The organism is Stenotrophomonas sp. 10N36, assembly GCF_056395005.1.
This window is the reverse complement of the sequence record NZ_JBFTIS010000001.1, coordinates 340,017-453,296: the sequence shown is the minus strand read 5'-3', so window position 1 is coordinate 453,296 and position 113,280 is coordinate 340,017. Positions and strand designations below refer to the sequence as shown.

Annotated in this window: 98 protein-coding genes, 7 tRNA genes and 4 pseudogenes (1 of these 109 cut by a window edge); 75 read left to right on the top strand and 34 right to left on the bottom strand. The window is 65.5% G+C overall.

Translation table 11 applies throughout. The features are described from left to right. The 5 genes from AC1DCJ_RS02155 to AC1DCJ_RS02135 form a co-directional block, all read left to right on the top strand. On the top strand, window positions 1-986 hold the 3' portion of the coding sequence (locus AC1DCJ_RS02155) for a polyamine ABC transporter substrate-binding protein (protein ID WP_478069972.1). The gene continues 121 nt to the left of window position 1, outside the view; only the last 986 of its 1,107 coding nucleotides appear in the window; the start codon falls outside the window, past its left edge; it ends in the stop codon at window positions 984-986. 182 nt (window positions 987-1,168) lie between these two features. Continuing rightward, window positions 1,169-2,302, top strand: a complete 1,134-nt coding sequence (locus AC1DCJ_RS02150) for an ABC transporter ATP-binding protein (protein WP_038689323.1) — start codon at window positions 1,169-1,171, stop codon at window positions 2,300-2,302. Continuing rightward, window positions 2,299-3,210, top strand: coding sequence for an ABC transporter permease subunit (locus AC1DCJ_RS02145; protein WP_038689321.1), 912 nt, complete (start codon window positions 2,299-2,301; stop codon window positions 3,208-3,210). The genes AC1DCJ_RS02150 and AC1DCJ_RS02145 overlap by 4 nt, the downstream gene beginning before the upstream one ends. Further along, the gene (locus AC1DCJ_RS02140) at window positions 3,207-4,052 is read left to right on the top strand and encodes an ABC transporter permease subunit (RefSeq protein ID WP_137189058.1); all 846 of its coding nucleotides are present in this window, start codon (window positions 3,207-3,209) and stop codon (window positions 4,050-4,052) included. Before AC1DCJ_RS02145 ends, AC1DCJ_RS02140 begins: the two co-directional genes overlap by 4 nt. 906 nt (window positions 4,053-4,958) lie before the next feature. Then, on the top strand, window positions 4,959-6,323 hold the full coding sequence (locus tag AC1DCJ_RS02135; protein WP_478069971.1) for an NAD-dependent succinate-semialdehyde dehydrogenase: 1,365 nt from the start codon (window positions 4,959-4,961) through the stop codon (window positions 6,321-6,323). A gap of 708 nt (window positions 6,324-7,031) precedes the next feature. On the opposite strand, the gene AC1DCJ_RS02130 is transcribed toward AC1DCJ_RS02135, so the two are convergent. The 7 genes from AC1DCJ_RS02130 to AC1DCJ_RS02100 all read right to left on the bottom strand — a co-directional run bounded on the left by AC1DCJ_RS02130 (window position 7,032) and on the right by AC1DCJ_RS02100 (window position 12,606). Beyond that, the gene (locus tag AC1DCJ_RS02130) at window positions 7,032-8,030 is read right to left on the bottom strand and encodes a magnesium and cobalt transport protein CorA (protein WP_137189060.1); all 999 of its coding nucleotides are present in this window, start codon (window positions 8,028-8,030) and stop codon (window positions 7,032-7,034) included. Between the two features lie 15 nt (window positions 8,031-8,045). Next, window positions 8,046-9,260, bottom strand: a complete 1,215-nt coding sequence (locus AC1DCJ_RS02125) for a lipoprotein N-acyltransferase Lnb domain-containing protein (protein ID WP_478070125.1) — start codon at window positions 9,258-9,260, stop codon at window positions 8,046-8,048. 62 nt (window positions 9,261-9,322) lie between these two features. After that, window positions 9,323-10,204 carry an HlyC/CorC family transporter gene (locus AC1DCJ_RS02120; protein WP_038689313.1) on the bottom strand — a complete coding sequence of 294 codons (882 nt, stop codon included), beginning with the start codon at window positions 10,202-10,204 and terminating at the stop codon, window positions 9,323-9,325. A 65-nt stretch (window positions 10,205-10,269) separates the two neighbouring features. Beyond that, a complete protein-coding gene (locus tag AC1DCJ_RS02115; protein WP_478069970.1) occupies window positions 10,270-10,857 on the bottom strand; it encodes a hypothetical protein in 588 nt (195 codons plus the stop codon). A gap of 31 nt (window positions 10,858-10,888) precedes the next feature. Beyond that, entirely contained in the window at window positions 10,889-11,374 is a 486-nt protein-coding gene (gene ybeY, locus AC1DCJ_RS02110; RefSeq protein ID WP_159496343.1) for an rRNA maturation RNase YbeY, read from the bottom strand. 56 nt (window positions 11,375-11,430) lie between these two features. Next, window positions 11,431-11,583, bottom strand: coding sequence for a hypothetical protein (locus AC1DCJ_RS02105; RefSeq protein ID WP_478069969.1), 153 nt, complete (start codon window positions 11,581-11,583; stop codon window positions 11,431-11,433). 39 nt (window positions 11,584-11,622) lie between these two features. Then, window positions 11,623-12,606: a PhoH family protein gene (locus AC1DCJ_RS02100; protein ID WP_478069968.1), complete on the bottom strand. Its 984-nt coding sequence runs from the start codon at window positions 12,604-12,606 to the stop codon at window positions 11,623-11,625. Between the two features lie 629 nt (window positions 12,607-13,235). Between AC1DCJ_RS02100 and AC1DCJ_RS02095 the strand changes: the two genes are divergently transcribed. From AC1DCJ_RS02095 to AC1DCJ_RS02060, 8 genes are all read left to right on the top strand, one after another. Continuing rightward, the gene (locus tag AC1DCJ_RS02095) at window positions 13,236-16,460 is read left to right on the top strand and encodes a type VI secretion system Vgr family protein (RefSeq protein ID WP_478069967.1); all 3,225 of its coding nucleotides are present in this window, start codon (window positions 13,236-13,238) and stop codon (window positions 16,458-16,460) included. Between the two features lie 3 nt (window positions 16,461-16,463). Next, on the top strand, window positions 16,464-19,835 hold the full coding sequence (locus AC1DCJ_RS02090) for a phospholipase D-like domain-containing protein (RefSeq protein WP_447592813.1): 3,372 nt from the start codon (window positions 16,464-16,466) through the stop codon (window positions 19,833-19,835). Beyond that, window positions 19,832-21,457, top strand: a complete 1,626-nt coding sequence (locus tag AC1DCJ_RS02085; protein WP_478069966.1) for a hypothetical protein — start codon at window positions 19,832-19,834, stop codon at window positions 21,455-21,457. Before AC1DCJ_RS02090 ends, AC1DCJ_RS02085 begins: the two co-directional genes overlap by 4 nt. Continuing rightward, a complete protein-coding gene (locus tag AC1DCJ_RS02080; protein WP_354282297.1) occupies window positions 21,454-21,915 on the top strand; it encodes a hypothetical protein in 462 nt (153 codons plus the stop codon). Before AC1DCJ_RS02085 ends, AC1DCJ_RS02080 begins: the two co-directional genes overlap by 4 nt. A 78-nt stretch (window positions 21,916-21,993) precedes the next feature. Further along, a complete protein-coding gene (locus AC1DCJ_RS02075; protein WP_478069965.1) occupies window positions 21,994-23,523 on the top strand; it encodes a hypothetical protein in 1,530 nt (509 codons plus the stop codon). A 178-nt stretch (window positions 23,524-23,701) separates the two neighbouring features. Then, the gene (locus AC1DCJ_RS02070; RefSeq protein WP_478069964.1) at window positions 23,702-24,670 is read left to right on the top strand and encodes an HlyD family secretion protein; all 969 of its coding nucleotides are present in this window, start codon (window positions 23,702-23,704) and stop codon (window positions 24,668-24,670) included. Window positions 24,671-24,747: 77 nt separating this feature from the next. Beyond that, window positions 24,748-25,683: an ABC transporter ATP-binding protein gene (locus AC1DCJ_RS02065; RefSeq protein WP_478070124.1), complete on the top strand. Its 936-nt coding sequence runs from the start codon at window positions 24,748-24,750 to the stop codon at window positions 25,681-25,683. Then, entirely contained in the window at window positions 25,680-26,795 is a 1,116-nt protein-coding gene (locus tag AC1DCJ_RS02060; protein ID WP_463270445.1) for an ABC transporter permease, read from the top strand. Before AC1DCJ_RS02065 ends, AC1DCJ_RS02060 begins: the two co-directional genes overlap by 4 nt. Window positions 26,796-26,838: 43 nt before the next feature. Here AC1DCJ_RS02060 and miaB read toward each other — a convergent pair whose 3' ends face one another. Further along, window positions 26,839-28,296, bottom strand: a complete 1,458-nt coding sequence (gene miaB / locus AC1DCJ_RS02055; RefSeq protein ID WP_137189067.1) for a tRNA (N6-isopentenyl adenosine(37)-C2)-methylthiotransferase MiaB — start codon at window positions 28,294-28,296, stop codon at window positions 26,839-26,841. Window positions 28,297-28,496: 200 nt separating this feature from the next. On the opposite strand from miaB, the gene AC1DCJ_RS02050 reads away from it, so the two are divergent. The 6 genes from AC1DCJ_RS02050 (at window position 28,497) to AC1DCJ_RS02025 (ending at window position 33,637) form a co-directional block, all read left to right on the top strand. Beyond that, complete coding sequence (locus tag AC1DCJ_RS02050; RefSeq protein ID WP_478069963.1) at window positions 28,497-29,444, top strand: lytic transglycosylase domain-containing protein; 948 nt, start codon at window positions 28,497-28,499, stop codon at window positions 29,442-29,444. A 182-nt stretch (window positions 29,445-29,626) separates the two neighbouring features. After that, complete coding sequence (gene petA / locus AC1DCJ_RS02045; RefSeq protein ID WP_313246915.1) at window positions 29,627-30,247, top strand: ubiquinol-cytochrome c reductase iron-sulfur subunit; 621 nt, start codon at window positions 29,627-29,629, stop codon at window positions 30,245-30,247. Window positions 30,248-30,249: 2 nt separating this feature from the next. Continuing rightward, complete coding sequence (locus AC1DCJ_RS02040; RefSeq protein WP_038689279.1) at window positions 30,250-31,509, top strand: cytochrome b; 1,260 nt, start codon at window positions 30,250-30,252, stop codon at window positions 31,507-31,509. Continuing rightward, window positions 31,502-32,248, top strand: coding sequence for a cytochrome c1 (locus AC1DCJ_RS02035; protein ID WP_137189071.1), 747 nt, complete (start codon window positions 31,502-31,504; stop codon window positions 32,246-32,248). Before AC1DCJ_RS02040 ends, AC1DCJ_RS02035 begins: the two co-directional genes overlap by 8 nt. A 160-nt stretch (window positions 32,249-32,408) precedes the next feature. Beyond that, the gene (locus tag AC1DCJ_RS02030) at window positions 32,409-33,044 is read left to right on the top strand and encodes a glutathione S-transferase N-terminal domain-containing protein (protein WP_038689276.1); all 636 of its coding nucleotides are present in this window, start codon (window positions 32,409-32,411) and stop codon (window positions 33,042-33,044) included. Window positions 33,045-33,193: 149 nt separating this feature from the next. Continuing rightward, window positions 33,194-33,637: a ClpXP protease specificity-enhancing factor gene (locus tag AC1DCJ_RS02025; RefSeq protein WP_128095955.1), complete on the top strand. Its 444-nt coding sequence runs from the start codon at window positions 33,194-33,196 to the stop codon at window positions 33,635-33,637. A gap of 168 nt (window positions 33,638-33,805) precedes the next feature. Here the strand turns inward: AC1DCJ_RS02025 and AC1DCJ_RS02020 are convergent, their stop codons facing one another. The 4 genes from AC1DCJ_RS02020 to AC1DCJ_RS02005 form a co-directional block, all read right to left on the bottom strand. After that, window positions 33,806-34,162, bottom strand: a complete 357-nt coding sequence (locus AC1DCJ_RS02020) for a DUF3301 domain-containing protein (RefSeq protein WP_038689272.1) — start codon at window positions 34,160-34,162, stop codon at window positions 33,806-33,808. 81 nt (window positions 34,163-34,243) lie between these two features. Next, window positions 34,244-35,347 (bottom strand): DUF2272 domain-containing protein, encoded by a 1,104-nt coding sequence (locus tag AC1DCJ_RS02015; protein ID WP_478069962.1) that lies wholly within the window; start codon window positions 35,345-35,347, stop codon window positions 34,244-34,246. Between the two features lie 142 nt (window positions 35,348-35,489). Further along, window positions 35,490-36,347 (bottom strand): carboxylating nicotinate-nucleotide diphosphorylase, encoded by an 858-nt coding sequence (gene nadC / locus AC1DCJ_RS02010; protein WP_478069961.1) that lies wholly within the window; start codon window positions 36,345-36,347, stop codon window positions 35,490-35,492. Further along, a complete protein-coding gene (locus AC1DCJ_RS02005) occupies window positions 36,344-36,613 on the bottom strand; it encodes a Trm112 family protein (RefSeq protein ID WP_128095951.1) in 270 nt (89 codons plus the stop codon). Before AC1DCJ_RS02005 ends, nadC begins: the two co-directional genes overlap by 4 nt. Before the next feature lie 59 nt (window positions 36,614-36,672). Here AC1DCJ_RS02005 and purE point away from each other — a divergent pair, with 59 nt between their 5' ends. Together purE and AC1DCJ_RS01995 are read left to right on the top strand one after the other, a co-directional pair. Then, a complete protein-coding gene (gene purE, locus AC1DCJ_RS02000) occupies window positions 36,673-37,176 on the top strand; it encodes a 5-(carboxyamino)imidazole ribonucleotide mutase (protein WP_038689267.1) in 504 nt (167 codons plus the stop codon). Then, window positions 37,173-38,321, top strand: a complete 1,149-nt coding sequence (locus tag AC1DCJ_RS01995) for a 5-(carboxyamino)imidazole ribonucleotide synthase (RefSeq protein WP_478069960.1) — start codon at window positions 37,173-37,175, stop codon at window positions 38,319-38,321. Before purE ends, AC1DCJ_RS01995 begins: the two co-directional genes overlap by 4 nt. A gap of 362 nt (window positions 38,322-38,683) precedes the next feature. Here the strand turns inward: AC1DCJ_RS01995 and AC1DCJ_RS01990 are convergent, their stop codons facing one another. After that, window positions 38,684-39,265, bottom strand: coding sequence for a superoxide dismutase (locus AC1DCJ_RS01990; protein ID WP_141058632.1), 582 nt, complete (start codon window positions 39,263-39,265; stop codon window positions 38,684-38,686). Window positions 39,266-39,384: 119 nt separating this feature from the next. Here AC1DCJ_RS01990 and grxD point away from each other — a divergent pair, with 119 nt between their 5' ends. From grxD to AC1DCJ_RS01935, 11 genes are all read left to right on the top strand, one after another. Then, window positions 39,385-39,705: a Grx4 family monothiol glutaredoxin gene (gene grxD, locus AC1DCJ_RS01985; RefSeq protein WP_038689261.1), complete on the top strand. Its 321-nt coding sequence runs from the start codon at window positions 39,385-39,387 to the stop codon at window positions 39,703-39,705. Beyond that, window positions 39,702-40,448, top strand: coding sequence for an SDR family NAD(P)-dependent oxidoreductase (locus AC1DCJ_RS01980; protein ID WP_478069959.1), 747 nt, complete (start codon window positions 39,702-39,704; stop codon window positions 40,446-40,448). The genes grxD and AC1DCJ_RS01980 overlap by 4 nt, the downstream gene beginning before the upstream one ends. A gap of 406 nt (window positions 40,449-40,854) precedes the next feature. After that, entirely contained in the window at window positions 40,855-44,127 is a 3,273-nt protein-coding gene (locus AC1DCJ_RS01975) for a TonB-dependent receptor (protein ID WP_478069958.1), read from the top strand. 265 nt (window positions 44,128-44,392) lie between these two features. Then, entirely contained in the window at window positions 44,393-45,781 is a 1,389-nt protein-coding gene (gene ppnN / locus AC1DCJ_RS01970) for a nucleotide 5'-monophosphate nucleosidase PpnN (RefSeq protein ID WP_038692338.1), read from the top strand. Window positions 45,782-45,965: 184 nt separating this feature from the next. After that, window positions 45,966-46,478 carry a GspH/FimT family pseudopilin gene (locus tag AC1DCJ_RS01965; RefSeq protein WP_137189078.1) on the top strand — a complete coding sequence of 171 codons (513 nt, stop codon included), beginning with the start codon at window positions 45,966-45,968 and terminating at the stop codon, window positions 46,476-46,478. After that, complete coding sequence (gene pilV, locus AC1DCJ_RS01960) at window positions 46,475-46,957, top strand: type IV pilus modification protein PilV (protein ID WP_478069957.1); 483 nt, start codon at window positions 46,475-46,477, stop codon at window positions 46,955-46,957. Before AC1DCJ_RS01965 ends, pilV begins: the two co-directional genes overlap by 4 nt. 11 nt (window positions 46,958-46,968) lie before the next feature. Continuing rightward, the gene (locus AC1DCJ_RS01955) at window positions 46,969-48,114 is read left to right on the top strand and encodes a PilW family protein (RefSeq protein WP_478069956.1); all 1,146 of its coding nucleotides are present in this window, start codon (window positions 46,969-46,971) and stop codon (window positions 48,112-48,114) included. Between the two features lie 2 nt (window positions 48,115-48,116). Next, the gene (locus AC1DCJ_RS01950; RefSeq protein WP_141058637.1) at window positions 48,117-48,632 is read left to right on the top strand and encodes a pilus assembly PilX family protein; all 516 of its coding nucleotides are present in this window, start codon (window positions 48,117-48,119) and stop codon (window positions 48,630-48,632) included. A 10-nt stretch (window positions 48,633-48,642) separates the two neighbouring features. Then, window positions 48,643-52,380, top strand: coding sequence for a pilus assembly protein (locus AC1DCJ_RS01945; protein ID WP_478069955.1), 3,738 nt, complete (start codon window positions 48,643-48,645; stop codon window positions 52,378-52,380). Between the two features lie 38 nt (window positions 52,381-52,418). Continuing rightward, a complete protein-coding gene (locus AC1DCJ_RS01940; RefSeq protein WP_478069954.1) occupies window positions 52,419-52,811 on the top strand; it encodes a type IV pilin protein in 393 nt (130 codons plus the stop codon). Between the two features lie 51 nt (window positions 52,812-52,862). Beyond that, window positions 52,863-52,939 (top strand) — tRNA-Asn (locus AC1DCJ_RS01935). Window positions 52,940-53,023: 84 nt separating this feature from the next. Here AC1DCJ_RS01935 and AC1DCJ_RS01930 read toward each other — a convergent pair. After that, window positions 53,024-53,578 (bottom strand): GspH/FimT family pseudopilin, encoded by a 555-nt coding sequence (locus AC1DCJ_RS01930; protein ID WP_137189084.1) that lies wholly within the window; start codon window positions 53,576-53,578, stop codon window positions 53,024-53,026. A 154-nt stretch (window positions 53,579-53,732) separates the two neighbouring features. On the opposite strand from AC1DCJ_RS01930, the gene uvrB reads away from it, so the two are divergent. The 13 genes and pseudogenes from uvrB to AC1DCJ_RS01865 form a co-directional block, all read left to right on the top strand. After that, complete coding sequence (gene uvrB / locus AC1DCJ_RS01925) at window positions 53,733-55,757, top strand: excinuclease ABC subunit UvrB (protein WP_038689243.1); 2,025 nt, start codon at window positions 53,733-53,735, stop codon at window positions 55,755-55,757. Window positions 55,758-55,864: 107 nt separating this feature from the next. After that, window positions 55,865-55,939: transfer RNA gene (locus AC1DCJ_RS01920), tRNA-Val, on the top strand. Window positions 55,940-56,129: 190 nt separating this feature from the next. Next, window positions 56,130-58,532: a DNA internalization-related competence protein ComEC/Rec2 gene (locus tag AC1DCJ_RS01915; protein WP_478069953.1), complete on the top strand. Its 2,403-nt coding sequence runs from the start codon at window positions 56,130-56,132 to the stop codon at window positions 58,530-58,532. Between the two features lie 3 nt (window positions 58,533-58,535). Continuing rightward, on the top strand, window positions 58,536-59,207 hold the full coding sequence (locus AC1DCJ_RS01910) for a MotA/TolQ/ExbB proton channel family protein (RefSeq protein ID WP_137189098.1): 672 nt from the start codon (window positions 58,536-58,538) through the stop codon (window positions 59,205-59,207). A 3-nt stretch (window positions 59,208-59,210) separates the two neighbouring features. Beyond that, window positions 59,211-59,633: an ExbD/TolR family protein gene (locus tag AC1DCJ_RS01905; RefSeq protein ID WP_038689239.1), complete on the top strand. Its 423-nt coding sequence runs from the start codon at window positions 59,211-59,213 to the stop codon at window positions 59,631-59,633. Then, window positions 59,630-61,378: a lipid A export permease/ATP-binding protein MsbA gene (gene msbA / locus AC1DCJ_RS01900; protein WP_137189099.1), complete on the top strand. Its 1,749-nt coding sequence runs from the start codon at window positions 59,630-59,632 to the stop codon at window positions 61,376-61,378. Before AC1DCJ_RS01905 ends, msbA begins: the two co-directional genes overlap by 4 nt. Further along, window positions 61,378-62,400, top strand: coding sequence for a tetraacyldisaccharide 4'-kinase (gene lpxK, locus AC1DCJ_RS01895; protein ID WP_478069952.1), 1,023 nt, complete (start codon window positions 61,378-61,380; stop codon window positions 62,398-62,400). Before msbA ends, lpxK begins: the two co-directional genes overlap by 1 nt. Window positions 62,401-62,449: 49 nt before the next feature. Further along, window positions 62,450-63,223 (top strand): 3-deoxy-manno-octulosonate cytidylyltransferase, encoded by a 774-nt coding sequence (gene kdsB, locus AC1DCJ_RS01890; protein WP_038689234.1) that lies wholly within the window; start codon window positions 62,450-62,452, stop codon window positions 63,221-63,223. A gap of 78 nt (window positions 63,224-63,301) precedes the next feature. Continuing rightward, entirely contained in the window at window positions 63,302-64,717 is a 1,416-nt protein-coding gene (locus tag AC1DCJ_RS01885) for a hypothetical protein (RefSeq protein WP_478069951.1), read from the top strand. After that, window positions 64,714-66,561, top strand: coding sequence for an excinuclease ABC subunit UvrC (gene uvrC / locus AC1DCJ_RS01880; RefSeq protein WP_038689230.1), 1,848 nt, complete (start codon window positions 64,714-64,716; stop codon window positions 66,559-66,561). Before AC1DCJ_RS01885 ends, uvrC begins: the two co-directional genes overlap by 4 nt. Before the next feature lie 9 nt (window positions 66,562-66,570). Further along, entirely contained in the window at window positions 66,571-67,194 is a 624-nt protein-coding gene (gene pgsA / locus AC1DCJ_RS01875) for a CDP-diacylglycerol--glycerol-3-phosphate 3-phosphatidyltransferase (RefSeq protein ID WP_128095903.1), read from the top strand. Window positions 67,195-67,240: 46 nt separating this feature from the next. Then, window positions 67,241-67,316, top strand: a tRNA-Gly gene (locus tag AC1DCJ_RS01870). Between the two features lie 211 nt (window positions 67,317-67,527). Beyond that, window positions 67,528-68,798: pseudogene (locus tag AC1DCJ_RS01865) on the top strand (tyrosine-type recombinase/integrase); the annotation flags it as partial. 18 nt (window positions 68,799-68,816) lie between these two features. On the opposite strand, the pseudogene AC1DCJ_RS01860 reads toward AC1DCJ_RS01865, so the two are convergent. Continuing rightward, window positions 68,817-68,933, bottom strand: a pseudogene (locus AC1DCJ_RS01860) (conjugal transfer protein TraG N-terminal domain-containing protein); the annotation flags it as partial. Next, window positions 68,934-69,401: pseudogene (locus AC1DCJ_RS01855) on the bottom strand (TraU family protein); the annotation flags it as partial. Window positions 69,402-69,663: 262 nt separating this feature from the next. Here AC1DCJ_RS01855 and AC1DCJ_RS01850 point away from each other — a divergent pair. Further along, the gene (locus tag AC1DCJ_RS01850; protein ID WP_478069950.1) at window positions 69,664-70,773 is read left to right on the top strand and encodes a hypothetical protein; all 1,110 of its coding nucleotides are present in this window, start codon (window positions 69,664-69,666) and stop codon (window positions 70,771-70,773) included. Between the two features lie 83 nt (window positions 70,774-70,856). Here AC1DCJ_RS01850 and AC1DCJ_RS01845 read toward each other — a convergent pair whose 3' ends face one another. After that, on the bottom strand, window positions 70,857-71,180 hold the full coding sequence (locus AC1DCJ_RS01845; RefSeq protein ID WP_478069949.1) for a DUF6388 family protein: 324 nt from the start codon (window positions 71,178-71,180) through the stop codon (window positions 70,857-70,859). A gap of 12 nt (window positions 71,181-71,192) precedes the next feature. Beyond that, window positions 71,193-72,065, bottom strand: a complete 873-nt coding sequence (locus AC1DCJ_RS01840; RefSeq protein ID WP_478069948.1) for a hypothetical protein — start codon at window positions 72,063-72,065, stop codon at window positions 71,193-71,195. Window positions 72,066-72,476: 411 nt separating this feature from the next. Here AC1DCJ_RS01840 and AC1DCJ_RS01835 point away from each other — a divergent pair, with 411 nt between their 5' ends. Next, window positions 72,477-72,812, top strand: coding sequence for a hypothetical protein (locus AC1DCJ_RS01835; protein WP_478069947.1), 336 nt, complete (start codon window positions 72,477-72,479; stop codon window positions 72,810-72,812). A 157-nt stretch (window positions 72,813-72,969) separates the two neighbouring features. Here the strand turns inward: AC1DCJ_RS01835 and AC1DCJ_RS01830 are convergent, their stop codons facing one another. Next, window positions 72,970-73,458, bottom strand: a complete 489-nt coding sequence (locus tag AC1DCJ_RS01830) for a JAB domain-containing protein (protein WP_478069946.1) — start codon at window positions 73,456-73,458, stop codon at window positions 72,970-72,972. A 138-nt stretch (window positions 73,459-73,596) separates the two neighbouring features. Then, window positions 73,597-73,920: a DsbA family protein gene (locus tag AC1DCJ_RS01825; RefSeq protein WP_478069945.1), complete on the bottom strand. Its 324-nt coding sequence runs from the start codon at window positions 73,918-73,920 to the stop codon at window positions 73,597-73,599. A gap of 268 nt (window positions 73,921-74,188) precedes the next feature. On the opposite strand from AC1DCJ_RS01825, the gene AC1DCJ_RS01820 reads away from it, so the two are divergent. Beyond that, window positions 74,189-75,832: a HamA C-terminal domain-containing protein gene (locus tag AC1DCJ_RS01820; protein ID WP_478069944.1), complete on the top strand. Its 1,644-nt coding sequence runs from the start codon at window positions 74,189-74,191 to the stop codon at window positions 75,830-75,832. Then, the gene (locus tag AC1DCJ_RS01815; RefSeq protein ID WP_478069943.1) at window positions 75,829-78,051 is read left to right on the top strand and encodes a DEAD/DEAH box helicase; all 2,223 of its coding nucleotides are present in this window, start codon (window positions 75,829-75,831) and stop codon (window positions 78,049-78,051) included. The genes AC1DCJ_RS01820 and AC1DCJ_RS01815 overlap by 4 nt, the downstream gene beginning before the upstream one ends. Before the next feature lie 102 nt (window positions 78,052-78,153). Here the strand turns inward: AC1DCJ_RS01815 and AC1DCJ_RS01810 are convergent, their stop codons facing one another. Together AC1DCJ_RS01810 and AC1DCJ_RS01805 are read right to left on the bottom strand one after the other, a co-directional pair. Next, window positions 78,154-78,267 carry a DUF3262 family protein gene (locus AC1DCJ_RS01810; protein WP_478069942.1) on the bottom strand — a complete coding sequence of 38 codons (114 nt, stop codon included), beginning with the start codon at window positions 78,265-78,267 and terminating at the stop codon, window positions 78,154-78,156. Beyond that, window positions 78,230-78,598, bottom strand: coding sequence for an integrative conjugative element protein, RAQPRD family (locus tag AC1DCJ_RS01805; protein ID WP_478069941.1), 369 nt, complete (start codon window positions 78,596-78,598; stop codon window positions 78,230-78,232). The genes AC1DCJ_RS01810 and AC1DCJ_RS01805 overlap by 38 nt, the downstream gene beginning before the upstream one ends. Window positions 78,599-78,760: 162 nt before the next feature. On the opposite strand from AC1DCJ_RS01805, the gene AC1DCJ_RS01800 reads away from it, so the two are divergent. Both AC1DCJ_RS01800 and AC1DCJ_RS01795 read left to right on the top strand, forming a co-directional pair. Then, window positions 78,761-80,485 (top strand): ATP-dependent nuclease, encoded by a 1,725-nt coding sequence (locus tag AC1DCJ_RS01800; RefSeq protein WP_478069940.1) that lies wholly within the window; start codon window positions 78,761-78,763, stop codon window positions 80,483-80,485. Next, complete coding sequence (locus tag AC1DCJ_RS01795) at window positions 80,470-81,897, top strand: UvrD-helicase domain-containing protein (RefSeq protein ID WP_478069939.1); 1,428 nt, start codon at window positions 80,470-80,472, stop codon at window positions 81,895-81,897. Before AC1DCJ_RS01800 ends, AC1DCJ_RS01795 begins: the two co-directional genes overlap by 16 nt. A gap of 33 nt (window positions 81,898-81,930) precedes the next feature. Here the strand turns inward: AC1DCJ_RS01795 and AC1DCJ_RS01790 are convergent. Further along, window positions 81,931-82,161: pseudogene (locus AC1DCJ_RS01790) on the bottom strand (IncC plasmid conjugative DNA transfer DtrJ family protein); the annotation flags it as partial. Window positions 82,162-83,132: 971 nt separating this feature from the next. Then, window positions 83,133-83,480: a hypothetical protein gene (locus tag AC1DCJ_RS01785; protein ID WP_478069938.1), complete on the bottom strand. Its 348-nt coding sequence runs from the start codon at window positions 83,478-83,480 to the stop codon at window positions 83,133-83,135. Between the two features lie 170 nt (window positions 83,481-83,650). Between AC1DCJ_RS01785 and AC1DCJ_RS01780 the strand changes: the two genes are divergently transcribed. Beyond that, complete coding sequence (locus AC1DCJ_RS01780) at window positions 83,651-84,763, top strand: NAD(P)/FAD-dependent oxidoreductase (protein ID WP_478070123.1); 1,113 nt, start codon at window positions 83,651-83,653, stop codon at window positions 84,761-84,763. 56 nt (window positions 84,764-84,819) lie between these two features. On the opposite strand, the gene AC1DCJ_RS01775 is transcribed toward AC1DCJ_RS01780, so the two are convergent. Beyond that, window positions 84,820-87,108, bottom strand: a complete 2,289-nt coding sequence (locus AC1DCJ_RS01775; RefSeq protein WP_478069937.1) for a hypothetical protein — start codon at window positions 87,106-87,108, stop codon at window positions 84,820-84,822. Between the two features lie 258 nt (window positions 87,109-87,366). Between AC1DCJ_RS01775 and AC1DCJ_RS01770 the strand changes: the two genes are divergently transcribed. The 6 genes from AC1DCJ_RS01770 (at window position 87,367) to AC1DCJ_RS01745 (ending at window position 89,175) form a co-directional block, all read left to right on the top strand. Beyond that, window positions 87,367-87,442, top strand: a tRNA-Gly gene (locus tag AC1DCJ_RS01770). Between the two features lie 146 nt (window positions 87,443-87,588). Continuing rightward, window positions 87,589-87,664, top strand: a tRNA-Gly gene (locus AC1DCJ_RS01765). Between the two features lie 73 nt (window positions 87,665-87,737). Beyond that, a tRNA-Cys gene (locus tag AC1DCJ_RS01760) sits at window positions 87,738-87,811 on the top strand. A gap of 135 nt (window positions 87,812-87,946) precedes the next feature. Further along, window positions 87,947-88,399: a BLUF domain-containing protein gene (locus AC1DCJ_RS01755; protein WP_478069936.1), complete on the top strand. Its 453-nt coding sequence runs from the start codon at window positions 87,947-87,949 to the stop codon at window positions 88,397-88,399. Between the two features lie 87 nt (window positions 88,400-88,486). After that, complete coding sequence (locus tag AC1DCJ_RS01750; RefSeq protein WP_478069935.1) at window positions 88,487-88,708, top strand: hypothetical protein; 222 nt, start codon at window positions 88,487-88,489, stop codon at window positions 88,706-88,708. Between the two features lie 230 nt (window positions 88,709-88,938). Beyond that, window positions 88,939-89,175, top strand: coding sequence for a hypothetical protein (locus AC1DCJ_RS01745; RefSeq protein ID WP_141058647.1), 237 nt, complete (start codon window positions 88,939-88,941; stop codon window positions 89,173-89,175). Between the two features lie 64 nt (window positions 89,176-89,239). Here the strand turns inward: AC1DCJ_RS01745 and AC1DCJ_RS01740 are convergent, their stop codons facing one another. Beyond that, the gene (locus AC1DCJ_RS01740) at window positions 89,240-90,259 is read right to left on the bottom strand and encodes a 4Fe-4S dicluster domain-containing protein (RefSeq protein WP_478070122.1); all 1,020 of its coding nucleotides are present in this window, start codon (window positions 90,257-90,259) and stop codon (window positions 89,240-89,242) included. Between the two features lie 74 nt (window positions 90,260-90,333). Beyond that, window positions 90,334-90,630 (bottom strand): hypothetical protein, encoded by a 297-nt coding sequence (locus AC1DCJ_RS01735; protein WP_038689212.1) that lies wholly within the window; start codon window positions 90,628-90,630, stop codon window positions 90,334-90,336. A 136-nt stretch (window positions 90,631-90,766) separates the two neighbouring features. On the opposite strand from AC1DCJ_RS01735, the gene AC1DCJ_RS01730 reads away from it, so the two are divergent. The 6 genes from AC1DCJ_RS01730 (at window position 90,767) to AC1DCJ_RS01705 (ending at window position 95,628) form a co-directional block, all read left to right on the top strand. After that, a complete protein-coding gene (locus AC1DCJ_RS01730) occupies window positions 90,767-91,204 on the top strand; it encodes a group III truncated hemoglobin (protein WP_313243798.1) in 438 nt (145 codons plus the stop codon). Between the two features lie 44 nt (window positions 91,205-91,248). Then, window positions 91,249-92,658 (top strand): oxygen-independent coproporphyrinogen III oxidase, encoded by a 1,410-nt coding sequence (hemN, locus tag AC1DCJ_RS01725; protein WP_478069934.1) that lies wholly within the window; start codon window positions 91,249-91,251, stop codon window positions 92,656-92,658. Window positions 92,659-92,725: 67 nt separating this feature from the next. Continuing rightward, a complete protein-coding gene (locus AC1DCJ_RS01720; RefSeq protein WP_478069933.1) occupies window positions 92,726-93,688 on the top strand; it encodes a hypothetical protein in 963 nt (320 codons plus the stop codon). A gap of 53 nt (window positions 93,689-93,741) precedes the next feature. Continuing rightward, window positions 93,742-93,828: transfer RNA gene (locus tag AC1DCJ_RS01715), tRNA-Leu, on the top strand. Between the two features lie 84 nt (window positions 93,829-93,912). Continuing rightward, a complete protein-coding gene (locus tag AC1DCJ_RS01710; protein WP_478069932.1) occupies window positions 93,913-94,617 on the top strand; it encodes a glutathione S-transferase family protein in 705 nt (234 codons plus the stop codon). 36 nt (window positions 94,618-94,653) lie between these two features. Continuing rightward, window positions 94,654-95,628 carry a hypothetical protein gene (locus tag AC1DCJ_RS01705; RefSeq protein WP_478069931.1) on the top strand — a complete coding sequence of 325 codons (975 nt, stop codon included), beginning with the start codon at window positions 94,654-94,656 and terminating at the stop codon, window positions 95,626-95,628. A 9-nt stretch (window positions 95,629-95,637) separates the two neighbouring features. Here the strand turns inward: AC1DCJ_RS01705 and AC1DCJ_RS01700 are convergent, their stop codons facing one another. Further along, complete coding sequence (locus AC1DCJ_RS01700) at window positions 95,638-95,982, bottom strand: phosphohydrolase (protein ID WP_478069930.1); 345 nt, start codon at window positions 95,980-95,982, stop codon at window positions 95,638-95,640. 214 nt (window positions 95,983-96,196) lie between these two features. Here AC1DCJ_RS01700 and AC1DCJ_RS01695 point away from each other — a divergent pair, with 214 nt between their 5' ends. From AC1DCJ_RS01695 to AC1DCJ_RS01675, 5 genes are all read left to right on the top strand, one after another. Continuing rightward, a complete protein-coding gene (locus AC1DCJ_RS01695; RefSeq protein WP_478069929.1) occupies window positions 96,197-97,213 on the top strand; it encodes a TraB/GumN family protein in 1,017 nt (338 codons plus the stop codon). Between the two features lie 112 nt (window positions 97,214-97,325). Beyond that, window positions 97,326-97,781 (top strand): BLUF domain-containing protein, encoded by a 456-nt coding sequence (locus AC1DCJ_RS01690; protein WP_478069928.1) that lies wholly within the window; start codon window positions 97,326-97,328, stop codon window positions 97,779-97,781. A 295-nt stretch (window positions 97,782-98,076) separates the two neighbouring features. After that, window positions 98,077-99,363, top strand: coding sequence for a nucleotide sugar dehydrogenase (locus tag AC1DCJ_RS01685; RefSeq protein ID WP_478069927.1), 1,287 nt, complete (start codon window positions 98,077-98,079; stop codon window positions 99,361-99,363). A 30-nt stretch (window positions 99,364-99,393) separates the two neighbouring features. Further along, on the top strand, window positions 99,394-101,016 hold the full coding sequence (locus AC1DCJ_RS01680; protein WP_141058656.1) for an FMN-binding glutamate synthase family protein: 1,623 nt from the start codon (window positions 99,394-99,396) through the stop codon (window positions 101,014-101,016). Beyond that, window positions 101,016-101,516, top strand: coding sequence for a GNAT family N-acetyltransferase (locus tag AC1DCJ_RS01675; RefSeq protein ID WP_478069926.1), 501 nt, complete (start codon window positions 101,016-101,018; stop codon window positions 101,514-101,516). The genes AC1DCJ_RS01680 and AC1DCJ_RS01675 overlap by 1 nt, the downstream gene beginning before the upstream one ends. A gap of 165 nt (window positions 101,517-101,681) precedes the next feature. On the opposite strand, the gene AC1DCJ_RS01670 is transcribed toward AC1DCJ_RS01675, so the two are convergent. Then, window positions 101,682-102,929 carry a TIGR03862 family flavoprotein gene (locus tag AC1DCJ_RS01670; protein WP_478069925.1) on the bottom strand — a complete coding sequence of 416 codons (1,248 nt, stop codon included), beginning with the start codon at window positions 102,927-102,929 and terminating at the stop codon, window positions 101,682-101,684. 9 nt (window positions 102,930-102,938) lie between these two features. After that, window positions 102,939-103,379 (bottom strand): FKBP-type peptidyl-prolyl cis-trans isomerase, encoded by a 441-nt coding sequence (locus tag AC1DCJ_RS01665; RefSeq protein ID WP_137189118.1) that lies wholly within the window; start codon window positions 103,377-103,379, stop codon window positions 102,939-102,941. Between the two features lie 64 nt (window positions 103,380-103,443). On the opposite strand from AC1DCJ_RS01665, the gene AC1DCJ_RS01660 reads away from it, so the two are divergent. From AC1DCJ_RS01660 to AC1DCJ_RS01645, 4 genes are all read left to right on the top strand, one after another. Continuing rightward, window positions 103,444-103,809: a DUF6164 family protein gene (locus AC1DCJ_RS01660; protein ID WP_038689187.1), complete on the top strand. Its 366-nt coding sequence runs from the start codon at window positions 103,444-103,446 to the stop codon at window positions 103,807-103,809. 53 nt (window positions 103,810-103,862) lie between these two features. After that, window positions 103,863-104,618: a sulfurtransferase gene (locus AC1DCJ_RS01655; protein WP_478069924.1), complete on the top strand. Its 756-nt coding sequence runs from the start codon at window positions 103,863-103,865 to the stop codon at window positions 104,616-104,618. A 152-nt stretch (window positions 104,619-104,770) separates the two neighbouring features. After that, window positions 104,771-105,757 carry an LLM class flavin-dependent oxidoreductase gene (locus tag AC1DCJ_RS01650; protein ID WP_038689183.1) on the top strand — a complete coding sequence of 329 codons (987 nt, stop codon included), beginning with the start codon at window positions 104,771-104,773 and terminating at the stop codon, window positions 105,755-105,757. Between the two features lie 123 nt (window positions 105,758-105,880). Further along, window positions 105,881-106,390: a pyridoxamine 5'-phosphate oxidase family protein gene (locus tag AC1DCJ_RS01645; protein WP_448135605.1), complete on the top strand. Its 510-nt coding sequence runs from the start codon at window positions 105,881-105,883 to the stop codon at window positions 106,388-106,390. A 330-nt stretch (window positions 106,391-106,720) separates the two neighbouring features. On the opposite strand, the gene AC1DCJ_RS01640 is transcribed toward AC1DCJ_RS01645, so the two are convergent. Then, window positions 106,721-107,377: an exopolysaccharide biosynthesis protein gene (locus tag AC1DCJ_RS01640; protein ID WP_478069923.1), complete on the bottom strand. Its 657-nt coding sequence runs from the start codon at window positions 107,375-107,377 to the stop codon at window positions 106,721-106,723. Continuing rightward, complete coding sequence (locus AC1DCJ_RS01635) at window positions 107,361-108,671, bottom strand: hemolysin family protein (RefSeq protein ID WP_128096694.1); 1,311 nt, start codon at window positions 108,669-108,671, stop codon at window positions 107,361-107,363. Before AC1DCJ_RS01635 ends, AC1DCJ_RS01640 begins: the two co-directional genes overlap by 17 nt. A 282-nt stretch (window positions 108,672-108,953) precedes the next feature. On the opposite strand from AC1DCJ_RS01635, the gene AC1DCJ_RS01630 reads away from it, so the two are divergent. Both AC1DCJ_RS01630 and AC1DCJ_RS01625 read left to right on the top strand, forming a co-directional pair. Then, window positions 108,954-109,580 carry a DUF47 domain-containing protein gene (locus AC1DCJ_RS01630; RefSeq protein ID WP_038689176.1) on the top strand — a complete coding sequence of 209 codons (627 nt, stop codon included), beginning with the start codon at window positions 108,954-108,956 and terminating at the stop codon, window positions 109,578-109,580. A gap of 13 nt (window positions 109,581-109,593) precedes the next feature. Further along, entirely contained in the window at window positions 109,594-110,715 is a 1,122-nt protein-coding gene (locus tag AC1DCJ_RS01625) for an inorganic phosphate transporter (RefSeq protein ID WP_141058660.1), read from the top strand. A gap of 1,415 nt (window positions 110,716-112,130) precedes the next feature. Here the strand turns inward: AC1DCJ_RS01625 and AC1DCJ_RS01620 are convergent. Continuing rightward, on the bottom strand, window positions 112,131-112,682 hold the full coding sequence (locus tag AC1DCJ_RS01620) for a GNAT family N-acetyltransferase (RefSeq protein WP_141058661.1): 552 nt from the start codon (window positions 112,680-112,682) through the stop codon (window positions 112,131-112,133). A gap of 12 nt (window positions 112,683-112,694) precedes the next feature. Beyond that, on the bottom strand, window positions 112,695-113,153 hold the full coding sequence (locus AC1DCJ_RS01615) for an acetyltransferase (protein ID WP_478069922.1): 459 nt from the start codon (window positions 113,151-113,153) through the stop codon (window positions 112,695-112,697). Window positions 113,154-113,280 lie beyond the last annotated feature (127 nt).

Sequence of the window (113,280 nt, the reverse complement as noted above, 5' to 3'; positions counted from 1 at the left end):
AAGACACCATCCCGAACTTCGAAAAGGCCACCGGCACCAAGGTGACCTACGACGTGTTCGACAGCGACGAAATGGTGGAAACCAAGCTGCTGGCCGGCAACAGCGGCTACGACGTGGTGGTGCCGACGCTGAACTTCTTCGGCCGCCAGATCAAGGCCGGCGTGTTCCTGCCGCTGGACAAGAGCAAGATCCCGAACCTGGCCAACCTCGACCCGGACGTGATGAAGCGCATTGCCCAGCAGGACCCGGGCAACGAGTACGGCGTGCCGTACATGATCGGCACCACCGGCATCGGCTACAACGTGGAGCTGCTCAAGCAGCGCTTCGGTGGCAGCACCGACATCGCCAACAGCTGGGACCTGATCTTCAAGCCCGAAAACATCGCCAAGATGAAGGACTGCGGGATCACCATCCTGGACACGCCGTCGGACATGATCCCGATCGCGCTGCACTACCTGGGCGAGGATCCGCACAGCCAGGACCCGGCCACGCTGCAGAAGGCGGCCGACCTGCTCAAGGGCATCCGCCCCTACGTGCAGAATTTCCACTCCTCGCAGTACGTGGGCTCGCTGGCCAATGGCGGCACCTGCCTGGTGGTGGGCTGGTCGGGTGACATCATCCAGGCCCGCGACCGCGCCGCCGAAGCGTCCAACGGCGTGACCGTGGCCTATTCGATCCCGCGCGAAGGCGCCCCGCAGTGGTTCGACATGCTGGCCATTCCCAAGGATGCCAAGCACCCGGAGGCCGCCTATGCCTTCATCAACTACCTGCTGGAACCGAAGGTGGCCGCGGCCAACACCAACTTCATCCACTACGCCAACCCGGTGACCAAGGCCACCCCGCTGGTGGACGAGGCGATCCGCACCGACCCGACCATCTACCCGCCGGCCGACGTGGCCGCCAAGATGTTCACCTACTCGATCAACACGCCCGAGGTGGACAAGCTCTACACCCGGTTGTGGACCGAGGTGAAGACCGGTCGCTGAGCGGACCTGCGTGCCCCTGCAACGCCGGCCCCCGGGCCGGCGTTGCCGTTTCCGGACGGGCAGGGCACTGGCCCGGCCGGGCCCGTGAACGTCCGGATCCCCGGCGGGGCACAGCATGACGCGGCCACCACCGGTAAAATGCCATCCTCCCCCGTCCGCTGCCGCTCCTGGAGCCGCCCCCCATGCCATTTGATGCCAAGCCGGAAGGCGAGGTCGTGCCGGTCCTCGAGCCGGGCTATCTGTCCATCCGCGCGCTGCGCAAGGAATTCGACGGCTTCGTCGCGCTCGACGATGTCAGCCTGGACGTGCGCAAGGGCGAGATCTTCGCCCTGCTCGGCGGTTCGGGCAGTGGCAAGTCCACGCTGCTGCGCTGCCTGGGCGGGTTCGAAACCCCCACCAAGGGCAGCATCGAGCTGGATGGCCAGCGCATCAACGACCTGCCGCCGTACCAGCGGCCGATCAACATGATGTTCCAGTCCTACGCGCTGTTCCCGCACATGACGGTGGAACAGAACATCGCCTTCGGTCTGAAACAGGACGGCCTGGCCCGCGATGCGATCCGCACCCGCGTGGGCGAAATGCTGGAGCTGGTGCAGCTGGGCAAGCTGGCCAAGCGCAAGCCGCACCAGCTGTCCGGTGGCCAGCAGCAGCGCGTGGCGCTGGCGCGGTCGCTGGCCAAGGGGCCCAAGCTGCTGCTGCTGGACGAGCCGATGGGCGCGCTGGACAAGAAGCTGCGCTCGCAGATGCAGCTGGAGCTGGTCAACATCATCGAAACCTCGGGCGTGACCTGCGTGATGGTCACCCACGACCAGGAAGAGGCGATGACCATGGCCACCCGCATCGCGGTGATGGACGCCGGCTGGATCCAGCAGGTGGGCAAGCCCGATGAAATCTACGAGCAGCCGGCCAACCGCTTCGTGGCCGAGTTCATCGGCTCGGTGAACCTGTTCGACGGGGTCATCGACGAGGACCTGCCCGAGTACGTCACCGTGCGCACGCCGCTGTTCCCCGCGCCGATCTACGTGGCCCACGGCATCACCGGCTACGAAGGCCAGCCGGTGGCGTTCGCGCTGCGCCCGGAGAAGGTGATGATCGGCAAGGACGAGCCGGCCGGGGACACCAACAAGGCGCAGGGGGTGATCGAGGAGATCGCCTACTTCGGCAGCCATTCGGTGTACCACGTGCGCCTGCCCAGCGGCGCCAAGGTGCTGTCCAACTTCGCCAACTCGCAGCGCTGGGCCAGCGACGGGCTGACGTGGGGCGACAGCGTGTGGGTGTGCTGGCGCGACAACGACGGCGTGGTGCTCACCGCATGAACGCCGCCGTCTGGAAGCGCTGGCTCCCCGGCACCCGCGGCAGTGTGATCGCCGCGCCCTACCTGTGGCTGCTGCTGTTCTTCGCGGTGCCGTTCGTGATCATCCTGATGATCTCGTTCGCGCGCACGCAGGTGGGCTCGCCGCCGTATACCTGGCTGCTGGAATACGTGGACGGGGCGTTTTCGCTCAAGCTCAACCTGGGCAACTACGCGGCGCTGGTGAAGGACAGCCAGTACGTGCTGGCCTACCTGAGTTCGATCAAGATCGCGGTGATCGCCACGCTGTTCACGCTGCTGATCGGTTACCCGATGGCCTACGTGATTTCGCGGATGTCGCCGGCCGCGCGCAACGTGGCGATGATGCTGGTGGTGCTGCCGTCGTGGACCTCGTTCCTGATCCGGGTGTATGCGTGGATCGGCATCCTGGACCGCAACGGGCTGCTCAACCAGCTGCTGCTCAAGCTCGGCGTGATCGATGCGCCGCTGCAGATCCTGTACACGCCGACCGCCGCGTACATCGGCATCGTGTACTGCTACCTGCCGTTCATGGTGCTGCCGCTGTACGCCAACCTGGTCAAGCTGGACAACCGCCTGCTGGAGGCGGCCTACGACCTGGGGGCCAAGCCGTGGCAGGCGTTCCTGCGGATCACCTTGCCGTTGTCGCGCACCGGCATCATCGCCGGGTGCATGCTGGTGATGATCCCGGCGGTGGGCGAGTTCGTGATTCCCGAGATGCTGGGCGGTCCGGACACGCTGATGATCGGGCGGGTGCTGTGGGGCGAGTTCTTCAACAACCGCGACTGGCCGACGGCCTCGGCGGTGGCGATCGTGATGCTGCTGTTGCTGCTGGTGCCGATCCTGCTGTTCAACCGGGTCCAGCAGCGTGAGCTGGAAGGGAAGCTGGCATGAGCATGGTGCGCGGCAACCGGTGGCTGAGCTGGTCGGTGCTGGGGCTGGGCTTCGGCTTCCTGTATCTGCCGATCCTGCTGCTGATGATCTATTCGTTCAACGAATCCAAGCTGGCCACGGTGTGGTCGGGCTTTTCCACGCGCTGGTATGGGGAGCTGTTCAACAACCGGCAGATTCTGGATGCGCTGTGGATCAGTCTGAAGGTGGCGTTCTGGACGGCCTGTGCGTCGACGGTGTTGGGCACGATGGCGGCGATGGTGATGACGCGTTTCAAGCGTTTCCCGGGCAAGACGGTGTTCGGTGCGCTGATCACCGCGCCGTTGGTGATGCCGGAGGTGATCCTGGGCTTTTCGCTGATGACGCTGCTGGTGGCGATGGGCGGTATTCCCGGCTTCCCGGCACGCGGGGTGACGAGCATCTGGATTGCGCATGTGACGTTTACGCTGTCGTTCGTGACGGTGGTGGTGTCGTCGCGGCTGCAGGAGCTGGACCGGTCGCTGGAGGAAGCGGCGATGGATCTGGGGGCAGGGCGGTTGAAGGTGTTTCTGCAGATCACGCTGCCGATCATCGCCCCGGCGCTGGTGGCGGGGTGGTTGTTGGCGTTTACRCTGTCGCTGGACGATGTGGTGATTGCCAGTTTCGTGGCGGGTCCGAGTTCGACGACGCTGCCGATGAAGGTGTTCGCGTCGGTGCGGATGGGGATCAAGCCGGAGATCAATGCGCTGGCGACGCTGATGGTGCTGGCGGTGTCGCTCGCGGCGGTGGTGGGGTGGTTCGTGACGGCCCGCGCCGAGAAGCGCCGCCAGCGCGACATGCAGATGGCGTTGCAGGATAAGGGGTGAGTGGGCGCGGCTGTTTGTTGAAGCAACAGCAACAGCAACAGCGGGGCTGCATGTTCTGAGTGGCGTCGGCGTGGGTGGGTTGGCGGGACACGCCGTGAATCCCGCTCCGCGGTCCGGCCCAGCCGCTGGCGGCTGTGCGTTCAGTCGCATGCGAGGCAGTGCCTCGCAAGCAATGCGCCTTCACCCCTGGAGGCTCGTGGGCGCCATCCATGGCGCCCAACGGTCCCGCCAACCCACCCACGCCGACGCCCGACAGGTTGCTTGCCCTTTTGTTGAAGGCGCAGGGCAATGGCGCAAGGCAGTTGCCGCGTTTTGGGGAGGGGGAAGCAGGACGGTGTTCCACCGTCCCAGCCGGGCAGAGCCCGGCTCTACCCATCACGATCCGATCCGGACCGACCCCATTCGTCCCGATCCGACCCGATCCGCACCGACTCCATCCGTCCCGATCCGCACCGATCCGATCTTCACCGCACGGATACGCGCCGCGTAGAGCCGGGCTCTGCCCGGCTGCTCTTCTCTCCCCACCAACGCGACGGGCTGCTCTTGCCCCTCAGCGCGGCAACCAGCCAACTGTCTAGGCATGGTGAGGGTGGGTTGACGGGGCCCTGAGCCGCATGGATGCGGCGACGGAGCTTACATGGGTGAAGGCGCATTGTTTGCGAGGCACTGCCTCGCATGCGACTGAACGCACAGCCGCCAGCGGCTGGGCCGGGCCGCGGAGCGGGACTTGCAGCGTGCCCCGGCAACTTACCCTCACCGTGCCCGCCCGGAAGAGGCGACTGCTAACGCTTCGGCCCTAACCTGCGACGCCACGTCGCAACCCAACCCCGGCTCCCCGCCAACCCCGGCAACATCTGGATCACAGCGCCGGGCGCAGAATGGTGGTCTGTCTTCCGGAGTACCACGATGACCGTTGAAATCGTCAATCCCGCGACCGGCCAGGTCACCTACCGCCATGAACTGCTCGATGCCGCCCAGGTCGAACAGCGCCTGGCTGCTGCGGCAGGCGCGTTTCCGGCCTGGTCTGGCCAATCCCTGCAGGCGCGCAGCGCCATCCTGCGTGGCATCGCCGCGCAGCTGCGTACCCGCAAGGACGACATCCAGCGGGCCATGACCAGTGAGATGGGCAAGCTCAAGGCCGAAGCCCTGACCGAAGTGGAGAAGTGCGCGCAGGCCTGCGAGTTCTACGCCGACCATGCCGCCGACTACCTCAAGCCGCAGCTGATCGACACCGAGGCCCAGCGCAGCTACGTGCGCTACGAGCCCATCGGCTGCGTGTTTGCTGTGATGCCCTGGAACTTCCCGATCTGGCAGGTATTCCGCTTCCTTGCGCCTACCTTCATGGCCGGCAACGTCGCTCTGCTCAAGCATGCCAGCAACGTCCCGCAGTGCGCCGACCTGATCCTGGCCGTATGCCGCGACGGTGGCCTGCCCGCCGGCGTGTTCGACGTCCTGCACATCGACAACGACCAGGCCGCCGACGTGCTGCGCGACAAGCGGGTCAAGGCCGTTACCCTGACCGGCAGCGAACGGGCAGGGCGCTCGATTGCCGCCAATGCCGGTGACCAGCTCAAGAAGTGCGTCATGGAACTGGGCGGCAGCGACGCGTTCGTCGTGCTTGAGGATGCCGACCTCGACAAGACCGTCGCCGCCGCCGTGAAGTCGCGGTTCGACAACAGCGGCCAGACCTGCATTGCCGCCAAGCGCTTTATCGTGGTCGATGCCATCGCCGATGCATTCGTGGAAAAGTTCGTGGCCGCCGCTGCCCAGCGCGTCTACGGCGACCCGCAGGACGAACGCACCACGCTGGCCCCCATGGCCCGCGCCGACCTGCGCGACGAACTGCACAGCCAGGTGCAGGACAGCGTGGCCAAGGGCGCCAAACTGCTGCTCGGCGGCGAGCCGGTGGCGGGCAGCCATGCGGGCTACCCGGCCACCATCCTGGACAACGTCGCGCCCGGCATGCCGGCCTACGAGGAAGAACTGTTCGGCCCCGCTGCGGCCATCCTGCGCGTACGCGACGATGCCGAGGCGCTGCGCGTGGCCAACGACACCACCTTCGGTCTGGGGGGCAGCGTCTGGACCGCGGATGCGGTGCGCGGTGAAGCCATCGCCAAGAAGCTGGAGTGCGGCGCGGCGTTCGTCAACGCCATCGTCAAAAGCGACCCCCGCCTACCGTTCGGCGGCAGCAAGCGCTCCGGCTTCGGCCGCGAACTGGCCGACCACGGCATCCATGAGTTCATGAACATCAAAACGGTATACGTGGCCTGATGGCAGGGCGTAGCGACCAACGGTCGCTACCTACCGATGATCACCCCGAGGTAGAGCCGACCGTTGGTCGGCTACCGTAACGCCGACACAGGTCGCGTACATCCGGCATCGCCAGGAGCCGACCATCGGCCGGCACCACCGGACATCGCATCGTTCAAACCGAGGTAGAGCCGACCGTTGGTCGGTTACCGTAACGCCGGCACACCTCGCGTGTATCCGGCATCACCGAGAGCCGGCCAGCGGCCGGCACCACCGGCATCGTATCGTTCAAACCGAGGTAGAGCCGACCGTTGGTCGGCTACCGTAACGCCGGCACACGTCGCATGTATACGGCATCACCGGGAGCCGGCCAGCGGCCGGCACCACCGGAGATCGCATCGTTCAAACCGAGGTAGAGCCGACCGTTGGTCGGCTACCGTAACGCCGGCACACGTCGCATGTATCCAACATCACCGGGAGCCGGCCAGCGGCCGGCACCATCGGGCATCGCATCGTTCAAACCGAGGTAGAGCCGACCGTTGGTCGGCTACCGTAACGCCGGCACACGCCGCGTGTATCCGGTATCACCGGGAGCCGGCCAGCGGCCGGCACCACTGGACATCGCATTGTTCAAACCGAGGTAGAGCCGACCGTTGGTCGGCTACCCGAAATACCGCCACGCATGACGCACATCCGGCACCATCGCCCGAAACGGGCAGCCGGCGAACGTCAGAGCCAACGCACCCGCTTGAACAGCCGGTACAACCCCACGCAGATCGCGCCCACGCCGATGATCATCGCCGGGTACGCCCACGGCTGGTCCAACTCCGGCATGTGGGTGAAGTTCATGCCATACCAGCTGGTGATCAGGGTCGGCGCCGCCAGCAATGCCGCCCACGCGCCCAACCGCTTCACCGTCTCGCCCTGCGCCAGCGTCACCAGCGACAGGTTCACGCTCAACGCGGTGCCCAGCATCTCGCGCAGGGTGTCGATCACATCGCTGATCCGCACCGCATGGTCATGCACATCGCGCAGGTACAGCTTGACCTCGTCGGGCACCAGCTCGCCCTGGTAGCGCTTGATCTGGGCCAGCATGTCCTGCAGCGGCGCCACCGCCATGCGCATCTTGTTGAGTTCGCGCTTCAGTTCGTACAGCCGCACCACGGTCTGGCGCTTGTAACTGTCCGAGAAAATGTCCTTCTCCAGCAGCTCCAGTGTGTCGCGGTAGCGCTGGGTGATGGGCAGGTAGTTGTCCACCACGAAGTCCAGCACCGCATACAGGCAGTACGACGGCCCCATCGTGCGCAGCAGCTCCGGCTCGCGCTCGACCCGGGCGCGCGGCGCGGCATAGGACAGCGACGCCCCATGGCGGACCGTCACCAGGAAGCGGGGACCAAGGAAGGCATGGGTTTCGCCGTAGGCGATGCGCTCATCCACCATCTGCGCGGTGGTGACCACCACGAACAAGGAGTTGCCATACGCCTCCACCTTGGGCCGCTGGTGGGCGTTGCGTGCGTCTTCGATGGCCAGCGAGTGCAGGCAGAATTCTTCCTGCAGCTTCAGCAGCACGCTGTCGGCCGGCTCGTACAAGCCGACCCAGACAAAGCCGTTGCCGCTTTCGATCACATCGCTGATCGCGTCCAGGCTGATGTCATGGCGCTTGCCCTGATCATCGTAGTGCACGCAGTTGATGACGCAGGGCGGGTTCACGGGTGCGGTGCTTTCCATGGGCGGCATCCTGCGTCAGCGGCCCGTGACAGATGCGTCACGACGGCCCAGCGCCCACGCCAGCGCCAGGTGCACCGGCAGCAGCAGCACGATCCACTGCAGGTTGACCTGCGCCTGCAGGCTCAGCCAGTGCAGGACCAGGCCCAGCGACGCCAGCAGCGCCACCGCCCACAGCACCCAGCGGAACCACGCACGCGGGGTGCGCCCGCGCAGCAGCGTAATGGCACCGGGCAGCAACAGCAGGCACAGCGGCGACAGCACCAGCAGGTTGCGGTTGGCCCACGCGGCCTGGTGCGCGCTGAAGCCCCACAGGTAGGTCAGCAACGCACCGGCGATACCGCAGAACAGCCACACCGGCAGCGCGATGCCGCCCAGCAGGCGTCGGCGCGCGCGCAGTGCACACACGCCTGCCGCGGCCAGCAGGCCGCACAGCAGCCAGGGCCACCAGCGGCGGGGGGATTCGGTGGGTTCCGGCGCGATGCGCTGCGGCAGCAGTTCCTGCTCGGCCTGTACCAGCGGGCGGCCGTCGCTGTTGCGCGACTGGCGCAGTGCATCGGCCAGGCGCATCGGCACGAACGCTTCCTGCCAACGCGACAGCGGCTGGTCGGCGAACGGGCCCAACCCGATGTCGAAGCCCAGCCACATCCACGGCGACGGCGAGGCCAATCGCACCGATTCGCTGCGGTAGGTGTTGCCACGCGAGCGCCCGGACAGCTGCGAATGCAGGCCGCCGCCGAGCGCCTGGTCCACCGCATCGCGGACCATGGTGGCGCAGTTGGCGGTGTAGTAGTCGTAGTGGTAGCGCGCGTTCTCCGGCTTGGCACGCTCGGCCAGCGAGGCGGCCAGGGTGCGCGCCTGCTGCGGGTCCAGGTCCAGCCACTGGATACTGGCCCCACGACCGCTTTCACGGTAGTAGGACATGTCCTCGTCCAGCGGCAGCGCCACCAGGTAGTACATCATCTCGCCGCGCACGAAGCGGCCGATGAAGTCCGCTTCACCCGGATCGAAGTAACCGAAGTTGTAGGAGGTGGCCTGGCCCGTTACCGGGTCCACCACCACCAGCGCATCGTGACCGAAGCGCTCGAAGAAAATCTCGCCGGGCTGCATGGTCACCACACCGATGCGCGGTGCCGCCGAGGCGTTCGCGCGGGAGTCAGCCACCGGCACGGTGACGGGGGCCGTCGCATCCTGGGCCAGCGCCGCGAACGGCAGGCTGGCCAGGGTGAGCATCCAGCACAGGAACAACAGGCGGCACGACGGCCACCGCTTCAGCAGGGGCCGCATGGCGTGGATCAATCCTCGTTGTTCGTATCGGCCGGCAGCACGGTCACATGGAACGCCTGCACGCGGCGGGCATCGGCACGCGCCACCCGGAACACGAAGCGGTCCAGGCTGAGCTCGTCGCCGGTTTCGGGCAGGTGGCCGATCGCCTCGGTGACCAGGCCACCGATGGTGTCGTAGTCGTCGTCGGGGAAGCTGGCGCCGAAGCGCTCGTTGAAGTCCTCGATCGCGGTCAGGGCGTCCACCACGTACTGGCCGTCGGCCTGGATGGCGATCTGCGCGGTGTGGTCCTCGGCCTCGTCGTGCTCGTCGTCGATTTCACCGACGATCTGCTCCAGCACGTCCTCGATGGTGACCAGCCCGGCAACACCGCCGTACTCGTCCACCACGATGGCCATGTGGTTGCGCGAGAGCCGGAACTCCTTGAGCAGCACATTGAGCTTCTTGGCTTCGGGGATCAGCACCGCCGGGCGCAGCAGTTCGCGCACGTTGGCCGGGCCGTTGTCGGCGACCACGCCGCGCAGCAGATCCTTGGCCAGCAGCACGCCAAGGATGTCGTCCTTGTTGTCGCCGTGCACCGGGAAGCGCGAGTGGCCCGATTCGACCACCTGCTTCATCAGTTCAAGGAAGGGCGCTTCGACCGGCAGGGACACCATCTGCGAACGCGAGATCATCACGTCGCCCACGGTGAGTTCGGCGACGGAAATCGCCCCCTCCATCATGCGCAGGGTATCGGCAGCGATCAGCCCATCATCGTGCGCGGTATGCAGCACCGCCACGAGCTCGTCGCGGGTGTGGGGTTCGCCGGAGAAGGCAGAGGTCAGGCGTTCGAGCCAGCTGCGCTTCTTTTCGTTCTGCTCCAGGGTGGAGCTACTACTGTCGTCTTCAGACATCTCTGGAAAAAAGGGCACCCGGCGAACCGGGCGTTGGATTCAGTCTAGCAGGATGCGGGGCCCTGTCAGCGCCCGCCTGCCGGGGCCGCATTCACCGAGGCGGCCGGCGGGGTGGGGGCCGGTGCCGGCGCCTCTTCCTCCGCGGGCAGGTCCAGGCTGTAGGTGCAGCCGGCCAGGGTCTTGCCCGGGTGGGTCTTGACCGTGGACAGGCTCAGGATCACCGACTCGATCATCGGTTCGCCGGTCGTGGGGTCGGCCACGTCGCGGCTGACCAGCTCCCGTCCGGCCATGAACTTGTCCGGGTTGTCCACCCCGTCCTCCAGCGCCAGCGTCTTGGCCAGCGGCCGCGGGTCGGCCAGGTCCAGGATGGCCATGATGCTCGCCCCGGCCACCGCCACGTACTCGGTGCGCTGCCCGAACACCGTCAGCGGCGTGGCCAGCCGGAACTCGGTCATGAACGGGTTGCCCTGCGGCAGCGGCTGCAGGCCATTGGCCACCGCCTTGAGCGGGTCGGCCACCACCGGGCCGACAGCCCGGTAGTCGGCCACACCCTGGCGGCATTCGATCAGCGCGGCCAGGTCCAGCGGGTCGGCCGATGCGGCGGCGGGCAGCAAGGCCAACAGGCCCAGGCAGAGGGTCTTGAAAGCGGTCATCTGGAATCCGTGTGGAGCCGGGCGGCGCGGCTTACTGCTCGTTGGCGTAGGGGTCGTCGATACCCAGCTCAGCCAGGATGTCGCGTTCCAGCTGCTCCATGGCCTCGGCTTCCTTGTCGTCCTCATGGTCCCAGCCCAGCAGGTGCAGCACGCCGTGCACGGTCAGGTGCGCGTAATGGGCATTGAGCGCCTTGTCCTGCTCGGCCGCTTCGCGGGCCACCACCGGCGCGCAGATCACAAGGTCGCCCAGCAGCGGGAACTTCACGCCCTTGGGCAGGCCCTCGGGCACGTCGGCCGGGAAGCTGAGCACGTTGGTGGCGTAGTCCTTGCCGCGGTAGTGCCGGTTCAGCGACTGACCTTCCTTGGCATCGACCAGGCGGATGGCCAGGTCGGCTTCACGGATGCGGCCCTTGAGCGCGGCAGCCACCCATTTGCGGAAGCTCACCGCGGAGGGCAGCCCGGCGCGGGGCAGGGCGTAGCTGACGGCTACATCGAGGCGGACGGGGCCCTTGGTCATGGCGATACCGGTAATTCAGATCAATCAGGAGGGCACAGTATCGCGCGTGTGGCCTTTCACTGCGACTTCCTGTCGTCGGCGTCATGGCCGATCTCCGCCTGCGCGGCATCCGCCGCGCCCGTATCGACGCCGAGGCGTGGCCTCGGCGATTGCCGCGTCCGGATGGTGGCCAGCAGGAAGCCGGACACCCGCAGCGACAGACGAACCATGGCACTTCCTTGTGTGCGATTCGGGCCGGCCCTGGACGTCTACTCCGCGCCGGGTTTGACCTGCTGCAGGTCGCGTCGGTCGTAGGCGCTGACGATGCGCGCCACCAGCGGGTGACGGACCACGTCGCGGGCCTCGAAGAAGGTGAAGCTGACCCCGTCCACCTCGCGCAGCACCTCGATGGCATCGCGCAGCCCGGACTTCACGTGCTTGGGCAGGTCGGTCTGGGTGAGGTCGCCGGTGACCACCGCGGTGGAGCCGAAGCCCAGCCGGGTCAGGAACATCTTCATCTGCTCCACGGTGGTGTTCTGCGCTTCGTCCAGAATCACATAGGCATCGTTGAGCGTGCGGCCGCGCATGTACGCAAGCGGCGCGATTTCGATGACATTCTTTTCCAGCAGTTTCAGCACTTTCTCCACGCCCAGCATTTCATACAGCGCGTCGTACAGCGGGCGCAGGTACGGGTCGACTTTCTGGCTGAGATCACCCGGCAGGAAGCCGAGCTTCTCGCCCGCTTCCACCGCCGGTCGGACCAGGATCAGACGCTGCACGCGCGACTCGTTCAACGCGTCCACCGCGCTGGCCACGGCCAGGAAGGTCTTGCCGGTGCCGGCCGGGCCGATCCCGAAATTGATGTCGTGGGTGGTGATCTGATGCAGGTAGCGCGCCTGGTTGGCGCCGCGGCCACGTACCGTGCCGCGCTTGACCTTGATGGTCACTTCCTGTGCTTCGTAGGCCCGTTCGACGACATGGTCGACGTTGGCCTGGTTCAGGCGCAGGTGGATACCGTGGCTGTCGAAGGTCACCTCCGCCGCTTCGGCGTAGAGCGCTTCGATCAACAGCTGCGCTTCCTCGGTCAGGCGCTGGGGCCCGGTCACGCGAAACACGTGGCCGCGGTTGGCGATTTCCACGCCAAGTTTGAGTTCGATCTGGCGCAGGTGCTCATCGAACGGGCCGGCCAGGTTGGCCAGGCGTTCGTTGTCTTCGGGAGCCAGGGTGAAATCGCGTTGCGAGAGTGCGGTCATTGCATCTGGCAGCCCTCGATCCAGGGACCGTGGCCGCAAGCAGGGAAAGGGTCTACAGGGTAGCGCGCGGTCTTCGCAGCCGCCAGACCGGTGCCGGTTGTCCACACCGGGTGTGGGGGAGTCGTTGGCAAAGCTGTGGATATCCCGTGCCGGACCTTGCCTGCCAAGGCTGAACAAGTGGTGGTGAAAAAATGGCCGGCCGCGTCAGGAGCAGGGCCCCGTCAGCCCGAGCTCCGCGGTGGGCCATCCTGCGGTGGGGCGCTGTAGCCGGCGCATGCTCCGCCTAGCGTAATCCGTCGGCATTATGTGCTGAGTTTCTGTTGTCGGGTTCAATCCGACATCCTGTGTCGGTTCGGTCAAATGCGTGCGCTACGAGTAGGGGTTTCCCTACATTATCGTCAGATTTGCCCCGGATACCGGTCGGCGACAATTAACTATATTCTTTGCTCATGCAGTCTTGAGTATGTATCTGCGTGGCGGGGAGAGCCTGCGGATACCTGTGGTGGCGCGCGGTTCGACCGTAGCGACAGAGTGGGGAGGTGCAGCGTGCTGCCGCTATGCCGGTAGGCCGGGTGCGCCATGGATGCTGGGCAGGTCACGCGGCCGGACGGCTGCAATGGATGGGCACGATGCAGGATGCAATCACACTGTTCGCCGGTGTCGCCGGGCTGGACGGCGCCAGCCGTCCGCACCGCTTGGCGCTGGCCAACGGTCAGGCGCTGCTGGTCGAGCGCTGGTGCGGATACGAACAGCTGTCCGAGGGTTTCCAGTGGTGGGTGGACGTGCTGGCCAACGACGCCCTGCTCGACGTGGACGCGTGGCTTGGTGTGGCCGCGACGTTGTCCTCGCGGCAGGCCGGCGGGCACGACGTGCTGCGCAGCGGCGTGGTTTCCGAGGCGGCCTGCGTAGCCGCCGATGGTGGGCTGGCGCGCTATCGCCTGTGTCTGGTGCCATGGACCTGGCTGCTGGGGCAGGCGCGGCAAAGCCGGGTGTTCCAGGAACGGGCGGTGCTGGACATCCTGCAGGCCGTGCTGGACCCCTATGCTGCCCAGGGCACCTGGCGCGCCAGCGATGAAGTGGTCGACTTCCTCGCCGCCGTGCCGCGGCGCAGCTACTGCGTGCAGTACCGCGAATCGGACCTGGACTTCCTGCAGCGCCTGCTTGCCGAAGAGGGCCTGGGCTGGCGCATCGAAGAAGACGCCGACGCGCCTGCAGGCCACGCGCTGGTGGTCTTCGCTGACAGCGCCGCACAGGCGCAGGACGCCACCTCCGAGCGCGACGGTGGTCTCCGCTTCCACCGCGCCGATGCCACCGAGGCCACCGACAGCGTGCTCACGCTGGGGCGTTCGCGGCGTATCGGCGTGACCGCGCTGGTGCTGGCAAGTGACGACTATCGCGGCCAGCAGGCGCGTCAGGGGCAGACCCCGGTGCTGTCCGCGCAACGCGGGGAGACCGCCCTGGAGGCGTACACCCCGGTGGGTGCCTATGCGTTCGCCAACCGCAGCGTGGCCGACCACTACAGCCGCCTGGCCGCCCAGGCGCACGAATCCCGCAGCGCCAGCTGGGTCGGCAGCAGCACCGCCCTCGGGCTTCGCGCCGGCACCTGGTTCAACCTGCGCCAGTGGCCGATGTCCGACCGTGCCGGCGTGCCGAATGTGCTGGTGACGCGCATCTGGCACCAGGCCAGCAATAATTTCCCCACCACCGCGCGCGAGGCGCTGCTGCAGCGCCTCGGCCATGCGCCCCCGGCGCCCATGGCCGGGCTGGATACGCCTGCGCGCCAACGCCAGCTGGGCACGCGGGCCGAAACGCTGGGCTATGCCAACGCCTTCGAGGGCGTGGACCGCGCCGTGGCGTGGCGCCCGGCGCGCGAAGACGGCACCGGCCTGCGGTTGAATCCGCGGCCGCTGGCACCGGGCTACCAGACCGCGCGGGTGATTGCCGCTGATGGCAGCGACAGCGGCGAGGTGTCCTGTGACGACCTGGGCCGGATCAAGGTGCGCTTCCACTTCCAGCGGGCAGGCAGCGGCGACGATGGCAGCAGCTGGCTGCGCGTTGCCCAACGCTACGCCGGCCCCGGGGTGGGTGCACAGTTCCTGCCACGGGTAGGGCAGGAGGTGCTGGTGACCTTCCTGGAAGGCGACATCGACCGCCCGCTCATCGTCGGTACGCTCTACAACGGTCGCGGCGAAGCCGGCACGGCCGCCACCCCGGCCGGCGCGTCGGCGACCAGTGAGCTGGGCGCCTATGCGCAGGCAGGGGATGCCCGCAGTAGTGCGCAGGGCAACCTGGCCGGTGGCCACGCGCCCGCCTGGCATGCGATGGGCGCCGGCGAAGACGCGCACCGCAACCCGGCCGCGCTGTGGGGCATCCAGTCGCGCGAGTGGCACGGCCAGGGGCACTCGCGGTTGCTGTTCGACGACAGCGACGGACAGCTGCGCCTGCAGTTGGCCACGACCCATGCCAGCACCCAGCTCAACCTGGGGCACCTCATCCACCAGGCCGACAACTTCCGCGGCAGCCTGCGCGGCGAAGGCAACGAGCTGCGCACCGACGCCTGGGGGGCCGTGCGGGCCCGCGCCGGCCTGTGGCTCAGCGCGCAACCGCGCGCCGCCCGCGCGCCGGCCGGTGAGGCGGTCGCCCCCAGTGCGCTGCTGACCCAGCTCAACGAACTTGGCCGGGTCCAGCACCAGGCCACCCGCGTGCACCGCAGCGTCGCCATAGCCGCGCACGCCGGCGTGGCGGGCCAGCAGGATGTGCCTGCGCCGCTGGCCAGCCTGCTGCGCAGCACTCGTACCACCGTGGCCGGGGACGCCTTCGACAGTGGTCGGGCCGACGCCCCGGCGTACGCCAGCGGTGGCGGACAAGGGCGCCTGCCGCACAGCGGCGATGCCACCCTGGGCCTGTCTGGCAGCGACGGTCTGGTGCAGGTCGCCGGGCAGAGCCTGCAATGGGCAGTGGGCGAGGTGCTCAGCCTGGCCAGCGGGCAGGCGTCCGAATGTGTCGTCCAAGGCCAGGCGCGTGTCCACGCCAGCCAGGCCATCGGCGTGCTGGCGGCCACCGTGGGCACGGCCGCCGGGAACACGCTCAGCGTGGTGAGCGGGCAGGGCGAGCTGATCGTGCAGGCCCAGGACAACCAGATCCTGCTGCAGGCGCGCAACGCCCTGCGCGCGGCCAGTGCCAGCGCGGCGGTCGAAATGGCCGCGCCGAAAACCGTGCATATCGCCACGGCCAGCGGTGCCAGCATCACCCTGGCCGGCGGCAACCTGACCGTGACCTGCCCCGGCAACATCACCGTGCATGCGGGTCAGAAGTCCTTCGTTGGCCCCGCGAACCTGACCTATCCGCTGCCCACCATGCCGCGCAGCGAATCCCCCGATGTACTGCCCAGCTTCGCCTTCCGTCTTCAGGACATCCCTGGCCCGCAGGGCATCGCGCTGGCCGGCCAGCCGTGGAAAATCGTGCGCACCCGGCAGAGCGCCAGCGATACGCCGGACAACCTGCATGCGGTGGATGCCGGACAGTGGGTGGAAGTGCTCAAGGAAGGCAGCGCCGACGACGACGGCAAGGTCGCCCTTGACGATGCCGACTGCAAGACCGTCTGGGACGCCGTGGCGCGGTTCCCCGGGCGCCTGTACCTGGTGCACGGCATCGACGCCATCCCGCTGCAGATGCGCCAGTTCAGCACCGGCCCCGGCGTACGCGAGATCGTCGAGACCCTGGATGCCAACAACTACAGCAAGGACCTGCAGCACCTGCCCGATGCCGATGCGCTACGCGCCATCCGCCACCGGGTGGAGTACGAGTTCCAGTCCCTGCTGACCACCACGCCCAAGCAGCGCAAGGAGCTCTGAACCATGGCCGACGGCACCACTACCAGTACGGTTGCGCGCAATGCGCTGACCTGCCAGTCCGGCCAGGTAGGTACCTCCAGCGGTGACTACTACGCGCCGCCGGATCGCCAGTTCGCCCCGGTACGGCATGGCAACGCGGTGAAGTCCTACACCGACGGGCGCTCGGCCATGCATGCAATGGCCGAGGCGATCCGCGGCGCGAAAAAATTCATCTTCATCGCCGACTGGCAGATGAATTTCGACACGGAGCTGACCGGACGGGGAGAGGCCGGGCACCGCGGTCGCCTGAGCGAGCTGTTGTATGACGCGATCAATGTGCGTGGGGTGGATGTGCGGGTGCTGCTGTATGACAGCATCGAAGCCGCCGCGTACACGCATGAGAACGAAGCACGGACCGCGCTCTACATGATGCGGGATGACAAGACGCCTGGAAACATCGAAGTTGGACTTCATAACCCGGCAACGGGACGTACGGATCCTTTCAATATCGGCTTCTCTCACCATCAGAAGATTCTGGTGGTTGACGGGAAGATTGGCTTTGTAGGTGGGTTGGATGTTGCACATGGGCGCTGGGATGATGGCAACTTCGACGTCGTCTGCGACCCCCGACTACACATACTGAATGACCACTACAACAACTGCTTGATGAAACCGCGCGGCATGACGGCGGATGAAGTGACGTTGACTCAACCCAAGAAGGAGACGGGCCCTGATGTGGCTGGGAGGACGCGCCCGGGGTTCGCGCCGGCCTATCTACCTGGGCTTACGGTTGCCTTCGACCGCATGAAGCAGCAATGGGAGGACGGAGCAGCGCTGGCCGAACTTCTGGACTACGCGGACAAGGCCGCCATCACGCCCCGCCTGGAAGAGAAGGGCAAGCAGGTCCTTAGCGATGCAATCATTTCAGTTCTTCAGGAAATGACAGACGTCAAGGGAATCAAGGAGATGATCGAGGTGGTGCGGACCGTAGGAAAGGTCCTCAATTCCATCAAGATCGATCTCGACCAGGCACGGCACAAGTATCGTGAGGTGATTGCTGCAAGCAACCGTGCCGCAGATGAGGCTGCGAAGGGCAATGCCGGAGGCGCTGCCAATGCGGCTTCGGATGCAGTGGACGCGTTCACTTCAATTCAAGCCAAGGCTATCAATGATTGGATCAACGAAAAGAAAGCCGAGCTCCTGAAGAGCTACGATCGCGCCGTGAAAGTTGTCGATCGACTGGGCACCTATGCCGCTGATCCATCTCAGCTTGTAAAGGACGTCGAGAAGGCGCGCGCAGAAGCACTGGCTGCGTTGGAGCGTGCCAAGGAGTCGTGGGAGTCCTTCCGGAAATGGCTGGACACCCCGATCAACCGTGCCCAGAGCCTGCTGGACAGTGGTCGTCAGCCACGCATGCCTTGGCAGGACGTGCATGCACGGCTGGAGGGCCCGGCTGTTTTCGATATCTGCCGCAACTTCATGCACCGATGGAATGCAATGGTCTGGCAGAATCAACGCGGTGAATCGCTGATCGGGAGAGGAGCGAATGCTGTCGTCAATGCCGGCATTGGACAGGCAAACGATCTGGGTGCTGGCGTGCCGGAGCAGAAGTCGTTGGGACGGGGTCTTGAGCTCACTGCGCTGACGGATGCCTGGTTGGATGCAATGGGCGGAAGAACGGCACTGTTTGGAGACCTGTGCAGCAGGGGCAGCGCAGGCGAGGTCAGCGTGCAGATCGTCCGGTCGTCTGGCACCGCACTGCACGATATGGAGCGGAAAGGCTGCAGACAATATCGGTTGAATATGGACGATGGCAGTGATCTGAAGCCGTACTGGGAACGCAGCCTGCCTATGAGATCGATCCAGGATGCCATGCTGAACTGCATCGCATCCGCCAAGGCGTTCGTCTACATTGAAACCCAGTTCCTGATTTCCGACTGCGGCTTCTCGGATGCAGATCCTGGGCGACGTTTGGACACCATCATCAAGGGCGGCCAGCGGGGGCCTGCAACGCCGGCCCAGGAGAAGAAGGCCCAGCGAACAGCGCGCGTGCTGGGCGCTGCTGCGGGTCCGCTGGACGCTGTACTGCCCGAGACGCCCATTGCTGATGTTCTTGCAAAGAAGCAGGGCGTGCCCTCCGCCGCGCGCAATACACTTGTTGACACCATTGCCACCCGCATCGCAAAGGCAATACGGAGTGGCCAAGGGTTCCACGTCTACATCACGCTTCCCGTGCATCCGGAAGGCAACGTGAAAGACGGTGCCGTGGTAAAGCAGCACTACTGGGCGCAGCAGACGCTGTTGCGTGGTCACGACAGTCTGATTCGCCGAATCAGTCGCACCCTCGTGGCCAAACGCAAGGATATTCGCGACGTAAGCGTCAGCGAAGAAGATCTGCGAGACGAAGTTGCGGCAGGTGGCTGGAAGAAGTACCTGACAGTCTTGAATCTACGCAGCTACGGTGTCCTGAAAGACATCAATCACGACAGTTATAGCCGCGGGCCGCAAACTGCCGGGGGCAGCAAGGGCAGTCCACCACTCTATCTGGTGACCGAGCAGTGCTACGTGCATTCCAAGCTGCTCATCGTTGACGATGCGGTCGCCATCATCGGAAGTGCCAACTGTAACGATCGAAGCCTGCAGGGCGACGGCGACACCGAGATCGCTGCGGTGATTGTGGATACGGCGACATCGGTGCGTGACCTGGGCAATGGCGTGAGGGTCGTGACGCGAAAGTTTGCACAGGACCTTCGGATGCGCCTGTGGAAGAAGTTCCTGGGCATGTCGATTCAGGAAGAGGTTGTGTTTGGCGCAATCAAGAAGCAAGGCGGATTTACGGATGCAACCGACAGAAGATTTCATCCTCCTATCGTGAAGCAGGACCATGCCGAGCTGAACCTTGAATTGCCGGCGAGTGCCGATACGTCGGATTACATCCGTAGCCTTGCGGAAAAGAATGCATCCATATACGAAGAGGTGTTCACGAACGTTCCGAGGAATTCCATGGCACGCTACGACTCAGTCTTCGATGGATTTCCTTCCGGTGGCTGGAATGAGAAAAAGGACGCAATCGCGCGCTACATCTACGCGCAGCCACCTGACCTTCAAGCGCAGTACATGGAAGTGGCAAGCACCAAGGTGGACGAGGCGACGCGCACTGTTGGTCGCCACAACATTGCCAAGGCGCTCTCACGACTGAAAGGCAGCGGGGCAGGGGACCGGGTCAGAGGATTCTGGGTGTCGATGCCGCTTGAATGGGGGCACGGGATGGATGATCCTGCTGCTGCAATGCCTGTAGAACTCATTGCCGCTCGTCCGGCCGTTCAAGGCGGTTCCAGCGGCACCCTGCAGGCGCTTGCTCGCTTGGACGTGAAATCCCCCACGGAGCAAACATGAAAATCAGGCAGTCCCTGTTGTCCCTCCTGGTCATCACAGGTGCCCTCTGCTCCGGCGGCCGCGCGCTTGCATGCACCGACAGGCTGGACCCTCTGGCATCGCCTGCAACCGGGGTAAGCCTGCTATTCAGTAATGGACAAGGTGGGGGCGTCGGCGTCGCCACTCCCCGTCTTTTGCCGGGCGGTCGACTGGCACCGCCTGCCGTTTCTCCCGCGCTGAAAGAGCTTAAGGCCGGAAAGTTCGATCAATGGGGAGGGGACGTTGTATTCACTGAAGATGATGGGCGAGGCGGTAAGCGGGTCTGCCGGGTGGAGACCTGGAAGAGTAGAACCTTGAACGCTGTTGTAAGAGACAGTCTTGGTGGGAAGCCCGAACGTCTTCGGGACAGTGATGGAAGGGTGGCGGCCATTGCGTACATGCCTACGCCAGCGCAGGAAAGACATCCCGTGCTGGTGAAGTTGCTGCCGCACTACTACATGAGCTCGGCAACCGCCTTCTACTACGATGGGTCCAATAATCTCATTGAGGTGGACAGGTACATGTCCCCTGAGGCCAACAGGCTCAACCCGAAGTACCCGTTGAAGATCGTTGCACGGTCCGTCCTGTACTGCTTCCGCTACGAGGATGGCAGGTTGGTGCAGTCTGCAGGCTTGCCGGGGCCTAGCGTCAGCAAGGACCCGGCGTTCTCGTGTGGCCAGCTCAAGGCTGGCGAGCATTCGCTTGAGCGGTATCGCTACAACGCCAATGGAACCCTGCGCGCCATGCTGAACTACTACGGAGAGGGCGATGCCGACGCCTCCGACAGCCAGCGAAAGTCTGGCGGCGGAGGCTACGGGTCCATCTGGCTGCCCGAACGGCTTCCGTCCGGCGAGCAAGCGCGCGTGGAGCTTCATTTCAATGCGAAAGATGAACTGACCAACCTCAGTACAACGTTTCTGGAATTCGCGGCAGCAGACGCGCAGCCCTCGTATGCGGCGCGTGGCGATGCCGGCGGTTCGATGCTTGAGTACCGGTTTCCTGGTTCACCGGTGCCCTTGTCGGTGATAGACAAGGGATTCGCTGCGATCGGTAGCTACCCCAGGGTCAGGATCTTTCCTCATCGGAGCGGAATGACGGTGTCAGAAGTCTTCGACGCTGGTTCCAGAAAGCCGCGCCAGCGGCAGTGGCGCAGCTTGGATCTGAATCGTCAGGAGATGTACGGCGGCAATGGCAAGCTGATCCGCGTAGTTCAATACGGTGCCGCACCGCAGGATGCCTACGAGGAAGACCTGAAAGGCTATGCCGAAAGTGGCGTGCTGAAGGTTACGCCCACTACCACCGGCTACGCCAGCTACCGCGTCTACGACTACGACACAGCAGGCAAGGAGCGTCTGACCTTCGTCTGCTGGCAGCACGATGTCCCCAGCAACAAACCCCTCCGCCATTTCCCATGGTGGACGCCCGATCCAACACCGAAGCGCAGCAGGGAAGAAGCGCTGATCTACGGCATGAAGAACGTCGCCAATCGCTGTGGAACGCCCGATGGAAAGATGGTGGTTCAAGGGCTGGCGGCAATCGACAGCTACATGGCCAAGACGTACGGATATGACGTGGAAAAGCTGAGCTACGGCGAAGCGCGATGACTGTGCCGGCCAAGGTGCCCGAAGGTGTCCCGCCAGAGGAGGGTCTGGGCATCCCGATCGGTGACGGCGGCGCGTCAGCGCGGCTTTCACGCCTGACAAAGAGCGCGCTGGCCTTGTCGTTCCTCGGCCTGCTGGTCTTGATCGGTCTGGCCGTCGCCGCCTTGGCCGTCGAGTGGGAGTCCATCACCGAACGGCGCGTGATTACCGTCGCCGTGATACTGCTCTCCGTGTTGATCGTATTCCTTGCGGGCCTGTTGCTGGGCGTTGTCAGTCTGTTCCGGCGGCGGCAGGCCTGGCGCTCGGCAATGCTGGCGCTGGGGCTCAACCTGTTCGGGCTGGGCGCGATGTTCTACATCGGCTACATGATCGTTGCCGTGATGGCCGCTGCGGCAGTTGGCGCGGTGCAGGCAGCCCTCGGGGGGCTGATGGTGCTGCTGATGATGATATTTGCCAAGTAAGGTCGTCGAATCGGCGTGGCTCAGGCGGTTGCAGGCGAACCACGCGGAAGCTGTTTACAAAACTACGGATGAAACGTCATGGATGATCCGAGTAAAAGGAAGTCTCAACGGACAGTCACCAGCGTGCTCGCCGTTGCAGGCATGCTTGGCGCGCCGCTGGCAGCGGCCTGCACGGGAGATGCTGCAGCAGCAGGGACATCCTCTGGAGCGTCCGGAATCTTCATGACGGGCAACACCGATGGGTTCGACACCCGTATCGACCCCTTCCGCACGGACGCGCAGAACCGCGCTGTGCTGCCCGACGTGGAGGTTTCGCAGGCACAGAAGGATCCGCCGAATGACATGTTTGGTGCGGCGGGGGGTACCGCCATCCATGGGGAACGCATTGAAGACACGTGGCGCGTCTGCAGGGAGGAGCGCTGGCAACCGCGTCACGGTGACGGTGCCGTCAAGCAGGTTGATGCCGTAACACCCGTCGCAGAAGGCGCCAGGCGCTGGTCGAAGAATTTCTTCGTCGGCGCGGTGCGGCTCTACCACTATGATCGGGCGGGGCGCCTTGTCGAAGTGCGTGATGTCGTCAGCCCCGATGTGCTGCCACCCGACGGTGTCGCGTGGCTGGCGCCCAAGAGTGGTCTGCTGTACTGCGCACGGTATGACCAGGTTGGACGCCTGACATGGTCAATCGACACGGCCGGCGTCGGGCGGTGGGACTCCGGCAAGGCGTGTGCGGACCTGAGCGAAGACAACGTGGATTCGCTGCGGGTGATGTACAACGACGACGGTACCGTTCTGGCCCTGTTGCGATCCCGACCGCCCTCGCTCCCGGACGGGGGCGCCGTGGCGTTGATGCAGCCGGATGGCTATGACAACGCGGGTTGGACAGGGACCGCCACGTTCCTCATGCCGCCCCGGCCGGACGTCGCCGCTGCCGATAACACGGTTGGGGCACGGATTGCGTCGGGACGCGGGATTGCATCGTTGTACGCGTATCCGCCGGATTTCGCCGCCGACGATGCGCAGCCGATCTATCGGGAGCGGCCACAGACGGATGGGCGCTCCAAGGCGAGCGTGCATTACGATTTCCCCGAAGCGGATCTTCCGATGTCGGCCGCCCGCGATGGCTTTGCGAACCTGGCCAGCTACCCGCGTGTGCGCAGTTACGGCTATGGCAAGGACGTACGGGTGGAGGAAGTGTTCGCCGCCGGCAGCCATGTCCCTGTCCAGCGGGTGTGGCGGTCGCAGCTTGTGCTGCGTCAGGAAGACTACGACGCAGCAGGCAAGGTGCAGCAGGTGATCCGCTACGGCTCTGGTGGCCCTGGCGCCGTTGGCGAAGATCTTGCAGGTGCCGGCCGACGTGCGGGCTTCAGACAGAGGCTGCTGGGGGACGGCAGCGCCGCGTACCGCGTGTATCGCTATGACCGCAAGGGGCAGGAGCGGCTTGAGCTGGCGTGCTGGTTGAAGCCAGCGGGTGCGGGGGACGGTGCAGGGGAGACGCAATGCGGTAGTCCGGACGGGAACGTGCTTGCCGAAGGCTCGCAGGCGATCGAGGCGCTGCTCCACGACACCTATGGTCTGACCCGTCGTCGCCTCGCATACAGCGGGATATGACGTGCGGCGTTGAGGGCGGGCACAGTGGGAAAGAGCCAGGGCCGCCCTGGGCAGGCAGGTAGCTCCGCCATGGTGGACGATTCACGGGCCGCAGTACGCGTCGCGCCCCAGGCCTTCACGGGCAGCCGCTGTTCGGAGAGGCAGCATGGCAGCATCCGGTCCCGTCTGGAACGCTGCGATGCCATCGCCAACGCTGCTTTGCCGCCTGTCGGCACTCTGCTTCTCGACCGCGCTGCTCGCCGCCTGCCACCCCGCGCCGCCTGAAGCCCTTGGCACCCTCGAATGGGACCGCATCACCGTACCGGCGCCCGCCGCGGAGACCATCGTCGCGGTCGCGGTGGTGGAAGGGCAGCATGTACCCGCCGGCGCCCCCCTGCTGCAACTGGACGCCACCCGCACCGCCGCGCAGCTGGCCGCATTGCAGGCGCAGTCGCAACGCGCCGGACAGGCGCTTGAGGAACTCGAGCACGGCCCGCGGGTGGAAGACATCGCCCAGGCCCGGGCCAATGTGGCCGCCGCGCGCGCACAGGCCGCGGACGCATCGGCGTACTACGCCCGCCTGCAGCCCCTCGGGCGGCAGCGCCTGGTGGCGGCGGCCGACGTCGACCGCGCTCGCGCCGCCGCCGGCAATGCAACGGGCGTGGTGCAGGCCGCCGAACAGGCGTTGCTGGCGCTTCAGCATGGCACCCGCGCCGAGCAGGTCGCCCAGGGCGCCGCGTCGCTGCAGGCCGCGCAGGCCCAGCAGGACGAACAGGCGGTCACGCTGGGCAAGCTGGCACTGGTGGCACCGCGCGCCGGGGTGATCGACGCGCTGCCGTACCGGTTGGGAGACCAGGCGCCGGTGGGCGCGCCGCTGGCCGTGCTGCTGGTGGGTGACCATCCGTATGCGCGGGTGTACCTGCCCTCGGCGCTGCGCCCGTCGGTGGTGGTGGGGCAGGCGGCCCACGTTTACCTGCAGGGGCGCGACGGCGCCCTGACCGGTCGGGTGCGGGCGGTGCGCAGCGACCCGGTGTTCACCCCGTACTATGCGCTCACCGGTGAGGACGCGGCGCGGCTGAGCTACCTGGCCGAGATCGAGCTGGTCGATACGGACACCGCCGCGTTGGCCCGGTTGCCCGCCGGGGTGCCGGTGCGGGTGACGTTCTGATGGTCCCGACGGCGCCGACCGATCCCGCTGCGGCCGTACTGCCCGAACCGGCGGGGGCCGGTGGGGAGCCACTGGCCATCCGCGCGCGCGGGCTGACCAAGCGCTTCGGTGACCTGGTGGCCGTCGACCACGTCGATCTCAGCGTGCCGCGCGCGAACGTCTACGGCTTCCTTGGCCCCAACGGCTCGGGCAAGTCGACCACCATCCGCATGCTGTGCGGGCTGCTCACCCCCAGCGAGGGCGACATCGAGGTGCTCGGCCTGCGCATTCCCGAGCAGGCCGAAGCGCTGCGCAGGCGCATCGGCTACATGACCCAGCGCTTCTCGTTGTTCGATGACCTGACCGTCCGCGAGAACCTGGAGTTTCTTGCCGCCGTGCAGGACATCCCGCGCGCTGCGGCACGCCAGCGTATCGACGCGCTGGTGGCGCAGTATCACTTTGAAGACCGCCAGAGGCAGCTGGCCGGAACCCTGAGCGGCGGCCAGAAGCAGCGCCTGGCGCTGGCCGGGGCGGTGATCCAGCAGCCCGAGCTGCTGTTCCTGGACGAGCCCACCAGCGCGGTGGATCCGGAGTCGCGCCGCGATTTCTGGGAGAAACTGTTCGACCTGGCCGATGCCGGCACCACGCTGCTGGTGTCCACCCACTACATGGACGAGGCCGAGCGCTGCCACCGTCTGGCCATCCTGGACCAGGGCGCATTGGTGGCCGACGGCAGCCCCGCCGAGCTGACCGCCGCGCTGCAGGGCCGCACCCTGGAGGTAGCCGCCCAGCAGCCGCGGCAGGCCCAGCGCCTGCTGGCCGGCCTGCCTGGCGTGCTCAGCGTGGCCCAGATCGGCAACACCCTGCGCGTGCTGCTGGCGCACCCCGGCGAAGGTGAGGACCGCATCCGTCAGGCGCTGCGCGGCGGCGGGCAGGGCGCCGAGGTCGTGCCGGCGGCCGCCAACCTGGAGGACGTGTTCGTGTCGGCCACGCGCGGACGCGACAGCACTGCGGCGCAGGACACCTCGCCATGAGCCTGCGCCGGCTGTGGGCGATCGTGCTGAAGGAGCTGCGCCAGATGCGCCGCGACCGCATCACCTTGGCCATGATCGTGGGCATCCCGGTGATGCAGCTGGTGCTGTTCGGCTATGCCATCAATCTCAATCTGCGGCATCTCGACACCGGCGTGGCCGATCAGGCCGGAACCTCGGCCTCGCGTGCCCTGCTGATGGACATGGTAGCCACCGGGGTGATTCACCCGATCCTGCGCGTGGATACGCCCGAGCAGCTGGTGCAGGCGCTGCGCGAGGGGCGCATCAGCATCGGGGTGGTGGTGCCACCGGATTTCGAACGCCGCCGTTTTGAAGGTCGCGAAGCCGTCCAGGTGATGGTGGACGGCAGCGACACCGTGGTGCAGAGCGCGGCAGTGCAGCTGGCGCAGGTGCCGTTGAGCACCCAGCCGGTGGGCAACGACCGGCCGCTGCGCAGCGGCGCGGTGGCCAGTGCCGGGCAGATCAGCGTGGTGGCGTTCTACAACCCGCAGCGGCGCTCGGCGATCAACATCGTGCCGGGGCTGATCGGCATCATCCTGACCATGACCATGGTGATGTTCACCGCCGTGGCGATCGTGCGCGAACGCGAGCGCGGCAACATGGAACTGCTGATCGCCACGCCATTGACCCGCAGCGAGTTGATGATCGGCAAGGTGCTGCCGTATGCGGCGATCGGACTGGTGCAGACCACCCTGGTGCTGCTGCTGGGCATGTGGCTGTTCGACGTGCCGGTGCGTGGCAGCGTGCTGGACGTGTACCTGGTGGCGATGCTGCTGATCACCGCCAACCTGTCGCTGGGGCTGTTGATCTCGACCAAGGCGCAGTCGCAGTTCCAGGCCATGCAGATGACGATGTTCGTGTTCCTGCCGTCGATCCTGTTGTCCGGCTTCATGTTCCCCTTCGCGGGGATGCCCAGGGTCGTGCAGTGGCTGGCCGAGGTGCTGCCGCTGACCCATTTCCTGCGGCTGGTGCGCGGGATCATGCTGCGGGGCGCGCGCTGGTGGGAGCTGTGGCCGGAGGTGCTGGCACTGCTGGCCTTCATCGCGGTGATGATGACCCTGGCGATCCTGCGATTCCGCAAGCGGTTGGATTAGGGGCGACCAACCGTCGGCACGCCCCTGATTGGTCGGCACGCCGTTACGCCGTCACCATCCGCGCGCGCAGCGAGTTGCTGTACGCCTCGGTGATCACCACGTCGACAAACTGCCCCACCAGGCGCGGGTGCCCCGGGAAGTTCACCGAGCGCATGTTTTCGGTCTTGCCGGTCAGCTCGTTCGGGTCGCGCTTGGACGGACCTTCCACCAGCACGGTCTGCACGGTGCCGACCATCTTCGCCGAGATGCCGGCGGCATGTTCGTTGATCCGCGCCTGCAGCCGCGACAGTCGGGCGTGCTTCTCGGCGTCGCTGATGGTGTCTTCCAGATCGGCCGCGGGCGTGCCCGGGCGGCGCGAATAGATGAAGGAGAAGCTGTGGTCGAAGCCGATGTCTTCGATCAGCTTCATGGTCTTCTCGAAATCCTCGTCGGTCTCGCCGGGGAAGCCGACGATGAAGTCCGAGCTGATCGAGATGTCCGGGCGCACCGCCCGCAGCTTGCGGATCTTGGCCTTGAATTCCAGCGCGGTGTAGCCGCGCTTCATCGCCGACAGCACCCGGTCGCTGCCGGCCTGTACCGGCAGGTGCAGGAAGTTGGCCAGCTGCGGCACGTCGCGGTAGGCATCCACCAGCGAGTCGCTGAACTCCAGCGGGTGCGAGGTGGTGAAGCGGATCCGGCCCACCCCGTCGATCTCGGCGATGGTGCGGATCAGTAGGCCGAGATCGGCGAACTCGCCCTCCCCATACGGCCCGCGGTAGGCGTTGACGTTCTGCCCGAGCAGGTTGATCTCGCGCACGCCCTGGGCAGCCAGCTGGGCCACTTCCACCACCACGTCCTCGAACGGACGGCTCACCTCGGTGCCACGGGTGTAGGGCACCACGCAGAACGAGCAGTACTTGGAGCAGCCTTCCATGATCGACACGAACGCCGAGCCACCGTCGGCGCGCGGCTCGGGCAGGCGGTCGAACTTCTCGATCTCCGGGAAGCTGATGTCCACCTGCGACTTGCCCGACTCGCGCCGCTGCCGGATCAGCTCGGGCAGGCGATGCAGGGTCTGCGGGCCGAACACCAGGTCCACGTGCGGGGCGCGCTTGATGATCGCCTCGCCTTCCTGCGAGGCCACGCAGCCGCCCACGCCGATGATCACGCCACGGCCGTTGTTCTTCAGCGCCTTCCAGTACCCCAGCTGGCTGAACACCTTCTCCTGGGCCTTTTCGCGGATCGAGCAGGTGTTCATCAACAGCACGTCGGCCTCGGCCGGGTCGTCGGTGAGCTCCAGCCCCTCGGCGGCGGCGAGCACATCGGCCATCTTGGACGAGTCGTACTCGTTCATCTGGCACCCGTGGGTCTTGATGTAGAGCTTGCCGCGCACCGGTCCGTCCACCTTCGGCCGGGTGCCGGGCAGGGGGATCAGGTCGGGGCGGGGCGAATCGGGCGAAGCGGAGGCAGGCAAGGCGGAGCCGGCCGAAGTCGGCGCGGTCGAAGCTGGCGTCCCGGTCATGGCGCTTATTCCAGTCGGGTGGGCGGGCAGGCAGCCCGGAAGGCTGCTGGGAAGCCGCCCATTGTAGCGGGGAAGGGGGGAGGGCGCCGGGCGCCCGGGCCGGCCCGCGGTGTGACGGCCGTCGGGGGTTGGGGCCTGAAGTCCGTCAGTGTCGCGTCAAAGACTTGGCAAGGCTCCGTTAACTTGGGACACTCGCCGCCATGAAGGGGATCTTGGGGATCGCTGCGCTGGCCTTGGCTGCGCTGACCGCTTTGCCGGCCAGTGCGGGCACGCTGTACAAGTGCGTCGGAGCCGACAACATCCCCAGCTACGTGAGCAAGCGGGTGGCGGGCGCGTCCTGCAGTGTGGTCAGCAGTTACCGGCCCGACCGAAGCGCCCCACGCCGGTATGTGCCGCCGGCCCCGACCCCGGTCGCCGCCGCTGTCGTCGCGACCCCGGCCGGCAGCCCGGCCGCCGCCGATCGCRCCAGCGCCGGCACCGCACTGACGGCCAGCGCCCCGGCCCAGCCGGCCACCGTGCTCAGCGCCCCGGCGGCGACCACCCCGCGRCCCAACAAGGCCGGGCGCGTGGTCAACGGCCAGGTCTATTCCTATATGAAGGACGGGGTGCGCCATTACACCAGCGCCCGTCCCACCCAGCTGGCCAGCCTTGGCCAGGTGCGCACCATCCACTACAGCTTCATCGAGCGCTGCTACGCCTGCGGCGCCAACCCGGGGGTCAACTTCGGTTCGGTGCGGCTCAACACCACGGCCTTCCAGACCGAAATCGCCGCCGCTGCGCGCGAGTTCGGGGTTGAAGAAGCCGTCGTGCGCGCCATCATCCATGCCGAGTCGGCCTACAACCCCACCGCGCTCAGTCGCGCCGGGGCCCAGGGCCTGATGCAGTTGATGCCGCCCACCGCGCGGCGCTTCGGCGTTACCGATTCCTATGACGCAGCGCAGAACATCCGCGGCGGCGTGCAGTACCTGTCGTGGCTGCTCAAGCGCTTCAATGGCAACCTCACCCTGGCCGCGGCCGGTTACAACGCCGGCGAGGGCGCGGTGGATCGTCATGGTGGCGTGCCGCCTTACAGCGAAACCCAGTACTACGTGAAGCGGGTGGCGCAGTTGGCCGATCGCTACCGCGGTGCGCAGGCCACCACCCAATGAGGCGCCGCGCCCATGGCGCTGACGGCCCTTCATGGCGTAATGTCCTGCAGTAATGTCGTTCCGTAGTACCGCGTTGTGTGGCCGACTTCGGTTCAGCTACACTCGCGGCAGATTCAATGTGGACTGGCCCCCACCGGTCCACTGGCAGCCTCAAGCTACCTAAATCAATATCGGAGTGCCGGATGGCCAACGATGGGGTAAACGATCCAGTCAACACCGGACGTCGACGATTCCTTTCCGCAACCACTGCGGTGGTCGGAGCAGTCGGCGTCGGATTTGCAGCGGTACCGTTCATCAAGTCCTGGAATCCCAGTGCCCGCGCCAAATTGGCCGGTGCCCCTGTGATTGCCGATATCAGCGCCCTGCAGGAAGGCCAGCGACTGGTCATGGAGTGGCGTGGACAGCCGATCTGGATCGTCAAGCGTTCCAAGGCCATCCTGGAGGCACTGCATGGCCTGGACGATCGCCTGAAGGATCCCGGATCCGGCGAGAAGGACCAGCAGCCCGAGTACGTGCTCAAGCAGAACCCGGAGTTCCGGTCGATCAAATCCGACGTCTCGGTGCTGGTCGGGCTGTGTACCCACCTGGGCTGCTCGCCGGAAATGGTCGCCGAGATCCGCCCCGAGCCGTACGACCCGCAGTGGAAGGGCGGTTACTTCTGCCCGTGCCACAAGTCGCGCTTCGACATGTCCGGTCGCGTGTTCAAGGATGTTCCGGCACCGATCAACCTGCTGGTGCCGCCGCACCATTACCAGGACGACAACACCATCATCATCGGCGTTGACCCGCAGGGGGCGGCTTGATCATGGCCAACATCCTTTCCCGCACCGCCACCGGCGTCGCCGACTGGGTCAATGCCCGCGCACCGGGCCTGATGCCGGTGTACCGCAAGCATGTGAGCGAGTACTACGCGCCGAAGAACTTCAACATCTGGTACTACTTCGGTTCGCTGGCGCTGTTGATCCTGGTCAACCAGATCGTGACGGGCATCTTCCTCACGATGCACTACAAGACCAACGCCGCCGAAGCGTTCGCCTCCATCGAATACATCATGCGTGATGTGGAGTGGGGCTGGCTGATCCGCTACATGCACTCCACCGGGGCCTCGCTGTTCTTCATCGTGGTCTACCTGCACATGTTCCGCGGGCTGCTGTACGGCAGTTACCAGAAACCGCGCGAACTGGTGTGGATCCTGGGCATGCTGATCTACCTGGTGCTGATGGCCGAAGCCTTCATGGGCTACGTGCTGCCCTGGGGCCAGATGTCGTTCTGGGGCGCCAAGGTGATCATCTCGCTGTTCGGCGCGATCCCGGTGATCGGGACCGGCCTGACCGAGTGGATCATGGGCGACTACCTGCCCAGTGACGCCACCCTCAACCGCTTCTTCGCCCTGCACGTGATCGCCCTGCCGCTGGTGCTGTTGCTGCTGGTGGTGCTGCACCTGGGCGCGCTGCACGAGGTGGGTTCCAACAATCCCGACGGCGTGGAAATTAAGAAGGGTCCCAAGGGCAACCGCTGGTCGGCCACCGCGCCTACCGATGGCATCCCCTTCCACCCGTATTACACGCTCAAGGATGGCGTCGGCGCCGGGTTCCTGTTGATCATCGCCGCCTTCATCATCTTCTTCGCCCCGGCCTTCGGGGGTCTGTTCCTGGAACACGACAACTTCACCGAGGCCAACCGCCTGGTCACGCCCGAACACATCAAGCCGGTCTGGTATTACACCCCGTATTACGCGATGTTGCGGGTGGTGCCCAACAAGCTTGGTGGCGTGCTGGTGATGTTCTCGGCCATCGCGATCCTGTTCCTGGTGCCGTGGCTGGACCGCGCGCGGGTCAAGTCCTACCGCTACCGTGGCTGGTTGTCGCGGGTGCTGCTGGGCGTGTTCGCGGTGTGCTTCGTCTGGCTGGGCGTGATCGGCTCGGGCCCTGGCACCGACGCCCACGAAACCTATGTGGGCCGCGTGCTGACCTTCCTGTACTTCGCCTTCTTCATCACCATGCCGCTWTGGACCAGGCTGGACAGGACCAAACCGGTACCGGATCGGGTGACCACGCATGACTGACCACTGGATTGTCCGGCTGGCCTGCGCGGCCGCCCTGATGTTGAGCAGCGCCATCGCCGGTGCCGCCGAGGGCGGCAAGACCCTGCAGGCCGGCAACGACCTGAGCGACCGGGCCTCGCTGCAGCGTGGCGCGCAGCTGTACATGAACTACTGCTCGGGCTGCCACGCGCTGAAGTACCTGCGCTATTCGCGCATGGCCGCCGATCTCGGGCTGAGCGAGGAGGAGGTGATGAACAACCTCAACTTCACCGGCACCCCGATCGGCGAGCAGATCCCGGTGAGCATGCCCAAGGCGCAGGCGGAAAAGTGGTTCGGCAAGATGCCGCCGGACCTGAGCCTGATTGCCAGGGTGCGCGGCAGCGACTGGGTGTACACCTACCTCAAGTCGTTCTACGTGGATCCGTCGCGGCCCTTGGGCTGGAACAACAGCCTGTTCCCGAATGCGTCCATGCCCAACCCGCTGTGGGAGATGCAGGGCCTGCAGCACGCGGTGCACGGCAAGGCGGAGAGCCCGGGCGCCGACCCGCCGGTGATCGGCCTGAAGATCGAGCAGCCGGGCAACGTGGATGCACAGCAGTACGACCAGACGGTGCGCGACATCACCAACTTCCTGGAGTACGCCGGTGAGCCGGCTGCGCTCAAGCGTCAGAAGCTGGGCGTCTGGGTGATCCTGTTCCTGGCCCTGCTGACCTTCCTTGCCTACCTGCTCAAGAAGGAATACTGGAAGGACGTGCACTGAGCCTCCAGGCGCCACCGAACGTGGACCGATCCCGGCAGGGGTCGATCGGCCTATTGGCTTTTGTGATGGGCGGTTGCACACTCGGGTACTGTGACGACCGCTGGCAATGGGCTGGCGGCGCCGATACGACCGGCGGTTACCGGACGTTGGAGAGCCTTTGATGGCGGCGAGCGTACGCATGCGAAACACCTTGACGCTGTTTTCCTCGAACGACGATGTCCTGTGCCATCGCGTGCGCCTGGTACTGGCGGCCAAGGGCGTGAGCTACGACTTCGTCCCGGTCGACCCGCAGAATCCGCCCGAGGACCTGATCGACCTCAACCCGTACCACTCGGTGCCCACCCTGGTGGAGCGCGAGCTGGTGCTGTACGCGGCATCGGTGGTCAGTGAGTATCTGGACGAGCGCTACCCGCACCCGCCGCTGATGCCGGTTGATCCGCTGTCGCGCGCGCGCATCCGCCTGGCGATGTTGCGCATCGAACACGACTGGGTGCCGCAGGTGCAGGCCATCCAGCTGGGCAACAAGACCCAGGCCGAAGCCGGTCGCAAGCGGCTGAAGGAACTGCTGACCAGCGCGGTGCCGCTGTTCAAGGCCAGCAAGTTCTTCCTCAATCCGGAGATGAGCCTGGCCGATTGCGCCATGGCCCCGATCATCTGGCGCCTGCAGTCGCTGGACGTGCCGTTGCCCAAGGACGGCAAGTCGATCGAAGACTACGGCAACCGCATTTTCCGCCATCCCGGTTTCATCCGCAGCCTGACCGACCAGGAAAAGAAGCTGCGCGATCTGCCGGGTTGACCGGGCGCACCGGCGCTGTCAACGGGCCGGTGCACTGAATGAAAACGCAGGGCGGGCGCGCGCGGAGGCTGACCTGCGGGTAGGCGGGCGCGTACACTTGTCACTACGCAATCGGATCCCCGCAGCCGAGCAAGGCTCGGCTCTACCCCATGACTGAAGACACTTTCCGCATGACCAGCCACCGTCCGTACCTGCTGCGGGCCCTGGTGGAATGGATCAATGACAACGACCTGACGCCGCACATCCTGGTCGACGCCGGGATGCCGGGCGTGCAGGTGCCGCAGAGCGCGGTCAAAGACGGCCGGGTGGTGTTGAACATCGCCGAACGCGCCGTGGTACAGCTGCACATCGACAACGACGGCGTGAGCTTCTCGGCGCGCTTTTCGGGCACCAGCTACCCGGTGCACGTGCCGATTTCGGCCGTGCTGGCCGTGTACGCGCGCGAGACCGGGCAGGGCATGGCACTGCCGGATGACATCCCCGGCCACGAACCGGGCCCGGACGATGAGCTGCCGCCGGATGACAGCCCGACCCCGCCTGATGACGTGCCGCCCAAGCCCAGCGGCCGCCCGCATCTGCGCGTGGTGAAATAAAACACGCATGGCCGCCGCAAGGCGGCCATTCCACGTAGAGCCGACCGTTGGTCGGCTGCTCTCCGCGGAAATCCATGGCGACCGACCCAACGGCAGCCGACCAACGGTCGGCTCTACCGCGTAATGCGGGATGCGTCAGCCGACCAACGGTCGGCTCTACCCCCGGAGTCAGACGTCCTCGGCGCCGCTGGTGTCCACGCTGCGCCGGATCTCGCTGATGCGCGCCGCCGAGGGGCCGACGAACGACACCAGCTCGTCCCCGCGCAGCACCATGCGGCCGCTGTGGCGGTCCACGCCATCGTGCGAATACTCGAACTTGAACGTGCGCTCCCAGCCCAGCCAGCCATTGGGCTTGCGGCACACACGCAGCCCGGTGGAATGCACGCTCTGGTCCAGCCATTGCACATCGGCGGCGCGGCAGGCGTTGCGGCCCAGCTCGCCGGCACGCTCGGCGGCGGCGCGTGCGGAGTTCCAGAACGCGTACGCGAACGCACCGGCAATCATCAACAGGATCAAACTGGGCATGGGTGACTCGGAACGATCTGAGCGGCTGGAACCCCCAAGATGGCGGCGAACCTCGCTCGGATCAAGCCACGCACGCGCCCATCATCCGTCGGTACGCGGCGTGGCCGCAGGCAATGGCACGGGAGGCTGGGGGGGCCTAGCCGGTAACGACGACGGCCTCGCCGGGACCGGTGCCGACCCCGGCGCAGCAGGCGACACTGGCAACGGGCGTGCCGGCGGTAGCGGCTGAGCGGGGCTTGGTGGCATGCCATCCACGGCCGGTGATGGCGTCGTGGGCGGAGGCGGGAGCGCTGCAGGCGAGGTTGCGACCAGCTTCAGCAGCGCGGCCCAGTCCTGCCGGTTGAAGTTGCATTCCTCTTCGCGGCCCGGCGTGCACCCCAGTTCCATGCCATCGCTGGCATTGTCCTTGGCCGGCGGCAGTTCAATCCGGCCACTGCGGTCCAGCGACAGCTTGCGCATCGCCACGGTGTTCATCACGTTGCCGCCGATCAGGTACAGGGTGCGGTCGCCGCCCATGTTGGCCGCGATCACCACCTCGCAATGCGACTTCCAGTGGGTCACCGCGCCACTGCCCAGCGACTGCACCAGGCCGCTGTAGCTGAGCGCTTCCCGGCGATCGCGCAGGTAGCACAGCAGGTCGCCCGGCGCGGGTTTTTCCTGCGCCGGATCGGCCATCCGGTACGGGCCGCTGTTCTGGTACGCCGCGCGGATGTAGTCGATATGCCGGGGCGAGCGGGTAAAGCCCGGCACGCTGGCGCGGGTCATCACCCAGGAAATGAAGGCGGCCGACCATGGGTTGTCGATCAGGAACGCCCGGCAGTCGGTGTCGGTGTAGCGCGTGCCCGGCGGGGCCATGCAGCTGGTTGCACCGGGCTGCCCGCCCATCGGCGACAGCGTGCCGCTCTGGCGCCAGTACCCCACCACGCGTTGCCAGGCGACCATGCCGTTGTCGGCGAGGTGCACGTCCTCGGCTTCGGTCGCGCTGATGCTGGCCACGCGGCCGTCGCGGTCGATGAACGGGCGATACCAGAGCCGGTGTTCGTTGCAGGCGGTCTGCACGATGTTCACTGCCAGGGGGCTCAGCCCGAACCGGGGCGGGATGTCGCAGACCTCGGCCGCGGACGCGGTGGCCGGCAGCAGCGTCGCCAGCGGCGACAGACATGCAAGCAGGAACAAGGGGCGCATACGCGCTCTCCGGGTGGGGGCAGGGCAAGCCTCGCAGACCCGGTCTGCCGATCCCGTGAACGCCGCGCACCGATGCCGCACGACCAACGGTCGTGCGCTACCGGTGGGGTAGGCGTCGACCGTTGGTCGACACGCGCGCGCCTCAACCCGGCGGCGGGCCCAATTTCAACGACAGGTCGATCGCCTGCACGTGTTTGGTCAGGCCGCCGATCGAGATGCAGTCCACCCCGTCCTCGGCGATCGCGCGCAGCCCCTCCAGGCCCACGCTGCCGGAGACTTCCAGCGGTATCCGCCCGGCGGCGATGCGCACCGCCTCGCGGCGCAGGTCGGCATCGAAATCGTCGATCAGGATGCGCTCGCAGCCCACGGCCAGCGCTTCGCGCAACTGGACCAGGTCCTCCACCTCGACCACCAGCGGCAGTTGCGGCCACTGCGCCCGCGCGGACTGCACCGCCGCCGTGAGCGAGCCCGCGGCGCGGATGTGGTTTTCCTTGAGCATCACCGTGTCGAACAATCCCAGCCGATGGTTGTCACCGCCGCCACAGCGCACCGCGTACTTCTGGGCCACGCGCAGCCCGGGCAGGGTTTTGCGGGTGTCCAGGATGCGTGCGCCGGTGCCCGCCACGGCGGCCACGTAGCGCGCCGTCGTGGTGGCCGTTCCTGACAGCGTCTGCAGGAAGTTCAGCGAGGTGCGCTCGGCGCTCACCAGGCTGCGGTTGCGCCCGTGCAGGATGGCCAGCACCGTACCGGCGGCAACGTGGTCGCCCTCGGCCACCCGCCACTCGATCTGGACCTGCGGGTCCAGGGCGCGATGGGTGGCGTCGAACCACGGCCGGCCGGCGATCACCGCGTCCTGCTTGCACAGCAGGTAGGCGCTGTCGGGGCGGTCGGGCAGCAGTGCGGCGGTGACATCGCCGCTGCCGATATCCTCGGCCAGCGCCCGTGCCACATCGGCCGTTACCCCGGCGGCATCAGGTGCCGCAAGCTCGGCCCGACTCATTTTTCCGGGAAGTCGGCGATCTGCGCGGTGGCGATGGCTTCCTCGGCCAGCAGCACCGGAATCCCATCGTCGACACGGAACACCTGCTTGCGGTCGCGGGTCAGCAGCGCCTCGCGCAGGGCCAGCGCCTGGGTGCTGCCGTCGGCCTTGAGCACGGTGCCGGCGCCGATCGCGCGGTTGAGTGCCTCCAGACCCTTGGCGTCCAGCAGGGACAGGGGCTGGCGGGTGTCGGGCGAGCACAGCAGGTCAAGCAGCTTGCGATCCATGGATTCTTCGTCTTGCGTGGAAGATGGCTAGAATACGTCTTTAAGGCAGGTGACGGCCAATGACCCCCAACCAATCCGCGCCGCTCGTCGGCATCGTCATGGGTTCCCGCTCCGACTGGGAAACCATGCAGCACGCCGCCCAGAAGCTCGATGCGCTCGGCGTTCCCTATGAAGTGAAAGTGGTTTCGGCGCACCGCACGCCGGACGTGCTGTTCACCTATGCCGAGCAGGCCGGCAGCCGCGGCCTGCGCGCGATCATCGCCGGTGCCGGGGGCGCGGCCCACCTGCCGGGCATGATCGCGGCCAAGACCGCCGTGCCGGTGCTGGGCGTGCCGGTGCAGTCCAAGGCCCTGAACGGCATGGATTCGCTGCTGTCGATCGTGCAGATGCCGGCCGGCATCCCGGTGGCCACCTTCGCCATCGGCAACGCCGGCGCGTCGAACGCGGCACTGTTCGCGGCCGCGATGCTGGCCCCGGAGCAGCCGGCGATCGGCCAGGCGCTGGACGCATTCCGCGCCCGCCAGACCGAAGACGTCATGGCCCACGACGATCCGCGTCAATGAGCACCAAAACCGTAGGCATCCTGGGCGGTGGCCAGCTGGCCCGCATGATGGTGCTGGCCGGCGCGCCGCTGGGGCTGCGCTTTGAACTGTTCGACCCGGCCGCCGACGCCTGTGGTGCCCAGGTGGCGCCGCTGCAGGTGGCCGCGTTCGACGATGAGGCCGCGCTCGCCGCATTTGCCGCCCGCGTGGACGTGGTCACCTTCGATTTCGAGAACGTGCCCGCGCACAGCGCCCGCTTCCTGGCCGAGCGCGTGCCGGTGTATCCCAACCCGGATGCGCTGGCCGTGGCCCAAGACCGCCTGAGCGAGAAGACCCTGTTCCAGCAACTGGGCATTCCGCTGCCGCCGTTCGCCGACATCCGCAGCCGCGACGAGCTGGCCGCGCGGGTGGCCGAGTTCGGCATGCCCTGCATCGTCAAGACCCGCCGCCTGGGGTACGACGGCAAGGGCCAGTTCCGCATCCGCAGCGCGGCCGATATCGATGCAGCCTGGGCCACCCTCGGCGAGTACGTCGAGAAGACCGGTCTGATCCTGGAGGGCTTCGTCGCCTTTGATCGCGAAGTCAGCGTGGTCGCCGTACGCGGTCGCGACGGTGAGTTCCGTGCGTGGCCGGTCACCGGCAACTGGCATGTGGACGGCGTGCTGTCGGCCAGTCTGGCCCCGGCGCGCCTGAGCCCGGCCCAGCACGAGGCGGCCATCGGCCATGCCCGCGCGCTGGCCGAGCGCCTGGACTATGTCGGCGTGTTCGCGCTGGAGCTGTTCTGCCGCGGTGACGAGCTGCTGGTCAACGAGATGGCCCCGCGCGTGCACAACTCCGGCCACTGGACCATCGAAGGCAGCGAGACCTCGCAGTTCGAGAACCACCTGCGCGCGGTGCTCGGCCTGCCGCTGGGCGACACCCGCATGCTGGGGCAGGCCTGCATGCTCAACTGGCTGGGCGCGATGCCGGCTGCCGAGGCCGTGCTGGGCCAGCCCGGCGGGCATTGGCACGACTACGGCAAGCAGCCGCGCGACGGCCGCAAGGTGGGCCATGCCACGCTGCGCGATGACGACGCGGGCATGCTGGCCGATGCGTTGGAAAACGTGGGCGGGCAGCTTGATCGCAGCGCCCAGGTCGCCCCGGTGGTCGCGGCGCTGCGCGGGTAGATCGGTGGGAGGATGACGGCGCCCCGGTCACGACCAACGGTCGTGACCTACCGGAATCTGCCGGTACACGCAGCATCCCAAACCCCCGGTCGATACCGACCGTAAACGCCCCGGGTAGGTACCGACCGTTGGTCGGTAAAGGCGGCCGTCTCAAACCCCGGTCGATACCAACCGTCAACGCCCCGGGTAGGTGCCGACCGTTGGTCGGTACACGCAGCATCCCAAACCCCCGGTCGATACCGACCGTAAACGCCCCGGGTAGGTACCGACCGTTGGCCGGTACACGCGGCCATCCCAACCCCCGGTCGAAACCGCCCGTCAACGCCCCGGGTAGGTACCGACCGTTGGTCGGTACACACAGCTCAATCGCGCAACTGCGCCGCCACGAAATCCCAATTGACCAGCTTCCAGAACGCCTCCAGATAGCGCGCGCGCTCATTCTGGTAGTCCGTGTAATACGCGTGCTCCCACACATCACAGGCCAGCAGCGGGGTGCTGTGCCCGGTCAGCGGCGTGCCGGCATTGCGCGTGCTCTGGATCGCCAGCGCGCCGGTCGGGTGCTGCACCAGCCATACCCAGCCCGAACCGAACAGGCCCAGTGCGGCGCGCTCGAATTCCTCGCGCAGCCGGCGCACGTCGCCGAAGTGGCGGGTCACCAGTTCGCCCAGCCGGTCCTTCGGATCGCCGCCGCCGCGCGGGTGCAGGCACTGGAAGTAGAACGCGTGGTTCCAGGCCTGGGCGGCGGCATCGAACAGGCTGCCCTGGCTTTGCCGCACGATGTCCTCCAGCGGTAGGTCGGCCAGCTCGGTGCCTTCGATGCGCGCATTGACCGCCTCGATGTAGGCGCGATGATGGCGACCGTGGTGCAGGTCCAGCGTTTCGGCCGACAGGTGCGGCTGCAGGGCGGTGCGGTCGTAGGGCAGGCGGGGCAGGTCGAGGGGCATGGCTCGCATTGGATTGGGGACGGGGGCGCCGGTGGCAGGGCCGGAAGGCTTACAATGGCGCTGAGGGAAGTCTATCCGACCGGCCAGGCCGGGTTGTCCCACCCGCAGGGAGAGTCGTTGTGGCGGTGATGCAGCAGATCCAGACCGAAGTGGAGCGTTACCCCCTCGTGTTGTTCATGAAGGGCACCCCCCAGTACCCCATGTGCGGGTTCTCCAGCCGGGCAATCCAGGCCCTGATGGCCGCCGGCGCGGTCGCGCTGCGCACGGTCAACGTGCTTGAGGAACCGGAGGTCCGCGCCAACCTGCCGCGCTTCTCCAACCTGCCCACCTTCCCGCAGCTGTTCATCCACGGCGAACTGATCGGCGGCTGCGACATCGTGCTGGAGCTTTTCGAATCCGGCGAGCTCAAGCGCATCGTGGAAGAGGCATCGCTCCCATGAGTGCGGTCCCGTCCGTTGTGGTCGGGACTGGATCGCTTGCCGATCGCGTCATCCTCATCGCCGGTGCGGGCGGTGGCTTCGGCAGCGCCGCTGCCGTGGCCTGCGCCGGAGCCGGTGCCACGGTGGTCCTGCTGGGACGCAAGCCGCGCCGGCTCGACCGGGTGTACGCGGCCGTCCTGGCCGCCGGCCCCGAGCCGCTGCTGTACCCGATGGACCTGGAAGGGGCCACCCCCGACGACTACGCCGCACTGGCCGAGCGCCTGCAGAGCGAGCTTGGCCGTCTGGACGGCCTGCTGTACTGCGCCGCCGACTTCGCCGGCCTGACCCCGTTCGAGCTGGCCGACCCGGCCGCCTTCGCCCGGGCGGTGCACGTCAACCTGACCGCGCCGGCTTGGCTGGCCCAGGCCTGCCTGCCGCTGCTGCGCCAGCGTGACGATGCCGCACTCGTGTTCACCGTGGACGATCCAGCACGGGTAGGGCAGGCCTACTGGGGGGGCTATGGCGCCGCCCAGCACGGCCTGCGCGGCCTGATCAGCAGCCTGCATGACGAGCTGGGCCGCAGCCCTGTCCGGGTCAGCGGCCTGCAGCCGGGCCCGATGCGCACGGCCTTGCGTGCCCGGGCCTTTTCGCTGGATGAAGACCGCAGCGCCCGCGATCCGGTCGACTGCGCGCAAGCTGCCGTGCTGCTGCTCTCAGCCGCCGGTGCGGGCCACCGCGGGCAGATCCACACCCCCGCCGCGTAGCGCCGGGCGCCGCCCGGCCGCTTGAGCCCCGTAGAGCCGGGCTCTGCCCGGCTGCCTTTGACGTTCTGGCGCAGCCGGGCAGAGACCGGCCCTACGCAATTGGCCGATCGCGGTTCCAGCCGGGCAGAGCCCGGCTCTACGGGCGGGCGCGCTGTCATATCCCCGCCATTCAGCCAGTCCATCCTAAATGTGAAGAAAGCGTCACGATACCGTTGTGATGGCGTGTGTTTTGTCGCCAAACCGTCACAATCCGAAGCTACCGTGTTAATCTAGTGTTAACCGTTGCGGCTGAAACCAGCCAGCGGCTAGGGAACCCAGATCAAAAGTCCAGTCAGCCGCCAGCAAGGCTGCTTGGGCGCGTTTTTTTCTCCGCCATCCCCAATCTCGCATCGAGGCTATCCCCAAAATGACCCACCTCCGGATGTCCAAGCTCACTCTTGGTCTCGTGGCTGCACTTGCCGCCGCTCCCGCCTTCGCCCAGAGCACCTCTGCCGGTGTCGGCGGCCAGGTCACGTCCGCCGCAGGTTCGCCTGTTGTCGGTGCCGAAGTCACCATCACGCACACCGAGTCGGGCACCGTCAGCCGCGCCACCACGGATGCGTCGGGTCGTTACAACGCGCGCGGCCTGCGCGTGGGTGGTCCGTACACCATCACCATCAACAAGGCCGGTGAAGGCACCAAGACCGAAGAAGGCGTTTACCTGAACCTCAATCAGGTAAACACCGTCAACGCCAACCTGGCCGGTGACATGGCCGCCGGTGCCACCAACCTCGATGCCGTGCAGGTCGTGGCCGTGGCCGGTGGTTCGGAAATCTTCAGCGCCTACAAGATGGGCACCGGCACCAACGTTGATCGCCAGACGATCGAGTCGCTGCCGTCGGTCAACCGCAACATCCAGGATTACATCCGCCTCGACCCGCGCATCTCGCAGGTCAGCAAGGCCGACGGTGCGATCTCGGTCGGTGGCCAGAACACCCGTTACAACGCGATCCGCATCGACGGCATCGGTGCCGGCGATCCGTTCGGCCTGGAATCCAACAACCTGCCGACCGAGCGTCAGCCGGTGTCGATGGATGCGATCCAGGAAATCAACATCGACATCGCCAACTACGACACCACCATCGCCGGTGGTACCGGTGCGGTGATCAACGCGGTGACCAAGTCGGGTACCAATAACTTCGGCGGCACCGTGTACTACGCGTACCGCGACAAGGATATGGTCCGCAAGGATCTGGAAGGCGTCCGCTTCAACGGCTTCGATGACGAAAAGACCTACGGCATGACCCTGGGTGGCCCGATCATCAAGGACAAGGTCTTCTTCTTCGCCAACTACGAAAAGATGGAGCGTTCGGCCCCGGGCGTCAGCCTGACCGACTCGCCTTACGGCAAGGGCACCATCACCGATGCCGACATCACCCGCGCGCAGCAGATCGCCACCGGTTACGGCTTCGATGCCGGCTCGCTCAACGCGCCGTCGAACAAGACCGAAGTGGAAGAGTACGCGCTGAAGGTCGACTGGAACATCAGCGACAACCACCGTGCTGCCGTGCGTTACAACAAGCTCGAGCAGAACGTGGTGCGCTTCCCGCAGATCAGCAGCAGCGCCGTTTCGCTGAGCAGCTTCTGGTACCAGCAGCCGAAGACCTACGAATCGTGGATGGGCGAGCTGTTCAGTGACTGGTCCGAGAACTTCTCGACCGAGTTCAAGCTGTCGCACAAGGAATACACCTCGGTCCGTACCACCCCGTCGAGCCTGCCGCAGATCCAGGTGCGTGGCTTTGGCGCCACCGGCAATGACTCGCTGTACTTTGGTACCGAGCAGAACTCGCACGTCAATGCGGTCGAGAGCAAGGAACTGAGCGCCTTCGGTGCGGCTACCTGGTACGTCGGCGACCACACCGTCAAGTTCGGTTTCGACTACTCCGACAACGACCTGCTGAACTACTACGGCCGTAACGTCAATGGCGCCTACAGCTTCGCCAGCCTCAACGACTTCGCCAACAATAATCCGGCCCAGTACATCGTGCGCGCCCCGCGTGCAGGCGGCAGCTACGATGACATCCCGGCCAAGTACACGCTGAAGAACACCGGTGTGTTCATCCAGGACAGCTGGGCCGTCAACAGCAATCTGACCGTGCAGGCCGGCGTCCGCGTCGACATGCCGGATTTCAGCACGCAGAAGCTGTACAACCCGCGCATCATGCAGCTGTACGGGTATGACAACACCCAGTTGCCTGACCAGAAGCTGGTGCAGCCGCGCTTCGGTTTCAACTACACCTTCGACACCGATCGCCCGACCCAGCTGCGCGGCGGCGTGGGCCTGTTCGGTGGCGCGGCCCCGAACGTGTGGCTGGCAGGTGCCTACCAGAACACCGGCCTGAACTACACCGAGTACACGGTGAACAACCCGGGCGCGATCTTCACCCCGGACACCAATCCGCCGTACATCCCGAGCGCGGGCGCCGGTGCACGCCAGAACGTGGACATCGCCTCGCCCGACCTGAAGTTGCCGTCGGTGTGGAAGACCAACCTGGCCTTTGACCACGAACTGCCGTGGTACGGCATCGTCGCGTCGGCTGAGTTCCTGTACACCAAGGTCAAGAGCGCGATCTATTTCGAGCGTCTGGATCTGTACAACCAGGCTGGCGCCGGTTCGACCCGTATTGGTCAGGACGGTCGTGAGCTGTTCTGGAACGGCGCGGGCTACATTCCATGCGTGGGTCTGGCAGCTACGCCGACCAACTGCTCTATCCGTGAGGGTGCAACTGCCGTTGGTACCACCCAGCGCGTGGGCGGCAAGGCAAATCGCCCTTCCGACATGGGCGACGTGTTGCTGATGAAGAACACCGACAAGGGCAGCAGCCGCCAGTTCACCGTTGGCCTGAACAAGCCGCTGACCGAAAACTGGGGCTGGTCGCTGGCCTACACCTACACCGCTGCGAAGGAAGTCAGCCCGCTGACCAGCTCGCAGAACACCTCCAACTGGGGTAGCACCCTGATCGGCAACGTCAATGAGAACGTGGCCTATGACTCGCGCTACGCGATCAAGGACCGTATCACCGGCTCGATCAACTGGAAGAAGGCGTTCTTCGGCGACTACAACACCTCCGTGGGCCTGTTCTATGAAGGCCGTTCGGGTCGTCCGTTCAGCTACATCTACTACAACGACATGAACGGCGACGCTGCGTCCACCTCGGGTGCCGGCTTCTTCAACGACCTGTTCTACGTGCCCAACGGCTACGGCGACGTCAAGTTCACCGGCGGCGCGGCAATGGAAAAGGCCTTCTTCGACTGGCTGGCGGCCAACCCGCAGCTGGAGAAGTACCAGGGCCAGATTGCCCCGGCCAACGCCTTCCGCACCAAGTGGACCAACAGCTTCGACGTGCATATCGCCCAGGAATTCCCGGGCTTCATGAAGGAGCACAAGGGTGAGCTGGCGCTGGACATCATGAATGTCGGCAACCTGATCAACAAGAAGTGGGGCCGCATCGAAGACTACGGCTTCAACTCGACCGCACGCGTTGCCAGCTACGCAGGTATCGATCCGGCCACCGGCAAGTACATCTACAACTTCACCGGTTCCGCCGATAGCCCGCAGATCCAGGAAAACAACAACGACAAGGGCAACACCGGCGTGTCGCGCTGGTCGATGCAGCTGACCCTGAAGTACAAGTTCTGATCCATAGAACGTGATGGTTGATTGAAAACGGCCGGGGAAACCCGGCCGTTTTTTTTGTGGGCGGCCGCTCGCGTTGGGTCGCCTCCTTGCCAGATCGGCCCGGTCCATGTATCTTCGATGGGTTGCGCAGAAATCAGTGCACCGCAGCGGCTCCAAATGGCCTGCTGACGTCAGGATGTATCCAACGGTCGGGTTTCCCGGCCGTTTTGCTTTTTAAGGGGGCAGCAGTACAGTCGTCTACCTTGAGGAAGCGAAAAGAATGGAAATGAAGATCACCGAAACGCCGGCGCGGACGCTGCCGGTGCAGGACGCGCGGATCTACCCGCGCGGTGGGTTGGATGTGTTGTCGCGCGCCGAGGTGGCACGCCTGCGCGATGCATCCGGCGGCGGCATGCACGAGCTGCTGCGCCGCTGCGCGCTGGCCGTGCTGACCAGCGGCAGCGCCTCCGACGATCCGCGCGCGGCGCGCGATCTGTACCCCGATTTCGACATCCAGGTGGCCCAGCAGGATCGCGGCGTGCGCATCGACCTGGTGAACGCGCCGGCGATGGCCTTCGTCGACGGCGAGATCATCCGCGGCGTCGCCGAGTTGCTGTTTGCCGTGGTCCGCGACCTGGCCTACATGGCCATCGAAATGGGCCCGGCTTACGCGGCCGAACTGGAATCCTCCGAAGGGATCACCAACGCGGTGTTCGGGCTGCTGCGCAACGCGCGCATCCTCAACCCGGGCGACCCGAACCTTGTGGTGTGCTGGGGTGGCCACTCGATCGGCCGCGATGAGTACCTGTACACCAAGCAGGTCGGCTACGAGCTGGGCCTGCGCGGCCTGGATATCTGCACCGGCTGCGGCCCGGGCGCGATGAAGGGCCCGATGAAGGGCGCCACCATTGCCCACGCCAAGCAGCGCAAGCACGTCACCCGGTACATCGGCCTGACCGAGCCGGGCATCATCGCCGCCGAGTCGCCGAACCCGATCGTCAACCACCTGGTGATCATGCCGGACATCGAGAAGCGTCTCGAAGCGTTCGTGCGGATCGGCCACGGCATCATCGTGTTCGCCGGCGGCGTCGGTACCGCCGAGGAAATCCTGTACCTGCTCGGCATCCTGCTGCGCGAGGAAAACAAGGACCTGCCGTTCCCGCTGATCCTGACCGGCCCGACCGTGGCCGCGCCGTACTTCGAGCAGATCGACCGCTTCATCCGCCTGACCCTGGGCGATGCGGCGGCCGCGCGCTACGAGATCATCATCGGCGACCCGGTGGCAGTGGCGCGACGCATGTCCGCGGGCATCAAGCGCGTGCGCGAGCACCGCCTGGAGCAGAAGGATTCGTTCTTCTTCAACTGGTCCATCGAGATTCCGTGGGAGTACCAGCAGCCGTTCGTGCCGACCCATGAAGCCATGGCCGCGCTGGACCTGCACCACGGGCGACCGCCGCATGCCCTGGCGGCCGATCTGCGCCGCGCGTTCTCCGGCATCGTGGCCGGCAACGTGAAGGAAGACGGCATGCGCCGCATCGAGGAGTTCGGCCCGTTCGAGATCCACGGCGACGCCGACATGATGCAGGCCCTGGACGAGCTGCTGCGCGGCTTCGTCGAGCAGCGCCGGATGAAGATTTCCGGCGAGTACCAGCCCTGCTACAAGGTCCTGGCCTGAGCCCAGCGCCCCGGCTGACCCGCCGGGGCGGGGGAGGGTGGGCCGGGTCCTGGCCGCCCTCCCGGTACCGCGCGGCGTCAACCCCTTGACGCCTGTCGCCCCCGGATGACCGTTCATCCTGCCGCCCCTTGCCGGCAGGCGGCGAGGCGTCCATCGTCTGTCCCATCACGCTGGGGAGCGTTCCATGTCCATGCGCCCGTCCAAGGGTTTCACACTGGTTGAGTTGATGGTCACCGTCGCGGTGGTCGCCATCCTGTCGGCCATCGCCTATCCGAGCTTCCAGGGCACCCTCCGCTCCAACCGGCTGGCGGCCGGGCACAACGAGCTGCTGGGGCTGGTCAACCTGGCCCGCAGCGAAGCCATCCGCAACAGCCGCGGTGGCGGCGTGTGCGGCAGCAGCAACGGCAATACCTGCGACGGCGCCTGGGGCGTCGGCATGATGGCCTTCTCCGACATCGACCATAACGGCCTGTACGGCACCGGCGACACCGTGCTGCGGTTCAACAAGATCAGCAGCGGCCTGGTCGTGCAGGGCCCCACCGCACCGATCGCCTTCGATGGGCGTGGCCGCCGCAAGCTGGCGGCAGACCAGGTGCTGGTGATGCGCCCGGACAAGTGCGGCACCCAGTCCCTGCTGCGTACCGTCACCATCAACGCCTCTGGCCAGATCAGCGCCGTGAAGGGAGCTTGCCCATGAAGCGTCGTCCCGTCCCTCTCCGCGCTGCCCAGGGTGGCTTCACCCTGCTGGAAGTGCTGATCGCGATCGTGATCCTCGCCTTCGGGCTGCTCGGGTTCGCACTGCTGCAGACCGCCAACATCCGGTTCGTGCAGAGTGCCAATTACCGTACCCAGGCCACCAACCTGGCCTACGACCTCACCGAGCAGATGCGCAGCAACCGGCACCAGTCGGCCTGGTACACCAATGCCACCTTCGCGCCGGGTACCGTGAGCGCAACCGATACTGCCTGCACGCGGCCGGTCAGCAATGCGGTGACGATCGAACAGAATATCTCCCGCTGGCAATGCCAGGTCGTCAAGGCCATGGGCGCCAATGCCGGCGCCACCGTGGTCATGGTCAATGGCGCCGCCACGGTCTCCATTACCTGGGCCGACGACCGATGGGATGCAAGCAACCCGGATTCGCCCACCACCTTCGCCCTGACCACCCAGCTATGAGTTCCCTGTCCATGTCCAGAACGCGCCAGCACGGCCTGTCGTTGGTGGAACTGATGATCGCCATGGCCATCGGCCTGGTGCTCATGCTGGGTGTCATCCAGATCTTCATCGCGTCGCAGTCGGCCTCGCGGCTGTCCGAAGGCGTAGCCCGCGTACAGGAAAACGGCCGCTTCGCGCTGGACTTCCTGGAGCGCGATGTCCGCATGGCCGGGCACATGGGGTGCGTGAACGACCTTGCGCATATCGTGAAGGCGTTCGGCGACCCGCGGATCACCACCGGCGCGACGGCAGGCAGCGGCGCGCCCCTGGATTTCAACGTGGCCGTGCAAGGCTATGAAGCCCCGGGTACGGCGCCGAACGCCACCCTGGTGGCCGGCGGCGGCACGATTCCGGCGGGCATGCCGGGCACCATCACCGGGCTGGTGCCCGCGCCGGTGGCCGGCAGTGACGTACTGGTGCTGCGTTACCTGGCCCCGGAAGGCGTGCCGGTGATCGGCGTGAGTGCCACCACCTTGACCATGGATACGGCCAAGGCGGCGCGGCTGAACCTCAATGGCGTCGCCGCACCCACCGTGTTCGGCGTGGCCGACTGCAACTCGGCGCAGGTGTTCCGCGGTTCGGTCAGTGGGGGCACGGTGACCGCCACCGGCGGCGTGGATCTGTCCCGGTTCGTGGCCGCGCCCCTGGCGCCGACCATGGTCTATCGCGCCGAATCGGTGGTGTATTACGTGGGTGTCAACGCTGCTACCGGCGAGCCCGGCCTGCGCCGCGCACGCGCCGGCTCCGCAGGTACTTACGTCATCAACGAAGAGCTGGTGGAAGGCGTGGAGAACATGCAGCTGCTGTTCGGCCTGGACACCACCGCCAACATCAGCAAGGCCACCCAGCCGACCGGCAACATCACCGCCCAGGCGACGGCGTCGGGTGTGACCACCCAGACCAACGCCACCGGTGTGGGGCAGTGGCGTCGCGTCGGCCTGGTGCAGGTGGGGCTGGTGCTGCGAAGCCCGGGGGCGGCCACCGTGGCCGCCTCGGACGTGACCTCCGAGCTGGGCGTGCTGGGCACCAAGTACGACGCCAGCGGGCTCAAGGATGGGCGCTACCGCACCTCCTACGAAGTCAGCATCGCGCTGCGCAACCGTCTGTTCGGGAACTGACCATGGCGACCAAGAACGCTCCCTCCCTCTCCAGCCGCCGCCACCAGCAGGGTGCGGTGCTGTACGTGGCACTGATCATGCTGATCCTGCTGGCGCTGCTCGGCATCGCCGGCATGCAGGTGGCCGGCATGCAGGAGAAGATGGCCTCCAACTACCGGGCGGTGAACCGCTCGTTCCAGAACACCGAGGGCGTGGTGCGCACCGCCGAAGCCACCGCGGCGGCCGTCTTCAACCGCACCACGGCGCCGGCCGGCGCGCTGTTCACCGAGAGTGCCATCACGCTGGACTGCAACGCGTTCGACGCGGTGGAGTGGGCCGAGCAACGCAGTACCGGTGCCGCGCCAGCGGTCAACGTGCGCCGCATCGACTCCTGCGGTGGTGACGTTGCCGGCAATTCCAACAGCATGGGCAAGACTGGCGATACCCCGACGGCGACGTACCAGATCACCGGCTTCTCGGCCGACACCCCGGCCAGCCCGACGTCTGCGTCGGTCGTCGACACCATTTTCAAGCTCTGAGGACGCGGCCATGGCTACGCGCAAGTTCAAGTGGATTACCGCTACCTCCGCCGTCGCCCTCGCGGGCCTGGGGCTGCTTGGTTACAACCTGATCGCCGCGCAGGCGCAGGGCCTGCTGGCACAGGCGCCCCTGAACAATCAGGTGCAGACGCCGCCGGCCTTCATCATGGCGGTGGATGATTCCGGCTCGATGACCTTCCAGACCCAGTTCCCGGGCATGGACGGCGAGGGCTGCTGGGACACTGGCCGCAAGAGCTTCTTCGATTCCAGTGGCAACCTGAACACCTCCGGCAACTGCGATTATTTCTACCTGCTGCCGGGTACACGCATCAACAACTACTACGGTATCCCGCCGATCGATCAGCTGGGGTTCTCGCGCTCGTCCGACTTCAACCCGACCTACTTCAACCCTGCGGTGAAGTACGAGCCCTGGGTGGCCGGCAACGGCGTGTCCTATGGTGACGCCGGCCTGCTGGCCACCCGCGTCGATCCGCGCAACACCGGTACGGTGGCGCTGGCCTCGCCGTACTACAGCACCGCGGGTGCGGATTCGTTCCGCATGCAGGACGGCATGGTGATCCCGGCGGGTACGTTCTACCGGTACGGCAACACCAACTACCAGCGCACCAACGACTACACCTGGAACGACGGTGTGGCCACGATCTACATGCAGTACACGCCGGCAACCTTCTTCACCCGCTGGACCTCGGCCAACGATCCGTACCCGCAGATTCCTGGGGTGAACAACGCCTACAACGGCGTCACCCGTGTGCGCGTGAACAATGCCTGCGGTACCAACTGCTCGATGTGGAAGTACACCATCGGCGCGGGCAATACCGCGGCGCTGCAGAACTTCGCCAACTGGTACTCGTATTACGGCAACCGCAACCGCGCGATGATTGCCGGCATGACCCGTTCGCTGTCGGACGTCAACAATCTGCGCGTGGGTTATTTCCGGATCAACCAGAACGGCAGCTACGACAGCGGTTCGGACCAGAGCAAGCGGCTGACCATGCGTGACATGGCGGTCAACACCGACAAGCTCGCGCTGTATACGGACATGATCGCCCTGACCGCCAGCGGCGGTACGCCCAACCGGCAGGCGGTGAACGCGGCCGCGCTGCAGTTCACCCGGACCGACACTGGTGCACCGGTACAGCTGTCGTGCCAGAAGAATGCGGTGATGCTGTTCACCGACGGCTTCAGCAACGGCGGTGGTCCGACGGTCGGCAACAACGACGGCGGCATGGGCAGCCCGTTCCAGGACGGCAACAGCAACACGATGGCCGACATCGTGACCAAGTACTACAACAGTGTGGGCGGCGCCTCGCCGTTGCGCACCGACCTGACTGCCGGCCAGGTGCCGGTGCCGCAGGCGTGCAAGGCCGGCAATCCGGACAAGAGCCTGGACTGCCAGACCAACCTGCACATCAACTTCTACGGCGTCACCCTGGGCGCGCGCGGCAATCTGTTCAATCCGGACCTGGATCAGAACCCGTACACCGACGCGTCGATCTACGGCAACTGGCCGCCGCGCCAGGACGACCAGCGCAGCACGGTCGATGACATCTGGCATGCCACGGTCAACACCCGCGGCGAGTACATCAACGCCCGTACCCCGGAAGAAATCACCACCGCGATGCGCCGGGTGCTGTCGTCGGTGACCTCGGGTGCCTCGCCGTCCGGTGGCTCCGGTTCCAGCGGTGCCCGCGTCGGTGCCGGTTCCATCACGGTGGGCCCCAGCTACGAAATCGCCAACGAAGGTACCGACTGGTTCGGTCGCCTGTCGGCCAGTGCGCTGTCGGTCAATTCGCAGCGGCAGGTGGTCTCCACCCCGATCTGGGAGGCGGCTGCGTTGCTGCCCAACAGCGGGCGCAAGGTCTTCTACACCAAGGATGGCACCACCCGTGAGTTCAACGATGGCAGCGTGACGCTGGCCGACCTGTGCACCAAGTCGACCGCACTGTACCCGGGCATGTCCCGCTGCAGCGCCACCGAGCTGACCGCACTGGGGGCCACGGCCACCACGGCGGTGGCCTACCTCAAGGGTGACCAGAGCGGCGAAGTGAAAAGTGGCGGCAAGCTGCGCGATCGCACCACGCGGCTGGGTGACATCGTCAACTCCAGCCCGGTGGTAAGCGCACCGGGCGATGACTTCGGTTACCGCCGTCTTGGGGTCGACCTGGCCGCGTCGTACCAGACCTACCTGACCAACAAGCGGGCCAACGCCAACTACATGGTCTACGTGGGGGCCAATGACGGCATGCTGCATGCCTTCAATGGCGGCATGAACGGCGCCGGCACCCAGATTGCAGGTGGCGGTACCGAGGCGTTCGCCTACATCCCGGCCACGGCGCTCGGCCACATGGGCAACCTGCTGTTCCCGTACAACGCCAAGAACCTGAACGACCAGAAGTTCGATCACCGCTACTACGTCGACGGCAAGATCACCGTGGTCGATACCCGTTACGGCAACAACTGGCATACCACCCTGGTGGGCGCCTCCGGCGCCGGTGGCCGCAGCGTGTTCGGTCTGGACGTGACCCCGGGCACCACTTTTGGTGCCAGCAGCAAGCTGTGGGAAATCAGCGATCTGGATACGGCCCTGTCGGCCGACGTGCGCAACAACATCGGCCATGTGCTGGCGCGCCCGGTGATCGTGCCGATGCTCGACAGCGCCGGTACGCCGGTCTGGCGCGCGGTATTTGGCAATGGCTACAACAGCGCCAATGGCAAGGCGGTGCTGTTCCTGGTCGACATCAAGACCGGCACGCCGACCATTTCGATGATTGAAGCGGTGGAATCCGGCGCCGGCGTGCCCACCGGCAGCAACGGCCTGGGCAGCGTGGTTGTGGTGGACCGTTACGGCGGCACCAGCCAGCAGACCCGCGGCAGCGACGGCTACGCCGACACCGCCTACGGCACCGACCAGAAGGGCGCGGTCTGGAAGTTCGACCTGCGCAGCCGTGCCAACGTGACGGTGCCGCTGTTCACGACCCGCAGCTACACCGAAGGCGGCCGCACGCTGCGCCAGCCGTTCACCGGCGGCATCGAGTCGATGTCCGGTGAGCTGGGCGGCAACATGCTGTTCTTCGGCACCGGCAGCTTCTCCTTTGTCGGCGATCCGTCCGACCTGTCGGTGCAGTCGCTGTATGGCGTCAACGACACCACGGACGGCGCGGTCACCACGACGCTCACCCGCGCCAACCTGGGCGGCAGCAGCGTGATCACCAGCGGCGGCCAGCGTACGCTCAGCACCGGCACACCGCCGAACAACGGTCGCGGCTGGTACGTCGACCTGCCGGCCGGCGAGCGTTTCGTGGGCAACCCGACGATCTCCGAGGGCGTTGTCTACCTGCCCACCTATGTGCCCACGCCGGGCAACGCGGGCTGCGCCTCGTCGGGGACCAATTGGCTGTTCGGCCTGCAGTCGAGTACCGGCGGCGGTGCCTTTGGCCAGTCGCGCCTCGACTCGACCACCGGCACGATGATCTCCGATGGCGTGGCGGGGCTCAGGACCGATTCGACCGGCAGTGCCGCCGTGACCGACGTCGGCATCAATTCGCTGCCCGGGGGCGGCCTGGCCGCTGGTGGTAGCGGCGGTGGCGGTGGCGGCCCCGGCGGTGGCGGCCCGACGGGTCCGCCGCCGACACCGGAGAACGAGTGTTGGAACTACGTCAACAACGGCAGCCAGCGGATCTTCGTGCCGTATCCTTGTGGTCGTCAATCGTGGAGGCAGATCCAGTGACCCGTTATCGTTGTCATGCACGCGGCAGGTCGCGAGTGGTGGGCTTCACCCTGATCGAGCTGATGGTGGTGGTGGCCGTGATCGCCATCCTGAGCGCGATCGCGTACCCGAACTACACCCAGTACGTGCTGCGCTCCAAGCGCGCCCAGGCCAAGGCCGAGATGGTCGAGTACATGCAGCGCGCCGAACGCATGCATACGCTCAACAACAGCTATTTGGCGTTCAAGTTCAGCGAGACGGGGTCGCAGACGATCAACTCGCCGCGTACCGGCACCGCCGCCTACCAGCTGACCATCAACCCGGGGGCGCAGACGTATACGATCACGGCCGTCCCCCAGGGCGGCCAGGCCAGGGACAAGTGCGGCACGATGACCGTCAACCAGGCCGGCCAGAAGACGCCGGCCACTGCGTCCGGAGTGACCTGCTGGTAAGCGCGCAGAGTGTTGCAAGGTCCGGTGTGAGCGTCTAGAATGCGCCTCCCCGCCCGAATAGCTCAGCCGGTTAGAGCACTTGACTGTTAATCAGGGGGTCGTTGGTTCGAGTCCAACTTCGGGCGCCAGATTCTGAAAAGGCCGCGAGAAATCGCGGCCTTTTCTATGTGTCCGGCCGCACGCCTGGCGCGTGGGCCGACGGTGCAAGGTCGTCACGGTGCACAGCCGCCTGGGCGACGGACGCTCTCCGAGCGTATCCGCCCACTGTTGTTCACGATGATCTCCGCCATCAGGTCGCCACGGGCGCAGACCTGCAGGGTCAGGTTGGTGCCGAAGGCACGGCCATCCGGCAGGAAGCGCATATGCCGACGCCCATCGCTCGAGCGGATCGTCCAGCCGGGCGGGTAGCGAAGCTGGTGGTGGCGCAGCGGCGGCCCGGCGTCGGTGGTCGGCCCATCGCCCCGCCCGGCGCGATGCACGATCCAGCCGGTCGCCCAGCCGTTCGCGTCTCCGCTGCAGGTCGCGCCGTCGACGCTGGCGCACACCCGGATGGGGTGGCGCCCCTGGATCGCGGCCAACCGGGCGAAGGCGAGGTGGCTGCTCACTACCTGCCGGGCGCTGGCAGCGCGCTGCCGGTCCAGCACCGGCTGCAGGCCGGGCAGGGCGATGGCACACAGCACGGCAACGACCGCGAGGCCCACCACCAGTTCAAGCAGGGTCAACCCCGCATGAAAGCCCGGTATCCAGCAGCGCTTCACGGCAGTCATGGTGTATCCGTCCACGGCAGGAGCAGGCGTTCAGCCTGTTCTGCGGCACGCGCGGCTCCCATCGGCCCAAGGCTGCCCGCGTTGTCAGCCTTCCCCTCAGCCGGCCGTCACCATTGCCCCCGGTATACTGGCAGGCCCCGGATATGGCGGCACCATGAGCGATCGCTTCGAACTTGTCTCCCCGTATTCGCCGGCCGGCGACCAGCCCGCGGCGATCGAGAAGCTGACGGCCAACTTCGAGGCGGGCATCGCCAAGCAGACCCTGCTCGGCGTGACCGGCTCGGGCAAGACCTACACCATTGCCAACGTCATCCAGAACGTCCAGAAACCGACGCTGATCATGGCGCCGAACAAGACCCTGGCCGCGCAGCTGTACGGTGAGTTCAAGTCGTTCTTCCCGAACAATGCGGTCGAGTACTTCGTCAGCTACTACGACTACTACCAGCCCGAAGCCTACGTGGCCGCGTCGGATACCTTCATCGAGAAGGACAGTTCGATCAACGAGCACATCGAGCAGATGCGCCTGGCCGCGACCAAGACCCTGCTGTCGCGCCCGGACGCGATCGTGGTGGCCACGGTGTCGGCGATCTATGGCCTGGGCGCGCCGGAAGACTACCTGTCGCTGCGCCTGATCCTGTCCACCGGCGAGCGCATCGAGCAGCGCGACCTGATCAACCACCTGACCTCGCTGCAGTTCACCCGCAACGAGTACGAACTGCAGCGCGGTACGTTCCGCGTGCGGGGCGAAGTCATCGACGTGTTCCCGGCCGAGTCGGACAGCGAAGCGGTACGCATCGAGCTGTTTGATGGGGTGGTCGAGCAGATCAGCATGTTCGACCCGCTCACCGGTGAAAGCCTGCGCAAGCTGATGCGCTATACGCTGTACCCCAAAACCCACTATGCAACCACCCGCGAGCGCGTGCTGGCGGCGGTGGAAACCATCAAGGCCGAGCTCAAGCCGCGCCTGGAGCAGCTCTACGAGCAGAACAAGCTGGTGGAAGCGCAGCGCCTGGCGCAGCGTACCCAGTTCGACCTGGAGATGATGGCCGAGGTCGGCTTCTGCAACGGCATCGAAAACTATTCGCGGCATCTCACCGGCAAGGCCCCGGGCGAGCCGCCGCCGACCCTGTTCGACTACCTGCCGGCCGACGCGCTGCTGGTGATCGACGAGTCGCACGTGACCATTCCGCAGATCGGCGCGATGTTCAAGGGCGACCGGTCGCGCAAGGAAACCCTGGTGGAGTTTGGCTTCCGCCTGCCGTCGGCGCTGGACAACCGCCCGCTGCGTTTCGAGGAGTGGGAGGCGCGCTGCCCGCGCAGCATCTACGTGTCGGCCACGCCCGGCCCGTACGAATTGCGCGAAGCCGGCGATGAGATCACCGAACTGGTGGTGCGCCCGACCGGCCTGATCGATCCGGTGGTGGAGATCCGCCCCGTGGGGACCCAGGTCGACGACCTGATGAGCGAAGTCAACGAGCGGATCAAACTCGGCGACCGCGTGCTGGTCACCACGCTGACCAAGCGCATGGCCGAAAACCTCACCGACTACCTCACCGAGCACGGCATCCGCGTGCGCTACCTGCATTCGGACATCGACACGGTGGAGCGGGTGGAGATCATCCGCGACCTGCGCCTGGGCAAGTTCGACGTGCTGGTGGGCATCAACCTGCTGCGCGAAGGCCTGGACATGCCCGAAGTGTCGCTGGTGGCGATCCTGGATGCGGACAAGGAAGGCTTCCTGCGTTCCACCGGTTCGCTGATCCAGACCATTGGCCGCGCGGCGCGCAACCTGCGTGGCAAGGCGATCCTGTACGCGGACAAGATCACGCGCTCGATGCAGGCGGCGATCGACGAGACCGACCGTCGTCGCGCCAAGCAGGTCGAGTACAACGAATTGCATGGCATCACGCCGAAGTCGGTGCTGCGGCCGATCACCGATGTGCTTGAAGGTGCGCGGTCGGATGCGGCCGAGAAAGAGTCGCGCGGCAAGGGCAAGGGCCGCGGTGGCAAAGTGGCCGAAGAGGCGGTGGATTACCGCACGCTGGGGCCGGCGCAGATCGCCAAGCGGCTGCAGGCGCTGGAGCAGAAGATGTACCAGCACGCCCGCGACCTGGAATTTGAAGATGCCGCGCACGTGCGCGACCAGATCCGGCAGTTGAAGGAGGCCAGTCTGGGCTGAACAGCGCGTTGTGAAATATCTTCACAAAAGTGTTGCGCTTGCCGGGGGACGTCCGTAATATACGCGGCCTGCACCGACGCATTCGCAGCGGCGCAGAAGCAGGAAACGGGCGGTTAGCTCAGCGGTAGAGCACTACCTTGACATGGTAGGGGTCACAGGTTCGAACCCTGTACCGCCCACCACTCCAGTCGCAGAGACTGCAGTGTGACCCACAGAAAAGCCGGCCATCAGGTCGGCTTTTTCGTTTGGGTCGGCGTTGGTCGGGTCGCCATGGCGGGACCGGCGGCATTCACCGACATCCAGACGACGACCTGCCCGATAGCGCAGGTATCCGGCCCGGCCCAGCATCAGGTTTTGTGCCCGGAGCGTTGCATGGTCATCGCGGCAGGCCGCGACGGTGCGCCAGCGGCGGTTCCACTTCCCCTGTTCGGCAAGGCGTGCGCTGCAGCGCTGCTGGTGGGCGTATGCGCCATCGTCTTCGCGCCGCAGTTGCTGCCGCGCGGGCTGGGGGCGGTGGCGGTTTGTGTCGGCTTGCTGGTGGGGGGCTGGCCCTCGCGATGGCGGTGGCTGGGCGCGGCGTTGCTCGGGGTGGGCTGCGCCTGTCTGCATGGTCACGCGGCGCTTGCGCGGCAGCTGCCTGCCACGGCAGCGGCGGTCGATCACGTGCTGCAGGGGCGGGTGATCAGCCTGCCCGACCACGGCGGACGTAGCAGCCGATTCCTGTTTCACGTTGACGACGATGCGGCGCTGCCGGTCGAGGTGCGCGGCCGCGTGTTCGCGATGGGGTGGCATACCCACGGCGGCAGCGGGGAGGATCCGCGTCGGCGCGTGCAGGCGGGCGCGCGCTGGAGGCTGCATGCACGGCTGCGCCCGCCACGGGGGCTGCGCAATCCGGGTGGCTTCGATGCGGAGCGTCACGCCCTGTTGCAGGGGGTGGCAGGGTCCGGACAGGTCCGCGAACCGGGCAGCGCACGTTTACTGGCGCCCGGCAGCGGGGTGCCCGCCTGGCGTGAACGCATGGCGGCGGCCATCGCCGCCCAGGTAAGCGGCAGCGGTGCGCGGTTCGTGCAGGCCCTTGCACTGGGCGATACCCGCGCGCTCACCCAGGCCGACTGGGACGACCTGCGCGCACTGGGGCTGACCCATCTCATTGCCATCTCCGGCTTCCACGTCGGTCTTGTCGCAGGCTTCGCGGCGTGGCTGGCCGGCTGCGCGTGGCGCGTGTGGCCGCCGCTGGGACGGTATTGGCCGCGCCCGCTGGGGATGGCCGTTGCCGCCGTCTCCGGCGCAGCGCTGTACGCCGGGGTGGCGGGCTTTGCGCTGCCGACCGTGCGCACCGTGCTGATGATTGCCGTGCTGGCCGCCGCCCGCTGCAGCCGGCGCCGGGTGACGGTCGGGCAGGCCCTGGCGCTGGCCGCCCTGGCGGTGCTGCTGGTGGATCCGCTGGCCGTGTTGGCGCCCGGCTTCTGGCTCAGCTTCGCCGGGGTGCTCTGGCTGGTGTGGTGCCTGCCGGGGCGCGACCCGCGTTGGCTGCGCCCCTTCCTGGCGGCGCAGGGCGTGGCCACGCTGGCGCTGCTGCCGCTTACCGTGGCGCTGTTCGGCCAGGCCTCGCGTGCCGGGCCGCTGGTCAACCTGCTGGCGATTCCCTGGTGGAGCCTGGTGGTGGTGCCGCTGGCGCTGCTGGGCACGGCACTGGAAGCGTTGGTGGAGGGGGCAGGGCGCTGGCCGTGGCAGCTGGCCGCGTGGTGTTTCGAAGGCAGCTGGTGGCTGCTCGGCTACGCGGCCCGCAGCCCGCTGGCGCTGTGGTGGCTGCCACAGGCCCGCGACGCGGCGTTGCTGGCGGCGGTGCTCGGGGTTGCCTGGCTGCTGCTGCCGCGCGGCAGCGGTGGGCGGCTGCCGGCGGCCCTGCTGTGCCTGCCGCTGCTGTGGCCGGCCCAGCAGCGCCCGGCCGACGGCGAGGTGGAGCTGCTGGTGATGGATGTGGGGCAGGGCATGGCCATATGGGTGCGAACCCGCACCCACCGGTTGTTGTACGACACCGGCCCTGCTGCGGTGGGCGGGTTCGATGCGGGCGAGCGGATCGTCGTGCCCACTCTGCATGCGTTGGGCGAGGGGCGGCTGGATCGCCTCGTGCTCAGCCACGGCGACCGCGACCACGCCGGCGGAGTTGCGGCGGTCAGGCGCGGCTTCCCGCGTACCCCGCTGCTGGCACCGCAGGGTGCGCTGCCGGGCATCGATGCGCCCTGCCACGCCGGGCAGTCCTGGCGCTGGGACGGGGTCGACTTCCAGTTCCTGCACCCCCGGTCGGGCACCTCGTACCAGGGCAACGAAAGCAGCTGCGTGCTGCGTATCGCGACCGCGCAGGGCGCGATCCTGCTGGCCGGCGATATCGGTGCACGCAGTGAGGCGCAGCTGCTGCAGGCGCCGTCCACATTGCGGGCCGCGCTGGTGGTGGTGCCGCATCATGGCAGTGATGGCTCTTCGAGTGCCGCCTGGGTAGCTGCGGTGGCGCCCCGGCTGGCGATTGTCTCGGCCGGGCACGGCAACCGCTTCCGGCACCCGCGGCCGGCGGTGGTCGCGCGCTGGCAGGACGCCGGTGCCGAAGTGCTGGGTACCGCTGACAGTGGCGCGCTGCGCGCCTGGCTCGGGCGTGAAGGCCTGCACGTGCGTGAACAGCGGGTTTTTCAGCCGCGTTGGTGGGATGCCGCGGAGCGGGCGCGGTCGGCTGCTATCCTATCGGCGGTCAAACAAGCGGCTGATGGGCCGGAGGGTTGAAACGTGTGGGAACTGGTCAAGGCCGGTGGCTGGCCGATGGTGCCGCTGCTGCTGTTGGGCGTACTGGCTTTGGCAATTGTCCTGGAGCGTTTCTGGACCTTGCGGCGTAACGAGGTCCTGCCCCCCGGGCTGGGCCAGGAAGTGCGCAACTGGGCCGCGCGCGGCAAGCTCGATCCCAGCCACATCCAGTCGCTGCGGGCCAACTCGCCGCTGGGTGCGCTGCTGGCGGTGGCGCTGGAAGCACGCAACCGCCCGCGCGACCAGATCCGCGAGCGCATCGAGGATGCCGGTCGGCACCTGGTGCACCGCATGGAGCGTTTCCTGAACGCCCTCGGCACGATTGCCTCGGCCGGTCCGCTGCTGGGCCTGCTGGGCACCGTGGTGGGCATGATCCAGATGTTCCTGGGCATCCTCGACCACGGCGTGGGCGACGTGAACCAGCTGGCCGGCGGTATCGGCAAGGCGCTGGTGTGCACCGCCACCGGCATGATCGTGGCGATTCCGGCGCTGATGTTCCATCGCTACTTCAAGGGCCGCATCGGCGGCTACGTGATCGAGATGGAGCAGGAAGCCAGCGCGCTGCTGGATGCGCTGGATGGTCGCCCCGGGGTGATGAACACCGGCGCCCGTGCGCCGAGCGCCGCCCCGGCCGCACCCGTCACGGCCAAGGGCTGACGGATGCGCATTCGCAATGACCGGGTCCAGGACGAGCCGCACATCGATCTGGTACCGCTGATCGACGTGATCCTCGTGCTGATCATCTTCTTCGTGGTCACCACCACCTTCGACGCGCGCTCGACCCTGCAGCTGCAGCTGCCGACCGCCAGCCAGCAGGACAACAGCGAACCGCCGCGTTCGCTCAGCGTGCTGGTCAACGCCGAAGGGCGCTACTTCATCAACGACCAGGAAGTGCTGCGTACCGACGTCGAGGCGGTCAAACAGACCATCGCCGCGGTGGCCGGCAGCGACCGTGAACAGACCGTGCTGCTGCGCGCCGATGCGCGCACGCCTTACCAGGCGGTTGTTACCGCCCAGGATGCCCTGGGCCAGCTCGGCTTCCGCCGCATCGCCATCGCTACTGCGCCGGAGGTGCATCCATGAGTAAACAACACGCCCCGATCTGGCCGATCTACAAGCGCCTGCTCGGCTATACCCGCGCCTACTGGACCTTCATGGTGGCCGCGGTGATCGCCATGGTCGTCGAAGCGCTTGCCGGCTACCACTTCACCAAGCTGATGGAGCCGCTGGTCAACCGCGGCTTCGTCAACCCCGAGCCGCGCATGGCGGTGATCCTGCCGCTGACCATTCTCGGCCTGTTCATGATGCGCAGCCTGGCCACGCTGGTCAGCGACTACGCGCTGGCCCGCACCGGCCGCAGCGTGGTGCGCGACCTGCGCGAGCAGGTGCTGGAAAAGTACCTGCACCTGCCGTCCTCGCACTTTGACAGCGAGGCGACGCCGGTGATGGTCAGTCGCCTCAACTACGACACCGAACAGGTCACCCAGGCCAGCGCCGACGCGCTCAAGACACTGGTGGCCGACACCCTGACCATCATCGCGATGCTGGTGGTGATGCTGCAGATGAGCGTCAAGGTCACCGTGGCGATGCTGGTGGTGGTGCCGCTGATCGGCGTGATCGTGTCGTTCGTGGGCAAGCGCTACCGCCGCATCAGCCGTGGCATCCAGGACGGCATGGGCAGCATGGCGCAGACTGCCGAGCAGTCGCTGGCCGCGCAGCAGGAAGTGAAGGTGCATGGCACCCAGGCGCATGAAATCTCGCGCTATGCCCGCCTGGCCAACCGCATGCTCGGCCTCAACATGAAGGTGGAAACCACCCGTGCGCTGGCCTCCAGCACGGTGCAGTTCCTGGCGGCGCTGGCGCTGGCGGTGATCGTGTGGGTGTCCACCCGCGAAGCCCTGGCCGGCAAGCTCAACGCAGGCCAGTTCATGGGCCTGATGACCTCGATGATGGCCATCATTCCCTCGCTGCGCCGGCTGACCAGCGTGCAGACCTCGATCTCGCGCGGCGTGGCCGCCGCCGAGCGTCTGTTCGGCATCCTCGACCTGCCGGTCGAACGTGACGAGGGCATCCAGAAGATCGGCCGTGCGCGGGGCGAGCTCGCCTTCGAGCACGTGATGCTGCGCTACCGCGAAGACACCGGCATCGCCCTGGATGACATCAGCTTTGTCGCCAAGCCGGGCACGGTCACCGCGATCGTCGGCCGTTCCGGCAGCGGCAAGACCAGCCTGATCCGGCTGGTGCCGCGCTTCTACGAACCCAACGGGGGCCGCATCACCCTGGACGGCGTCTCGCTGGAGGACTACCCGTTGGCCGACCTGCGCCGCCAGGTGGCGATGGTGGGGCAGAAGGTGATGCTGTTCGACGACAGCGTGGGGGCCAACATCGCCTACGGCATGGATGCCAGCGAAGCGCAGATCCGCGCCGCCGCCGAAGCGGCCAATGCCTGGGAGTTCATCGAGCGTATGCCGCAGCAGTTGCAGACGCCGGTGGGCGAGAACGGCGCGCTGCTGTCCGGTGGCCAGCGCCAGCGCCTGGCGATCGCACGCGCGATCCTGCGCGATGCACCGATCCTGATCCTGGACGAAGCCACCGCCGCACTCGACAACGAATCCGAACGCCTGGTCCAGGACGCGTTGCAGCGCCTGATGCCCGAGCGCACCACGCTGGTGATCGCACACCGCCTGTCCACCATCGAACACGCCGATCAGGTGCTGGTCATGGACCACGGTCGCATCGTCGAACGCGGCACCCACCAGGAGCTGCTGGCCCTCGGCGGGCTGTATGAGCACCTGCACAAGATGCAGTTCCGCGAAAGGCAGGCCTGATGGCGGCCAAGGGCACCCGCACGCCGGCGTACTGGTATGACGGCAGCGCCATCCCGTTGCCGGCGCGGCTGCTTGCGCCGTTGTACGGCGGCGCCATTGCGCTGCGCAGGCTGCTGTATCGGCGCGGCTGGCTGAAACGGCATGCGCTGCCGGTGCCGGTGGTGGTGGTGGGCAATGTCACGGCCGGTGGCACCGGCAAGACCCCGCTGACCATCGCGCTGGTCAAGCGCCTGCGTGACGCCGGCTGGAAGCCCGGCGTGGCCAGTCGCGGTTACGGTCGCGACGAGCCGGGCACGGCGCGTTGGGTGGAGGCCACCACGTCCACCGCCATTGGCGGCGACGAACCGGTGCTGATCGCGTGGAAGACCGGCGTGCCGGTCCGCGTGGATGCCGACCGCGTGGCGGCTGGCAAGGCGCTGGTTGAGGCGGGCTGCGACATCATCGTCTGCGATGACGGCCTGCAGCACTACCGGCTGGCTCGGGATATCGAGATCGAAGTGGTCGACGCGCAGCGTCGCTACGGCAACGGGCGGATGATCCCCGCCGGGCCATTGCGCGAGCCCGTCACCCGCGCCAACGACTGCGATTTCCGCGTGGTCAACATGGGCCAGGCCAGCGATGGCGTCGGCGCGCAACCGGCGTGCGGCTTCGGCGAATGGCCGATGCAGCTGCATATCGACAGTGCCCAACCGCTCAGCGGTGGTCGCCCGCGCACGCTGGCACATTTCCGTGGCCAGCGCGTGCATGCGGTGGCCGGCATCGCGCACCCGCAGCGCTTCTTCGACATGCTGCGCGCGCAGGGCATCGGCGTGGTGCCGCACGCGTTCCCCGATCATCACGCCTACCAGGCCGCCGACCTGCGGTTTGGCAGCGAACTGCCCGTATTGATGACCGAGAAGGATGCGGTGAAGTGCAAGGTATTCGCCAACGAGTGGCATTTCGCCGTGCCGCTGGCGGCCGACCTGCCCGCCGCATTCTGGGTGAACCTGCTCGACCGCGTCGACAAGCTGGGCAAGCGCTGAGCGTGGTGCCCGTCGTCTCGAGTCCCCTGACATTTTCGTGAGTCCGCACATGAGCCAGCCCCTCGATTTCGTTGTCGCCATTCCGGCCCGTTACGCAGCCTCGCGCCTGCCCGGCAAGCCGCTGCGCCTGTTGGGTGGCCAGCCGCTGGTGCTGCGCGTGGCCGAGCGTGCGCTGCTGGCCGGCGCGCGCGAGGTGTGGGTGGCCACCGACGACGCCCGCATTGCCGATGCGCTGCAGGGCCTGTCCAGCGTGCGTGTGGCGATGACCTCGGCCGACCACGCCTCCGGCACCGATCGCCTGGCCGAATGCGCCGTGCAGGCCGGCTGGAGCGACGACACGGTAGTGGTGAACCTGCAGGGGGACGAGCCGTTCGCCCCGGCCGAAGGCATTCGCGCGGTGGCCGAAGCACTGGTCTACAGTGGGGCGGAGATGTCCACCCTGGCCACCCCGGTGGAAGACGCTGAGACGCTGTTCGACCCCAATGCGGTCAAGGTGGTGCGCCGGCAGAACCTGGATGCGCTGTACTTCAGCCGCGCACCGATTCCGTGGCACCGCGACGCCTTCGCGCGCTCCCGCGACACCCTGGCCGGGCCGCACTGGCTGCGTCACATCGGCATCTACGGCTATCGTGCCGGCTTCCTGCGCCAATTCGCGGCGTTGCCGCCGGGCACGCTGGAGCAGCTGGAGTCGCTGGAGCAGCTGCGCGCGCTGGAAGCGGGTCATCGCATCAGCGTGGCGCTGACCCCGGCCGAATTCCCGCCGGGCATCGACACCCCCGAAGACCTCGCCCGGGCCGAAGCCTGGCTGGCGGCGCAGGGCTGACCGGCCAGCGCGCGCAGGCCGCCGTCGGATTGACGCGGCACGACGATTGCATGACGCCGACTCCGGCATAATCGGGGCATGAACGTACAGCCTGTCCAGGACCTGCCCGAATTTGCCACGTGGCTCAACGCCACGCCGACCACGCTGACCGAACTGCGCGGGCGGCCGGTGGTGCTGGCCTTCGTCAACGCCGCCTCGGTGTGGTGCGCGCAGCGGTTGGCCGAGTTGGCGCAATGGCAGTCGCGCAACCCGGGCAAGCTGCAGCTGCTGATCCTGCAGGTGCCGCGCTTCGACTGCGAACGCGACCCCGCGCAGGCGCTCAAGCTGCTGCGCCGGCAGGGCCTGAGTGGCCCGGCGCTGCTCGACGCGGACTGGGATGGCTGGCGCCGCTTCGGCGTGACGGCCTGGCCGACGCTGGTCCTGCTGGATGCGCAGGGACGCGAGCGTGATCGCCTGGTCGGGTTCGGCGGCGAGCTGGAACGGGCGCTCAACGCGCTGTGCGAGGGCGGCGCCCGACCGGTCGACGGTGACATGGCGCTGGTCCGCGAACTGCACCCCGAGCCGCGCCTGCCGCTGTCCTTCCCGACCGGGCTGGTGGCCACCACCGAGCGCCTGTACATCGCCGACAGCGGCCACCACCGCGTGCTGGAATGCAGCCACGGCGGGCGCGTGCTGCGCCAGTTCGGGCTGGGTACCGCCGATTTCATGGACGGCGGGCCGGCCGAGGCCGCCTTCAACCGTCCCCAAGGCCTGGCCCTGGAGCGCGAGTCGCTGTACGTGGCCGACACCGGCAACCATGCCCTGCGCCGCATCCACCTGCTGACCGGCCAGGTCGACACGCTGTGCGGCACCGGCCGCCCGGGCGAGCCGATCGAGGGACCGGTGGCGCAGCCGCGCCAGACCGCGCTCAACCACCCGCAGGGACTGGCGGTGGCCGACAACCAGATCCACATCGCGATGGCCGGCGACAACCGCATCTGGACCTACCACCTGGGACAGCGCAGCCTGCAGTGGCGCGCCGGCTCGGGGGCGATCGACGAGCGCGACGGCAGCGGCCACCTGGCCGCGTTCGCGCAGCCGGCATCGCTGGCGGCCGTGCAGCAGGTGCTGTACGTCTGCGATGCGCTGGGGTCTTCGATCCGTGCCATGCAGCTGCGCGGCGACTTGGTGCAGACGCTGGTCGGGCAGGGCCTGTGGTCGTTCGGCGAGCAGGATGGCCCGCGTACGATCGCCCAGTTGCAGCATCCGCAGGCCATCGCGCTCAGTCCGGATGCGCCATTGCTGTGGATCGCCGATGCCGGCAATGGCCGCCTGCGCACGCTGCGCCTGGGCGGTGGTGAGCTGAGCACGCTGGAGCTACCGCGTCGTCTGCACGGTCCGGCGGGGCTGGCGCTGGGCGGCGGGGCGGTGTGGATTGCCGAGACCGACGCCCATGCCGTGCTGCGTTTCGACCCTGTCAGTGGCGTATTGAGCGAAGTCCCGATCAGCGAATGACTGTTTCCACCGCACCCGCCTTCGATGGCAAGGCATTCGCGGCCCACCTGAGTACCGCGCCCGGCGTTTACCGCATGTACGCCGCCGACGACAGCCTGCTGTATGTCGGCAAGGCGCGCGCGCTGCGCAATCGGGTGGGCAGCTACTTCAACGGCACGCCCAAGACCACCCGGATCATGTCGATGCTGTCGCAGGTTGCGCGCATGGACGTGACCGTGACCCGCTCGGAGGCCGAAGCGCTGCTGCTGGAAAACCAGCTGATCAAGTCGCTGTCGCCGCGCTACAACGTGTCCCTGCGCGACGACAAAACCTACCCGCACGTCCTGCTCACCCGCGAAGACTGGCCGCGCATCGCGCTGCATCGCGGGCCGCGCGCGGTGCCGGGCCGCTACTACGGGCCCTATCCGGGCGTGACCGCCGTGCGCGACACGCTCAACCTGATGCACAAGCTGTTCAAGCTGCGCAGCTGCGAGGACAGCGTGTTCCGCAACCGCTCGCGGCCGTGCCTGCAGTACCAGATCGGCCGCTGCAGCGCCCCCTGCGTGGACCTGGTCAGCACGACGGACTATGCCGAATCGGTGCGCCGTGCCTCGATGTTCCTCGAAGGAAAGAGCGACCTGCTCGCGCGCGAACTGGGCACCCAGATGCAGGCAGCCAGCGACGCGCTGGAGTTCGAGCAGGCCGCACGGCTACGCGACCTGGTCACCGCGCTGCGCAGCATGCAGACCCGCCAGTACGTGGACGGCCGCGCTGCCGACCTGGACGTGCTGGCCTGCGCCACCCGCGGCGCCAATGCCTGCGTGATGCTGCTGGCCTTCCGTGACGGTCGCAACCTGGGCACGCGCCCGTTCTACCCGCGGACCAACGGTGAAGAGAGCGCCGAAGAAATCCTGGCGGCGTTCGTGTCGCAGTATTACGCCGAACACTCACCGCCCCGCGAGATCCTGCTGGACCGCGAAATCCCCGACGCCAGCCTGATCGAGTCCGCGCTCTCGGCCTCGGCCGAGGTCAAGGTGCAGTTGAAGTGGAACGTACGTGGCGAGCGCGCCGGGTATGTCGAACTGGCCAGCCGCAATGCGCAGATCACCCTGGTCAGCGAACTGAGCAGCCGCAGTGCCCAGCATGCGCGCAGCGAAGACCTGCGGCAGATGCTGGGCCTGGCCGAGCAGGTCAAGCGGGTGGAGTGCTTCGATATCAGCCACACCATGGGCGAAGCCACCGTGGCCTCGTGCGTGGTGTTCGATGCCGCCGGCCCGGTACGCAGCCAGTACCGCCGCTTCAACATCAGCGGCATCGAGCCGGGCGATGACTACGCGGCCATGCGCCAGGCGATCGAGCGGCGCTTCCGCCGTGCGGTGGAAGAAGACGGCGTGCTGCCGGACCTGCTGCTGATCGACGGTGGCGCCGGCCAGCTCGGCCAGGCCCAGGCGGCGCTGGCCGACCTGGGCGTGGAAGGAGTGATGCTGGTGGGCGTGGCCAAGGGCGTGGAGCGCCGGGCAGGGCACGAGGCCCTGGTGCTGCCCGATGGCCGCGAGCTGCGCCCCGGGGCGGCCTCGCCGGCCCTGCAGTTCATCCAGCAGGTGCGTGACGAAGCCCACCGTTTCGCCATCACCGGCCACCGCGGGCGCCGCCAGAAGGCCCGCATGACCAGCAAGCTGGAGGATATCGCCGGCATCGGCCCGCGCCGCCGCGCCAGCCTGCTCAAGCATTTCGGCGGCCTGGTCGGCCTGAAAGCGGCCGGCGAAGCCGAAATCGCGAAAGTCGAGGGCATCAATGACGCCCTCGCTGCACGCATCTACGCTAACCTTCATGGACTGCCCGCGCCCGACGCGGCGGGCGAGTAGAGAGATGCGATGAAGTTGACCCTCCCCACCTGGCTCACCCTGCTGCGGATCCTGATGATCCCGGTGCTGGTACTGGTGTTCTACCTTCCCTACAAATGGACCAATTTCGCCTCCGCGGCGATCTTCGGCCTGGCCGCCATCACCGATTGGCTGGACGGCTGGATCGCCCGCCGCTACAACCTGGCATCCGCGTTCGGCGCGTTCCTGGACCCGGTGGCCGACAAGCTGATGGTGGCCGTGGCGCTGTTCCTGATCGTGCAGGGCCATCCGACCGCGTGGATGGCGGTGTGGGCGGCGGTGATCGTCGGCCGCGAAATCGCCGTGTCGGCACTGCGCGAGTGGATGGCCGAGATTGGCCAGCGCGCCAAGGTGCGCGTGGCCCTGATCGGCAAGATCAAGACCACCGCGCAGATGGTGGCGCTGCTGTGCCTGCTGTATTCGGTGGCACCGCATACGCCGATGCAGGACATCTGGATGGGCGTGCAGGTGTTCCACATCGGCGACTGGACGCTGGCCATCGCCTCGATTCTCACGTTGTTCTCGGGCCTGCAGTACCTGCATGCCGCGTGGCCGAGCCTGCGTGAAGACGAACGCCTGGCCCGCGAAACCGCCCGCGCGAAAAAGAATGCGTAAGGGCTGTTGACACCTGTGCATTTGGTTGTAGAATTTCGCCTCCCAAGCGGGAATAGCTCAGTTGGTAGAGCGCAACCTTGCCAAGGTTGAGGTCGCGAGTTCGAGTCTCGTTTCCCGCTCCAGATATAGATCTACAGAGTCCCATGGAAGTCTGTAAGTCGTTGAAATCAGACGCTTCGGCGTCTTTTTTCGTTCCAGCCAACGCCACTCCGATCCATGGGCATCCGGACTTTTTTTGGTCCAGAAATTAGTCCATGAAATCCGGACTCCCGCCGTGGGGGTTTGTTGCCGGAGAGGAGCGTCGAGCGTCACGAGCATCTAGCCCTGAATTTTATGTTCAGGAGCTCGTACATTGCACTCTCAGATGCAACTGTCCGCCAGGCCAAAGCCACTGGCAAGGACTACACCCTCGGCGATAGCGATGGCCTGTCACTCGGCGTGAGCGGGGCTGGCGGCAAGTCGTGGCACTCCCGCTACTCGTGGGCTGGCAAGCAAAGCGCATGTCACTCATGACCTATCCCGAAGTCGGCCTGCGTCAGGCACGCTCTCTGCGCGACGAAGCGCGTCGGCTCATCGCCCAGGGCACGAACCCCTGCACGCATCGCCGGCATGAGCGCCACACCCACAACCTTGCAGAGCAGAAAACCTTCCAGGCGATGTACGCGCTCTGGCTTGCGCGCCGCGGTCGTGTGCTCAAGAAGGGCCGGCAGAGCACGCTGGAGCAGATCGAGCGTGTTTTCGACAACGACGTGCTGCCGGCGTTGGGCAAGTCTTCGATCTATTCCATCAAGCGGCACGACTTGCTTGATGTGCTGGCCAGAATCGAGCGGCGTCGAGCCTACACCGTGGCCAAAAAGGTCAGAACCTGGTTCAAACAGCTGTTTCGCTTCGCCTTGGTCAAGGCGCCGGGGCTGGAGCTGAATCCGGCCTGGGACCTTGATGTGGTGGCGGCCCCTAAGCCGCCTGTAACCCACAATCCATTCCTGCGGCTACCTGAGCTGGCTGATTTGCAGCGCGCCATTACCGGGTATGGCGGCGCGTTACAGACCCGTCTAGGCCTGCGCCTGCTGCTGTTGACGGGCGTGCGCACTGGCGAACTGCGGCTTGCCACGCCGGATGAGTTCGACCTGAAGCAGGGGGTGTGGACGATTCCGCCCGAAGTGATGAAGCAACTGCAGTTGGAGATGCGCAAGGAAGGGCGCCGGGCCCAGGAGATCCCGCCTTACATCGTGCCGTTGTCGGAGCAGCCTAAGGACATCGTTCGGCAGTTGCTGCAGCAGCTGCGGTCGGCGCAGAATTATGTGTTTGCCCATCGCTACGACCTCAACGACAGGATGAGCGAGAACACACTCAACACGGCCTTGCACCGTATTGGCTATGCCGGATTGCTGACGGGGCATGGCATGCGTGGGGCGCTCTCCACTGCGCTGCACGAAATCGGCTATCCGAAAGCCTGGATCGATGCCCGGTTCTCGCACGCGGACCCGGACAAGGTCAGTGCAGCTTACAACCACGCGGAGTACGTGGAGCAGTGCCTCCGAATGATGCAGGACTGGGCCGATCGGCTCGATCTGTGCCTTCAGTGGAGGCGGCGAACAGGCAGTTGGCCGTTTATCTGGATGGAGCAGCGGGTCGCGGATGCGGGAGGCATCGATGTCCATGCGCATCTGCCGCAGGTCCGTGCCACACGGAATGGCGGCAACTGCTGCGCCCGTGACGGCCTTGGACGCTGCATGAATGCTCAGCAGGTAGGGCACGAACGCCGTGCCGGCCCCAGCGCAGGTGTAGCCGGACTGACCGGCGAACTGGCTGAAGGCCCAGCCGCCAAGGCGGCCGATCACGTCGGCGTTCTTGAAGCGCAGGGCTGGGTCTTCATGGCTGTTGCCACCGGTGTTAGCAGCGCCACTGTGGGCGTTGGCGGAACTGAAGCGACGCACATCACGCTAGGGGTTCTCTCCGGCATTGGCGTAGCTGGAAACCACGGCATCGGGGATGTAGTGGCGGACCTTGGTCGAGGTACGCACCTGACAGCCGTAGGGGATGCAGAACAGCCAGTAGCAGATGCCGACGACGCGGTAGGTCAGGCAGTCCTGAGAGGCAGTTGAGGCGGTGATGTCGGCGGTGCTGAGGGCCATCGAGGCGGCGGGAAGGCCCAGAAGGCCTGCCAACAGACTGCGGCGAAGGGAGAGAAAACGAAGCGCTGCCATGATCGAATCCTGCGAGCGTGGATGCTGGCGATTGGATCAGCTAGATGCGTTTCACGCGTGGTTCAATCCTTCAAGATGCACGCCCGGATTTGCTTAGGCCAATATAGTGCGCCATGTCCATACGGAGGCTTGTTGGCGTATGGTTTCATGATCATCGGTTGATCATCGGTTGATCATCGGCTGATCATTGCCAGCATTGCAGGGGGAGAGTGTGGGAACGAAAATGCTATCGAGGGCGATTTCCAGCAAGCTGGAGAACTTCGTGGCACCAAAGAGGGGCGACGGATTCGAAGACCTTTGCCTGGACCTCTTTGGTCATGTGTTGAGTAAAGTTGGGCTGCCTATCATCGGAGGCCCCTACACGAGAATCGTCGCGCGAGGTGTTAGCGGAAATTCGCAGCACGGCGTAGACATCTATGACCCTGCAACTCGTTCCGCCGCTCAGTGCAAGAATCAGGCGACCGTCACCACATCTCACCTTGAAGAGGAACTGCGGAAGCTCAGAGGCTTTGATAAGCCTGTTGCGCACTATTTCTTCCTGCTGGGGCGCAAAGGCGTGTCCACAAGCTTGCAGGATTGGGTTGATGAGGCCAACCAGCGCAGAGCAGAGGCAGTAGTAGAGGATCCAAGTACTGCCGCTGAGGGGGTAGTGGCCAGCCCTATGCTTCACATTTTGGGGTGGCCGGAGCTCAAGGGTTATCTCTTCGAGAGTAACTTTCTCATGTGGAAGTGGGGTGTGGCCCACCCTGTCATTCACCAGTACCCGTACCTTCCTACGCTGGATGTCCAGTTTTTGACGGATTCGATTGGGGCGCTGAAGGCGAAACTAGATGTGCTGCCCGATAGGCAGGAATCCAGGGATGCTGTTGCCGGCCTGCTCCGAACTGTTGATGTTGAAGGTTTGGTCGATTTGGTTGCGAACGAAAGAGTTGAGCGTGAGGTTTTTGATGGGCTGACGAACTTCAATCAAGCTTGTGACACAGCCTGGCGGGTTGCAAAGCAGTACTCGGTTGCAGTGAAGGATGTTGATAGCCGTGATCCAATCATCATGGAGCAGGGCTTCGCCATGATGAACGATATTGCAAGATTCATTCCTCGCATATCGGCGCTGGGCTATCTCCGTAACTTGTATAGGGCTAGCAGGCAGTTATTAGATTTGTTTGTTGATGATGATAGTCACGGTTGGGCACCTGTCGAATATGAGCACGAAGGAGGGATCGTTGAAGATGATGGTGACACCACTTTGACTTTCAATTTCAAGCGTGAAGACTGGACGAGTCAATATTATGTTGAGCCCGGCCATGTGGATGAATTGGTGCAGTTTATTGTTAGAACAGTGCGGCGTGCCAATGAGGATGTCGCAGTGCGATAGGAGGCTGTGAGGAACGCTGGTTCAGCTTTCCTGCGCCTCCGGGCTTGATCGTGGATAACCACAGGTCGTAGGGAAGAGCGCTATTACTCTTCAGTGCGATTGATGATTTTGTATTCAGTCCATTCAATGCCAAGTGCTTCAGCGGTTCTGCGATGAATGTCGATTCGCCATGAGTGAGCCTGTTCGGGCGATTCTGCCGCAAGCCGGATGACAAGTTCTGATACTTCTATTTGGCGATCCTTGGCAGCTTGGGAAAAAATTTCGTCCCGCTTGTGCTGCTCGTACTCAAGTGGTGTTATGCCGAGTGCTTCCAAATGGGTCGGATGTGCAGGTTCGACCCTAAGTAGGTGTTGGTTCTCTGCGAAGAAAATTTCCAGGGCTCGTTGGTAGCGATCATCGATGGACATAAGCTAGGCTCCTCAAGGTTTCATGACCGTCTGCGCGTGTGCGAAAGAAATAAAGCGTTCGTAGGCGACAGCTTCACACTGTATTGTGTTCCACAGGTTTGACTGCGTCGCAATATACGGTGGCTCTTCGGCGCCATCAAGCACAACAACGCAAGAGGTTGAGATATAGAAACCATCACATTTTCCGGACGATACGGAATTTTTTATGATCTTCTTGTGACGGTTTATGAAGTCAATGTTGAATTGGCTTAGTGTGGCGAGCGCTGCGTTTTTGTTGGATTGTCTCAGGTACTTCCCGGTGGGCGTTAAATCATCAAGATTAAGTGCGATAACTCCACCATTTGTAAATGGCGCTAGCTGCTTGGACGCTTTTCTTATTTGATTCTCAACGTTACTTTCGGACCAGATTTTCTTGCATGCAATCGGATACTGATGCCCGCAAACGTCTACTAAGATGTCCGGCTCTGCTGCCTTTGCTGAAAGGCCATTGCTCTTTAGATCTGAAAGTAAGGCTACCTCCCAGAGCGCGTCCTTACCTTGGGATGCCATCCTGTCATAGGGCTGCATCACGCTTCTCGCCATGCGCATGAAGATTTGTTGAACGCCAGGATCTTCAGCGTTTCTTGTAATGGCGTCAGCCAATCGGTACACGTGAGCCGTCTCAAATATCACCTGCGGCGTAGGTGATTTCTGCTCGATCCATGCCTTGCTCAGCTTGTCCGCTTGCTTTAGCAACTGATCTAGGGCGCTGCCTGAGCGGATAACGATTGATCGCGAGTGGAAAATTGCTCTGACTTCCTGAGTCTTAGCCGCGATGGTTTCGTACGTGTCAATAGAGGCGCGATTGACGAGCTTTGTAACTGTTCCGGTCTCAGTGAGGCTCATGCTTGGTGCCGCTCAACGGTGCTGCAGCTGTTGATGGAGTACTGACCGATATCCGTTAGGCCATTGAGGTCACGTGCTGCTGCCCTGATCCGTGGACTTAGATGCTGATTGGATAGCATCTCATCGGCCGCCCAGCAGTGGAGTTTGCAAGTGAACGTTGACGGTCGACGTAGTGCTGGAAGCTGCTTCGGACAGGTGCTCGTAGTCAAGCGCGTTAACTGAGAGGCACGCGTCATGAGGTTTTTGCCAGTGACTTTAGGGCTGCGATCAATAATTGAGGGGCGGAGGCCGCCCACTGCTTCCAGGTTCTGTGCAAAAAATTGCGCATTAGTGTCACCGCTGGAGGCTGGTCATTGGTATGGGAAATGATATCGTAATGGCTTCACAGGGATGATGCTTTTTGGAGTGAATATGAGCGAAGTGAAGGTGCTTGAGCAGCTGCTCGCCAATGGCAGCTTGGATAACGAAGTGGATAAAGTGGCTGGCATTGCGAAGCTTGCTATCGATAAGGGATTTGAAAGCCTGACCGGTGCGCAGCAGTCAGTGCTCAGGCCGTTCCTGAGTCATGACTGTGAGGGCGTAGAAAACCCCGGAGGTCACCACAATGATTGTCAAATGACCCTTGAGGGTGAGCATCTAGCAAAAGCGGTGCAGCAGGAAATGTACTACGGGCGAGTGTTGTGCGAGAACTGCGTCGACGAAACGGAGCAGTATGCCCGGGAATGGGAGTGCATTCGGGACGAGTGAGCGGCTCTGGCTGCACATCTAGAGCATAGTCTCGCGGCTCGATGAAGCAGACGCAGCCAGGTTGCTCTTGGCTGCGTCTGTTGGACCAGATTGAAGGTGCAAATGCGAAGAGTTGGCTCTGTGACCTTTCTTGGATGCTCGGTCCTCGGGCGCCCAGCTACAGCTTTCCAGCCTCGGCAAATGAGTAAGCTTCCCAGCTGCCTACTATGAAGTGATCGAGTACCTGCACATCCACCCTAGCCGAAAGCTCTTTGAGGGTACGTGTCAGGGCTCCATCCGCCAAGCTTGGCTGAACATCTCCGGAAGGATGATTGTGAGCAAGGATCACCGCCGCACAGTTGACCTCCAGTGCCCGCTGCAGCACTCGGCGTGGCGGTACCGTGGCACTGTTGATGGGGCCTTCGACCAGCGGCTCGAACGCCATCAGCCGATGCCGGCTGTCCAGAAACATCACAGCGAACACCTCATGCTTCACAGGTGCAAGCCGTAACTTCAGGTAGCGCTTCACCTCATCTGCGCAAGTCAACATTTGTCCACGCTGAAACAAGCGCTTTTCGAGTACTGCAACGGCCCGGTGCACCAAGCGCTGCTCGGGTTGGGACAAAACGGAAATGGCACAGTCCGTGCCGGGGTGTGACGGGGTCATAGAACCTCCTACGACGAATGGGAGGTTCTGCCCCATCCGGGCTGAACCCCGATGGGAAAGATGAGACGCCCGAGATGGGCTAAGAAGGACCGCGCGTTTAACACCGCAACGCGGTGCCGTAGCCGTTACGAACGTAGGCTACCTGGGCATGTCGCTGACAACGTCAGCAGGCATTTCGGTGTTCGGGCTGTCGGGTGGGACCAGCAGGTCGATTGCCGAGAGCAGGGCGTCGGGCTCGACCGTGCCGCGTAGGGTGAGCACCCGCTGGCTGTGATTGTGTATCAGGCGTAGCGCTGGAGTGACATTCAATCCGTACCGCTGGGCATCCGGTTTTTGCGCTTGCACCACCTGTGCTGCCTTCTGGCTTTCGAGGCAGGCCAGCAGGGCGGGGGGGGGGGGGTACTGGATGCCGCTGGGCAGGCCGAGGCCATTGCCTTGGGTGTGCAGGAAGACCCAGGCCACGGGCCCCAGAACGCTTCGCGCCCCTCCAACTGACCTACGCACTCGGCCAGTTCCGCTCCGGCGGCAAGTTAAGCTGCACTCAATCCGGCAGTGAATGGCCCCGCATTGATGTCGATATGGTGTGGAACGTCTGGAGTACCGCACTGACTGGCGGGCTGGGAAGCTTGGCGTCGCCAAGGCTGCACGTCACCAGGCTGCCCACCTTGCGTTGCAAGCATCAGATTGCCATCAATAATCTGGACTAGGGAGGGGTATTGCCATAAATTCCATGACTAAAGCTGCCATGGATGTCGAGATGGAACCTAATGATGCAGGCGGAGTTGCTGCCAAGCACGGCTTCATCTTCCAGGATTGTGTCGCCGCCTACTACGTCACCCAGATGTTGCGGGACAAGAGTATTCAATGCGTTCGGTGCGAAGTCACCGATGATATCGATATCGTCTGCAGTGATTTCGTTGAGTTCGTGCAGGTCAAAACCACTACGAAGGCCCACTGGGCGAGAAGTGATCTCGTCGTCCTCAGTAAAGGTGCCGGCAAGAAAACACTTCCCCGCAGCTCGATCCTGCATAAGTCAATGGACTGTGAGCCCAAGCTCGCCGTGCCGAGAAAGTTCAGGATCATTACGGAGCATCCTGCCAACGTCACTCTTGAGTACCTGCTCATCCACCGTGATGAGCGTAACGGTAAGTCCGGGCGTGATGAGCTCGTCGATTACCTTAACTCCAGAACCTCCAACTACGTCGCTGTTAGCGGGGTAGACGTGGCGACATGGGTTGATGCTGCTTGTTGGGAAGTCTTCCGGACAATGCGCGAGATTGAATTGCTGGGCATCCGGAATATCCGGCTGGCCTCGTATGACCTTCATGGCGTCATCTTGAGTACCGAAGCCACGGCGGAGGAGATCTGGCGTGGCGTCTTGGACACCGTCACGCGTAAGGGTGCTCTGTCTCGCAAAATCCACTCAGTTGACAGCAAGTCCTATCTTCGCGCGGATTTGAACGCCTGGTTCCTGAAGTATGTGGAGGAAGATCAGAAGCGTGCGGGCCGCAAGGTCTACGTCAAGCGTCAGTTGCCACAAATTTTGGTTCCGTTTCGCGACCCTATGGTCACCCCCTGCGCCAAGCGGAATGGGCGTGTACTGCACCAGCAGTACAGCCTCAAGCGTTACCGGTACGAACACATCGTCGACAACGTCTGCAACTGGTTGGATGAAGTGTTTCTTCGCCCAAACGAGCTTGCTGACATCCACAAGATGTCGTTGGTCGAGCAAGGTCAACGCCTGAAAAGGACGGTATTCGCCTCCTTGTCGGACGTCCGCTCATTCCTGGGGCGAGTGCTGCTTCATGCCACGATACGGCAGATGCATTCCAGTCAGCCCATCCCATGCCTGCTTTACTTGCAAGGGCAGGATGAGGAAAAAATCCTTGAAAACGTTCATATTGTTCGGCGCGACTCTGAAGGCGATCAACTGTGGGTTGGTTTTAGTGAACTAGTGACATCAGCCAACATCGTTACGCGTCTGCCTGAAATTCGCGATCAGCTTTACGAGGAGATCGCTCAGTGCTTTGGCGACGCTCGGGGGAGAATTCTCGATATCAAGGATGACGATTACCTTTTGTCTCATGACATAGATGCGATTTTGGATCAGAGCAATCCATTTGACGCTCATTTGGATCGCTTCCGATTTGTACTGTTCATTGGTTACGACTCAACGTTGCTGACCGACCCTGAAACAATGGGGTACGAAGATCATCTGGAGCGTGAAACGATTGCTCTCTTTGGAGCTTTTGTCGATGACTTGAAGCACGATTCAACGTTCGGAGCGCTCACCATTGATGTGTTCATCTATCCAGCTCCAAGTTTGGAGATGTTGACCCAGTTGGTCGACAAGAAGGTCAGGGAGGCCGTGTGACCGAGGTTTACGATGAAGCAAGATTGAGCTTGGAAAGTGATGCTTTCTCAGCATTCCGCTACCTGTCAGCGGTCAACGCCCTCCTGTCCAACCCAGTATCCACGTCTCTGGGTAGAGATCTGACGATTCGGGCGCTGGGTGCGCGAGACAAATTTTCTGATCACACTGGCATTCTTCGCAACATGGTCAGAAAAGCGGGACTATTCCCTTACCTTAAGAGGGAGTTTTCTGAGCTGTCCCAAGGTGATCGGATTGCTCTCGATGTGTACAGAACGCCATTCTCAGAAGACTTTGTCTTTCATTCGATGCAGTTCCGAATTTTTGACTTGCTGAAGGCTGGTCGTAACGTCGTGCTCAGTGCGCCCACCAGCATGGGCAAGAGTGCCATCGTCGACTCGCTGCTAGGGCTTGGTCGTTTCGATAGGGTTGTGCTAGTCGTGCCTACGGTCGCTTTGGCTGACGAGACGCGCAGGCGTCTGCAGGAGCGCTTTGGTAAGGATTATCAGATCATTCACCATAGCTCTCAAAAATGCCGTAGCGACAGAGTGGTGTATGTTCTGACCCAAGAGCGCGTCAATGAGCGGGATGACATCAAGGCCATCGACCTTTTCGTTATCGACGAATTCTATAAGCTCGCCTTCCAGAAACTTAAAAGCGGTACCACTGACTTCAAGGACGAGCGGGTCATTGAGCTCAACATCGCGCTTAGCAAGTTGCTTGAAGTTTCCAAGCAGTTCTATCTGACCGGCCCCTTCATAAACAGTATTCGAGGCCTTACAGAGCTGGGGTACGACCACGCGTTCATTTCCGCTGACTTCAATACCGTGGCTGTTGATGTGAAGACGTTCGGTGTGGATGCCAATGACGAAGAAGGCAAACTGGCGATGTTGGCGACTATCGCCCCCCAGTGCGAAGGCGCCACGATCATCTACTGCAAGTCGTCTAGCGTAGCCGGCAAGGTCGCCCGTGAGCTCGTCCGTCTAGGATATGGTCAGCCGTTCCAGAGTGAGCATATCGACTGGGTCGCCGAGGAGTTTGACCCAGAGTGGGATTACACCTATGCCCTAAGGAACGGAATCGGCCTGCATTTTGGTGGTCTGCCCAGGGCGCTGCAGCAGTACACCGCCGACCGTTTCAATACTGGTGACCTACGTTTTCTACTGTGTACCGCCACCATCATTGAGGGGGTGAACACGGTGGCGAAGAACGTTGTCATCTTCGACAATCGTAACGGCACCCGTGGAATCGACAAATTTACACATGGCAACATCAAGGGCCGTGCGGGCCGGATGGGCATCCATTTCGTAGGTAAGGTGTTCTGCTTGGAGGATGTTCCGGAAGACAGCTTGAACCAAGAGGTCGATGTGCCTTTGGGAATTCAGGATGCGGACACTCCTCTCAACCTGCTTGCTAGCGCACAGCCTGAGCATTTGTCCGAGTACTCCCAGGAGCGGTTTGAGACTGCATTCGCACAAGATCGCTTTTCCGTTGATCTTGTCAAGAAGCACTCCTATTTCAGGATGGAGCAGTTCGAGGAGCTCTACAGCATGGTTCAGATGCTCAGCGATGAAGAGTTCAAGTCCCTCGTATTTCACTGGTCGCCAGCGCCTGGTTTTCTGACTACCTTGGCCAAGATTTGTATCCAGCTCGTGCCCAAGTCGTTTTCCACGAATGGGTTGCAGACAAAAACGCCCGACAACATCTTGGCTAAATTGACCAGCTATCAAAGGGCAGAGAGTTACTCGGACTACTTGAAGGGCCAGATCGAGTATACAAAGCAGCGGATCAGGGACGACGAGGAGCGCATAAGTACTGGCCAAAAACGCATTAAGGCTGATGAGAAGTTGACTGTTTCGAGTGGTCTCAACAACGACTTGAAACTCGTAAGCAATGCCTTCGGCTACACCATTCCGAAGGTGTTGGGGTTACTGGAGGACGTGGTCGGGTTGCACGTGATCAAGCAGGGAAGCCGCAGCAAAATTGACTACAGCTACGTGAGGATGAGCTTCGAAAATTTTCATCTGCCGCCTGGGGTGAACGCGCTAGAAGAGATCGGCATCCCCATTCAGACGCTGCACCGCATGTCTGAGTTGCTGGAATTCCCAGAAGGAGCTGGGGTGGACGAGTTGGCTGACTATCTTCGGCAGAACGAGCGAGCTTGGGCGTTTATGGGACATGTCGACCGGAGCTTCGTGAGACGGGCGTTGGGGGCGGAGTGATAGAGCTACTGATTAAGCGATAGGTTGCTGGGATGGGGGCGTGTTGGGCTCCGGTGAACTGAGGGGCTGCTCAGCCCAGCAGGTGTAGGCAGTACGGATTGCCTAAGCGCCCCAGAGCAACGCTACGGCGAACACCAAGGACAGGACCAGAATGGCCATCTGCGCGGGAGTGAAGCCGCTATGGGTCTGCAAGGCGGCTTGCTGGGTGGCGGTCATGGCGCATCGGGCTCGCCGATGTACTCGCCGAGCATGGGGCGGGATCGCGGGGCTGGGCGTGCAGGGGCGTCAGGTAGCTCTGGACGCCGGAGCGGATGCGTTGGATATCCTCGCGTAGGCGCAGGTAGTCGAAGTGGTAGCGGGCGGAGATCGGATGGGGGAGGGCGGCATTGTTGTCGGCATGCCGCTCCAAGGCGTTGAGCTGACGGAGTACGGTCGCCAGCTGGGCGTGCTCGATGTCGGGTTCTCTTGCCAACGGCGCGCCATTGCTATCCAGAAGCAAAAGGACGAGCAGGAGCCACTGTAAAAAATGGTGCGTAGGTGCGTTCACTGCCGTGGGCCTCCACCCGTTCGGAATTACCCGATGGTGGTGAGGGGCGATCAACCACGCTGCAAAGAAAAGGGCAGAGTGATCCACCGCTTTATTCACGACAGCGGTTAGGGCAGTCTTATCTGACTACCGGGCGGGCCCAACATGGAGCTGTGAAGGACTATGGCGAGAATCAGACGGGTTGAAATTGCTAACTTTCGCGGGATCAAAACCCTAAGCTGGTGCCCCAACCCGGGCATCAATTGTCTGATCGGGCCAGGTGACAGTGGTAAGTCAACGGTCCTGGACGCCATCGATCTGTGTTTGGGGGCTCGCAGAAACGCTCAGTTCTCGGACACTGACTTCTACGGTCTCGATATCACCAACCCCATCAGCATCACCCTGACGTTGGGTGAACTTGACTCATCCATGATGAGCCTTGATGGGTACGGACTGTTCCTGCGCGGATACTTCAGTGAGCTGGATGTGGTGGAAGACGAGCCCGAGCATGGCGCTGAGGTTGTACTGAGCCTCAACCTCACTGTTGCAAGTGATCTTGAACCGTCCTGGACGCTCCTTTCGCTGCGCGCTATGCAGCAAGGGCTGATAAAAAGCCTGGCGTGGAAGGATCGGCTGGCATTGGCGCCGACACGTATCGGAACCTACTCGGACTATAACTTGAGCTGGCAACGTGGCTCGGTGCTCAACCGTATTTCGGAAGAGCGGCCAGACGCCTCTGTAGTTTTGGTTCAGGCGGCCCGAGATGCGCGGCAGTCGTTCGGGGACCAGGCTGAACAGCAACTGGGTGCAGCACTCGGGTTAGTCAAAACGACAGCGGATGAACTGGGTGTCACCGTGGGCGCAAAGGCAAGGGCTTTGCTGGATGCCCATTCTGTATCCTTCGGCGCAGGCACGATTGCTCTGCATAACGAGGCAGGCATTCCGTTGCGAGGGCTGGGCATTGGCTCCACGCGGCTTCTGGTTGCGGGCCTGCAGAGAAAGGCCGCAGCGGGCGCCAGTATCGTGCTTTCCGACGAGCTGGAGTATGGGCTAGAGCCTCATCGCATCACCCGATTCCTGGGGTCGCTTGGCGCGAAAGAGGCGGGGAATCCACCGATCCAGGCTTTTCTCACCACTCACTCACCCGTTGCGCTACGCGAACTGAGTGGTGATCAGCTCAGCGTAGTGCGGCCCCTCGATGGCAAGCACGAAGTTCGTGAAGTAGGTAGCTCAGACGATATTCAAAGCACAATCCGGCTGTACCCCGAGTCCTTTCTGGCACGCTCCGTGATCATTTGTGAGGGGGCAAGCGAGATCGGTTTGATTCGTGGGCTTGACCTCTATCGGGTGAGCACAGGCCGGCCTTCATTGATGGCGCTGGGTGTTGGCCTGGTCGATAGCGGTGGAGGCGATGCTGACCGCCCCTACCATCGCGCTGCTGCCTTCCAGGCGCTAGGCTACCGGGTGATGGTGGTTCGTGATGACGACAAGAAACCAACCACCGCAGTGGAGCAGGAGTTTCTGCGTAAAGGTGGACAGTTCGTTGCTTGGGAAGATGGACGCGCCTTGGAGGATGAGCTGTTCCATAGCCTTTCTGTGAATGGCTGTCTGAACCTCATCACCTTCGCTCACGGTCTTCACGAGGATCTGGTCCGTTCGCATGTCGTGACCGTTTCGAACAACGCGAACTCGCTTGAGTCCATCTGGGAAGAGTCCAGAAGTGGATCTCTATCGTGGAATACCCGATCAGTGCTCGGGAAAGCTTCGCGTACTCGTAAAGCAGGGTGGTTCAAGTCCATCTCGTGGATGGAGGAAGCCGCGCGCACAGTTATCGCTCCCGATCTTATGAATGGTAATCAGCCGTTCACGGCGAAGATGGATCGGATCTTTGAATGGGCGGCTCAATGATGGACGCCGAGGTCGATCTGCTTCAGATCAGTCGTGGGACGGTCACCGCGCCTGCTGGCTGCGGCAAGACTCAGCTGATTGCAAAGGCCTTGGCTTCCTATCAGGGGAGCAAGCCCATACTCGTTCTGACGCATACCAATGCAGGCGTGGCAGCGCTGCGCGCGCGTCTCGACCGTGCAGGTATCCGCTGCTCTGCCTACAGACTATCCACCATTGATGGCTGGGCAATGCGGCTCATAGCCACATTCCCGACGCGAAGCAACTATGACCCTGAGATTCTGAACCTAAAGACGGCTTCGCGTGACTATCCTGCCATCCGTGCTGCAGCGAGAAAGCTTCTTGAAGCGGGCCACGTGACTGATGTCATTCGTTCGAGCTATGCGCAACTGATCGTCGACGAGTACCAGGACTGTTCGGTCCCTCAACATGCCGTCGTCTACTACCTCTCTCAGGTTCTACCGACCTGCGTGCTTGGTGATCCCATGCAGGCTATCTTCGGCTTTCCAGGGAATGCTCTGGCCGACTGGAATCAGCATGTGTGCTCGCATTTTCCGGTCGTGCACGAACTGCGGATACCTTGGCGTTGGAACAATGCGGGTGAGCCAGCGCTGGGCGCTTGGCTGCTGCAATCTCGGCACGCGCTTGCCAGAGGGGAGCGCATCGATCTGAGGCAGGCGCCGCCTCAAGTTACTTGGGTGCCGCTCTCCGGGGCTGATGATCATCCCAAGCGGCTGAGTGCCGCACGCACGGCATCGCCCGTGACTGATGGCCGTGTGCTGATCATTGGTGACTCGATCAATCCAGACAGTCAGCGGAAGATTGCGAGCCAAACGCCCGGAGCGGTTACGGTCGAGGCCGTGGATTTGCGGGATCTGTTGGCATTTGGCCGTACCTACATCCCTGCCAGTCAATCAGGGTTTGCGGACCTCATGGCCTTTGCGCAAAGCGTCATGACAAACCTGGGCGTACCCGCGTTCATGAAACGACTGGAGTCATTGGCAAGGGGTACGGCACGTAACCCCGCAACCAAAGCCGAGGCTGCTGCCCAATACTTCTTGATACTGCCTTCTTTCGAGTCAGCTTCGGATTTGCTGACAGCGCTTCGGACGCACCCAGATGTGCGTGTCCATCGTCCTGCGATCCTGTATTCAGCATTGAAGGCTATGCGAGAGGCGGCGTCAGGTGCCATGTCCTTTGAGGCCGCTACGCAGCGTGCGCGCGAGGAGAACCGTCTGCGAGGCAGACCGTTGCCGAAGCGTGCTGTGGGTAGCACGTTGCTGCTGAAGGGCTTGGAGGCGGAGGTTGCAGTGATCCTCAACGGTGATGGATTGGATGCCCGTAACCTCTACGTCGCGATGAGTCGAGGCTCTAAGCGGGTTGTTGTATGCAGCGTCAGCCCGGTTCTAGGCTGAGTTGTTGCCTTGTCAAGGCGGTTCGAACTTTTATCACAAGTGTTTTTTGAAGCTGGCCGCTGAGATATCCACCGTCACAGCCAGAAGAAACGCTGCGGGCAGCAGAATCAGCACAGGCGTCATGCTGGCCGGCAGCGCCTGATAGACAGCCCACGGCAGCACCGTCAACGGCATCAGGCAGGCTTTGGCCCGGTGATAGATGAAGCCCGATTCCCGTCCAGCCTGGAAGCGACGGATGTCCCGCCGCACCAGCCCATCCACCAGTGTGGTGGTCGAAATTTCCTGGACAGCTCGATAGGTGGAAAATGCGTCTATCGAGGAGATTTTCATGATCAAGAAACGCAGGACATTCGACGAAGATATCCCCGCTAACAAAGCGAGTTGACATCCATGTCGTGAATTTGAGTGCGGTGCATGCCGTGACGAGCGCACAGGCGACCGCCATGAGGTGATTCAGATCACCTGGGTGCCGGTTGTTGCTACGGAGCTGGTGGTTCGAGCGGAAAAACGGTGTCGATACTTCAAACGTGCGTAACCCCTTCCTTTGAATTGAAGGATGTCGCACGTAAGGCAGATGGCTTAGCTGCAGGATTCGATCCTGCTATTTTGGTTATTTGAACGCTGTGCCCACTGGTATGAGCTGGGTGTATCGGAACCATGCCCCCGGAAGAGCGTTCCGTCGAGCGTGCAGATGTAAGCAGATGTTGTAGCGTGGAAGGGCCCGCTGCGTTGCTCGCGGGCCTTGCGGCGGAGCGTGCCCCGCACAGGGCTGTTCGCGCTGCAGTTGCGCACCAACGTTGGCTTGCTGGCTATCCTCGAGCGTGGTCTCGCACAGTGTTGGGTGATGCTCGCAGCAGTCGTTGACGTGATTGAAGGTCACGGTCCCAGGCTCGGGGTGGTGTGGCGTTCAGCGACGGTCGGTCTAGGGCAGCTGCTGGCATCTGTCGGATGCCTACGCCTGGGAACCCCCCGTTACCCATGCCGACGGATGCCCATGGACCCTGATGGAGCACCGTGGAAAATTTGGGCTTGCCATACTCGGTCGTCATAGTCCATGATCTCGTCAGCTGAAGCAAAGCCGGCTTGAAAAAAGCTAGTCTTTTCAATGGGGTGGGTGCTTAGTTGGCGTCTGATTTCCCGCTCCAGATACAGCATCCACCGGCATTCCACCGCGGTGTGAGGCAACGAAAAAAGCGACCTTCGGGTCGCTTTTTTCGTATGCGCGGCGTGCGTCGTCAGCGGCGTTGGCCGATGCGCACATTGCACCAGGTGCCGATGTCGTCGCGCTGGAAGCCGGGGCAGGCGTTGTCGATGGGCAGGTATACGTAGGCGGCGTCGTCGCGGTGGACGAAGTGATAGTAGTTCCGGCCGTCCTTGCCATACAGCCAATAGTTCGACGACCCCTCGTTGATCACGTAGGGCTCGAACGAGAAGATCGACGACTCGGTCGGGAGCGTGTTGCTTCGGTCCGTCAACAACATCCAGGCGTTGGAACCCAGCTGGGTCGCCATGCAGGCGATGAGCAGGGCCGACAACAATCCGGCCATGCCGAAAAAGATACTGCGCGAGGTGCGGCTGGTCATGGCGCTCTATAAGGGACGGCGAGGTCCGCCGGCGTAACGCGGATTCTCCCATGCGCGCTGCGATGGCGGTGGGGAAAGGCGGCGCTTCATATTCGCTTCACCGGCACTTCATTGCCTCCCCCTCCATGCATTCGATCCTGTACGCCTCGACCGCACAGGACACCCCGTTGATGGAGACGTCTTCTACCGCCTACGACTGGGACCTTGTCGTCGTTGGTGCCAGCTTCGCCGGCGCGGCCTGCGCGCTCGCCGCCGTCCAGTACGGCCTGCGTGTGTGCGTGCTGGAACGCAAGGCCGATCCCGGCGCGCGCCTGCACACCACCGGCATCATCGTCAAAGAGGCCATCGAGCAGACGTGGCTGGGCCGGGCGCCGGGTGAGTTGCTGCAACGTGTGGAGCGGGTGCGGCTGTATGCCCCCAGCCTGCGCAGCGTGCTGCTGGCCGCACCCGGCTACTACTTCATGACCACCGACACGCCGAACCTGCTGCGCTGGCTGGCGGCCGAACTGCGCGCCAACGGGGTCGACCTTCGCCTACAGCAATCGTTCACCCAGGCACGGCGCGACGGTGACGGCTGGCAGGTGGAGGGGGCAGGGCGCACCCGGTATCTGATCGGTGCCGACGGCGCCACCTCACGCGTTGCGCAGCGCACCGGGCTGGGCCGGGTGCAGGACAATCTGTACGGGGTGGAGCAGGAGTTCGCCGGCGTCCAGCTGGCCGAAGTCGGGGCACTGCACTGTTTTGCCAGCAAGCGCTTCGCTCCGGGGTACATCGGCTGGGCGGCGCAGAATCCAACCGGCGTGCAGGTGGGGCTGGCGCTGCGACACGATGCGGCCCACGCGCGGCAGCCTGACCTGGACGGATTCCTGCAGCATGTGCGCGACGTGGTGGGTCTGCCGGCTGCGGCGGTGCCGACCGCCACGCGCGCCGGGCTGGTGCCGTGTGGCCTGCCGGACGGCCCGATCACCGCGCCCGGGGTGGTCCTCACCGGCGACGCGGCGGGCATCGTGTCGCCGCTGTCGGCCGGCGGCATCCATTCGTCCTGGCGGCATGGCTGGGCCATCGGCGATGCCGCCGGCCTGCACCTGCGCGGCAATGGGCCGCCCGCCGAAGCGGTGGCGCGCAAAGCAGCACCCACCTTCCGCCGCAAACGTCTGCTGCGCTGGGCGATGGACCACCTGCAGATGGATTGGCCGCTCAATCTGGCACTGCAGTCCGGTGCGATGCGACGGGTGGCCGAGCAGGTGTATTTCCATCGGCGCGGGATGCGGGTCGGGGCATAGTCCTGGAGGCCAGGGGGATCTTTGATCCGCCCGGGTGCTGCCTCGCGATCCAGCCGTCAGCGCGGCAGGTACCCGCGATCGCGCCAGTGACGCATTGCGAATGCATCGTTGGTCGCATGGAACGGCGGGGTAACTTCCAGCAGTGCTGCGTTAACCTGCTCCAATTGGCCGGCGGCACGATGGAAAAGTCGAACGGCCTCAACCAGCCGCGGGCCACCCTCGGCATCCAGCGGCATCGATGGTTGTGCGCTCTCCTGATCGACGAGGTGGCGCACGCGAACGCGTTCCTGCCCATCCTGGCAGCGCTCGAGGTCGTAGTAGAAGCTCTCCATGGTCGCTTGATCTGTATCACGGCAGTAGCGACTCCGGGAAAAGCGCAGGATGGGATGCTGGCCTTCGGCGTCCGCGCCACGCCCGCGCTGCCGGAACGCGGCATGGAATCTGCCTGTCCAGAGTCCGTTGCGGTCACTGTCGTCGTAGTCGTCATACGGGGTGGCAACAGGCAGGGTCAACAGACGCCGCACCCGGTCGGCGGGGATCTGGCTGGCGGCCCAGTGCCGATGCGATGCCCACTCCAGCAGTGCTGCCCAGCCCTTGAGAATGAGGGCGGTGTACTCCGGCGTGAAGGTGACGCCCTCCACGCCGACCCAGTCTGGATCCGGCGTGTCCAGGTTGTCACAGGTGGCTTTCAGCAATACCCAGCCGCGTTGCGGCCTGCGCAGTGACACCACATCCCGCCACGACCAAGGGGCCGTCGCCGGTTCCTGCGTGAAGCTGACCCCGATGTTGCGCGCGATGTCCTTGATCAGGATGGCGCGTCGGGGGATGCGATGCTCTTCTGACAAGTAGGCCATCACGGTCAGGTCGAGTCCGTCGCGCTGAAAACTGTGCAGGCAACTTCCCTCGGGTAGCAGGTCCGGATCGGAGAGGCGGAGGAAGTTCTCGGGACTGACGTTGGCGTCTGCGAACAGCGATGGAATCGTGAACGGCGGATCGGGATGTTCCAGCGCATCCCTGCAGATGACGCTGTGGCCCGCTTCCAGTCGTTCGAGCATGGCGGTCGCATTGAGTGACCACTCCGGTGCCGGCTCTGGTTCCGCCTGCATCACGCAATCGGTGGCAATGATTTTCATCAGTTCATCGCCGTCCAATTCGTCCAGATCATCCACGCGCTTGAGGCAGCTCACCTTGCCGACAAGGTCCATGTGGTAGTCGGTTTGAATCAACAACGCGGCCGTCGTGTCGCCTTCTACATACAGGCACCCATGGTTGTAGTCGCCCCAGTACAGCTCCTCGATCGTGAGGTTGCCGCCGACATGGATCTGCTGGCCGCCTACGATGGCGTTGCGCGCCGTCAGATGGCCCAGCACGACCAGACCGCAGGCCCCATCGGTTTCCAGGCTCCATAGGTGTTGTTCAATGACGACGTTGCCGGTGACCAGGATGAACCAGGGCAGGACAACGTCGGCATCTGGCTGGCGCCAGCGGGCAAGCGGATCGTCCAGGTCCAGGCGGTCAAGATGCAGGTCGCCGTCGATGAGAAGGACGATCTGCCGGTCAGGCCGCAGGGATACGTCGTCGGCGCGATGGAACAGGGAGGTCTCCGGCACCTTGTTGGCGACGTCCGCGTAGCCGACCACCTCGAAGGGCCGGTCGGCCGCCAGGGTTTGGCTCACCTGCGCCGGCGTTGGAAACGGCGTGGCCGCAATGGCGTCGCACGAGCGGATGATGGCGCCGAACACCGAAATCCAGTTGCCGACAGCGGCGTCGGCCAACGATCCCATGCAATGCCGCAGCGCGTCTGCGACATCCCGATGCGACAACGTGACCGGCGCCGGGCGTACGCCATGGATCACGTCGAAGGCCCAGCCCAGCGGTTCATCGTCTTCGCCGGCCTGGTCCAGAGCGACCGCCCAGTCGAACATGGCCTGGAGCCGACCGTCGGCGATGTCGCCGTAGACCGCGTGCAGCAGATCCACGACGTTGTCCTGTACGTCGAAGGGAGAAGGGATGTCGTGTTGTGCTGCCATGCGCAGTGCCATTTCAACGGCCATCCGGTCGCGCTCTTCCACCACCAACGGCGTCGGCCAGCGTCGGGAGCGGGTAGTGGCCGCATGTATGTCGGTCAACCATGAGGCCGCGTCCCGTGGGCCGGCGTGCCCGCGCATCCACTGGGCTGCGAACTCGGCCATCTCCGACGGATCCAGGATCAAGGGCGACACGATGCGGTCTGTCAACGGGTCATGGCCGAAGTAGTGGCGTTGCCCATCCAGCAGCAGCGACTCGATGTGGCCCATGGCATTGAAGCGCTCGAGGATGGGGGTGTGCGGAGGAAAAAAGGGCATGTTCACGTCCCGGTATGCGAACGCACCAGTGTCCTTGTGCGGTCGCACGCGTGACCATGCAATTTGTTGCAGTCCTCTGCTTCAGGCCTGCAGCGTCCCCGGCTGCCTTGGGCGGGGCAACAACCGTAAATCAAAGCGGCTGCAGACAGTTGACGGCGTGAAGGAATCCCGACACAATAGCGCTCCTTCGACGCAGGTCGATGGGCCGGCAGTCTCCAGCACTTCACGGTGCGGTGCAGCCGGGGCAAGCGAAAGTCTGCGGGAATAGCTCAGTTGGTAGAGCGCAACCTTGCCAAGGTTGAGGTCGCGAGTTCGAGTCTCGTTTCCCGCTCCAGATTTCGACAGGGCCCCCTTGGGGCCTTGTTTTTCTCCGCGGTGGCACGCGGGCATCCTGATCGGCAGCGCCGGCGGGGATGTGAAATAAAGTGTGAAAAGGCTGGTGTGTTACCTGCGGTTTCGGTAAGATACGCGCCTGATTTTGCGGGAATAGCTCAGTTGGTAGAGCGCAACCTTGCCAAGGTTGAGGTCGCGAGTTCGAGTCTCGTTTCCCGCTCCAAATCCTGACCAGGCCCCGTTCTCGGGGTCTTGTTTTATCGGGGTATCATTGCCCGGTAAGCTGTAGGGTCACCGGCCTGGTGGCAGAGTGGTTATGCACCGGACTGCAAATCCGTTGAGATGGGTTCGATTCCCGTCCAGGCCTCCAAATTGATGACGCATAGAGCCCGCGAAAGCGGGCTTTATCGTTTGTCGGATCGCCTCCCATCTGAACGCTTCAGCGACGTGGTTTATCTGCCCGGCTGAAAGTGACAGCATCTCCCTTCCATCCAAGGACACGCCCATGCCCCTTCGCGCGATTGCCTACGTCAGTGAGGCGCCCGCCAGCTTGTCCAGGACCGCCTTGGATGCGTTGGTCGACGATGCTGCCCGCTTCAACACCGTAGCCGGCGTCACCGGCGTGCTGTTGTTTGATGGTGGCCGGTTCCTGCAGTACTTCGAAGGCCCGGATGACGGCATGGCTGCCGTGCACGAGCGCATCCTCCAGGCACGCAGTCACCATGGCATCGTGGAGCTGTGCCGGGGCCGCGTTCCCCAGCGCTATTTCCCGTTCTGGGGCATGCGCTGGCTGGGTGTCGAGCCGGCCCTGATCCGCCAGTTGTCGGCGGGCGACTGGGCCGGGTTTGCGCGCCGGGTCAATGACGGCGCGGCGGTAAGCACCGGTCTGGACCGGTTGCTTGACCTGCTGGCGCACACCCTGCCCGCGCCCCCGGCCATGCCGGCGGCGGCGGGGTAAGTCGACCGCCTCTGGCGGCCCGGTCTTCACCGCGTCGGCACGATCGGTTGACCACGATGCAGGCTGGTTCACTTCCCAGGTTCTGCCATGACATTGACCCAGCTGTTTGCCGCCACCGGGGCGCCCGGTTCGTTCTGGGCGTCGCCCAGCAACGTAAATGGCGTGCTCTGGCTCGCGATCGGCCTGGCAGGTATCGCGTTTTCGCTGGTGCTGGCCAAGGCGGTCAAGCGCTTCAATGGCCTGGTGTGGGCGCTGCTTGGCGTGGGGACCGCCATTTGCGCCTACGGAATCTGGCGGCTGGCGTCGTAGGCCGACCGCGTCAGCGGTTGCTGACATCACGCTGTCACTCTGTCCGGCCCATGCTGCTGGAGCGGGAGGGTGCAGCGCAGGTGAACGATTCAGCGATGTCCTCGCCAAACTGCCTCCTGCCGGTTGACTTGGTGCGAGGACCGTGCAAATTTTAGGTGAAGCGCAAGTGAACCTGTACGACGCAGGGTGGTAGCGCGTCTCCGATGCAAGGCAAGTCCAAGGGAGGTCGTATGCATTACGACGTACATGACTTGGCAAATGGCGTGCGCACCGAGCTGGAAGCCAGTTACAGCAAGCATGGCTGCGGCCCGGAATTCTGGACCACCTACCAGCAGGTGCTGGAGCGGTTGGTGCCCAAAGGGCGCAGCCGTACCCAGGTCACCAACGAATTGGCATTGATCATCGAGCAGTTGGGGATCGTGCGGCGCGCGCAGATGGTGCCGCCACGCAGTAGCCGCCTGCGCTGAGTTTCCGGTCGGGGGACCGGTGCCATTCGGGGGAATGGCGGCCGTGGGGCAAGGGATCAGGGGTCTATAGCCGATGCAGTCCGACACCCAGCAGCACCAGCAGGGTGATCAGTGCTGTGAGCGTGCGTGGCCGCAGCCAGCGGGTGCGGCGCTGCTGCATGTGGGCCGTGCTGGCATGGCGGAGCAGGCCGGCCGGGAACTGCCACGCGCGCATCTGCGTGTTGCAGGCGTCCACGCAGGCACCGCAGGCGATGCAGTCCACGTGTGGCCCACTGCGCACATCCAAGGCCATCGGACACGCCGCCACGCAGGCACCGCAATCCACGCAGTCGCCGAGCCGGTCGGCCGGGAAGTGCGGCATCGGCCCGGCCAGGGCCGGATGGGCGGCGCGGAAGGCGTAGTCGCTGGCGCTGACCGCATCGAGCAGGCCACGGCCGCGCTGCATCACCGCGCCCAGCCCGTGCGCACGCGGCCCCCTCGGTTCGCCACGGCGTGCGTCGTACTGCACCTGCGGGGTGTCCGCGTCACACAGGCTCGGGCAGATCCGCGCGAACGGGCACAGGTCGATGCACACCTGCTGGCGCAGGAAGCCGGCGTTGCCCCAGGTGGCCAGCGCGTAGAACGCCACCCAGAAGGTTTCCCAGCCGCTCCAGGCTGGCGGCCACAGCGTGCCGACCAACGTCTGCATCGGGCTGAACAGGCCCACGAAGGTCACCCCGGTCCACAGCGCCACCACCGCCCACAGCAGGTGTTTGGTCGCGCGCGCCAGCACAGGCTGGCGCAGGTGGCGCGCCGTGGCCTGCTCGATCCAGCGGAACAGACGGCTCCACAGGGTCTGCGGGCAGCCGTGGCCGCACCACACCCGCCCCGCCAGGGAGGTCAGCAGCACCAGGCTGGTGGCCATCACCGCCAGCAGGCCAAGCAGAACCCCGAGGTCCTGCGGCCACAGGGTCAGCCCGAACAGGTCGAAGCGGCGCCCGGGCAGGTCGAACAGCAGCGCCTGGCGACCGTTCCAGCGCAGCCACGGCAGCGCGTAGAAGGCAGCCAATAAGGCGGCCGACAGCAGCGGACGCCAGTGCGGCATGCGTCGCCCGCGCGGCGGCGGAAGCGGTGGCGGTGCAGGGTCGACCAGGTGCAGGTGAAGGCGGGCTGGCATGGTCACCCCAGCTGCTCGTCGTCGTCATCGCGGCGCGGCGGCCGTGACAGGTACCAGGTCAGGCCACTGGCGGCGGCGGTCACCGCCCAGAACATGAAAAAGCCCAGCGTGTAGCCCAGCTCACGGCTCAGCGCGTGCTGCGGAAAGCTGATGTCGCGCAGCTGCAGCGGATCGACAATGGCAAAGAACACCATGCTGGCCAGGCCAGCGGCGACGAAGCTGGGCCACAGGATGGCGCCCCATTGCTGGATCAACAGCCGGCGGCGGCGGGCCCCGGGTGGGTCGTGCAGGTCGGTCATTGCAGCCACGGTCAGTGTTTGACTCACAGACTAGGGCGCACGATCTGCGCCGACATTGATCCTGATCAAGAGGCCGCGCCACCCGCGCGCGCATGCTCGGCACCACGCAGTACCCCATCAGCCGCAGAGGAACCGCATGCAGCATCCGCCCGTCACCGCGTTGCCCACGCCATCGCTGGACCTGTGCAGCGAGCAGGAGGTCACCCGGCTGGTGCACGATTTCTACGCGCGTGTGCGCGACGAGCCGCGCCTGGCCCCGGTGTTCACCGCCCGCGTGCACGACTGGGATGCGCACCTGGCGCAGCTGGTCGATTTCTGGTCGGCGATGCTGCGTGGTACGCGCCGCTTCAACGGCGCGCCGATGCCCAAGCACATGGCCATGGACGAACTGGACCGCGACCTGTTCGACCGCTGGCTGCAGCTGTTCCGCCAGACCACCGCCGAATGCGCCAACCCGCCGATGCAGCGCCTGGCCGATGATGTGGCCACGCGGATCGCCGATACCTTCTGGCGCCGCTTCCAGATGCTGCGCTGGCCGCAGCTGCCGATCGCCGGCGCCGCGCGCCTGGATTGATCTGGCTCAATGCGCGTGGGGCCGCCGGCGCGCACGCTGGCGGCATGGACATCACCTCGCCTGCTGCCGCCGGGCTTGCCTGGCACTTCGACCCGGACCTGCTGCGCCGCCACGACCGGCCCGGCCCGCGCTACACCTCCTATCCGGCCGCACCGCATTTTCACGACGGCTTCGGCGCGCATGCGCTGCGCGCGGCCATCGGCGCCAGCAATGCCAGCGCCCGGCCGTTGTCGCTGTATGTGCATGTGCCGTACTGCAGCAGCCCGTGCTTCTACTGTGGCTGCAACCGGGTGATCACCCGCGATCACAGCAAGGGCGTGGCTTACGTGGCGCGCGTGCTGAGCGAAGCGGACCAGATCGCGCCGCTGTTTGATGACGCGCGCGAGGTGATCCAACTGCACCTCGGTGGCGGCACCCCCAACTTCCTCGCCGCCGCGCAGCTGCGCGAACTGGTGGATGGTCTGCGCGAGCGGTTCCGCTTCAGCACCGCCGCGCACCGTGATTTCTCCATTGAACTGGACCCGCGTTTCGTCAGCCCTGACGACATCGCCACGCTGGCCGCGCTTGGTTTCAACCGGGCCAGCCTCGGCATCCAGGATTTCGACCCGGTGGTGCAGCGGGCGATCAACCGCGAGCAGGGGGTCGAGCCAACCCTGGAGATCCTGCGCGCCTGCCGTGCGCACGGCCTGCGCTCGGTCAACGTGGACCTGATCTACGGCTTGCCACACCAGACCCCGGCCGGCTTCGCGCAGACCCTGGAAACGGTGTTGCGCGAGCGGCCGGACCGGCTGGCCGTCTATGGCTATGCGCACCTGCCGCACCTGTTCAAGGCGCAACGGCAGATCTCCGATGCGGCGCTGCCCGGCCCGGAGCAGAAGCTGGCCCTGTTGGGGCTGGCGGTGCGCCGCCTGTCGCTGGCCGGCTACCAGTACGTGGGCATGGACCATTTCGCCCTTCCCGACGAAGACCTGTCGCAGGCACAGCGTGCCGGTCACCTGCACCGCAATTTCATGGGGTACACCACCCATGCCGACACCGATCTGGTGGGGCTTGGCGCCAGCGCCATCAGCCATATCGGCGACAGCTACAGCCAGAACCCGCGCGACCTGCCGGGCTGGGAAGCGGCGGTGGATGCCGGGCGGTTGCCGGTGTGGCGCGGCCTGCAGCTGGATGCCGACGACGTGGTGCGCGCCGAACTGATCGGCCAGCTGATGTGCCAGGGCGAGGTGGACGGTCGCGCGCTGGCCACGCGCCATGGGCTGGATTTCGACGGCTATTTCGCCGATGCGCTGGTGGCGTTGCAGGCCTTGCAGCACGATGGCCTGGCCGAGTACGCCGACGGCGTGGTGCGCGCCACCGAGCGTGGCCGCCCGCTGCTGCGGCTGCTGGCGATGTGCTTTGATCGCTACCTGGCGCGGCCGGATCAGCCGGTACGCTACTCGCGCGCCATCTGAGGGCCGGTCATCGGCGCGGTGATGCGCGTGTAGTACCCTCCGCTGGCCTCGGCCAGTGGAGTGCTGCATGAAGAAGATGCTGTATTTCTGGGCAGCGTACCTGCTGTTTTTCGCTCTTCCGTTCCCGTGCATCCTGTACTACAGCATCGGTTATCCAGTCGATGCGGCCGAGCGAACATCGCCCGCCGTGGCCACCGTGTGGCTGGCATTGTCGATCCTGCTGTGGGCGCTGGTGGCGGCGGCCTATGTGCATACGCTGTTGCGGGCGCCGTTCCGCGCACAGGCGCGCACCCGGGCGATCCAGCGTGCGGCGATCCGCCGCCGCGCCCGCGTGGTGCAGGCGCAGGACACCGGGCGGCTGATGCGGGGCTGGCGGGTGTGGAACCTGACCCTGGCCTTCGACAATCTGTCCGGCACGCCGATCCAGGACCAGATGCTGGCGGTGGACAGCCAACCGCAGCTGCAGCGGTTCGTGGTCGACAACCAGCTCGATGCGCTGCTCAGCGATGATCCGGGCGGGTATCCCAACGTGGTGCTGGAAGGGGCGATGCCGGAGATCGACCGGGGTCGGCTGCTGCGCCGCGCGTTGATCGGCGTGGTGCTGCTGGCTGCGCTGGTGGCCTACTACGCCTGGTGCTGGAACGACCCGGGGCAGGGGAACGGGCAGGGCTGGACGTTCCTGGCCCCGTGGCATCCGCTGCTGGTCATGCCGGCCTGCCTGTGCGGTTATCTGGTGCTGGGCCGCCTGTTCACCCGCATGGTGGGGATCGACCGGCGCGCCGAAGCCCTCCACTACCGCGGTATCGGGGTCGAGGCGCGGGTGCTGCACGTGCACCAGACGGGGACCGAGGTCAACGCCCAGCCGGAGCTGGCGTTCCAGCTGGCCTTCGAGGACCGGCAGGGCAGCACCCAAACGGCCACCGTGCGCAAGGTGGTGAGCCTGCTGGACCTGCCGCGGGTACCACGGGAGCGCGCGCGCATTCTGTACCACCCCGATGACCCGTCGCAGGTGCTGATGCCGGACCTCTGAAACGCCCGTGCATTCCCAAACCGGGCGCGATCAGGCACCCTATGCCCCGCGTTGCCCGGATGGCGAAACTGGTAGACGCATCGGACTTAAAATCCGCCGGAGGCAACTCCATGCCGGTTCGATTCCGGCTCCGGGCACCAACGCTGGACAGGCGGCGCAATGCCGCCGGGTCCGCGCCGAATACCGTTAGCATGGGCGCTCCCTTGCCAGCCTGCGCCGCCGCCATGCTTACGCTCCATATCGGCAACAAGAACTACTCGTCCTGGTCGATGCGTCCGTGGGTGCTGATGGCCCAGGCCGGCATTGCGTTCGATGAAGTGCTGCTGCGGTTCGACAGCTTCGAGCCTGGCTCGCAGTTCAAGCGGCAGGCCATGGCGCTGTCGCCGTCGGGCACGGTGCCGGTGCTGGTGGATGGCGACCTGGTGGTGTGGGACACGCTGGCGATCGCCGAGTACCTGGCCGAACGTTTCCCCGACCGCGCGCTGTGGCCGCAGGCGGTGGAGGCGCGTGCCCTGGCGCGCAGCGTGTGCGCGCACATGCACAGCGGATTCGGCGCGCTGCGCCAGCACTTTCCGATGAACATCGAAGCCACGTTGCCGGAGGTGGGCGCGCGCGTGCTGCGCGAGCAGCCGGCCGTTGTCGACGACCTGCAACGCCTGCAGGCGCTGTGGGAACGCCTGCTGGCGCGCCACGACGGCCCATTGTTGTTCGACCCGTTCAGCATTGCCGATGCCTTCTTCGCGCCGGTCGTGATGCGCCTGAAGACCTATGCGCTGCCGGTCAGCCCGCGCGTGCAGCGCTACATGGAGGCGGTGCTGGCCTTGCAGGGCGTGCAGCAGTGGGTGGCCGGCGCGCTGGCCGAACACGACTTCCGCCCGTTCGAAGAGCCGTACCGGCAGGCGCCGGACGCGCGCGACGGCGGTGAATGACCTTTGCCGGTGCACCACCGTGCGTGCGGCGCAGTGATGAACCTGGACGCATTGTTCAACCAGCGCATCGCCGCGTTCGTGGCGGGTGGGCCGCCTGCGCGCGCGCCGGGGCCGCTGTTCCATGTCGAGGATGACGGGCAGCCCGGGCGTTGGCACCTGTCGGCCCGTGACCACCGTGGCCGTCCGATCGCACTGGTGCGCTGGCATGACGTGATCCGGGTACCTGCGTTGGCGCGCCGCATGCGCGACCGTGGCTACACCGATGCCGATATGTATGCGCTGCTGCTCGTGCTGACGCGGGCGGCCAACCTGTTTGCCATCGACGCCGGGCAGCGCAGCAACAAGGACTACGCCCTGTTCGGCCACGTGTTGCACCTGTTGACGTTGACGCAGCAGACAGACGCGCACCTGGCACTGCGCCAGCATGCGCTGTACTTCCTGCTGTTCGAGCTGGACGTCGATGATGAAGCGCGGGACCGCGTCCAGTTCGGCGAAGGACGCCTGCTGTTCCATGCTGAGCGGCTGGGCCCACGCCCGCTGTCGGTCGTTGTCGGCGCGATGTATGAGTGTCTGACCCTTCCTCGCCGGCGTTTCGCGCCGTTCCTGGAGGTGGCCCGCGCGTTCCACCTGGGCTGGGTGCACTGGCTGGAAACGCCAGCGCCGCCGCCCTGGCGCCTGGCACTGGACGCACCCCATGTAGCCCTCGCGCATCCGGATGTCTTCCTGGCCACGCTGCGCGATGACGAAACGCGCATCTTCGACGCGCTGCTCGATGCCACGTCACCCCGGGCGAGTCCGGCGGCGGGATGGGTGTCCCGCCTTGTGCTGATGCACTACGGTCTGCACGTGCTGCGCCACACGCCCGAGGCGGTGCTGCGGCTGCGCGACTACGTGGGCGACCCGACGCGCTTCTCGCAGGTGCTGTGCGCGCTGGTCACGCAGGGCGCGGTGCCGGACCGGGGCCGGTTCGATGCGCTGGGTCTGAGCAGCTGTCTCGTCCCCGCCGCATGACCGCGCCGGTCAGTTCGCGGCGGGTACCGGGCCCGCACCCAGGGCCAGCAGGGCGTGTGCATATTTCTGCGTCAACCGCTGCGACACCGCCGCGGGCAGGTACTGCAGGCGCGCCGGATCGCTGTTGTCGGCAATGTCGGCAAGCTTGACCTTCCGCGCCAGCGGGTTGCGTGCGATGGCGGCGTAGTAGTCGTCTGCCAGCACCTCCTCGCGCCGGGTGAGGCAGGCGACCGCCGCACGGATGTGGGCGGGGAACTGGGCCACCTCGGCCGCGAAGTCCGGGCAGTCTTCCACCACGTCGTGCAGCCAGGCCACCGCCTCGGCGTCGGCGTCGCCCCGCACACGCGCGGCCACACGCGCGACATGACCGATGTACGGGTGGCCGGCCTTGTCGATCTGGCTGGCATGGGCGCGGCGCGCGAGCGCCTCGGCACTGCGAAGGGTATCGATGGCGCATTCTCCTGGGGACCGATGGCTCCATTATGCGGGCGTCGGCCAAACGCAAACTTTACGCAGGCGCGTCGAGGTCCCCGTAGGCTGCGTTCGACCCCAACACAGGCAAGGCAGCATGGCGAGCGCGGCACGGGCAGGGAAGGCGGTGGCGGTACTGGCGATGGCGTTGTGGTGCGCGGCTGGCGCGCAGGCCCAGGCCCCTACGGGTGGGCCGACGGTGGTCGATCTGGCGCCGGTGGTGGTATCCGGTGTGCAGCCCGGTCCGGGCATGTGGAAGGTGACCGGCAGCGACGGCCATGCACTCTGGATTCTGGGCACGGTGTCACCGTTGCCGGCCAAGCTGGACTGGCGTGCCGATGAAGTCCAGGCGGTGATCGCCAGCGCCGATGAAGTGCTGGGGCCCCCCGGCTGGACGGTGGACGCCGACATCGGGCTGTTCAGGGGATTGACCCTGCTGCCCTCGGCGATGAAGGCCGCGCACGATCCGCAGGGCCGGCGCCTGGACGAGATCCTGCCGGCGGCGCTGTATGCACGCTGGCTGCCGCTCAAACAGCGCTACATGGGGCGCGACCGCGGCGTGGAGAAGGACCGTCCGCTGGTGGCGGCGGCCCGCCTGTACGGCGATGCATTGAAGTCGGTGGGGCTTGGCGGCAGCAAGCCGATGACCCGCGTGCTGGAGAAGGCCTACAAGGCACGGGGCCTGAAGCCGGTGCCGACCCGGGTGACGATCCGGGTGGAGGACCCGCGCGCGGCGCTGAAGGAAATGCGGGGCAGCACGCTGGCCGATGCCGCGTGCTTCCAGCGCACGCTGGATGTGGTGGAACACCAGCTGCCGCTGCTGGTGGAGCGGGCCAACGCCTGGGCGGTAGGCGACACCGGGGCGCTGCAGCAACTGGCGGTGCAGAGTCAGTACGACGCCTGCGTGGGGGCGATTGCCGACAGCGAGGTTGGGCGCCGTCGTGGCCTGGCCGGGGTGGACAAGCAGGCGGCGGACAAATGGGTGCAGATGGCGCGGGCCGCGCTGGGGCGCAACGCAACCACCTTCGCGGTGGTGCCGGTGGCGTTGCTGGTGCAGCCCGGTGGCTATCTGGCGCGCCTGGAGCAGGCCGGGTTCGAGGTCCAGGCGCCCTGAGCCTGCGACACACGGACGCACGCCTGCGGGTGCCGTGGCGCCCCGTCATCATCTATCTACACATGCAGGTTCGTGGCATAGTCCAAGCAGTTCTCAGGGGAGTTCTGACTGCATGCCGTTGCGTGCGATCGCCTACACCAGCGTCGCCTTCGAAGGGATTCAAGCATCGGATATCGATCGCATCCTTGCCGCGGCGACAAGCTTCAACAAGGTCGCCGGGGTCACCGGCGTGCTCATGTTCGACGGCACCCGTTTCCTGCAGTATTTCGAAGGCCCCGAAGACGGCGTCGATTCGGTGTACCAGCGTGTCCTGAATTCGCGCAGCCATCTTTTCCTGCGTGAGCTGGCACGTGGCTCGGTCCTGACCCGCCACTTCCCGCGGTGGACGATGGCGTCGGCGGCGATCGAACCGCAGGTACTGATCGGCATGATCGAGACCGCATGGGAAGGCTTCAGCCCGGCAGCGCCGATCGAAGGCCAAGGCCGGGTGGGGTTCGCCCGCCTGCTTGAACTGTGGACCGGGGTGTCCGGTGAACTGGAGCCGGCGGCGGTCATGCTGGGCTCGTAACGCAACTGTTCGTTCCCCGTAACAAGAACATCACGGGTCCGCGCCTACTATCTCTCTACCAGCTGTGACCGGTCCTGCGGAAACTCCGCCAGGCTGTCTGAAAGGGTAGTAACCGCAGCTGGACCATTTTGTTGGCCGTCGTCCGTACTCTCCGCGGACGGCGGCTTTGTTCTTTGTGGCACGCGGCTTCCCGCGTTAGGCTGTGCCATTCGTTTCCCGGCGCCGCCCCCATGAGTCCTTCCGCCCCATTGCCGCCCCCCACCTGCACCTGCTGCCTACCTCAGGGGCGCGGCTGATGGTCGTTGGGGCAGGCGCTGCGGATGCGCCACGTATCGCGGTGATCGGGCTTGGCTACGTCGGTTTGCCGTTGGCCGTTGCGTTCGGCGCCCGTCAGCCAACACTCGGGTTCGACATCGACCACGCGCGGGTGGAGGAGCTCCAGCGTGGCCATGACCACACCCTGGAAATGGAGCCGCACGAGCTTGCCGCGGCACGGCACGCCCGCTACACCGCCGACCCCGCCGAACTGGCCGCGTGCACCATTTACATCGTCACGGTGCCCACGCCGATCGATGCGCTGGAGCAGCCGGACCTGGGTCCGTTGCGAAGCGCCTCGTCGCTGATCGCCGCCGTGCTCAAGCCGGGCGACCTGGTGATCTACGAATCCACCGTCTACCCGGGGACCACCGAGGAAGTGTGCGTGCCGCTGCTGGAAGCCGGTTCCGGGCTGCGGTTCAACCACGATTTCCATTGCGGCTACAGCCCCGAGCGGATCAATCCCGGTGACCGCCAGCGCCGCCTGCCCGACATCCGCAAGATCACCTCCGGTTCGACCCCCGAGATCGCCGCGCGGGTCGATGCGCTGTACGCGACCATCATCACCGCCGGCACGTGGCCGGCGCCGTCGATCCGCGTGGCCGAAGCGGCCAAAGTGATCGAGAACATCCAGCGCGACGTCAACATCGCGCTGGTCAACGAGCTGGCGCTGATCTTCGACCGGCTCGGCATCGATACCCAGGACGTGCTCGATGCAGCGGGCAGCAAATGGAATTTCCTGCCGTTCCGGCCGGGCCTGGTTGGCGGCCATTGCATCGGCGTGGATCCCTACTACCTGTTGCACAAGTCCGAAAGCATGGGCTACCACCCGGACCTGATCCACACCGCGCGGCAGGTCAACAACCGGGTCGGTGCGCATGTGGCGCAACGCGTGCTGGCGCTGCTGGCGGGGCGCGGCACGTCGCCAGCCGCTGCGCGCATTCTGGTGCTGGGCGTGACCTTCAAGGAAAACTGCCCGGACCTGCGCAACAGCCGCGCGCTGGAGCTGGCGCAGTCGCTGCAGGCGGCCGGTGCGCGGGTGGACGTGCAGGACCCGTGGGTCGGGCCGGCGGTGTTGGCCGGCAGCGGCGTGCACTGGGTGGAGCGGGCCGATCCCGGTGCGTTCGATGCCGTGGTGCTGGCCGTGGCCCACGACGAGTTCCGTGCGTTCGACGCGGCCACCATCCGCGCACTGCTCACCCCAGACGGGGTGGTGTACGACGTCAAATCGGTCTGGCCACGGGACGTTGTCGACGACCGGTTGTAGACTCGAATGCGTTATTGATCGAGGAAAGCCATGCATCGTTACCTGGTCTACGTGCTCGCCATCCTGTTGTTGCCCGTCTGCCTGTGGCTGGCCACGATCTGGCCCGCCTGGTATTGGGGCGTCGGCGGCACCCTCGCGGTGGTGGTGCTGGGCACCTGGGACCTGTTGCAGAAGCGCAGCACGCTGCGCCGCAACTACCCGGTGATGGCGCATTTCCGCTACGGGCTGGAGTCGATCGGCCCGGAGATCCGCCAGTATTTCGTGCAGAGCGACCTGGAGGACGTGCCGTTCTCGCGGCAGCAGCGCGCACTGATCTACCAGCGCTCCAAGAACGAAATGGACGTGGTGCCGTTCGGTACGTTGCGCAGCACCTATGCGGTGGACTACGAGTGGATCAACCATTCGCTGGCCCCCACCGAGATCGCGCACAGCGATTTCCGCGTGCTGATCGGCCCCAATTGCGCCAAGCCGTATTCGGCCAGCGTGTTCAACATCTCGGCGATGAGCTTCGGCTCGCTGTCGGCCAACGCAATCCGTGCCCTCAACGAGGGCGCGCGCCGCGGCAGTTTCTACCACGACACCGGCGAAGGTTCGATCTCGCCCTATCACCGCGAGATGGGCGGCGACCTGGTGTGGGAAATCGGCTCGGGCTACTTCGGCTGCCGCGATGACGCGGGCGGTTTCAGCGAAGAGAAGTTCGTGGCCAATGCCAACACCGATCAGGTGAAGATGATCGAGATCAAGCTGTCCCAGGGCGCCAAGCCCGGCCATGGCGGCGTGCTGCCGGCGGCCAAGGTCAGCGCGGAAATCTCGGTCACCCGTGGCGTGCCGATGGGTGTGGACTGCGTGTCGCCGTCCAAGCACTCGGCGTTCAGCACGCCGGTGGAGCTGCTGCAGTTCGTGGCGCGCCTGCGCGAGTTGAGCGGTGGCAAGCCGGTCGGGTTCAAGCTGGCCATCGGCCATCCGTGGGAGTGGTTCGGCATTGCCAAGGCGATGCATGAGACCCAGCTGCTGCCGGACTTCATCGTGGTCGACGGTGCCGAAGGCGGTACCGGTGCGGCACCGGCCGAGTTCATCGACCACGTCGGCGTGCCGATGCACGAAGCGCTGCTGCTGGTCCACAACACGCTGGTCGGCCTGGACCTGCGCGACCGGATCAAGGTGGGTGCGGCTGGCAAGGTCACCAGTGCGTTCGAGATCGCGCGCACCATCGCGTTGGGCGCGGACTGGTGCAATGCCGGGCGCGGCTTCATGTTCGCGCTGGGCTGCATCCAGTCGCTGAGCTGCCACAGCGACAAATGCCCCACCGGCATCGCCACCCAGGACCCGCACCGCTGGCGCCACCTGGATGCGGCCGACAAGGCTACCCGCGTGCACAGTTACCACGACAACACCGTGCGCGCGCTGCGCGACCTGCTGTGCGCGGCCGGCTTGAACCACCCGTCCGAACTGGGCCCGGAGCACATCCTGCGCCGGGTATCGCCGGTGGAGATCCGCTCGCTGGCGTCCTTGTACCGGTACCTGGCGCCGGGTGAACTACTGCGGCAGGTGCCCGACCACGCGGTGTTCCATGATTACTGGAGCGACGCGCGCAGCGATTCGTTCCAGCCGCCGGCGCGGATCCAGGCGCTGCGCACGAGCAAGTCGCGATGATGGCTGGAACAGTTCGTGATGGCGGGGCTGCCGGGCAGAGCCCGGCGCTACGGGTGGGGACGGCCGAGGAGGCCGAGCGGCTGTGGGGGCTGCGCACCCGCTGCGTGCGTGACCTGTGCAGCACGGCGTACCCGCCCGAGGTGATCGCGCCGTGGGCGGCCTCGCCGCCGCCGGCGCAGTACGCTGGGCTGATCGCGCAGGGCGGCTGCGTGGTCGCCGAGGACGGGGCAGGGCAGCTGCTGGGCTACGGCATCCTCGACATGGCTGGCAATGAAATCGATGCGCTGTTCGTCGACCCCGACTGCGGCGGGCGTGGCATTGGCCAGGCCTTGATGCAGGCCCTGCAGGCCTTGGCCGATCCGGACAGGCCGCTGGTTCTGTCGGCCTCGCTCAATGCGGTCCCGTTCTACCAGCGCTGCGGCTTCCGCGCGCTGCGCGAGGAAACCTATCCGCATCCCAGCGGCGTCGCACTCGCCTCGGTGCGCATGCAACGCCCCTGACCCGGTAGTGCCGGCCGCTGGCCGGCTCCCCGCGGTGCCCGTGATGCAAGGTAGTGCCGGCCGCTGGCCGGCTCCTCGTGGTGCCCATGGATCTGCATGGAGCCGGCCAGCGGCCGGCACTACCGTTTCAACGCGGCCCGTTACCGGCGTTTCAACGCGGCCCGCTTACCGGGCCTGCAGGTACTCGATCACGCCGCGCCCGGCGCGCAGCCCGCTGGCAAAGCAGGCGGTCAGCAGGTAGCCGCCGGTGGGTGCTTCCCAATCCAGCATCTCGCCAGCGCAGAATGTGCCTGGCATCTGCCGCAGCATCAGCTGCGCGTCCAGCGCCTCCAGGCGGACGCCGCCGGCGGTGCTGATCACCTCGGCCATCGGGCGCGGGCGCAGCAGCGACAGCGGCAGCCGCTTCAACGCGGCGGCGATGCGGTCGGCCGGCAACTGGCCGGCGTCCTTGCCCAGCACTTCGAACAGCAGCGCCGACTTGACCCCGCCCAGACCCAACTGGCGGCGCAGGTGCTCACCGAAGCTGCGGCCCTGGCGGGGGCGCTGCAGCTTGTCCAGCAGCTGCGCCTCGGTCTGGCCGGGCAGCAGGTCCAGATGCAGCGTCACCGCGCCATCGCGCGCGAGGGTGTCGCGCAGGTCGGCGGCCATCGCATAGATCAGGCTGCCTTCGATGCCATCGGCGCTGATCACGCATTCGCCCTGCAGCGTGCGTGGTTGACCGTCCAGCGCGATCCAATGGGCCACCAGCGGCTTCAACGGCGCACCAGCCTGGCGATCGCGGAAGTACGCGGTCCAGTCGACGTCAAAGCCGCAGTTGGCCGATTGCAGCGGCGCCATATCAATGCCGCGCGCGGCCAGCGGTGCCACCCATGCCGCATCCGAACCAAGCTGTGGCCAGCTGCCACCGCCCATCGCCAGGACCACGGCATCGGCCTGCACCGTGACCTCGCCCTCGGGCGTTTCAAAGCGCAGGGCACCGTCGTCTGCCCAGCCGGTCCAGCGATGCTGCACATGCAGGCGCACGCCCTGTTCCTTCAGGCGGCGCACCCAGCCGCGCAACAGCGGGGCGGCCTTGCGGTCCACCGGGAACACCCGGCCGGAACTGCCCACGTAGGTCTCCACACCGAAACCCAGCGCCCAGTCGCGCAGTGCCGGGCCATCGAAGTCGGCCAGCCATGCGCCCACCTCGCTGGCCCGCTCGCGGTAGCGCGCCACGAACACCTCGTGCGCATCGGAGTGGGTCAGGTTCAGGCCGCCTTTGCCGGCGATCAGGAACTTGCGCCCGGGCGAGCCTTTGGCTTCATACACATCGACCTGGTGGCCGGCGGCGCGCACGGTTTCGGCCGCCATCAGCCCGGCCGGGCCACCGCCGATGATCGCCACACGTCGTGGGGCAGTGCTGGAAAGGGTCATGCAGGCCAATCAGCGCGGAGTGACGTCGAGCAGCTCGACATCGAACACCAGCGACGAACCGGGCCGGATCGGGCCGGCACCCCGGTCGCCGTAGCCGTATTCGGCCGGAATCATCAGGGTGCGCTTGCCGCCCACCTTCATGCCGGCGAAGCCTTCGTCCCAGCCCTTGATGACCTGGCCCTTGCCGAGGTCGAAGCTGAAAGGCTCGCCACGGTCGACCGAGCTGTCGAACTTGTCGCCGTGCTTGTCGGCGGTGCGTTCGTCGTAGATCCAGCCGGTGTAATGCACGGTCACTTTGCTGCCGGGCGTGGCCTCGGCGCCGGTGCCCGGCTGGGTATCGATCTTCTCGAACTGCGCGATCGTGCCGCCCGGGGGCGGGCCGGGCGGGGTGCAGCCGGCAAGCGCCAGCAGCATCAGGGGGGCAAGCAGATAGGAGGGCAGGCGGCGCATGGCGGCTCCGGATCGCAAAAACGGGACGCAAGGGTAGCGCATCGCCGGGCGCTATCATGGGCGCATGTCGAAACTGCTGCTCAACCTGCGCAATGTCGCGGACGATGAAATCCAGGACGTGATCGCCCTGCTGGACCAGGCGGGCATCGCCCATTACCGCACCGAGCCCAGCCCGTGGGGGATCTCCTGGGGCGGGATCTGGATCCGTGACAACGAGGACCTGCCGCGGGCCAAGGCCGTGATGGCGCCCTACCAGGAGGCCCGCGGGGTACGCGTGCGGGCCGAGCGCGAGGCGGCGCTGCGCGATGGCACCGCCGAAACCTTCGGCAGCCTGTTGCAGCGCCGGCCGCTGTTCGTGGTCGCCGTGCTGCTGGGCATGGTTGCCGCAGCGGCGCTGGTGTTCCTGCCGTTCGTGCTGCTGCGCGGCTGAACCGCGGCGGCCACGGCCCCGGCAGCGGGGCGGTCGGCATTTATAATGGGCCGATGATCGCCAATACCGCCGCCTACCATTTCACCCCCATCGCCGACCCCGACGCGCTGTGCGCCACGCTGCTGGAGCGCGCCACTGCGGGCGGCCTGCGCGGCACCATTCTGGTGGCGGGCGAGGGCATCAACCTGTTCCTGGCCGGCACCGAAACCGGCATTGCCGATTTCTACGCTGCCCTGCACGCCGATCCGCGCTTTACCGGGCTGCGGGTGAAAACCAGCTACAGCCAGATGCAGCCATTCGCGCGACTCAAGGCCAAGGTCAAGCCGGAGATCATCAGCTTCCGCATCGACGACGGCCAGCCGCTGGCGTACCCGCGCGCGCCGTCGGTGGACCCGGCCACGGTGCAACGCTGGCTGCGCCAGGGCCATGACGATGCGGGCAAGCCGGTGGTGATGCTGGACACCCGCAACACCCAGGAAATCGAGTACGGCACCTTCCAGGACGCGCTGGTGCTGCCGATCACCAAGTTCACCGACCTGCCCGACGCACTGGCGCCGCACCGCGAGGCGCTGCGCGACAGCACCGTGGTCAGCTTCTGCACCGGCGGCATCCGCTGTGAAAAGGCCGCGTTGTGGATGCGCAACGACGGCATGGACAACGTGCTGCAGCTGGACGGCGGCATCCTGGGCTATTTCGAGGCCGTCGGCGGCGAAGGTTACGAGGGCCGGTGCTTCGTGTTCGACGAGCGCGTGGCGCTGGATGCGGACTTGCAGCCGCTGGTCGATCAACCCGGTGCCGACGCCGCCTGAGCGCTGGCGGCCGGGCAGGGCGCGGGCCGACCGGAAGCTACGCGGCACCCTCACGAAGCCGAACCGCAGGAATCAGCATCCCGCCACCGGCACTGGCGGCGGGCGGTGGCCAGCCCCATCTGGATGGGATGACTTCTGGAGGGAACGCGTCCATGCAATTGTCGATTCTTGATCTGGCCCCCGTCTGCGAGGGCAGTGACACCACCCAGGCCTTCGCCAACATGCTGGACCTGGCCCAGCACGCCGAAGGCTGGGGCTACCACCGCTACTGGCTGGCCGAGCACCACAACATGCCGGGCATCGCCAGCGCCGCCACCGCCGTGCTGATCGGCCACGTGGCCGGCGGCACCCGTCGCATCCGCGTCGGCGCCGGCGGCATCATGCTGCCCAACCATTCGCCGCTGCAGGTGGCCGAGCAGTTCGGCACGCTGGCCTCGCTCTACCCCGATCGCATCGATCTGGGCCTGGGCCGCGCGCCCGGCACCGACCAGCCCACCGCGCGCGCCCTGCGCCGCTACTTCGACAGCGCCGACCAGTTCCCCCAGGACGTGCGCGAACTGCTGCATTACTTCGAACCGGCCCAGACCGGCCAGGCCGTGCGCGCCGTGCCCGGTGCGGGCATCCCGGTGCCGGTGTGGCTGCTTGGCTCAAGCCTGTTCAGCGCGCGCCTGGCCGCCGCGATGGGCCTGCCGTTCGCGTTCGCGTCGCACTTCGCGCCCGATGCGATGGACGAGGCGCTGGCGGTGTACCGCCGCGAGTTCCGCCGGTCGCAGTATCTGGAGGCCCCGTACGCGGTGCTGGGCATCAACGTGGTGGCGGCCGAGTCCGAGGCAGAGGCCAAGCGTCTGTTCACGACCCAGCAGCAGAGCTTCGTCAACCTGCGGCGCGGCAAGCCGGGGCTGATTCCGCCGCCGATCGACGACATCGAAGATTTCTGGCAGCCGCATGAAAAGCTGGGCGTGCAGAACGCGCTGGCGTGTGCGGTGGTCGGTGACGTGCGCCAGGTGGGCGAGGGCATGGCGGCGTTCGCGGCGCGCCACAAGCCCGATGAACTGCTGCTCACGGCCAACATCTTCGACCATGCCGCCCGCAAGCGCTCGTTCGGGCTGGCGATGCAGGCGTGGAAGGCCAACGCGTAAGGACGCCGTTGCGAATGCGCGCGGCCATCCGGGACGCGCGCGAAGGCGGCGTGACCGCATGGTTCACGCTGCCGTGGCTGCCGATCGGCTGTGATGGGGGCTCCCGTTTCAGGAGTTACGTCCATGGCAGAACACGACCGCCAACAGCACATCAAACAACTGGCGGGCATGATCCGCGATGTCGACATCGCCATGTTCACCACCGTCGGTGTCGACGGCCGGCTCTACAGCCGTCCGCTCGGCACGCAGGAAGTCGAGTTCGATGGCGACCTCTGGTTCGCCACCGAAGCCGACAGCCCCAAGGTGGCCGAGATCGCGCTCAACCCGCGCGTCAATGTGTCCTATTCCTCGCCCTCGGGTAACACCTATGTTTCGGTTGCCGGCACCGCGCGCATCGTCGATGACCGCGCGAAGATCGAGGAACTGTGGTCGCCGGCGATGAAGCTGTTCTTCCCCGGCGGCAAGGAGGACCCCAACCTGCGGCTGATCCATGTGAGCGCCGAATCGGCCGAGTATTGGGATGGCCCGGGTGGTCTTCTGGGTAGTGCGCTGTATTTCGTGTTGTCGGCCGTTACGGATGACCCGGGCGCGTTGTCGGATACCGGGACGGTGGACCTCAAGCCTGGGGCGTGATGGTTGGGCGATCGTCGGGCAGGTGTGAGGCGATTGCCGGGTAGCCGACCAACGGTCGGCTCTACCGCTTCGGGTGGCAGCCGACCAACGGTCGGCTCTACCCTTTCCGGTGGGAAGCCGACCAACGGTCGGCTCTACCCTTGTTGGTGGGCAGCCGACCAACGGTCGGCTCTACCGTCCGGGGGGGCGTGACCGTCCGGGGGGGCGTGACCGTCCGGGGTGGGAGCGTGACCGTCCGGGGGGGCGTGACCGTCCGGGGTGGGAGCGTGACCGTCCGGGTGGGGGGCGGGGTGTTGCGTCGGTAGGCGCCGACCGTTGGTCGGCGCGGCGTCAGAACCAGCGCTGGACCTGCTCCACGGTGTAGCTCACCAACTGTCCGGAGCTGAAGCCGAAGAACAACACGGCGGCCAGCGCGCCGATCCAGTTCAACAGCATCAGCATGCCGTCGCGTTCCAGCAGCGCCAGCGCGAACAACAGCAGCTGGAAGCCGAACAGATAGTTGGTGAACGGGATCGGCAGCGACAGCAGCACCGCCACCAGGATCAGCAGCAGGCCGGTGAGCGCGTGCGCCGGCAGCGGCACCAGCAGCGTGGGCAGGCGCGGCTTCAGCAGCGTGTCCAATCGTCGCAGCGGCCGGTCGATACGGGCCAGGAACCGGTGCATCGTGCCGCGCTTCGGGCCGCGGTTGGCAATGAACTTCGGCAGCCACGGCCGGCGCAGGCCGAACAGCATCTGCCCGCCGATCAGCAGGATCAGCGGGCCACTCACCGCGCCGCCCACCCCGGGAATCGGGATGAAGGCCGGCAGGATCGCCACGAACAGGAACACGCCGAACGCGCTCTGCTGCAGGTCCTGCAGGATCTTGCCCAGCAGCAGCCGCTCCTCCGGGTCGCCATGGTCGAACATCGCCAGCAACGTGCGGATGCCTTCGTTGCGGTACGCCGGGCGCCCCTCTTCCGGCGGGGTTGGATCAGCCGGTGAGTTCATCGGTCTCTTCTTCGGACAGCGTGCGCAGCAGCAGCTTGTCCACCCGCGCGCCGTCCAGGTCGACGATCTCGATGCGCCAGCCGGCCCAGTCGAAATACTCGCCCGCGTGCGGAATGCGCCCGAAGAAGTGGATGCACATGCCGGCCAGCGTGTAGTAGTCGCCGTCCTCGGCGTCGGGCAGTTCGGCATTGCCCATCAGTTCGCGCAGGTCTTCGATCGACAGCGAGCCGTCGACCAGGTAGGAGCCGTCCTCACGGGTCACCACCAGGGCGTCCTCGTCCACGTTCTCCACCGACTGCAGGCGGCCGACCACCGCGCCCATCAGGTCGCTGATGGTCACCAGGCCCTGGATCTCGCCGTACTCGTCCACCACCAGCGCCATCGATTGCTGTTCCTCGCGGAAGATCTCCAGCAGCTTCATCGCATGGGTGGATTCGGACACGTACAGCGGCTCGCGCAGCTGCTGGAACAGCGAATGGTCATCGCGCACCAGGCGCGTCACCAGGCTCTTCACTTCCAGCACGCCCACGATGTCCTGGTCGTTGTCCCGGTACACCGGGTACCGCGAGAACTCGTTCTCGCGCATCGTGGCGATGTTCTTCTCCGGGTCGGCCACGGTGTCCAGCCAGGCGATCCGGTTGCGCGGGGTCATCAGGCTGTCGGCGGTCCGGTCGCCCAGGCGCATCACCCGGTTCATCATGTCGCGCTCGTGCGCGTCGATGACGCCGGCCTCGTGGCTTTCGGCCACCAGCATGCGGATCTCCTCTTCGGTCACCGATGCGGCTTCGTCCTTGCCCAGGCCCAGCACGCGCAGCACCAGGCGGGTGCTGTGCGAGAGCAGCCACACCGCCGGGAAGGCGATCCGGGACAGCCAGCCCATCGGCCAGGCGACCAGACCGGCGATGTCCTCCGAGCGGGTGATCGCCAGCCGCTTGGGCACCAGTTCGCCGAAGATCAGCGTCAGGAAGGTGATCAGGGCCACGGCCAGTGCCTTGCCCACTTCACTGGCATAGGCAAAGGCGGGGAATACGCTGTGCAGCCACTCGGCGATGGCCAGGCCGATCGCCTCGCCGCCGAACACACCGGTCAGGATGCCGATCAGAGTGATCCCGATCTGCACCGTGGACAGGAAGCTTTCGGGCTTTTCAGACAGTTCCAGCGCGCGTGCGGCGCGCTTGCTGGTCCCGGCCATCTGCTTGAGGCGGCTCTTGCGCGAAGTCATGACCGACATCTCGGACATGGCAAAGAAGCCGTTGAGCAGGATCAGGGCAAGGACAATAATCAGTTCAAACACGGGCGTCGTCCCCGGTTGGTGGCAGGGAGGGCGTGTTCAAGCGATGGCGGCTACCGTAGGGCGCGTGAGCGCGGCGGTGCGGCGGGGGGTAAGGGTCGTCGTCCATAGAGTGCGCCCGAAGGCGCCCGCGCATCTTAACAAAAGGCCGGGGCAGGGAAGCAAACAGAGTCGTTCAGGCAGCCCCTTTGCGGCGTGAAGACAGGGGGGAGTACCCGGAGTGGACATCAAACCGTCATAATTCCGCCCGGTGCCGTCCTTCCTCGACGGCGAATAGGTTTCTCAATGTTCTCTCTGCAGACCATTTTCGGCTCCGGCAAACAGTTCTACACCCTGCTGGACGAGGCTGCCCAGGCCGCCCAGGACAGCGCCAAGGCGCTGCACGCCATGCTGCGCGATTCGGACCGCCAGCCGGCGCTGGACGCCTTCAAGCTGGCCCGCCTGCGCGAACGTGCCGCCTCGGACAAGATCAGCCAGGCGCTGGTGGACAGCTTCATGACCCCGATCGAGCGCGAGGACATCGAAGCGCTGGGTTCGGCCCTGTACAAGATCCCCAAGCAGGTCGAGAAGTTCGCCGACCGCTACTCGCTGGCCACGGCCCACCTGGAGCACATCGATTTCGCGCCGCGCGCGGCGATGCTCGAACAGGCTGCCAGCGTGGTGGTGGAGATGGTCAACGACCTGCGCCACATGAACCTGGACCGGATGACCGCGCTCAACGAGAAGCTGCGCTCGCTGGAGAACGAAGCCGACCGCCTGATGCTCGAGCTGTACCGCGACATCTACTCCGGCCGCCTGGACAACCTGCAGATGTTCCTGCTCAAGGAGTTCTTCGAGATCCTGGAAAAAGCCATCGACCGTTGCCGCGAGGCCGGTGTGGTGGCGTACCAGATCGTGCTGAAGAACAGCTGACGGACGCCACAGCATGCTGACCCTTGTCCTGGTGGTGATCCTGGCCGCGCTCGTCTTCGAGTTCATCAACGGCTTCCACGACACCGCCAACTCCATCGCCACCGTGGTGGCGACCAAAGTGCTCTCGCCCGGTTGGGCGGTGATGCTCGCGGCTTTCATGAACCTCATCGGCGCCCTGACCGGCACCGCCGTGGCGCTGACCATCGCCTCGGGCCTGCTCAACACCAACGTGGTCGACGTGACCCCGCAGGTGATCCTGTGCGCGCTGCTGGGCGGCATCATCTGGAACCTGATCACCTGGTGGAAGGGCCTGCCTTCGTCGTCCTCGCACGCCCTGATCGGCGGCCTGTGCGGCGCCGGCCTGGCCGCGGCCCACAACAACTGGGATGCGTTGATCTGGTCCGAGCGGATCGGCACCTGGGCCCAGAACAAGGGCCTGCTGTGGAAGGTGTTCCTGCCGATGATCACCTCGCCGGTGGCCGGCTTCCTGCTGGGCATCGTGGTGATGCTGCTGCTGTGGGCGATCATCGCCGGCATGGCCAAGGCCGGCGGCTGGCTCGGGCGCCTGGCGCGTCCGCGCATCGTCAATGCGTTCTTCGGCAAGGCACAGATCGTGTCGGCGGCCTACATGGGCTTCGCCCACGGCCACAACGACGCGCAGAAGACCATGGGCATCATCGCCATGACCCTGATCGGCGCCGAAGCGACCGGTGCGCTGAACGACCTGCCGTCGTGGCTGGCCTTCATGCATCCGGACGCGAGCGCCGGTGACGGCATCGCGATGTGGATCGTGCTGACCTGCGCCGTGGTGATGGCCGCCGGTACCGCGTCGGGCGGCTGGAAGATCATCAAGACCCTGGGCCACAAGATGGTCAAGCTGCATCCGATCCACGGCTTCGCCGCAGAGACCAGCTCGGCCACGATCCTGACCCTGGCGGCGCATTTCGGCATGCCGGTCTCGACCACGCACAGCATCTCCACCGCGATCATGGGCGTGGGTTACGCCAAGAACCCGCGTTCGCTGCGCTTCGGCGTGATCGAGCGCATCGTCTGGGCCTGGATCCTCACGATCCCGGCGGCAGGCGGCTGCGCGTACCTGATCCTGCGCCTGTTCGAACTGTTCGGCTGGGCATAAGCCCTCGGACCGTAGAGCCGGGCTCTGCCCGGCTGCCACGAAAAACCCGCCGAAAGGCGGGTTTTTTGTGGACGCAAACAATGCATCAGACGGGCGTGCCCGACAGATCCCGGCGGCGCGGCCGGGACGCCGAATGCAGGACTCCAGGACTCCGGGACTCCCTAGCTCCGGGACACGGGGACGCCGGACGCCGAACGCCGGTAGGGTCGCGCCCCAGCCGACTGCCGTGAACCCCCGCAGCCGCGATATCGGCATGGAAATGATCGGCATCCGCGCGCGATGGGACGGGATGTCGTTCGAAGGTCATGCCACCACCGAACGTYGCGCCGTTATCAGCAGTCGGCCGGGGCGCGACCCTACCTTGGGTGCCCATTGCTGCGGGACGCATCGGCATGACCCCGACCGGTATTGGCCCATGCGACGCGTTGGTCCGGCACGCGCTTCGGTAGGGTCGCGCCCCAGCCGACTGCCGTGAACCCCCGCCGCCGCGATATCGGCATGGAAATGATCGGCATCGGCGCGCGGTGACGGACGGGATGTTGTTCGAGGGTCATGCCACCATCGAACGTTGCGCCGTTATCGGCAGTCGGCCGGGGCGCGACCCTACCTTGGGTGCCCATTGCTGCGGGACGGATCGGCATGACCCTATCGGTGTTGGCCCATGCGACGCGTTGGTCCGGCACGCGCTTCGGTAGAGTCGCGCCCCAGCCGACTGCCGTGAACCCCCGCCGCCGCGATATCGGCATGGAAATGATCGGCATCCGCGCGCGGTGACGGACGGGATGTTGTTTGAGGGTCATGCCACCACCGAACGTCGCGCCGTTATCGGCAGTCGGCCGGGGCGCGACCCTACCTTGGGTGCCCATTGCTGCGGGACGCATCGGCATGACCCTATCGGTGTTGGCCCATGCGACGCGTTGGTCCGGCACGGCGCTTCGGTAGGGTCGCGCCCCAGCCGACTGCCGTGGACCCCCGCCGCTGCGATATCGGCATGGAAATGATCGGCATCCGCGCGCGCGGTGACGGACGGGATGTTGGTTGAGGGTCATGCCACCATCGAACGTTGCGCCGTTATCGGCAGTCGGCCGGGGCGCGACCCTGCCTTGGGTGCCCATTGCGGCGGGACGCATCGGCACGACCCTATCGGTGTTGGCCCATGCGACGCGTTGGTCCGGCACGGCGCTTCGGTAGGGTCGCGCCCCAGCCGACTGCCGTGAACCCTTGCCGCCGCGATATCGGCATGGGAATTATCGGCATCCGTGTGCGCGGTGACGGACGGATGTTGTTTGAGGGTCATGCCATCACCGAACGTCGCGCCGTTATCGGCAGTCGGCCGGGGCGCGACCCTACCGGGGTCACCCTTGCCGCAGGACGCAGGAGCAGCCCCCGACCGGTCTCCACCCCCGACGCACTGCTCAGGCGCTGCGGTCTCCCGCCAGCAGGCCGTACAACGCCGAGTCGGACAGCTCCCCGCCCACGCACCAGCGCTCGCGCAGCAGGCCTTCGCGCTGGAAGCCGATCCGCTCCAGCACGCGGGCCGACGGCACGTTGCGTGGGTCGATCTCGGCTTCCAGCCGGCGCAGGCCGCGGTCGTCCAGCAGGTGGTCGATGAAACACTGCAGCGCTTCGCGCATGTAGCCCTTGCCCTGCGCCTCGGGCGCCAGGTGGTAGCCGATCTCGGCGCGGCGTGAATCGGCATCGATCGCAAACACCACGCAGATGCCGAGCAACGGCGCGTCGGCGTGCTCGCGGATGCCCAGCTTGAGCTGGGTGCCGGCCCGCATCGCCGTCAGGTCGTCCAGGATCTGCGCGTAGGCCTGCTTGATGTCGGTCCAGGCGGGGTGGTTCCAGTAGCGCATCACCGCCGGATCGGACTGGATGGCGAACAGGGCAGCGCCGTCGCTGGCGCGGATCGGGCTCAGTACCAGGCGCGCGCTGTGGAGCTGCAGGGTCGGGTCGAAATACATGGGGACACTCGATCAGGAAGAGGGGCGGGCCGCATCGGGCAGCGCCATGTGCAGCAATGGATACGGTTGACCCTGGCCATCCAGCGGCGAGCGCCCGGTGACGACGAAGCCCAGGTGCTGGTAGAAGCCGACCGCCTGCGGGTTCTGTTCGTTGACGTCCAGTGCGATGGCCCCGAGCGTCTCGATGGCATGTCGCAGCAGGTGTTTGCCGATGCCGCCTCCACGCCGCTGCGGGTGGATGAACAGCATTTCGATGCGGCCGTCGGCGACCCCGACAAAGCCGTCGATCGCGCCGTGCGCATCGCAATACACCCACAGGTCCACCGCCGCCAGGTAGACCTCGCGGATCAGCGGTCGCAGCGTCTGGATGGCGTGCTCGGGCAGGAAGTCGTGGGTGGCCCGTACCGATGCTTCCCACAGGTCGGTGATGCGGTCGTAGTCGGCGGGCAGGGCGGGGCGGATGGCGGTCATCTGAAGGTCTGGCGGTGAACCGTGTTCGATTATCGCCGTTTCCCGCACACGACCGCGCCCGGAGAGGTTCAGGGTGCATTACCTGCCCGTCACACGGCAGGCAGAAGAACAAAAAAAGCCCGCCGGT

Bases quoted from the DNA above. Each gene is read 5' to 3' on its own strand.
- AC1DCJ_RS02150 (WP_038689323.1), top strand. From the start codon at position 1,169: ATGCCATTTGATGCCAAGCCGGAAGGCGAGGTCGTGCCGGTCCTCGAG.
- AC1DCJ_RS02145 (WP_038689321.1), top strand. From the start codon at position 2,299: ATGAACGCCGCCGTCTGGAAGCGCTGGCTCCCCGGCACCCGCGGCAGT.
- AC1DCJ_RS02135 (WP_478069971.1), top strand. From the start codon at position 4,959: ATGACCGTTGAAATCGTCAATCCCGCGACCGGCCAGGTCACCTACCGC.
- AC1DCJ_RS02130 (WP_137189060.1), bottom strand. From the start codon at position 8,030: ATGGAAAGCACCGCACCCGTGAACCCGCCCTGCGTCATCAACTGCGTG.
- AC1DCJ_RS02125 (WP_478070125.1), bottom strand. From the start codon at position 9,260: ATGCTCACCCTGGCCAGCCTGCCGTTCGCGGCGCTGGCCCAGGATGCG.
- AC1DCJ_RS02120 (WP_038689313.1), bottom strand. From the start codon at position 10,204: ATGTCTGAAGACGACAGTAGTAGCTCCACCCTGGAGCAGAACGAAAAG.
- AC1DCJ_RS02115 (WP_478069970.1), bottom strand. From the start codon at position 10,857: ATGACCGCTTTCAAGACCCTCTGCCTGGGCCTGTTGGCCTTGCTGCCC.
- ybeY (WP_159496343.1), bottom strand. From the start codon at position 11,374: ATGACCAAGGGCCCCGTCCGCCTCGATGTAGCCGTCAGCTACGCCCTG.
- AC1DCJ_RS02105 (WP_478069969.1), bottom strand. From the start codon at position 11,583: ATGGTTCGTCTGTCGCTGCGGGTGTCCGGCTTCCTGCTGGCCACCATC.
- AC1DCJ_RS02100 (WP_478069968.1), bottom strand. From the start codon at position 12,606: ATGACCGCACTCTCGCAACGCGATTTCACCCTGGCTCCCGAAGACAAC.
- AC1DCJ_RS02095 (WP_478069967.1), top strand. From the start codon at position 13,236: ATGCAGGATGCAATCACACTGTTCGCCGGTGTCGCCGGGCTGGACGGC.
- AC1DCJ_RS02090 (WP_447592813.1), top strand. From the start codon at position 16,464: ATGGCCGACGGCACCACTACCAGTACGGTTGCGCGCAATGCGCTGACC.
- AC1DCJ_RS02085 (WP_478069966.1), top strand. From the start codon at position 19,832: ATGAAAATCAGGCAGTCCCTGTTGTCCCTCCTGGTCATCACAGGTGCC.
- AC1DCJ_RS02080 (WP_354282297.1), top strand. From the start codon at position 21,454: ATGACTGTGCCGGCCAAGGTGCCCGAAGGTGTCCCGCCAGAGGAGGGT.
- AC1DCJ_RS02075 (WP_478069965.1), top strand. From the start codon at position 21,994: ATGGATGATCCGAGTAAAAGGAAGTCTCAACGGACAGTCACCAGCGTG.
- AC1DCJ_RS02070 (WP_478069964.1), top strand. From the start codon at position 23,702: ATGCCATCGCCAACGCTGCTTTGCCGCCTGTCGGCACTCTGCTTCTCG.
- AC1DCJ_RS02060 (WP_463270445.1), top strand. From the start codon at position 25,680: ATGAGCCTGCGCCGGCTGTGGGCGATCGTGCTGAAGGAGCTGCGCCAG.
- miaB (WP_137189067.1), bottom strand. From the start codon at position 28,296: ATGACCGGGACGCCAGCTTCGACCGCGCCGACTTCGGCCGGCTCCGCC.
- petA (WP_313246915.1), top strand. From the start codon at position 29,627: ATGGCCAACGATGGGGTAAACGATCCAGTCAACACCGGACGTCGACGA.
- AC1DCJ_RS02035 (WP_137189071.1), top strand. From the start codon at position 31,502: ATGACTGACCACTGGATTGTCCGGCTGGCCTGCGCGGCCGCCCTGATG.
- AC1DCJ_RS02030 (WP_038689276.1), top strand. From the start codon at position 32,409: ATGGCGGCGAGCGTACGCATGCGAAACACCTTGACGCTGTTTTCCTCG.
- AC1DCJ_RS02025 (WP_128095955.1), top strand. From the start codon at position 33,194: ATGACTGAAGACACTTTCCGCATGACCAGCCACCGTCCGTACCTGCTG.
- AC1DCJ_RS02020 (WP_038689272.1), bottom strand. From the start codon at position 34,162: ATGCCCAGTTTGATCCTGTTGATGATTGCCGGTGCGTTCGCGTACGCG.
- AC1DCJ_RS02015 (WP_478069962.1), bottom strand. From the start codon at position 35,347: ATGCGCCCCTTGTTCCTGCTTGCATGTCTGTCGCCGCTGGCGACGCTG.
- nadC (WP_478069961.1), bottom strand. From the start codon at position 36,347: ATGAGTCGGGCCGAGCTTGCGGCACCTGATGCCGCCGGGGTAACGGCC.
- AC1DCJ_RS02005 (WP_128095951.1), bottom strand. From the start codon at position 36,613: ATGGATCGCAAGCTGCTTGACCTGCTGTGCTCGCCCGACACCCGCCAG.
- purE (WP_038689267.1), top strand. From the start codon at position 36,673: ATGACCCCCAACCAATCCGCGCCGCTCGTCGGCATCGTCATGGGTTCC.
- AC1DCJ_RS01995 (WP_478069960.1), top strand. From the start codon at position 37,173: ATGAGCACCAAAACCGTAGGCATCCTGGGCGGTGGCCAGCTGGCCCGC.
- AC1DCJ_RS01990 (WP_141058632.1), bottom strand. From the start codon at position 39,265: ATGCCCCTCGACCTGCCCCGCCTGCCCTACGACCGCACCGCCCTGCAG.
- AC1DCJ_RS01980 (WP_478069959.1), top strand. From the start codon at position 39,702: ATGAGTGCGGTCCCGTCCGTTGTGGTCGGGACTGGATCGCTTGCCGAT.
- AC1DCJ_RS01975 (WP_478069958.1), top strand. From the start codon at position 40,855: ATGACCCACCTCCGGATGTCCAAGCTCACTCTTGGTCTCGTGGCTGCA.
- ppnN (WP_038692338.1), top strand. From the start codon at position 44,393: ATGAAGATCACCGAAACGCCGGCGCGGACGCTGCCGGTGCAGGACGCG.
- AC1DCJ_RS01965 (WP_137189078.1), top strand. From the start codon at position 45,966: ATGTCCATGCGCCCGTCCAAGGGTTTCACACTGGTTGAGTTGATGGTC.
- pilV (WP_478069957.1), top strand. From the start codon at position 46,475: ATGAAGCGTCGTCCCGTCCCTCTCCGCGCTGCCCAGGGTGGCTTCACC.
- AC1DCJ_RS01955 (WP_478069956.1), top strand. From the start codon at position 46,969: ATGTCCAGAACGCGCCAGCACGGCCTGTCGTTGGTGGAACTGATGATC.
- AC1DCJ_RS01950 (WP_141058637.1), top strand. From the start codon at position 48,117: ATGGCGACCAAGAACGCTCCCTCCCTCTCCAGCCGCCGCCACCAGCAG.
- AC1DCJ_RS01945 (WP_478069955.1), top strand. From the start codon at position 48,643: ATGGCTACGCGCAAGTTCAAGTGGATTACCGCTACCTCCGCCGTCGCC.
- AC1DCJ_RS01930 (WP_137189084.1), bottom strand. From the start codon at position 53,578: ATGACTGCCGTGAAGCGCTGCTGGATACCGGGCTTTCATGCGGGGTTG.
- uvrB (WP_038689243.1), top strand. From the start codon at position 53,733: ATGAGCGATCGCTTCGAACTTGTCTCCCCGTATTCGCCGGCCGGCGAC.
- AC1DCJ_RS01915 (WP_478069953.1), top strand. From the start codon at position 56,130: ATGGTCATCGCGGCAGGCCGCGACGGTGCGCCAGCGGCGGTTCCACTT.
- AC1DCJ_RS01905 (WP_038689239.1), top strand. From the start codon at position 59,211: ATGCGCATTCGCAATGACCGGGTCCAGGACGAGCCGCACATCGATCTG.
- msbA (WP_137189099.1), top strand. From the start codon at position 59,630: ATGAGTAAACAACACGCCCCGATCTGGCCGATCTACAAGCGCCTGCTC.
- lpxK (WP_478069952.1), top strand. From the start codon at position 61,378: ATGGCGGCCAAGGGCACCCGCACGCCGGCGTACTGGTATGACGGCAGC.
- kdsB (WP_038689234.1), top strand. From the start codon at position 62,450: ATGAGCCAGCCCCTCGATTTCGTTGTCGCCATTCCGGCCCGTTACGCA.
- AC1DCJ_RS01885 (WP_478069951.1), top strand. From the start codon at position 63,302: ATGAACGTACAGCCTGTCCAGGACCTGCCCGAATTTGCCACGTGGCTC.
- uvrC (WP_038689230.1), top strand. From the start codon at position 64,714: ATGACTGTTTCCACCGCACCCGCCTTCGATGGCAAGGCATTCGCGGCC.
- pgsA (WP_128095903.1), top strand. From the start codon at position 66,571: ATGAAGTTGACCCTCCCCACCTGGCTCACCCTGCTGCGGATCCTGATG.
- AC1DCJ_RS01845 (WP_478069949.1), bottom strand. From the start codon at position 71,180: ATGTCCATCGATGATCGCTACCAACGAGCCCTGGAAATTTTCTTCGCA.
- AC1DCJ_RS01840 (WP_478069948.1), bottom strand. From the start codon at position 72,065: ATGAGCCTCACTGAGACCGGAACAGTTACAAAGCTCGTCAATCGCGCC.
- AC1DCJ_RS01835 (WP_478069947.1), top strand. From the start codon at position 72,477: ATGAGCGAAGTGAAGGTGCTTGAGCAGCTGCTCGCCAATGGCAGCTTG.
- AC1DCJ_RS01830 (WP_478069946.1), bottom strand. From the start codon at position 73,458: ATGACCCCGTCACACCCCGGCACGGACTGTGCCATTTCCGTTTTGTCC.
- AC1DCJ_RS01820 (WP_478069944.1), top strand. From the start codon at position 74,189: ATGACTAAAGCTGCCATGGATGTCGAGATGGAACCTAATGATGCAGGC.
- AC1DCJ_RS01810 (WP_478069942.1), bottom strand. From the start codon at position 78,267: ATGACCGCCACCCAGCAAGCCGCCTTGCAGACCCATAGCGGCTTCACT.
- AC1DCJ_RS01800 (WP_478069940.1), top strand. From the start codon at position 78,761: ATGGCGAGAATCAGACGGGTTGAAATTGCTAACTTTCGCGGGATCAAA.
- AC1DCJ_RS01795 (WP_478069939.1), top strand. From the start codon at position 80,470: ATGGGCGGCTCAATGATGGACGCCGAGGTCGATCTGCTTCAGATCAGT.
- AC1DCJ_RS01785 (WP_478069938.1), bottom strand. From the start codon at position 83,480: ATGACCAGCCGCACCTCGCGCAGTATCTTTTTCGGCATGGCCGGATTG.
- AC1DCJ_RS01780 (WP_478070123.1), top strand. From the start codon at position 83,651: ATGGAGACGTCTTCTACCGCCTACGACTGGGACCTTGTCGTCGTTGGT.
- AC1DCJ_RS01775 (WP_478069937.1), bottom strand. From the start codon at position 87,108: ATGCCCTTTTTTCCTCCGCACACCCCCATCCTCGAGCGCTTCAATGCC.
- AC1DCJ_RS01755 (WP_478069936.1), top strand. From the start codon at position 87,947: ATGCCCCTTCGCGCGATTGCCTACGTCAGTGAGGCGCCCGCCAGCTTG.
- AC1DCJ_RS01750 (WP_478069935.1), top strand. From the start codon at position 88,487: ATGACATTGACCCAGCTGTTTGCCGCCACCGGGGCGCCCGGTTCGTTC.
- AC1DCJ_RS01745 (WP_141058647.1), top strand. From the start codon at position 88,939: ATGCATTACGACGTACATGACTTGGCAAATGGCGTGCGCACCGAGCTG.
- AC1DCJ_RS01740 (WP_478070122.1), bottom strand. From the start codon at position 90,259: ATGCCGCACTGGCGTCCGCTGCTGTCGGCCGCCTTATTGGCTGCCTTC.
- AC1DCJ_RS01735 (WP_038689212.1), bottom strand. From the start codon at position 90,630: ATGACCGACCTGCACGACCCACCCGGGGCCCGCCGCCGCCGGCTGTTG.
- AC1DCJ_RS01730 (WP_313243798.1), top strand. From the start codon at position 90,767: ATGCAGCATCCGCCCGTCACCGCGTTGCCCACGCCATCGCTGGACCTG.
- hemN (WP_478069934.1), top strand. From the start codon at position 91,249: ATGGACATCACCTCGCCTGCTGCCGCCGGGCTTGCCTGGCACTTCGAC.
- AC1DCJ_RS01720 (WP_478069933.1), top strand. From the start codon at position 92,726: ATGAAGAAGATGCTGTATTTCTGGGCAGCGTACCTGCTGTTTTTCGCT.
- AC1DCJ_RS01710 (WP_478069932.1), top strand. From the start codon at position 93,913: ATGCTTACGCTCCATATCGGCAACAAGAACTACTCGTCCTGGTCGATG.
- AC1DCJ_RS01705 (WP_478069931.1), top strand. From the start codon at position 94,654: ATGAACCTGGACGCATTGTTCAACCAGCGCATCGCCGCGTTCGTGGCG.
- AC1DCJ_RS01695 (WP_478069929.1), top strand. From the start codon at position 96,197: ATGGCGAGCGCGGCACGGGCAGGGAAGGCGGTGGCGGTACTGGCGATG.
- AC1DCJ_RS01690 (WP_478069928.1), top strand. From the start codon at position 97,326: ATGCCGTTGCGTGCGATCGCCTACACCAGCGTCGCCTTCGAAGGGATT.
- AC1DCJ_RS01685 (WP_478069927.1), top strand. From the start codon at position 98,077: ATGGTCGTTGGGGCAGGCGCTGCGGATGCGCCACGTATCGCGGTGATC.
- AC1DCJ_RS01680 (WP_141058656.1), top strand. From the start codon at position 99,394: ATGCATCGTTACCTGGTCTACGTGCTCGCCATCCTGTTGTTGCCCGTC.
- AC1DCJ_RS01675 (WP_478069926.1), top strand. From the start codon at position 101,016: ATGGCTGGAACAGTTCGTGATGGCGGGGCTGCCGGGCAGAGCCCGGCG.
- AC1DCJ_RS01670 (WP_478069925.1), bottom strand. From the start codon at position 102,929: ATGACCCTTTCCAGCACTGCCCCACGACGTGTGGCGATCATCGGCGGT.
- AC1DCJ_RS01665 (WP_137189118.1), bottom strand. From the start codon at position 103,379: ATGCGCCGCCTGCCCTCCTATCTGCTTGCCCCCCTGATGCTGCTGGCG.
- AC1DCJ_RS01660 (WP_038689187.1), top strand. From the start codon at position 103,444: ATGTCGAAACTGCTGCTCAACCTGCGCAATGTCGCGGACGATGAAATC.
- AC1DCJ_RS01655 (WP_478069924.1), top strand. From the start codon at position 103,863: ATGATCGCCAATACCGCCGCCTACCATTTCACCCCCATCGCCGACCCC.
- AC1DCJ_RS01650 (WP_038689183.1), top strand. From the start codon at position 104,771: ATGCAATTGTCGATTCTTGATCTGGCCCCCGTCTGCGAGGGCAGTGAC.
- AC1DCJ_RS01645 (WP_448135605.1), top strand. From the start codon at position 105,881: ATGGCAGAACACGACCGCCAACAGCACATCAAACAACTGGCGGGCATG.
- AC1DCJ_RS01640 (WP_478069923.1), bottom strand. From the start codon at position 107,377: ATGAACTCACCGGCTGATCCAACCCCGCCGGAAGAGGGGCGCCCGGCG.
- AC1DCJ_RS01630 (WP_038689176.1), top strand. From the start codon at position 108,954: ATGTTCTCTCTGCAGACCATTTTCGGCTCCGGCAAACAGTTCTACACC.
- AC1DCJ_RS01625 (WP_141058660.1), top strand. From the start codon at position 109,594: ATGCTGACCCTTGTCCTGGTGGTGATCCTGGCCGCGCTCGTCTTCGAG.
- AC1DCJ_RS01620 (WP_141058661.1), bottom strand. From the start codon at position 112,682: ATGTATTTCGACCCGACCCTGCAGCTCCACAGCGCGCGCCTGGTACTG.
- AC1DCJ_RS01615 (WP_478069922.1), bottom strand. From the start codon at position 113,153: ATGACCGCCATCCGCCCCGCCCTGCCCGCCGACTACGACCGCATCACC.